The sequence below is a fragment of the Paucibacter aquatile genome (genome assembly GCF_002885975.1).
Classification (GTDB): domain Bacteria; phylum Pseudomonadota; class Gammaproteobacteria; order Burkholderiales; family Burkholderiaceae_C; genus Paucibacter_A; species Paucibacter_A aquatilis.
On record NZ_POSP01000004.1, the window covers coordinates 565,296 to 680,638 of the forward strand.

Here is a 115,343-nt window from a genome sequence, read left to right on the forward strand (position 1 = left end):
CCGTGTCCACCTGCAGACCGCAGCACTCCAACATGGACGAGGCCACCAGCACATTGACCAGGCTGTCGTCGACCAGCAGCACGCGGCCGCTGAGCTGGGGCGCCAGGTCCTTGGCGCTGCTGGTACCCAGGGCGCGGTAGTCGCTGGCAGGAAGGGGGCGCGCAGGCGCGGGCTGGCAGGCTTGCAGGGGCAGGGTGAACTCGAACAGCGAGCCTTGGCCGGGCACCGAGCTGCAGCGCAGATCGCCACCCATGGCGCGGGCCAGCTCGCGCGAGATGGTCAGGCCCAGGCCGCTGCCGTCCTGGCGCGGCGCGCGGCTTTGCTGGGTGGCTTGTTCAAAGGGGGCAAAGATGCGCTCCATCTGGTCGGCCGCAATGCCTTCGCCGCTGTCGCGCACCGCAAAGCGCAGCAAGGTGCCGGCGCGCATGTCCAGGGTCGAGCTGACCTCCACGTTCACGGCGCCGCGCTCGGTGAACTTGATGGCGTTGCCGATCAGGTTGTGCAGCACTTGCTTGATGCGCGAGGCATCGCCCAGCACATGGCTGGGCAGGGCGGGGCTGAACTGCAGCTCGAAGGCCAGACCTTTGTCGCGAGCGGTCTGCACCAGCAGCTGGCAGACATCGTCCACCACCTCGCGCAGGCTGACCGGGCCGGCGTCCACGGCCAGCTTGCCGGACTCGATGCGGGCCAGATCCAGGATGTCGTTGACCAGGGCCAGCAGATGGCGGCCCGAGCGGCGCACGATGTCGATCTGCTCGCGCTGCTCGGGCTTGAGTTCGCTGCGCTCCAGCAGCTGGGTCATGCCCAGGATGCCGTTCAGCGGCGTGCGGATTTCGTGGCTCATCACCGCGACGAAACGGCTCTTGCTGGTGCTTTGGTGCTCGGCCGACTGCAGGGCCTGTTGGCGCTGTTCGGCCACCCATGCATTGGCAAAGCGCAGGCGCAGCAGCTCGGTGTGGCGTTGCTCGATGCGGCGTGACTCGCTCAAGGCGATGCAAAGGAAGAAGCCCAGGCCCAAGGCGATCAGGGCGCCTGTTTGCGTGCCCAGGCTCAGGTTGTAGGCCATCAACGGCGCCAGGGCCAGCGTAGAGAACACCAGATTGGCTTGGAAGCGACCGCCCAACACGAACAGACCCATGGCACTCAGGCCGACCATGGAGGCCAGCATCACGCCTTCCAGCTCGGGTGCCTGCGGGGTGTGAAAGAACCAGCCCATGGCGCCCCAACTCAGCGCATCAAGGGCCAGCAATTGCAGCGCACGCCGGCGCCAGGGGAGCAAGGTTTGGAGCGGGGGGCGTTGACCGCCAAGGGGCGCCAACACATGTCGCTGGAAATGCAAGGCTTCCGCACAGCGCCAGAGCGTCACCAGAGCGCGCGCGCCGAGCCAGCCCAAGAGTAGCTCGTGAGACAGATGGGGCCAGAGCAGGTAGACGGGCAGCAGGCAAAAGGCCAGGCCCAGCAGCGTGCGCTTCAGTGTGCCTTCGAACAAGCCAAGGATTTGCTCGACCAGAACCTGGGCGGAAATATCGGGGCTCAGCCGCGTTTCGCGGCCGCCTTCCAGGTCTGCCGGGAACTCGGACGCCTGTGCGGCATCCGTCCCGTTCGCGGCCCATGCGGCCGACGCTGCTGTCATCTCTTTCACCCCTCGACGTCCGGCCGCCTCTTGCTGAGGCCGCTCCAACAGCGTGGGTTCTTGCCCACGCTTGTGATCGCTCCACTCTCGGGCGTGTTTCTACAGGGCAAAGATGACAAATTGAACCGGAACAACCCTTGAAAACCACAGTCATATGAAGTTTCCAGGGCAAACCACTAGGGTGTTTGTCTCAGCGCAATCAGGAGCTGATCAGAGCTGGACTGTGAACCCACTGCCACTCGCCGGGCTTGAGGTCGGCGGGCAAGGCCAACGCGCCGAACTGGGGTCGATGCAGACTCTCCACCCGGTTGCCGACGGCTGCCACCATGCGCTTGACCTGGTGGTACTTGCCTTCGGTGAGTGTCAGGCGCAGGCCGTGGCTGCCGAAGGCCTCGGCGCCTTCGGCCTTGACCATCTCCGGCGTGAAGCCCGGGCGTTCGCTGGCGACAGGTTTGCTCGGTTTTAGGGGCTTGCGTGATTCGCTGGCGCGGCGGGCTGCCAGCTCGGCCGGCAGCTTGGACTCTGCAGGTTCGCGCAGCTCCACGCCGGCCAAAAGCTGAGCCACCATCTCCGGCGTGACTGGATGCTTGCACTGCGCCTCGTAGACCTTGGGCACATGGTGCTTGGGGCTGGTGAGCTTGTGGATCAAGCTGCCGTCGTCGGTGAGCAGCAGCAGACCGGTGGTGTCTTCGTCTAGTCGACCCACTGGCTGGACATTGCGCTCGCGCAACGGCGCCGGCAGCAAGCTCATGACGCTCGGATGGTGCTTGGGCTTTTGCGAGCATTCATAGCCTGCCGGTTTGTTCAGCAGGATCAGCGCCTTTTCGTAAAAGGGCCAGGTCTTGCCACTGACCTCAAAGCTGAAGCCCTCGGTTTCGTATTCGGCATCCGGATCGTCTGCCTCTTCGCCGGCAATGCGAACCTCGCCGTTGTAGATCAGACCGGCGCAGAGGCGGCGGGTGCCGAAGCCTTGCGAGAACAGGATGTTGGAGAGGCGCATTTTCATATCGCTATTGTCCATGAGCCCGCTGCGCTGTTCGCACGCGGGCGCTGAAGGGGCGCTGATGCTTGCCTATGATCCACAAGCGCCAAGTCCGAGGTGATCCTCGCTGCCGCAATACTTCGCTCGCCATGGACCTCAAAATGACCGATACAACCACTTCTCGTCCTGCTCCTGTCCTGGCCATCCATGGTGGCGCTGGTACCTTGACGAGGGGCGCCATGAGTGCCGAGCAAGAGGCTCGGTATCGCGCTGCCTTGGCAGGCATTCTGCGCGCCGGTCAGGCGCAGCTCGCCGCAGGCGCAAGCTCAGTTGATGTGGTGGTGGAGGCGGTTAGGCAGCTCGAAGAGTGTGAGCTGTTCAATGCTGGCAAGGGCGCGGTTTACACGGCGGCTGGCACCCATGAGCTTGACGCCTGCGTGATGGATGGGCATGGCTGTCGTGCAGGCGCAGTGGCTGGGGTCAGCCGCACGCGCAACCCGATTCTTGCGGCTCGAGCGGTGATGGAGCACAGCGCTCATCTGCTGTTTGTCGGCGCGGCAGCCGATGAGTTCGCCGCACGCCATGGCTTGGAACAGGTGGAGCCCAGTTGGTTTGGTACGCCGCATCGCCTGGAGCAGCTTCGGCGTGCGCGGCAACTGCAGGCTGGCGTGCTGCGCGATCACGATGGTCAAGAGTTGCTGGCTCGGGATGTGTTATCGCTGCGGGGCGATGCTCGGGTGTCGGGCCCAATTGATGAGCTGACCAAGTTTGGTACGGTCGGCGCTGTCGCCCTGGATGCGGCCGACCATCTGGCGGCCGCCACTTCTACGGGTGGCATGACCAACAAGCAGGTCGGTCGAGTCGGGGATACGCCACTCGTGGGAGCCGGAACCTACGCCAACGACGCCACTGTGGCCGTGTCATGTACGGGCACGGGTGAGCTGTTCATTCGTGCTTGCGCCGCACATGATGTGTCGGCACTGATGGAATATGCCAGTCTGTCATTGGCCGAGGCTTGTGAGCGTGTGGTGATGCAAAAGCTTCCGCCGGATGCAGGTGGATTGATTGCAGTCTCTGCCCGAGGCGAGGTATGTCTGCCATTCAACTCCGAGGGAATGTATCGGGGTTATGCGCGGGTGGCTGCTGGCGAGCCCGTGGTGGCGGTCTATCGCTCAGAGTAGTTGTGCTGAGGCATCGGCACGCAGGCTGATTTGCTCCTTTGCGCACTTAATGACTGCTTGTCTGAGATTCGACAAAGACATGAAAAAAGCGGCCCGTGGCCGCTTCTTATTGTTGATGGTCGGGCTGGATGGCCCAGCCCTTTGCATCAGTGCTTCTTGCTTTGGCGGCGGGTGTAAACCACGCCGAACACAGCCAAGCTGACCAGTGCCAGTGAACCAGGCTCCGGCACGGCACGTGCGGTTGCGCGGATCAGGGCCTGGCCCGAGCCGCTCGGGTTCGGGTTGTAGACGGAGAAGGTGTAGTTCGTTGTGCCAGTCAGGCCGGCAGCCCAGGTGCCATTCAGACCTGCCAGGTAAACGTCCACTTGGTTCTTGAACGATGTACCGGTCTCGTTCACGTCCAGGCCGCTGTTGGTGTAGGCGGCGCTGTAGTATTTCTTGTCGGAGCTCTTGCCGGCGCCGTCGCCCAGGATTTCCCAGATGGCGAACTGGAAGGCGGCCGATTTGGTTGATGAAGTCAGGCTGTCAGAGTAGGCGTGCTCGAACAGGTTGGTCAAGTCGGCCAGGACGCGGCTGGTCGTCGTGGTCGAGTCGTCGTACATGCCCTTGATGCCTGTCGCCTGGTAGTTGGCGCCCGCAAAGATCGAGGCGTAGCCCATGGTTGCGCCGCCGGGCGTGGCCTGGTAGCCATTGACGAAGTTGTTCAGCGACACCTTGTCATAAGTGTCCGGCGAGAGGTAGTTGTTCAGCGGGTCCAGGCAGTAAACCCAGAAGCTGTTGGCGCCCAGTGCATTGCTTGTGCCTTCATTGACCTTCCAAGCGCCCAGACCGGTGTCGCGGGCACTGGTGTTGCCGAACACCAGCGAGTGGGTTTCGATCAGCGAAGAGCCGGAGCCAGTCGCCTTGGTCACGGTCGTCGCGCCTTGAGCGTAAGCGGAGCCAGCGGCTACCACGAACAGAGCCGTTGCGGCAAAAGACGCAAATCGACCGGTGGTAGTTGTCGCTGTGGCAGCGTAGTTCATGGTGTGGACCCTGTCGGCGTAGATGGTGTTACGGAAATCTTGGATTGCATCCTACTCGGCCCTTGGCTTCCAACAATCCCGCGAACCGGGGGGTGTTGAGGGGCTGTAAAAAATTCACAGTTGCAGCCAATTACCCAAGCAAATACTCAATACCAATTTCATGCCTGGATTCTGCCTGCTCAATCCGTAGCAAGAGAACCCCCGATATCGAGGGGCGTGAGTAATGTCTCGGTCAATTGGCCTTGGTTTGGATATTCGAATAGGCCTTTTGGCTTACATATTCTGGGCTTGATTTGCCGTATTGGCGTCAGGGCGCAAGACTGGAGCCGTGATCACAGACCGAGTTCCAGTTTCAAACGGCTGACCTCCTGCGTCATCGGCAGCTTGGGTTGGGCGTTGAGCGCAGCGCTCAGTTCTTCCTTGGCTTCTGCTTTGCGGTTCAGCTTGGCCAAGGCGAAGGCCAGGTGAAAGCGGATTTCGCTATTGCCGGGGCTGCGCAGGCGAGCCTCACGCAAATGACGCAGGCCGCCCTCGATATTGCCGCGCTGCACCAAGATCCAGCCCAAGGTATCGGCTGCATCCGCGTTGCCGGGCGCCTGCTTCAAGGCCTTCTCGGCTGCAGCGACGGCTCCAGCGTCGCCCATGCGGTGCAGGAGTTGGGCGTAATTGAGTTGAATGCCGATGTCTCCTGGCTGCAAGGCCAGAATCTGTTGGTAGTTCTTTTTCGCTGCTTCATTTCGGCCCGCTTGCATTTGCACGCCCGCGACGGCCTTCAGGGCGGTGATGTCATTGGGCGCTTTGCGGGCCCAGCCCTCCAGCATGAGCAGGGCCTTGTCCAGCTCACCTGCGGCCACCATGGCGCGCGCCAGCAAAATCGCATTGGCCGTACTCGGTTCTTTCTCGAACACGGTGCGGTAGCCAGCTTGAGCGGCAGGAAATTGACCACGCGACATGGCCACATGGGCGCCAACCAGCGTTGTTTGCACTTTGCCTGGGTGGGTGTTGTTCAACGTCTTCAAGGCGGCATCCACCTTGGCGGGATCGCCGCGGCGAGCTTCCACCTCGACCTGCAAGAGCAGGGCGCCGAGGTCGCCCGCCTGCGACTGCAATGCCTTTTGCACGTTGTAAGTGGCCCCATCGACATTGCCTGCAGCCAGTTGCATGCGTCCAATCTTGACTTGCTCCTGTGCATCAAAGTCCGCCACGCGGGTGGCCTCTTGCAGCACCTGGCGTGCGTTGCTGCCGTCGTTCAAGGCCAGGTAGACACGTGCCAGCGACAGCAAGGCGGGAAGCTTGCCGGAATAGTTGGCGGCCAGACTCTTGGCCAGGGGCAGAGCAAGATCTGCCTGGCGTTGTTCCATGTAAAGCTCCACCAGCATCAAGCCCGGGCGCGCGTCAACGCGCTGCACCTCGTGGGCATGCCGCAGATGGGCGATCGCTTCATTGGGGCGCTTGGCGCGCAGCTCGAGGATCGCCAGCTGGTGGAGCAACTCGGCATCATCCTTGTTGCCGCCTTCCAGCAGCTTCTCCAGTCGTTTGCGCGCCGGATCGAACTTGCTTTCTTCCATGTCCAGCCAGGACAGATTGACGGCCGCCGGGCGGAAGTTCGGGTCTTTCTGCAGCAACTGCTGGAAGGTGTCGCGAGCGCCCTTTTTGTCACCGGCCCTGCCTTTGATATTGCCCAGGAAGTTGAGCATGGTCAGGTTGTCGGGCTCGCGCTTGACGATGGCTTGGGCGGTCTGCAAGGCCTTGGCGGTCTGGCCTTGGTTGAGGTAGACGTTGGCCAACTGAATGCCAGCGCGGCCATCGCCCGGTGTGGCGGCGAAGGCTTTCTCCAGATTGGCCAGGCCCAATTTGTCCTGGCCCAGGCTCAACTGGCTGAAGCCCAGCTCGCGGATGGCCGAGGCCGAGCCGCTGCGGGCGGCCGACTTCTCGAAAAACTCACTCGCCTGGACATAGCGCTTGCGAGCCATGTTCACCGTGCCCAGCAGGAACAAGACCTGCGGGTCTTCCGGATTGATGCGCTGTGCGGCTTCCAGCAAAACCATGGCCCGCCCGTAGTCGCGGGTGTCGACCAGGATGGATGCCAGCATCACCTGCGCGGCGTAGTTCTTGCTGTTCAAGCCCAGGAGGATGTCGAGATAGCCGCGCGCCTTCTCCGGGTTGCCCAGTGCACGGTGCGACATTGCTCCGGCCAGCAGCAAAGGGTCGTTGCCCGCCAGAACTTCAGGGGAAATGGCGTCGATCAGGTCCACCGCATTGGCGAAGGCGGTCTTGGCGGTGGCAAGGTCGCCTTTGCGGTTGGCCAGAAAGCCGCGCAGAAATGAGGCGCGTGGGTCTTCCAGCTCCCATTCCACCAGTTGGGCCAGGTCCTTGCTGGCCTCGGCCTCCTGATTCAGGCCGATCAGTAGGGAAGCACGTGCCACGCGGGCGTCGACCTGCTTGGGATTGATCTTGAGGGCGCGTTCTTGGGCCGCCAGGGCGCCCTTCAGGTCTTGCTGACCTTGCAAGATCGTGCCCAGGGTGTACCAGGCGCCCGCTTCGTTGGGCGACAGCTCGGTGCCCTTGAGCGCCGAGGCCCTGGCCTTGTCTCGCTCGCCCAGGCGCAGCAGCATGGGTGCCTCGGCTGTCCAGGGGCTGCCCGAGCGGGGATTCAAGGCCTTGGCCTCGGCGAAGCTCTTGGCAGCCTGGGTGACATTGCCTGACATGGCATAGGCCGAACCTCGCAAGGTCAGGACCTCGGCCTGAGCTTGGGTGGGCAGGCCACTGGTGGTGATCTGGTCGATCAGCTTCTTGCGATCACCCAGCAGCAGATAGATTTGTGCCAGCGGGATCGCCACCTCGCTGCGGCTGACGCCTTGCTTCAGCGCTTCTTCCAGCGCCGCTTCAGCAGCCTTCAACTCGCCCTGGCCCAGCAACACCTTGCCCAGCAGCAGGTGCGCCGCCAGCATCTTCTGGTCCTCCTGGATGGAGTTCTTCAGCTGGATGATGGCACCCGGCAGATCGCCTCGCTCGAATCGACGCAGGCCGTCTTCGTAATAGGTCGAGGCCTTGTCGGCCGCCGCCAGGCTCCAGGGGGAGCCGCTCAAGAGCAGCAGGCCCAGCACCAGAGGGCGAAGCAGACGTGGAGCCAGGGACGGGGTCGAAGAGGGCGAAGACGAAGGAGTGGGCTGGTGTTTGGATCGCATGGGCGAAGTATCGTCAAGCGCCTGTCGAGGCGGGCGGAATTTATACCGGGAGAGAGGTGTTTCGGGTGCGCTCTTCGTGCCACATGCCGTGGGTCGAGCGTGCAGACCTGACGGCCATTTTGAGCGCAAACGCCTGCGGCATCAGTAGCGCAGGTCCAGCGTCAGCACGTCATTGTCCCGTTTCATCTGGAAGCGGGTCAGAAAGCTGTTGCCCAGCAGCACATGGCTCATCTGGCTGGGCACGACGATGGCTTCAATGCCTCGCACCTCGACGTCGCCAATGCGCACGGTATCCAGCATCAGCGCGTAGGCCGGAATGATGCCGTTTGCGGTTTGCGTCATGGTGCGTCGGCCCTCGCGGTAGCGCAGGCCCATGCGTTCGGCTTCGGACTGACTGATGGAGATGGCGGTGGCGCCGGTGTCGACCAGGAACTGGGTCGAGTGGCCATTGATATTGCCAACCGTGGTGAAGTGGCCGCCATGGCCTGACGACAGCACGATCTTGCGGCCGGTGTTTGCCGCTGCGGCGCCGTCACCGACCCGGCCCGGCGAGGCTCCGAGGACGAGGTTGACGCGGCGCCCCTTGATCTCGACCACGGCTTGGGCGTCGGCCAGTGACAGCAGCTTCACGCCCCGCACGGTTTCGCCCACGGGAACGGTGCGAGGCTCGCCATCAATCAGCAGCAGGGCCGATTTGGCACCCAAGCTGCCGTTGAAGCTGACCACCTGGGCCTGAGCGTTCAAGCTCAGCGTTGCCGTCAGCAGCAGCCCCAAGCCCGCACATGAGCTCTTAATCACGGAAATTCCCGTAGTCGAGCGGAACATCGGCCATCTCTTTCTTGAGCATGTTGATGGCCACTTGCAGGTCGTCGCGGTTCTTGCCGGTGACGCGCACCGTGTCGCCCTGGATGGAGGCCTGCACCTTGATCTTGCTGTTCTTGATGGCCGAGACGATCTTCTTGGCCAGGTCGGACTCAATGCCGTTCTTGATCTTGTAGACCTGGCGCACCTTGTCGCCACCGAGCTTCTCGACCTTGTCCTGCTTGTCCAGGAAATTGATGACCACGCCTTGCTTGACCAGCTTGGCGTAGAGCACCGCCTCGATCTGCTCCAGCTGGAAGTCACTCTCGCCCACCGAGTGAATTTCCTTTTCTTTTTCCTTCAGGGTGACTTCGGCAGCCGTGCCCTTGAAATCGAAGCGGGTGCTGATTTCCTTGATGCTGTTGTCGACCCCGTTGCGGATCTTGACCATATCGGCTTCAAGGGTGGTGTCAAAACTGGGCATATGGATGAGCTTCTTATTTCTGGTGGAGGGCGGGAGAGTCCGCCTTGATCTGGGAAAATTCTGCCATGTCGCAACCCGCTGTAAATCCCCCGAATGAGCTGACCGCCCCCGCCTTGCGGGTGGAGCGCGATGTCAATCTCAAGTCTTGCAATACCTTTGGCCTGCCGGCCACGGCACGCCGCCTGGTGCGCATCCGCGAAGCGGCCGATGTGCGCCGTGTGGTGGACCACCCGGAGCTGGGCCGTGCACCCAAGTTTGTGCTCGGCGGCGGCAGCAATCTGGTGCTGACCAAAGACCTCGACGCCGTGGTGTTGAAGATGGAGATTCCAGGCTTGCGACTGCTGGAAGAACGTACGGACGCCTGGATTATCGAGGCAGGCGCCGGTGTGCCTTGGCATGAGCTGGTGCGCTGGTGCGTGGAGCAGGGCTATCCGGGCCTGGAAAACATGGCCCTGATCCCGGGCACGGTGGGCGCCGCGCCGGTGCAGAACATCGGCGCCTACGGCCTGGAGATGAAAGACCGGCTCGACAGTGTCGAGGTGATGGACCTGGTCACCGGCCGGCCGGTGCGTTTGCCGGCCGAGGTCTGCCAGCTGGCCTATCGCGACAGCGTGTTCAAGCAGAGCGGCCCCGGCGGCCTGGCCGGCAAGAGCGTGATCACCTCGGTGCGTCTGCGCCTGCCCAAACCCTGGCAGCCGGTGCTGGGCTATCTGGAGCTGGAGCGCAAGATGGCCGAGACCGGCATCAGCGCCCCGACGCCACGCCAGATCTTCGACTGGGTCTGCGCCATCCGTCGCGCCAAGCTGCCCGATCCGGCCGTGATCGGCAATGCCGGCAGTTTTTTCAAGAACCCGGTGGTCACGCCCGAGCAATGCCGCGACATCATCGGCCGCGACCCTGGCATCGTTCACTACCCCATGCCCGATGGCAGCATCAAGTTGGCGGCCGGCTGGATGATCGATGCCTGCGGTTGGAAGGGCAAGACGGTGGGCGGTGCGGCCGTGTACGAAAAGCAGGCCCTGGTGCTGGTCAACCGCGGCGAGGCGCGTGGCGCCGAGGTGGTGACCCTGGCACGGGCGATCCAAGAAAGCGTCTACGGCCGTTTCGGTATTCGTCTGGAGCCGGAGCCAGTCCTGCTCTGATCTTCGGCCGGCCGGCGGCCGCTGCGCCGGGGTGTCAGGCCAGATCTTGCTCCCGGCACAGCGCTTCGCTGCGGCTGAGCGCGGCCAGCAGTTGCTGGGTCTGCGCTTCGACTGAAGGCCAGTCCACGGCCCCCTGGTCCTGCTGCAAGGCTTTGGCGCTTTGCTCCAGCTGCAAGGCGGGCTGCACCACCAACTGGAAGCCCAGGTTCGCCGCCGCTCCTTTGACCCCATGCGCGGCCTCACCGAGCTGGCGTTGGTTGCGGCCGCTCAGGCCGGCTTGCAGATCGGCGCGTGTGCGCTCCAGGCTGGCCACATAGCTGGCGTAGAGCTGGCGCACCGTGCTGGCCGGCAGCATCTGGCGCAGATCGGCCAGGGCCTGCGGGTCGAGTCCAGGCTCGTCGGCCTCGCCGCGGGTCACGGCTGCTGCCATCGTGTCCGGCGTTTCAGGGGCGGAGTCCGTGGTCGGTCGATCGGGCTGTGCCTGGCTGGCCAGGCTTTGGGCATGCTGGTTCAAGGCCTGCGCCAAGGCTTCCACGCCGATGGGCTTGGGCAGGAAATCATCCATGCCGGCCTGCAGCGCGCGTTGGCGCGACTCGTCAAAGGCATCGGCCGAGAGGGCGATGATGCGCACATGGCATTTCGGCGCCGGTAGGCGGCGCATGGCGCGGGTGGCGGCGTAGCCATCCATCACCGGTGTGTGCAGGTCCATCAACACCAGGTCGAAGTCCTGGCTGGCCAGGGCGTGCAAGGCCTCGTGGCCGTTCTCGCAGAAGAAGGCCGGGTGGCCCAGGCGCTCCAGCACCGCCTGCAGGTAAGCGCGGTTGGTGGCATGGTCTTCTGAGACCAGGATGCGCAAGGGCTTGTGCTCGCCCGCGAGTGCGTCTTGGACGGTGCTGGCTTGCTCACTGCTGGGTGCGGCGCAGCTGACCAGGGGCAGGTCGACCGTGAAGGTCGAGCCCTGGCCCAGCACGCTGCTGACGGAGATGTCGCCGCCCATGGCGCGGGCCAGGTTGCGCGAGATCTCCAGACCCAGGCCGGTGCCGCCAAAGCGGCGCGAGCGCGTGGTGTCGCCCTGGCTGAAGCGCTGGAACAAGCGGGTCTGGGTGTCGCCGTCCATGCCCATGCCGGTGTCGCTGACCTCGAACCTCAGCAGGGTCTGGCCCAGCATGTCTTCCTGGCGGCTGAGGTGCAGGCGCACCCGGCCCTGTTCGGAGAACTTCAGCGCATTGCTGAGCAGATTGAGCAGGATCTGGCGCAGGCGGGTCGGGTCGGCGCTGACCCAGGCGGGCACATCGGCGTCGGCCAGCAGCTGCAAGTCCAGCGATTTGGCCAGGGCCTGCGGACGGCTCAGCTCGTCCAGCTCCTGCAGCAGGCGAGGCAGGTGGACCGGCTCGGGCTGGATGTGGATGCCACCGGCCTCCATCTTGGAGACGTCGAGGATGTCGTTCAGCACTGTCAGCAGATGGCGGCTGGAGTCGTGCGCAGCGCGCAGCTGGCTTCTCTGAGACGGCGTCAGTGCTGTGTCCTTGAGCAGGTCCAGCATGCCCAGCAGGCCGTGCATGGGGGTGCGCAGTTCATGGCTCATATTGGCCAGGAACACGCTCTTGGCCCGGCTGCCGGCCTCGGCTTCGATTTGCGCCTGCTGCAGACGCTCGGCCAGGGCATGCTGATCCTGGCCGTAGCGGTTGAGGCGGCGGAACTGGCGCAGCAGCATGGCCGCGAAACCCAGGCTCAACGCGCATTGCAAACCGGTCAACCACAAGCTCATGCGGGCCTGCTCACGCACCAGCTGGTTGCGTTCATCGACCTGGGCTGCGACGTGGTGCGAGGCGGTCAGCGACAGCTCGCGCACGGCGTCGGACAGGGACTGCAACTGCGCCAAGGCCTCGCGCAGCTCCGGGCCGGCCTGGCCTTGTTCGGTTTGCCGGCGCACCCAGTCCGCCTTCAGCGGCAGGGCATCGGCCCAGGCGACAAAGCGCTTGCTGCGGTCCAGGGTCTTTTGATAGTCCGGATGCTCGCGCAGCACCAGGGTGGCGTGTTCGCCTTCGATCAGCCCCAGGCGGCTGACAAAAATCTCGTAGCGCTGCTCCACCTGATCGGGGTCCACCTCGTCCGAGCGATGCTCGGCATTTTCCAGGGCCAGGCGCAAGCGCAAGGACTCGACTTCGAACTGGAACAGGCTCCAGATCATGTAGTCATCCTGGTAGCTGCGTGTGGCATTGAGCAGCAGAAACTGACGTGCTTGCAGCACGCCCACCGAACCCAGCACCAGCACCAGCAAACCGGCCATGGCCAGCAAGAGGATGCGCCAGCGACGGCGTTGGCCGGCGCTCTGGGTGCTGGGGCTGCTGCTCACCGGACCTCCAGGCTCTTCAGTTGCCAGATGGAGCGGCTGTAGTAGACGCTGCTGCGCAGCTGGGGGTCGCTGTCGTAGGGGTAGACGATGAAGAGTGGGCCCTTGTCCCGCAGCGCGATCGGCTTGCCGTCGATCTGCAGGGCCAGCACCGGTTTGAAGCGCGCGGCGTCGCTGACCGGGATGTTGACCTTGTAGTCATTGATGGCGCGGGCTTCCAGGGTCTGGCCCTGCGCCCCCGCGAGGTTCAACACATCTTGCAGCAGCGGGCCGCTGAAGGTGCGCGGTGCCGGGTACCAGGGCGTTTGCGTGTGCAGCTGTTGCTGGGGCAGGGCGCTGAGCTGGGCCAGGTCCAGCTGCACCGTCTTGCCGGGCCCGGCCTTGAGTGCGCCGCTGACGGTCAGCAGCACCGGCGCCTTGGCGGCCGGCTTGCTGTCCACGGCACTGGCAGGCTTGGCCACCGGTGGCGCTGGCTGACCCGAGGCAGCCAGACTGGCCATGAGCAGGCCCAGGGCGCCAAGCAGTCGCCACAAGCCCAGGCACCTCAAACCATGAGCCCGGCGTTGTGCCGAGAAAGCCGGGCAGGGCGAAGCCAGCAAGGTGCGCGCACGCATCATCATCGGGTCCGGGAGCGCAGGGTCAGCTTGCGTTTCAGCGGCCGCTGCTGTCGCCGCCTTCGGTCTTGGCCTGTTGCAGTTGCGGCAGATTGCCGCTGTGGCCCGGGGTCAGCAAGCCGGCCTGGGTGTAGGTCATCAGCTTGGCGCGGGTGTCGACGATGTCCAGATTGCGCATGGTCAGCTGGCCGATGCGGTCCGCCGGCGAGAAGGGCGCGTCCTCGACCTTTTCCATGGACAGGCGCTCGGGCTTGTAGGTCAGGTTGGGGCTCTTGGTGTCCAGCAGCGAGTAGTCATTGCCGCGGCGCAGCTCGATCGCCACCTCGCCGGTCACGGCGCGGGCCACCCAGCGCTGGGCGGTTTCGCGCAGCATGATGGCTTGCGGGTCGAACCAGCGGCCTTGGTAGAGCAGGCGGCCCAGCTTGAGGCCGTTCATGCGGTACTGCTCGATGGTGTCTTCGTTGTGGATGCCGGTGACCAGGCGCTCGTAAGCGATGTGCAAGAGGGCCAGGCCCGGGGCTTCGTAGATGCCGCGGCTCTTGGCTTCGATGATGCGGTTCTCGATCTGGTCGCTCATGCCCAGGCCATGGCGGCCGCCGATGCGATTGGCTTCCAGCAGCAGGGCGACTGGGTCGCTGTACTCGACGCCGTTCAGCGCCACCGGCATGCCTTCTTCAAAGCGTACGGTGACTTCCTCTGCCTTGACCACCACGTCATCGCGCCAGAAGGCGACGCCCATGATGGGGTTGACGATGCGGATGCCGCTGTTCAGGTGCTCCAGGTCCTTGGCCTCGTGGGTGGCACCCAGCAGGTTGGAGTCGGTGGAGTAGGCTTTCTCGGCCGACATCTTGTAGCCGAAGCCGGCCTTGCTCATGAAGGCCGACATCTCGGCGCGGCCGCCCAGCTCGTCGATGAAGGCCTGGTCCAGCCAGGGTTTGTAGATCTTCAGGGCAGGGTTGGTCAGCAGGCCGTAGCGGTAGAAGCGCTCGATGTCATTGCCCTTGAAGGTCGAGCCGTCACCCCAAATGTTGACGTCGTCTTCCTTCATGGCCGCCACCAGCATGGTGCCGGTCACGGCGCGGCCGATGGGCGTGGTGTTGAAGTAGGTCACACCGGCGGTGCTGATGTGGAAGGCGCCGGCCTGCAAGGCGGCAATGCCCTCGTGCACCAGCTGGGCGCGGCAGTCCACCAGCACGGCTTTCTCGGCGCCGTACTGCATGGCCTTGCGCGGAATCTCGTCGTAGTCCGGCTCGTCGGGCTGGCCCAGATTGGCGGTGTAGGCGTAGGGGATGGCGCCCTTGTTGCGCATCCAGTGCAGGGCGGCGCTGGTGTCCAGGCCACCGGAGAAAGCGATACCGACCTTCTGGCCGACGGGGATGTTCTGAAGAATGCTGGACATGTGGAACTCGAGGGGGCTGAGTGGCTTCGAGCGAAGCGGTCGGGAGCCAGGCTCAGCAGGTGGACAACAAAGGGCGCAAAGAACAGACGGCCTGCATTTTCTGTCAATTTTCACGCCCGGCCCGGCGCAGCGTCGCGCCGGGCTGACAAGGCATGGCGCCGCCAGGGATCAAAAGCCGGCGCCCGGTTGGGCGAGGTACTGCTGTTCGGCCTCGGTGGAGGCCCGGCCCAGCAGGGCATTGCGATGAGGAAAACGGCCGAACTGCGCGATCACCTGCTGGTGGCGGTGGGCGTAGTCGGCCGCGCCGGCCAGGCGTGGGTCTTCGGCAGCCAGGGCTTCGAAGGCCTGCACGCAGCGGTTTTGCAGGCTTATATCTTCGGCATGTTCGAGCGGCATGAGCATGAACCAGCGCTGCAGGGTGGACAGCTCACGGGCTGGCGGCAGGTCCATCAGGCCCAGGGCCAGCTGCAGCGCCAGCGGGTCGCCTGCGAAAGCTCGGGCGCTGTCGCGGTAGATGTTGCGGGTGAACTGGTCCAGCAGCAGGATGCGCGCCATACGCGCTTGCGCGCTGTCGCCCCAATGGCTCAGGCCTTGCTGCATGGCCTGTTCGACCAGGGCGCCAAAACGGCTGCGGATCTCTTCATCGGTGGCCGCGCTCTTGGTGAACCAGAGCGGGCGCACCTGGCCATCCTCAGCGCTGCCCAGCGTGCCGAACCAGTAGTTGAGCACCGCCTGGGCCTCCGCCGGAAGGCGCAGGCGCAGCCACAGTGGGTGGCGCTGCAGATAGGCCTCGACATAGCTGCAGCCGGGCAGCAGGGGCAAGTCCAGACTGGCCGCCCAGCGCAGGCCATGTGCCACCAGCTGGCCGGCCAGGCCGCGGCCTTGCAGGGCGGGCGCGGTGCCGGTGTGGGTGAAGACCAGGTCGCGGCCGCTGAGCTGGTAGTCCAGCTCGATCTGCTGGCCGTCGACCCGGGCCCAAAAACGGCCTTGAATCGCGCCGCCGGCGCCGCTCTCGCTGTGGTGTTGGATGTCGAGGCTGCTCATGACTTCAGCGTCCCAGTTGTTGCCAGAGGTAGCTGTATTCCAGCGCTTGCAGGGTGGCCCGCTGCTCGTTGTCGGCCGCGCCGCCGTGGCCGCCCTCGGTGTTCTCGAAGTAGTAGAGCGGGTGGCCTTGCTCCAGCATCAGCGCGGCCATCTTGCGGGCGTGGCCGGGGTGGACGCGGTCGTCGCGGGTTGAGGTGGTGAACAGCACCTTGGGGTATTTCACGCCGGGCTTGACGTTCTGGTAAGGGCTGTATTTGGAGATGAAGCTCCACTCCTCGGCGCGGTCCGGGTCGCCGTACTCGGCCATCCAGGAGGCGCCGGCCAGCAGCTGGTGGTAGCGGCGCATGTCCAGCAGGGGCACCTGGCAGACCACGGCATTGAACAGATCGGGGCGCTGCACGAAGGTGGCGCCGACCAGCAGGCCGCCATTGCTGCCGCCCATGATGCCCAGATGCCGGGGCGAGCTGATCTTGCGGGCGATCAGGTCTTCGGCCACGGCGATGAAATCGTCGTAGCTGCGCTGCTTGTTGGCCTTGACGGCCGACTGGTGCCAGGCCGGGCCGAACTCGCCGCCGCCACGGATATTGGCCAGCACGAACACGCCGCCGCGGCTGTACCAGGCGCGGCCGAAGCCGCCCGAGTAGAAGGGCTGCATGGACGCCTCAAAGCCGCCGTAGCCGTAGAGCAGGGTGGGGTTCTGGCCATCCAGGGCAACACCTTCCGGCCGCACCACGAAGTAGGGCACGCGGGTGCCGTCCTTGCTGGTGGCGAAGTGTTGCTCGGCCTTGAGGCCGCGGGCCTCGAACTTGGCCGCGCGAGCCTTCAGCAGCTCGCGCGCGTCGCTGCTGGCGCGGGCGAGGAAGAGGCTGTCGGGGGTCAGAAAGTCCGCGTAATTGACCAGGTAGTGCTCGGCCAGCTCATCCTGGGCCAGCTCGCTGTCATGCAGGGCCTGCAGATGCAGGGTGCCGGGGAAGGGCGCCTGGATCCGGCGATGGCGGGCCGGGCGACCGGGCGCGAACTGCCACTCTTCCAGCTTGCTCGCCACCTGGTCGTTGATATTGAGCACCAGGTGCTGGCGGGTGGTGATGAAGCTGTCCAGCGAGCGGGTGGCGCTGGGTTTGAACAAGGTGCTGAACTTGCGCTCGCCGCGGATGAAGGCGGCCGCCGGCGCGCTCAGCAAGCTGCCGGCGGCATGCCGCACGCCGCCGACGCGCCAGTCTTTGCGCGGCTGCAGCAGCACGCGGGCGCCCCAGAAGCTCAGCTGCACATCGCTGGGCACGTCCAGAGCCCGGAGCTTGTCGCCCTGCAGCAGGAAATAGCGCTGGTTGTAGAAATCCAGCGCGCGGCTGAACACGGTGCGCTCATGGCCGGGCGTGCGGTCCACCAGCACCGACACCGCCACATCTTGGGCCTGGCCCTCGAACACCGTGCGGGCCTGGGCCAGCGGTGTACCGCGCTGCCAGCGCTTGATCACCCGCGGGTAGCCCGAGTCGGTCAGGCTGCCGGGGCCGAAATCGCTGGCCACATAAAGGTGGTCGGCATCGATCCAGCTGACCTCGCTCTTGGCCTCGGGCAGGACGAAGCCGCCTGAGACGAACTGCTTGCTGACGGTGTCGAACTCACGGACCACATGGGCGTCCGAGCCGCCGCGCGAGAGCGAGATCAGGCAGCGGCGGTACTCGGGCGCCAGGCAATGGGCGCCAGCGAAGACCCAGCTTTCGTTCTCGGCGGCGCCAAGTGCGTCCAGGTCCAGCACGGTTTCCCAGGCGGGGCTGGCTTTTTTGTACTCGCCCAGGCTGCTGCGGCGCCACAGGCCGCGCTTGTGGTTCTGGTCTTGCCAGAGGTTGTAGACCCAGGCGCCCTTGCGGCTGATCTGCGGGATGCGATCGCTGGCATTGAGCAAGTCCAGCATCTCGCGGCGCAGGCCCGGGTACTCGGGGCGGGCCTGCAGCTCAGCGAGGGTGAGCTGGTTGCGTTCCTTGACCCAGGCCAGGGCACGTTCGCCTTGCACCTCTTCCAGCCATTGGCGCGGGTCGATGCTGGCTGCTTCGGGTGTTTGGCCGGGCGTCTGGCCGGGTGTCTGGCTCAAGGCAGGGGCGCTGGTGGTCATGGTCATCAGTCCGAACAGGGCCAGGGACAGGGCGCGGGCGCCGAAGGCGTGCCGGCGCAACTGGGTTTGGGGGCTTGAGTTCATGGCGAGCATCCTAGGTGCAGCGACGCGGCGCGCCGCAGCGGCTTGTTGGAATGTGCGAATAGCGGATCGCAAGACCGCAGCGGTGGCCCGCGGCTTCCAGCTCCCACTCACTCACTCGTCGGCCGGCCGCTTCAGCGCGATAGGATTGATCTCGACCGAGCTCTCGGCGGTGGAGACGTAAATGCCGCCGTCCTGCACCGTCACCTGCAGCTGCATGCTGCGCTGGGCCAGAGCGGCCAGTGCCTGCGATTGCTCGGCCGGGATCTGCCAGACCGCCAGGCGCGGGCAGCGCTGCAGCTTGGATTCGATGCCCGCCCACCAGATCGGCGTGCTGTAGGCATAGCCGTAGACCGACACCTTCTCCGCCCGGCCGTGGGCCTTGAGCAGGCGGCGGTCGTCGGGCTGGCCGAGGTCGATCCAGTGCAGGATGTCGCCGGTCAGGTCGCGCTGCCAGAGTTCGGGCTCTTCGGCGTCGGCCAGGCCCTTGCTCAGCTCCAGCTTGCCGCGCAAATCATCGGCCGGCGCATTGAGCGCGAAGGCCAGGATGCGGACCATCATGCGTTCGTCGGTTTCCGAGGGCTGGCGCGCGATCGTCAGGTTGTGTTCGCCGTAGACATGGCGGTCCATGTCGGCGATCTGCAGCTGGGCTTTGTGGATGGTCGCTTTGAGGGCCATGGCGGGCGCGGTGCTTTCTGCTGAGGAAGAGGCAGCCCGAGGCGCGAGGCGGGCTCGGGGCAATCGCGCATTATCGGGGCTCGCCCCGGCGTCCCGCGCCGGAGCTCGGCCGCCCAGGCCAGGGCATGGGGGACAATCGGCCGCTTCTCCTCCACTGTCGGCGCCTTGTCGCGCCGCGAAAGCCTTGCCATGAGCATGAAGAAGACCGACCTCGACCGCCTTGCCGGCATCAAACTGGACAGCCAGATGCGCGGTGCCGCGATCCCCGGTCGCTTCGGCAAGCAGGCCGCCCAGCTGCCCGACCGCAAGGAGCAACGTCGCCTCGACGCGGCCGCCGGCCTGGTGCCTTTTGCCTGCAAGCTGCCCGCTGCCCTGACCCAGCAGCTGCGCGAACGCGCGGCCAGCCACGAGGGCGGCATCAACGGCCTGGTGGCCGAGCTGCTGCAGAAATCGCTGGCTTGAAGCCTGGAGCGGATGCCCGGGGCGGCGTCCGTACCCGGCCTGATCCCCGGCCATGCGCAGCCATGGCATGATGGCCGCCGTCGTGTGTTGGGCTGCGCCTGTCGCACCACATCGTTCCTGTTTTCTCTTACTTTTTTCTGTTCCTTCTTTGCTTTGTTGCATGCGCCAGGGTCGCTCATCGGGCCTGGCGGCTGTCCCGCCATCGAAAAAGAGACATTGCCATGAAACGTTTCATCATCTCCCTGGCCGCTGTGGCCCTGATGCCCGCCTTCGCGCAGACCGCCAACCCCGGTGCCAAGGTCGACCCCAAGAACAACAAGGTCAGCCGCCCCGTGGTGGAGAAGCCCAAGGTCAAGCTGCTCAGCCGCGATGAGCTGCGCAAGTGCATGGACCTGAGCGATGCCAACAACGTCGAAGCCGAGGCGGTGAAGGCCGACCAGAACACTTACAAGGAAACCGCTGCAGCCCTCAAGGCCGAGCGTGATGCGCTGCAAAAGGCCGACGAAGCCGCCGGCGTGGCCCTGTCGGAAATGAAGGCCGAGCGCGAAGCCATCCTGAAGGAATTCGAGAACATCAAGGCCTATGCTGAGAGCAAGGATCCTCGCCCGGATCGTGAGGTCCTGGAGGCTCGCAACAAGGCCTATCAGGAGCGCGCCAAAGCCTTTGACGCCCGCGTGACCGGCATCAACGAAAACAACGCCAAGAGCAACGAGGCCCGCAAGGCCTTCGGCACCAAGGTCGATGCGCTGAACGCCAGTTTCAAGGCGCTGGAAGAGCGCCAGGAAGCGCACCTGGACAAGGTCGATACCTGGAAGCAGGAGTGCGGTAACAAGTCCTACGACGAAGAAGACGAGAAAGCCATCAAAAAGGAGCGGGCTGCGGCCGGCAAGTGATGGCGGTCTTGGGTTGAGTTCGCTCACCCTGCGCCCGAGGCGCCAGGCCCAACGGCTTGGCGCCTTTGTGTTTTCTGGCGAGCGCGAGGCTTGATCAAGCAAGCCCGGTGTGACGCCCTTTCTGGAGTTCTCTCGTGTCTGCACCAACGACCAATCCCCTCTTGCAAGACTGGACCGGCCCCTTCGGTCTGCCCCCGTTTGCGGCCATTGAAGCCGCCCATTTTTCGCCCGCCTTCGAGCAGGCCCTGAATGAGCATCGCGCCGAGCTCGACGCCATCGCGTCGCAGAGCGAGGCGCCCAGCTTCGCCAACACCCTGGCCGCCTTCGACCGCAGCGGCCGCCTGCTGACGCGCTTGGAGCATTTGTTCTATTCGCTGGCGGCTTCGGCGTCCTCGCCCGAGATCCAGGCGGTGCAGCGCGCCCTGGCCGCGCCCTTGGCGGCGCACAACAACGCGGTGTATATGCACGCCGGCCTGTTCCAACGCGTGCATGCCGTGTACGAGCAGCGCGCCTCGCTGGGCTTGAGCGCCGAACAGCTGCGCCTGCTGGAGCGGGTGCATCTGGACTTCGTGCGTGCGGGCGCCCAACTGGCCCCCGAGGCGCAAGCGCGTTATGCCCAGGTCATGGAGCGCCTGGCCGAGCTCAACACTCAGTTCGGCCAGAACGTGCTGGCCGACGAAAGCGGCTTCCGCCTGGAGCTGCGCAGCGAAGAGGAGCTGGCGGGCTTGCCGGCGTTCGTGCGTGCCGCGGCGGCCCAGGCGGCCGCCGAGCGCGGCCTGGAGGCCGGCGTCCATGTGATCACGCTGTCGCGCTCGCACATCGTGCCTTTCCTGACCTTCAGCGAACGGCGTGATCTGCGTGAGCAGGCCTGGCGCGCCTGGGTGGGCCGGGGTGAGAAGGCCGGTGCCAGCGACAACCGCGCGATTGCGCAGGAGATCCTGAGCCTGCGCCAGGAACAGGCCCGCTTGCATGGCCATGCCTGCTACGCCGACTTTGCCCTGGCCGACACCATGGCCGGCTCGCGCGAGGCGGTGCTGGGCCTGCTCAACCAGGTCTGGGAGCCGGCCAAGGCGGCCGCCGAGGGCGAGCGCCAGGCCCTGGAGGGCATGATGGCCTCGCTGGACCTCCATGTCCCACTGGAAGCCTGGGACTGGCGCTTCTACGCCGAAAAGGTGCGCAAGGCGCGCTATGACTTGGAAGAGGCTGAGGTCAAGCCCTACTTCCCGCTCGATGCCATGGTGCAGGCCTTGTTCGACTGCGCCCAGCGCCTCTTTGGCCTGCGCTTTGTGCATCGCCCCGAGGTGGCCGGCTACCACCCCGATGTGCAGGTCTACGAGGTGCGCAATGCCGATGACAGCCTGCGCGGCGTCTTCCTGCATGACAACTTTGCCCGCCCCACCAAGCGCAGCGGCGCCTGGATGAATGCCATGCGCTGGCAGGCGCGCAACGGCATGGACTGCGTGCCCATCATCCTGAACAACAACAACTTCGCCAAAGGTGCGCCGGGTGAGCCCACGCTGCTGAGCTTCGACGATGCCCGCACCCTGTTCCACGAGTTCGGCCACGGCCTGCACGGCCTGCTGTCCGAGGTGGAGTTTGAGCGCCTCTCGGGCACGCAGGTGCTGCGCGATTTCGTCGAGCTGCCCTCGCAGATCTTCGAGCATTGGATGAGCGAGCCCGAGGTGCTCAAGAAACACGCCCGCCACTACCAAAGTGGCGAGCCCATCCCCGACAGCCTGCTGGCCAAGCTCAAGGCGGCCGAGTTGTTCAACCAGGGTTATGAAACCGTGCGCTACACCGCCAGTGCCCTGGTCGACCTGGCCGTGCATTCGCGCAGCGAGGCCGAGGGCCCGGATGTGGTGGCCTTCGAGGCCGAGTGCATGGCGGCCTACGGTTTGCCGGCCGCTGTGGGCATGAACCACCGCCTGACGCATTTCCAGCACCTGTTCTCAGGCGCCAGCTACGCCGCCGGCTACTACGTGTACATGTGGGCGGAAGTGCTGGATTGCGATGGTTTCGAGGCCTTTGTCGAAGCCGGCAGTGCCTTCCATGCGCCGACCGCTGAGCGCCTGCGCCGCTGCATTCTGTCCAGTGGCAACAGCCAGGAGCCCGGGGCCGCTTTTCGCGCCTTCCGTGGTCGCGATCCGGTGGTTCAGCCCATGCTCAAGAGCCGCGGCCTGCTGCCGGCTTGAGGAGGAGCAGGAGCAGAAGCAGGGCTTACTGACCCGGCGCCTTCAGCCGGGTAAGAAACTGGTCCAGGCCGGCGTGGAAGGCTTTGAAATCCACCGGCTTGGTCCAGTACTCGGCGAATCCCGCCGCCTGTGCGCGCCGCAGGTCGTCCGGCATGGCGCTGGCCGAGAGGGCGATGCAGGGAATGGAGGCCGTGGCCGGGTCGGCGCGCAGCGCCTCCAGCACCTGGAAGCCATTCATATCGGGCAGTTCCAGGTCGAGCAGGATCAGGTCCGGGCGAAGGCTGGCGGCCCGAGCCAGGCCTTGCTGTCCGTCGCCTGCCAGGCTCAGCTGCCAGACTGGGCGCAGAGCGACCAATTCCTGGACCACCAGCTGGTTGACGGGGTTGTCTTCGATGTACAGCAGCTGGGCCTGTGCAGGCGCCTTGTGGCTGCGCTCGGCTGCGTCGCTGGCCACAGCTGCGGCAGGGCTGCGAGCGGAGGCCGGCAGGCTGCTCAGGAACTCCGGACTTTGGCTGGACAGCGTGAACATAGCGTTACAGTCTACGGCGCTCCTGTGACAGTCAATTTGACTTGGATTCAGTCTGTTGAAAACTGTTCACGGGACTTGCCCGGGCTTGACGGTTCACCCGGTTTGGGATCCATGAATTCAGCCATAAATTTGGCCATAACTTCAGTTCTCCTCGCATGACTACTTCTTCTGCTGCTGCATCCGCATCGCCTCGCAGTGATGAGGGGCCGGTCGCCCTGGTCACCGGCGCCGGCTCGGGCATTGGCCGCGCGGTGGCCCTGGCCTTGCTGGGGGCGGGCTACCGGGTGGCCCTGCTGGGTCGCCGGGCGGAGGCCTTGGCCGAGACGGCCGTGCTGGGCGGCTTCGATCCGCTGCAGCCGGTCTCCTTGGATAGCGTGCTGGTGCTGCCGACGGATGTCAGCCGGCCGGAGGCCGTCAGTGCAGCCTTCGAAGGCTTGCGCCAGCATTGGGGGCGTTTGGATTTGCTGTTCAACAACGCTGGCATCGGTGCGCCCGCGGTGCCCATCGACGAACTCAGCTTCGAGCAATGGCGCTCCGTCCTGGACGTCAATTTGAGCGGCGCCTTTTTGTGCGCCCAGGCTGCGTTCAGGCTGATGAAGCAGCAAGAGCCGCGCGGCGGCCGCATCATCAACAACGGCTCCATCTCGGCCCATGCGCCGCGCCCCAACTCGGCGCCCTACACCGCCACCAAGCATGCGATCACCGGCTTGACCAAGTCCTTGTCTCTGGACGGCCGGCCCTTCGACATCGCCTGCGGTCAGATCGACATCGGCAACGCCCTGACCGAGATGGCCCAGCCCATGACCCGGGGTGTTCCCCAGGCCAATGGCAGCATCGCGGTAGAGCCGACCATGGACGTGGCCCATGTGGCCAGCGCGGTGCTCTACATGGCCAGCCTGCCGCTGTCTGCCAATGTCCAGACCCTGACCGTCATGGCCACCACCATGCCTTTTGTCGGCCGGGGTTGAAATGCGCTTCAATGGCCCGATCTGAGCTCTTTGTCGTGTCCTGAAAGGCTGCCGTGCTGTCTGCACTCTTTTCCTTGCTCTTCCGCCTGGTCTTGGCGGTCGCCACCGTGGTGCTGGTGCTCAGCCTGATGGCCGTGGCCCTGGTGTCAGTCGTAGGCCTGCTGCTCTGGAGCCTGCTGCGCGGCCGCAAGCCGGTGATCGACATGGGCCGCTTCCAGCGCGCCCGCCAGGCCCGCCCCGGTTTCGGTGCTCGCCGTCCGGCTCAGCCCATGGGCGAGGTGGTCGACGTCGAAGTTCGCGAAGTCAGCCCGAGCAGCCCGCGCCTGCCTTGAGCGGCCGAGCGGCCGGCGCTTGGCGGTAGACGGCAGGAAGCAGCCCTTGGGTTGCTTGTTGATCGGGCCGGCTGGGTACTCTGCTCCGTTCATGTCCCCCGGTGCCCGACGTTGTCGGGCACCTCCTCCTTTACTTCACTTCGCAGAGCACCCAGCCGTCCCGATCCAGCAAGGTCTGACGTCTTCGGCGAAAGCGCCAGACGGTGGCTCTGACAAGGGGTGTCGGGTGAGTGCTGAAGCGAAGTAAAGGAGGAGGTCCGCGCGAAGCGCGGGCCGGGGGACATGAGCGGAAGCACTCATCCGACGCCCCTTGGCACCAGCACAACCCTCAACGTCGACAAAGTGCCGGCTGCCGCCCTCCCAGCCGGGCCGGAGTCAGTAGCGCTTGTTCGACAGCTCCGCCAGGATTTCGCCGTAGATGCGGTAGCGTGAGGCGCTGATCTGACCGGCATCCACGGCTTCGCGCACGCCGCAGCCGGGCTCGTGCTGGTGGCTGCAGTTGTAGAAGCGGCAGTGGTCGGCGTGGGCGCTGAGGTCGGGCATCAGGCGGGCGAGGGCGGCCGGGTCGATCTGGTGCAGGCCGAATTCCTGAAAGCCGGGCGAATCGATCAAGGCGCTCTCGCGCTGGGCATCGACCCAGTACCACTGCGTGGTGGTCGTGGTGTGGCGGCCTGAGTTCAGAGCCACCGAGATATCACCGACCTGGGCCTTGGCGTCGGGCACCAGCAGATTGATCAAGGTGCTCTTGCCGGTGCCGCTGGGCCCCAGCACAAAGCTGCGCTTGCCTTGCAGCCAGGGCAGCAACTGGGCGCGCGCGGCGTCGGGCTCGGCCTTCATGGCCAGTTCCATCATCGGCAGGCCCATGGCGCGGTAAGGCGTCAGGCGTTCGCGGGCATGGGCCGTGCCGGGCAGATCGGTCTTGTTCAGCGCAATCGTGGTGGCGATGCCGGCGCTTTCGGCCGCGATCATGGCGCGGCAGAGCTGGCTCTCGCTGAACACCGGCTCCACTGCCACCAGGATCAGCAACTGGTCCAGGTTGGCGGCGAAGCTCTTGGTCTTCCATTCGTCCTGGCGGAACAGCAGGTTGCGGCGCGGCTCCACCGCTTCGATCACCCCCTCGTCTGAGCCGGACGGGGCCCAACGCACCTGATCCCCCACCACACAATCGCTTTTCTTGCCGCGCGGGTGGCAGACCCGGCGCTGGCCCTCGGCGTCCTCGACGATGTAGTGCCGGCCGTGGCCGCGCACCACCAGGCCCAGGTCCAGCTGCGCAAACTTGCCGGCCTGGCTCACGAGGCCGCCCCTTGCAAGGCCACCGGCGCCGCCGTGCCCGAGGGCTGGCGGGCGATGGCGGCCAGGCGTTCGCTGGCCGGCGGGTGCGAGTAGTAGAAGGCGGCGTAGACCGGGTCTGGCGTCAAGGTGCCCGCATTGTCCTCATGCAGCTTGAGCAGGGCCGAGGACAGCTCCGTGCCGCTGGCATGGGCGCAGGCATAGGCATCGGCCTGAAACTCGTCACGGCGCGACATCCGGCTGCCCAGCGGCGTGAAGAAGAAGCTGAACACCGGCACCACCAGCATGAAGAGAAGCAGGGCCAGCGCGTCGTTCGGCGCCGCCATATTGGGCTGCACGTTGAAGGCGATGTAGAAGCCCGCCTGCGTGCCCAGCCAGCCCAGCAGGGCAAAGCCGGCCAGGCTCAGTGCAAACATCGTCAGCATGCGCTTGAGCACGTGGCGGTGCTTGAAATGGCCCAGCTCATGGGCCAGCACCGCCTCGACCTCGCTGCCGTTGAGGCGCTGCAGCAAGGTGTCGAAGAACACCACCCGCTTGGCCGGGCCGAAGCCGGTGAAATAGGCATTGCCATGGGCCGAGCGGCGGCTGCCATCCATCACGAACAGGCCTTGCGAAGCAAAGCCGCAGCGCTGCATCAGGCCCTCGACGCGCGCTTTCAGCGCTTCGTCGGGCAAGGGCGTGAACTTGTTGAACAGAGGCGCGATCACGGTGGGGTAGAGCACCAGGATCAGCAGATTGAAGCCCATCCAGCTGCCCCAGGCCCACAGCCACCACATGCTGCCAGCCGTGCCCATCAGCCAGAGGATCATGGCGGCGATCGGCAGGCCAATCAGAGCGCCAACCAGGGCGCCCTTCAGCGCATCGGCCACATAGAGCTTGAGCGTCATGCGGTTGAAGCCGAAGCGCTGTTCGATGCGAAAGGTGTTGTACAGCTCCCAGGGCAGGTCCAGCAGGCTGCCGACCAGGGTGAACGCCACCAGCAGGCTGAGCTGATAGACCATGGGGCCGAAGCGCTCGGCCGTGGCCGCATGCACCCAGCTGTTGAGCAGATCGAGGCCGCCGAGCAGGGTCCAGGCCAGCAGCAGGGCGCTGTCAAAGGCCAGGTTCAGCAGGCCGAAGCGGCTGCGCGCCACGGTGTAGTCGGCGGCTTTCTGGTGCGCGGCCAGAGGCACGGTGGCGGCAAAAGCGGCCGGCACCGCGCCGCGGTGCTGCATCACATGGCGCACCTGGCGGCTGCTCAACCAGAATTTCAGGCCCAGGGACAGCAGCAGGGCCAGGGCAAAGGCCAGGCTCAGCATCGTGGGGTGGAGGGTCGGGGAAAGGCTTGCAAACATGGGTGGCAAGTGTAGGGCTGCGACAATGCGGCGCACTGATTGCATTGAAAGCCCTGCCCATGAGCGACCTGACCCCTTCCGCCCCGGCCGACGCCGCGCCCCTGCTGCCCATCAAGGACCAGAACCTGATCTGGATCGACCTGGAAATGACCGGCCTCTACCCCGAGACCGACCGCATCATCGAGATCGCCGTGGTGGTCACCGACGCGCAGCTCAATGTGCGGGTCGAAGGCCCGGTGTTTGCCATCCACCAGAGTGACGAGACCCTGGACAAGATGGACGCCTGGAACAAGGGCACGCATGGCAAGAGCGGCCTGATCGACCGCGTCAAGGCCTCCACCATCAGCGAGGACGAGGCTGTGGCCCAGACCATCGCTTTCCTGAAGCAGTATGTGCCGGCCGGCAAATCGCCCATGTGCGGCAACAGCATCTGCCAGGACCGCCGTTTCTTGGCCAACTACATGCCCAAGCTGGAAGAGTTCTTCCACTACCGCAACCTCGATGTGTCCACGCTCAAGGAGCTGGCACGCCGCTGGAAGCCCGGCATCCTCGATGGATTCAAGAAGGCCCAGGCTCACACGGCCCTGGCCGACATCCACGAGTCCATCGATGAGCTGGCTTATTACCGCGAGCACTTCCTGTCTCTTTGATCCCTCTCGCTTTCATCCTCCAGCCATGTTCTTGAGCAGGATGGCGGCCCATGGCTGAGTCCGCGGCGCCCTTGGCCGCCGGACTCTGGGCGGCATTTGATTTCCCGCGCCACCCGCTGGCGCGTGAAGACGGCGAACGGGTGCGGGGCGCTTTTTACGCGCCGCCGGCGCGCTGGCTGCGTGCCCATGCCGCCGATGAAGTGGCCGCCGTGCTGGATGCCGCGCATGCGGCCAGCCGTGCCGGCGCCTGGGTGTTGGGCGGCCTGCGCTACGAAGCGGCGGCCGCGCTCGACCCGGCGCTGCGCACCCAGTCCGCGGGCAGCGCGCCACTGGCCGAGTTCGCGGTGTACGAGCAAGCGCCGCAGCCCTGGCCCGATGCCGCGGCGGCATCGTCCGACTTGCTCACCGAAAGCTGGGCCGACGCTCAGGACGAGGTGGCCGAGTCGGTGCAGATCGAGCGCATCCGCGAGTGGATTCGCAGCGGTGACTGCTACCAGGTCAACCTGACCACGCGGCTGCAGTCCCGCCTGTCGCCTGGGGTCGATCTGGCCACCTTTTTCCTGGCCTTGCATCGCAGCCAGCCCGGCGGCTTCTCGCTGTTCCTGCGCGAGGCGGGGGTGGCCAGCGTGTCGCCCGAGTTGTTCTTTGACTGGCGGCCCGTGCCCGATGCCCAGCACAGCTGGCTTCTGGCCGCCCAGCCCATGAAAGGCACGGCGGCGCGCGGCCGCGATGTGGTGGAAGACGAGGCGGCCCAGGCCCATCTGCGCACCAGCGAAAAAGAGCGGGCCGAGAACCTGATGATCGTGGACCTGCTGCGCAACGACATCGGCCGCGTGGCCCAGCTTGGCAGCGTGCGTGTGCCGCGTTTGTTCGAGCTGCATGCCTTGCCGACCGTCTGGCAGATGACCTCCACCATCAGCGCCGTCAGCCGGCCGCGTCTGCGCTTGTCGGAGCTGTTCGCGGCCCTGTTTCCGTGCGGTTCGGTGACCGGTGCGCCGAAAGTGCGGGCCATGCAGATCATTGCCGAGCTGGAGCCGCAGCCGCGCGGCTGGTATTGCGGCGCGCTGGGCCTGTTGCAGCCCGGCGGCGTGGCCACCTTCAACGTGCCGATCCGTACGGTGGAGCAGGGCGTGGGCGCCGATGCCGCCCCTCTGTCGGCCGGCGTCGGCAGCGCCATCACGCTCGATTCCGAAGCTGCGGCCGAGGTGGCCGAGTGGCGAGCCAAGGCGCGCTTTCTGCTGCGGGCCCAGGCGCCGGTGGCGGCGCTGGAAACTCTGCGACTCTCGGGGGGGCAGTGGGTGCGGCTGAGCGGCCATCTGGCCCGTTTGCAGCGCACCTGCCAGCATTTCGGGCTCAAGCCCAAGCTGCCCGATGTGCGCGCCGCATTGGCCGATCTGGCGGCCGCGCATGCCCAGGGTGAATGGCGGGTGCGGCTCACGTTCTGCGCACAAGCGGGCCTGCAAATGCGCGCCACGCCGCTGGAGCCGACACCAAATTGCGTGATACTCGCGCTGGCTGCACATGCCATCGCCTCGCAAGGGGCGGCGGCCGAGTTCATCCAGCACAAGACCACGCGGCGCGAGGTGTACGAGGCCTTCGCTGCGACCAAGCCCGCTGGGGCATTTGATGTCTTGCTGTGGAACGAGGCCGGGGAACTGACCGAGTGCAGCTTTGGCAATATCGCCGTGCAAATTGAGGGGCAGTGGTTGACGCCACGCCTGCAAGCCGGGCTTCTGCCCGGTGTCTACCGAGAAGAACTGCTGCAAGAAGGGCGGCTGCGCGAGGCGCAGCTGATGAAGAGCGATCTGAAGCGCGCCCAAGCCCTTGCATTTTTTAACAGCCTGCGCGGCTGGTGTCCTGCCAGCCTGCTGAACCCGGGTGAGCTGCCGCTCTGAATGAAACAAGAAGCGCGAGCAATGTGTTGCGCTCACGGCCTCACCCTGTTGCGACCATTTGACTGAATCCCCATGGCTACCAAAACCCAAGCACGCACTGCCGCCGCCAAGCCGGCCGCAGCGGCCAAGAAAACAGCGCCCAAGACGGCGATCAAGGTTGCGCCCGCCAAGAAAGCCAAGGCTGCGGCCGTGACCGAGGCGGTGGCCCCGAGCGCTGTGGCCAAGAAGTCGGCCCCCGCCAAAGCGGCGCCCAAAAAGGCGGAAGCCACAAAGGCAGCGGCCAAGAAGACCGTGGCCACGAAGGCGGTGGCCAACCGCGCGGTGACCGCCGAAGCGCCCGCGAAGAAGACGAGCATCAAGCCCGCCGTCAAGGCGGAAGCCAAGGCGCCCAGCAAGGTGGCTGCCAAGACTGCGCCGGCCAAGAAGGCGGCACCCGCCAAGAAAGCCGCTGCCGCCCCGAAGGCTGGCAGCGAGCCCGTCGTGGCGAGCAAGAAGGCTGTCAAGACCGCTCAAGTAGCCAAGGCCACCAAGGTCGCTGAAGCCCCCGCTGCCAAGTCAGCGCGCAAGGCGGCGGCCTCCAAGACCGTGAGCACAGCACCCGCGACCGCCGAGCCTCTTGCCGCTGCGGTCAAGACGGCCAGCAAGAAGACAACCAAGCGCGCAGCCGCCACCGCCGAGCCGGTCAGCGCTCCGGCACCTGCGCCTGCGAAGTCAGCCACCAAGGCTCGCAAGAAGAAGGCGGAGCTGGAGGTGCAAGCTCCTGCTCCTGCTGAGGTTCAGGCTGCCGCCAAGCCTGTCAAAACGACGGCGGCCAAGGCCAAGAAGAAGCCTGCGGCGGTGAGTGTGGACGCTGAAACTCCACCGGCTCCAGCGGCTCCTGCAGCTGCTCCGGTCTCGCCCGCCGCGCCTGCTGCTCCGGCCCCAGCCAAGGCACAGCAATCTCAACGCAAGAACGGCAAATCAAAGCCGGCTGCGACTTCGACCCGCACTGCGCCGAAACAGCCGCAAGCGCCGCAAGCAGTGCCCGCTGTGCAGTCGGCGCCAGTCGAGGCTCCGGCTCCGAAGCCTGCGCCCGCGCCAGCCCCTCGGTTCATCTTGGAGGCCCGCAGCGATCGCCTGTTCGGCCGCTACGAGGTGCAAGCCATCGAGGGCGGTGAGCGCTGGCAGCTGAGTCTGCGTGGCCCGCGTGCCCGCGATCTGCAGTGCAGCTGCCGCAGCTTTGCACTCAGCGATCCGGCCGGCTGCGAGCATGGCCAGTTCCTGCTCACCCAGCTGCGCGATCGCCTGGCGGCCGGTTGGCAGGCCGAGCACAGCGAACTGGACCTCGGCGGCGGCGCCCGTCGCCAGCTGGTCTGGCGTGCTTCGCCCTCCTGCCCGGAGGCGCTGGCGGCCGAGGTTCAAGCCGTGCTGCGTGGCATTGCTCAGGGCAAGCTGGCGGGCGCCAGCGCCGTGGCCGGGCTGCTGAGCCAGGCGGCCGAGGCCGGCCATGAGTTGCGGGTGTCGGACGCTGTCTGGCAACACCTGGCCCTGGCCGCCGATGCGGCTGAGCGGGTGCGCCTGTTGGGTCAGGCCTATCCGCAGCTGTTTGACAGCGAGGGCTTGCGCAATCTTTTGAAGTTGCCGCTGCCGCATTACCAGCTGGAGGCGGCCCTGTTCGCCGCCTGCGCGGGCCGCAGCCTGGTGGCCGACGATCTGGGTCTGGGCCTCTACGCCCCGGCGCTGGGTACGGCCGAGCTGATGCTGCGTCACTTTGGCGTGGAGCGCGTGCTGCTGCTGTGCGCGGAGTCGGCACAGACCCGCTGGCTCAGCGAGGCGCAAAGCCTGAGCCACCGCCGCGCCAGCCTGATCTGGGGCGATGCAGCGGCGCGGCGCGAGCAACTGGCCGCCGCCGGCGAGATCAAGATTGCCGCGCTCAACACCCTGGCCCAGGATCTGGATGCGCTGCAAGCGCATGGCGCCGATCTCGTCATCGTCGACGAAGCTCAGCGCCTGGATGCGGCCACGCTGGAGCGCCTCCAGCAGCTCGATGCGCGCGGCGGCTTTGTGCTGATGCTGAGCAGCCAGCTGCTCAACAGCCAGCCGCAAATCCTGTTGCCCCTGGTGGAGCTGCTGGATTGCCACCGCCAAGGCCCGTTGGCCGATTTCCTGGCCGAGCATGTGCACCGCGACGGCTCGGGCCGCGTGACCGGCTTCATGTCGCTGGGCGATGTGGACGAGACCCTGGAGCGCCTGGTGTTCAGCCGCGCCAAGGCCGAGCTGCTGCCCAATCTGCCGCTGGCCCTGGTGCAGCTGCGCGCTGTGCCGTTGAGCGAAGCGCAGCAGGCCCTGCAAGCGCCGCTGCTGGCCAGCCTTCGCCAGGCGGTGGCGCGCTGGCAGCGCAGCGGCTTTGTCTCGGGCGCGGAGCAGTTGCAACTCAAGCGCACGGTGCAAGCCCTGCGCCGCCTGGCCATCAGCCCGCAGCTGCTGGACGATGCCGCGGAACCTGGCCGTCAGGCCGAGGCGCCCAAGCTGCTGGCCGTGGCGGCCGTGGCCCGCGAGCTGCAGGGCAAGGCCCTGGATCGCCTCTGGGTTTGCAGCCAGTGGGACGACGCGCTCGCCCAGCTGCAGCCGGTGCTGCAATCGGCCGGCATTGCGCAGGTTGCCATTCCGGCCTCGCTGCCACTGGCGCAGCGCCGGGCTCTGGCCGAGCGCTGGCGCCAGGATGCGCGCGCCAGCGTGCTGCTGTGCAGCGATGCAGCGGCGCAAGGCCTGGATCTGCAGGTGCCGCGCTGCGGCCTGCTCAATCTGGAGCTGGCCTGGGGTGAAGCGGTGCTGGAAGAGCGCCTGAGTCGCGTGGCCGATGAGGACTCGCGCGGCCTGCCGCTGATCCAGCTGCAGGCGCAAAGCGGTTTCGAAGCCGCCTTGCTGCAGCTGCAAGACACCCGTGAGGCCATGCCGGCCTGCAGCCTGGACGGTGACGCCGGCCTGCAACTGCTGCAGGGCGAGGCCTTGGCCGACTACCTCTCGGCCCTGGCGGCTTTGCTGGACCTGGTGGCCTGAGACAAGGCGTCAGCACAAGCGTCTTTCTGAGTGTGCGGCCGGTCGTGAACTTGTCACGGTCGGCTGTTTCTTCTTGAGGCTTTCGGCGCGCAACTCAGATAAATCTGAATTTGACGGCGCGATGAAGCTTCCGTGAAAACCCTAGTGTGCTATAGTCATGGTCTTGCTTGCAGCTGAAGCTGTTTTGCATTTCGTTCGTCTCCTCTGACCTCGTTCAGGCCGCTGACCACAGTCAAACACTCGTTCACGAGTTTTTGGGCATGTTGCGCTCAGTGACGCGAAATCCCGGGTACGCCCCAGGCCTCGCGAACATCCCTCACCGGGATGGTGTGCTGAACACCCTTCGGGTTCGGTCGGCGGCGATGCCGTCGCTTTGACTGTTCCCCCGGCGCCGCACCTGGCACCAATCGGCTGGCTTTTGCCCGGCTGTCCCCTTCAAGTCCCGGTGCACGACGCGAGCTTTCTCCCAGCGACTTTACTGGCGTGACGCGCATTTTTTTCTTGCGTGGCATGCGCGTGTTTTCGTCTCGTTTTTGCGAGGCGGGGCATGGCTTTGTTGAAAGAAGATATGAGTTTTGAAAATCTAGGTTTGCACGAGTCCCTGCTGCGTGCCGTGAAGGATTCCGGTTACGAAACCGCCACCGAAGTGCAAGCCCTGGCGATCCCCGCCGGCTTGAAGGGCGTGGACCTGATGGTGTCTTCGCGTACCGGCAGCGGCAAGACCGCTTCCTTCACCCTGCCCGCGCTGCAGAAGGTCATCGAAGCCCGTGCAGCCGCTGCCGCCGCCGCCGGTGGCGAGAACACCCGCCGCGAAAAAGGCCGTGTGCAAGGCCCCCGCGTGCTGGTGCTGTGCCCCACCCGTGAACTGGCCATGCAAGTGGCCAAGGCTGCCCAAACCTACGGCCGCCATGTGCAAGGCCTGAAGCTGTCGACCGTGCTGGGCGGCATGCCTTATGCCCTGCAGCTGCGCCAGCTGAGCGGCCCCCTGGACATCCTGATTGCCACCCCGGGCCGTCTGATGGACCACATCCAGTCCGGCAAGGCCGTGCTGGACAACGTCGAAATGCTGGTGCTGGACGAAGCCGACCGCATGCTGGACATGGGCTTCATCGATGACATCAAGTTCATCGCCGACCGCATCCCCGCCACCCGCCAAACCGTGATGTTCAGCGCGACCTTCGCCGGTCACGTCGGCCGCCTGGCCAACGATCTGCTGCGCGAGCCGCAGCGCATCGATGTTGCCTCGCACACCGACACTCACGAAAACATCACCCAGCGTCTGCACTGGGCCGACAACAACAACCACAAGGACCAGCTGCTCGAGCATCTGCTGGCCGACAAGGATGTCGACCAGGCCCTGGTCTTCACCAGCACCCAGCGCGATGCCGATTGGCTGAGCGAGCGTCTGCAGGAGCTGGGTCACGCCGTGGCGCCTCTGCACGGTGGCATGCCGCAAGGTCGTCGCAACCGCGTGCTGATGGCCCTGCGCCGTCGTGAAGTGCGCGTGCTGGTGGCCACCGACGTCGCCGCCCGCGGCATTGACGTGCCCACCATCACCCACGTGATCAACTACGGTCTGCCCATGAAGGCCGAGGACTATGTGCACCGCATCGGCCGCACCGGTCGTGCCGGCCGTGAAGGCCTGGCCGTGACCCTGGCCACGCGTGACGATGTGTCCATGATCCGCCGCATCCAGCAGTTCACGACCCAGACCATTCCTTCGGCGCAGATCGAAGGCCTGGAGCCGAAGTCGCAAGAGCCGCGCATCTTCCCGCCGCGTCCTGCCGGCGCCGGTGGTTTCGAAGACCGCGGTGCCCGTCCGGGCTGGGGTGGCAAGCCCGGCTTCGGCGGCAAGAGCTTCGGTGGCGGCAAGCCTTTCCACCGTGATGCGGGTCGTCCTTTCGTTCGTGACAACCGTGACGGTGGCCGTCCGCAAGGCTTCGAGCCGCGCGGTGGTGAGTTCCGCCCTGATGCGCGTCCTGTGGATCGTGGCTTCGATCGCGGTTTCGACCGTGGCCAAGACCGCGGCTTCGACCGGGCACCGGCCGAGCGTGGTTTTGACCGTGGCTTCGATCGCGGCAATGCCGGCTTCGCCCCCCGTGGTGACAAGCCTGCTTTCGCCCCGCGTGGCGATCGCCCCAGCTTCGGCGACAAGCCGGCCTTCGGTGGCAAGCCCAGCTTTGGTGGCGACCGCCGCCCTGGCGGTTTTGAGTCGCGTGGCCCTGGCGGCCCGGGCGCCAAGCGTGGCGGCCCGGCCGGCCCGCGCCGCAGCGGTTTCGGCCGCTGAAGCTTGCGCTGCAGCGCAGCGCCTGCTGAGCGACCCGGGTTCTGACCCGGAGCTGCACTAAGATCAAAAGGCCCGCCAAGGTTCGTCCTGGCGGGCCTTTTTTCGTCGGCGCGACTCGCTCGCCGGGTTCACTGTTCTCTTCTTGTTTTCTTGTCCATGCGCCACACCGGCATCCTGATCCAGTGGGACGACAGCAAAGGCTATGGCTTTGTGCGCTCGCCCTCGGCGCCAGACGCCAAGCTGTTCGTCCACATCCGTGATTTCGAACTGCTGACGCAACGGCCCCAGCAGGGAGAGACCTTCAGCTACGAGCTTGGTGTGGATGGCCAGGGCAAGCGGCGGGCGGTGCGGGTGCGGCGGCCTCGGGTGGCGCCGGCCGCGCCTGCGCGGCACTCGAGCGCAAGCGCTGGTAGCGGTGGCTTGCTCCTGATCCCTGGTTTCGCTGCGGCCTATCTGAGCTGCCATCTGCTCTGGGGCCTGCCGCCGGCGTTGTGGGGCGCTTACATGGCGCTGAGCCTGGCCACCTTCATCGTCTACGCCGGAGACAAGCGGGCCGCGCGGCTGGGGCATTGGCGGGTGCGTGAGGGCACTTTGCACGGCCTGGCTGTGGCGGGAGGCTGGCCGGGCGCTTTGCTGGCGCAGCAGCTCTTGCGCCACAAGTCCAGCAAGCCGGCGTTCCGACGCCAGTTCTGGTGGACGGTGCTGGGCAATGTCCTGGGCTTCGCGCTGCTGTTCACGCCGCTGTTCTCCTTGTTGCGCCGCCTCGCTGGCCTTTGAGCTCGCGCCGCCGTTTGCGTCTGGCGAAACAAAGTGGGCAAAGTGGCTTAGTTTTCCGCGGCCTTGTGGCCGCAGCCGCGCTAGGCTGCTCGATCATGGATTTGCTGTCTTTTTCTCGGCCCACGGGAGCTGGGCGTCTGGCGTGGATGCCTTGAACGCACTTGACCCGGATCTGCTGATGCAGACGCTCTTGCACAGCCTGCCGGCCGGCTGGCAGTCGGCTTGGCCCTGGCTGCGTGGCAGTGCCTGCCTGCTGCTGTTTGGGCTGCTGCCGGCCGCTTGGCTGCTGCTCAGTGCGGCCGCACTGCTGGCGGGCGCACAGGCCCGGGCCATGGCTCAGCTGCATGTGCAGCCGCGCGGTGTGCCGCGCAGCCGCTGGCTGGGCAGCCTCTTGCTGGCCGCGGGCCTGTGGTGGCCGTGGATGTCGGCAGAGACGCCGGCGGTGTCGCTGCTCCTTTCCCTGCTGATGGCCTATGCCGCCTCGCGCTCCTTGCTCCAGGCCTTGCAGCCACGTCGCGCCTTGAGCACCGGCTTTCGCGTGGCCATGGGCCTGTGGGCTCTGCTGCTGGCAGCCGCGCAGGGGCTGCTGCTGGCGCGCGTGCCGATGGCGCCTGCGGCGGGTGTCTTGAGTTTGCTGGCCGTGGCCGGCTTGTTGTGGCTGAACGGCGGGTCATTCGCGGCGCGTGGCTTGCGTGGCTTGGTGATGGCTGCGGCGGTGTTGCTGCCGCTGGGCGTGCGCCTGCTGCTCAGCGGGCCCGAGGCGGGCCAGGGCTTTGGTGAGGCCCGCTGGCAGGCGGTGCTGGCGATGTGGCCGCGCTGGGCGCTGGGTGCGCGCGAGCTGGCCTTGCTCTTGCTGGTGCTGCTCATGACCCGGGCCTTGCCGGCCTTGCTGCGCCATGTGGGCGAGATGCAAGTGGCGGCGGACAAGGAAAGCGACGCCCGTTTCACCGATCCGCTGACCGGCCTTGCCACGCGCCTGGGGCTGGAACGTCAGCTGGCGCAGGCGGTGCTGGAGAGCGATGCCAAGGAGCAGCCGCTGGCCTTGCTGCTCTTCGATCTCGATGGTTTCAACCCCGTCAACAGCAGCTTCGGCCATGACAAGGGCGATGCCTTGCTGCGCTTGGCAGCCGATCGCCTGCGCGGCTGTCTGGGCGTGCACGATGTGGCGGCCCGGATCGGCGGCGATGAGTTCGCCATCCTTTTGCACGAGGCAAGCAGCAAGGAGGCGGTGGCCAGTTTTGCGGCCCGGGTACTGGCTGAGCTGGCCCGGCCCTATCTGCTGGACCGGCGCGAGCTGGCGATCTCTTGCTCGGCGGGGATTGCCCGCTATCCGCTCGACGGCGGCAAGGCCCGCCTGCTGGCCTGCGCCGACGCGGCCAAGAGCGCCGCCAAGCGCCTGGGCGGCGCCTGCTACTGCTTTTATGCCGCCGGCATGGACGGTGACACGCGTGAGCAGCTGGATCTGCTGCGTGACCTGCGCCATGCGGTTGAGCGCAACCAGCTCGAGCTGTATTTCCAACCCAAGATCGATGCGCGCAGCGGCGAGGTCACGGCCGCCGAGGCCTTGCTGCGCTGGCACCACCCGACCCGCGGCATGGTGTCGCCGGTGATCTTCATTCCGATTGCCGAGCGCTTTGGCTTCATGCGCGAGCTGGGCAACTGGGTGATCGATGCGGCCTGCCGCCAGGCCCAGGTCTGGCGCGAGAGCGGCCTGCGCATGCGCGTGGCCATCAATCTCTCGGCGCAGCAGATGCGCCAGGCCGACATTGTCGATCGCATCCAGAAGGCGCTCGAAGCCTCGCGCATGCACCCGACCCTCTTGACCTGCGAGATCACCGAGTCTGTGGTGATGGAGAACACCCAGGCCATCCAGGACACCTTCCGCCGCCTCGGCGAGCTGGGTGTGCACTTGTCCATCGACGATTTCGGCACCGGTTATTCCTCGCTCAGCTATCTGCGCCAGCTGCCAGCCCAGGAGCTGAAGGTGGACCGGGCCTTTGTCACCGACCTGGTGGCCAGCGCCGATGCCCGTGCGGTGGTCGATGCTGTCATCCGCCTGGCCCATGCCCTGGGCCTGCGTGTGGTGGCCGAAGGTGTGGAGACCCAAGGCCAGCAGCAGGTGCTGGTGGCCATGGGCTGCGACGAGCTGCAGGGCTATCTGTTTGCCCGCCCCATGTCGGCCCAGGCCATCCTGCTCTGGGCCATGGACGACAAGAACTCGGCACCGGCCTTCCGCGCCTCGCTGTTTGGCGACACGCAGGAGATCGACCAGCTCTGAACTTCCGCGGGGCTGCGGGCCGAAAAAGGGGCGCGCCAGCGGGGATAATCAGCGCCATGCGGGAGACCCCAAACCCAGCGAGCGAAGACGAAGCTCGCTTTGAAGATTTTTTTCGCGACGCGGCTGCCCCCGGTGAGGCGCAGCTCTTGTGGCAGATGGAGCGGCAGGATGGCCTGATGGCCGGCCTGCGCGCGCTCTTTCACGGCCCGGCCAGCCTGGTCAAGCTGCGCGTCTGGGTTTTCCTGGAAGTGATGGCCATGCCGGCCTCGCGCATCAGCCGCGAGGCGCTCAACCAGCATTTCCACATGCTGCGCGACGAGCCGTTGGAGTTGGTGCTCAAGCGCCTGCGCGAGGCCGATCTGCTGGCCTGGGACCCTTCCAACCAGCATTACGGCGTCACGCCGCTGGCTCAGCAGCTCTTGGGCCTGCTCCAGCCTCTGGTCAGCAGCAGCGCTCAGCAGGACGCCGACCTCAGCGCCTTGCTGGCCAATGTGGCTGGCGCCCACCAGCTGGGCACTTTGGACCCGGCTCAGCTGCAGCATTTGCAGGCCCAGCTCTCGCGGCTCTACGACGAGTTCGCCGACGCGATCGCCAGCGGCTCCGAGTTCCACCTGCGCCGCGCCCGCCAGCGTTTCGGCCGGGCGCTCAGCCTGGTCGAGAAGGCCAGCGAGGCGCTTTCGGCCATCATGGTGCAGGCCCAGGAGCAGGGCAATGCCCGGCTCGAGCGTCTGGCGCGCGAGCTGGGTCTGGCCCAGGCGCGTTTGCTGTCCATGGCCAGCCAGTTCAACCGGGCCTTGCAGCAAGCCGACCGCCAGCGCGTCACGCTGGGCTCCACCGGCATCACCACCACCGATGTGCGGCGCTGGCTGCAGAGCGTGAATTTCCTGGAGAACCTGGCCCTGGGCGCTTTGTCACGCCCGGTCCACCCGGTGTTGGTCGCCCAGCATGAGCTGCTCGACACCGCCGAGGCCGAGTTCGAACGGGATCGCCCGGCCGCGCCCACGCCCGAAGCCCTGCCCAGTGCCCAGGCCGCGCCCGAGGGTGAGCTGGCGGTGATGAGCCTGCCGCCGGAAATGTCCATCATGCAGGCGCTGCTGACGCGCTGGAGCGAGGCGGGCGAGGTCGAGCAAGACCTGGCCCCGGCCGTGCTGGGCGGTAGTTATGCCCGCGCCAGCTACCGCGCCCAGCTGCTGCCCCTGCTGGGCGACAAGGAGGCCCAGCATCTGACCGGTGCCACCGGCGATATGGCGCGCCAGCCCTGGCGCGTGCACTGGTCGGCCGAGCAGGGCGAGTGCGATGACGAGTACATCCGCTGGATGAGCCGCGGCGTGCTGCGCCGCCCGCCGGCTGACGCTGCATCTGCAGAAGAACAACAAGAACCGAAGGAAGAAGACCAAGCATGAGCGCTGCTCTCGACGACGCGGCCGCACTGGCCGCGCAGCTCTTGGCCCGCCGCTGGCTGCCCCGCAGCCACCCGCTGGTGCGCCGCGCCCTGATCGACCAGGAGGTCTGGAACGCCCTGGGCCAACGCCTGGCCGCGGTCGGCCTGCGCGTGATCGACAACCTCTATGCCGACCACATCAGCCTGGCCATGCTGCGCCCGGCCGAGGTGGCGGTGTTTGGCGAAACCGGCCTGGCCGCCAACAACAACCTCGACCTGCCGCGCGATGGTGTCGCCCTGCTGGTGGTGCTGTGGTCGTTGATCGTGCTGCCCAAGCGCCAGCGCCAGGTGGCGCGCGCCGAGGCCAAGGAAGAAGGGCAGGGCGAGATGTTCGCCACCGACAAGCCCCTGCCCACGGCGGCCAGCGTCAGCCCAACCCTGAGCTACCGCAGCCTGCTGGCCGATTTCGGCAACCAGCTGGGCAAGAAGATGCGCCTGGACAGCAACCTCAAGCTGCTCGAGCGCAATGGCTTCATCACCCGCCGCGGCGAGGACATTGCCGAAGGCCCGCTGCTGGACCTGCTGCTGGACTACGACACCCTGGCGCCGCGCATCCTGGACGGCGCCCTGGGCGATGTGCTGGCCCGCACGACCGACCCTGAGATTGCCGCGGCCATTGCCAAGGCGCGCCAGCCTGAAATGCCTGAAGCTGAGGCCGAGCCGGAACCCGAGCCGGAACCCGAGCCAGCGCTGGACGCCCAAGCCCTGCCCGAACAAGAACAGAACAAGAGCGAGACCTGATGTTTCACCTGCAATCGCTGGAACTGCTGCACTGGGACTACTGCCGGCGGGTGAGCATGCCGCTGGACGGCGCCATCATCACCATTGCCGGCCCCAATGGCTCGGGCAAGACCACCTTGCTCGATGCCATGCGCACCTTGCTGGGCCTGGAATGCTCGGGCGGCCGCACGTACAAGACCTATGCCCGCCACGCCAATGCCGAGAGCGCCTGGCTGCGCGCCCTGGTGGACAACCGCCCGCGCGGTCGCCAGAACAGCTCGCGGCCCTTCGCCAGTTCGCTGCTCTATGCCGACCAGGTGACCCTGGTCTGCCGCATCGAGCGCCACGGCGGCGATTGGCAGCGTCGCTACATGATGGTGGACGGCGTCCATGAAATCGAAGCCCTGGCTGAGCGCGGCGACAAGGACTGGATGGGCATCGAAGCCTGGCGCCGCCGCCTGGAAGCCGCCGGCCTGACCCGCGCCATCGGCCGCGTGCTGGCCCTGGAGCAAGGGCAGACTGACCGCTTGTGCGAGCTCAGCCCCAAGGAGCTGCTGCGCCTGGTGTTCGAAGTCTTCGGCGACCAGGAGGTGCTCGACCGCTACGACCAGGCCCGCAGCCACCAGCAGCATTTGCTCAAAGAGGTGGAGCAGGCCACGCACGAGCTTTCGCACACCCAGGCGCAGCTGTCCGACCTGGCCAACCGCGTCAACAGCTTCCAGCAGTACCAGCTGCGCCAGAAGGAGCGTGAGCGCCTGGCCACCGAGGTGCTGCCGGTGCTGCAGTGGAGCGAGGCGCGCGCGCGCACGGCCCAGGGCTTGCGCGAGCTGCACCGCCAGCGCCTGTTTGCCGGCGCCGATGCGCGCCAGCAGGCCGCACGCCGGGCCGAGCTGCACAGCTTGTTCGAGGCCCTGGAGCGCGCCAAGCAGCGCCTGGTCGAGCTGGAAGCCGAGCGCCGCCAGACCCGCGCCTCCTTTGACGCCGCGCGCGAGGCCGAGCGGCCGCTGGAGCTGCTGGCCAAGCGCGAGGAAGAGCTGCGCACCCTGGCCGCGGTGGAGACCGATGCGCAGGAGCTGGCCCAGCGCGTGGAGCAGCTCAGCGGCGAACAACACCGCCTGCGCGAAGCCTTCACCCGAGCGAATGACCAGAGCCGCAAGGCCCAGGCCGCGCTGGAGGCCTTGAGCGGCCAGCGCCTGCCGCCGCCGCCGGCGGAGGTGACGCGTTTCCGTCGCGCGCTGGACGACGCCGGCATTGCCCACCATGTGCTGGCCGACTGCATCGACATCGCCGATGAAAGCTGGCGCGCCGCCGCCGAAGGCATGCTGCGGCCTTCACGCTGGGTGGTGGTGCTGCAGCGCAGCGGCGACGAGGCCCATGCATTTGCCCTGGCTTCGCGTGAGCGCTATCGCCATTACGTGGTGGCCGAGGCCGAGAATGTGCCGGCCAGCGTGCCGGCCGATTCCCTGCTCGCGGCCCTGCGCTTCAATGCCAAGGCCCCGGGCTGGCTGATCCGCCAGCTCGGTGGCATCCGCCGCGTCAAGGACACCGAGGCCGGTGCCAAGGTGGGCGGCGAGTGGATCACACCCGATGCCTATTACAAGGACGGCCGTGGCGGCCGCAGCCTCTGGGTCGAGCCGCGTGACTTCCAGTTCGGTGTGTCGGCCCTGGAGTCGCGTCGCAAGGCCTTGGAGAGCGAACTCAACCGCTACGACGCGGAGCTGAGCCGCATTGCCAAGGAGCAGGCCGAGGTCGAGCGCCAGTTCAAGGATGCGCAGCGCGCTGCCCTGGGCCACAAGGCCGCACAGGAACTGGCCGAGAAGGCCGAGGACTTTGCCGCCGTGCGCGAGCGCCTGCCGGCCCTACGCCAGGCCCGTGTCGAGGCCTCGGGCCGCATGACCGCGCTCGATGCCGAGCACGACCGCGCCCTGACCCAGCACAGCCGCAGCGAGCGCGATTACGAGTCGGCCCAGGCCAGCCTCAAGGCCAGCGAGGAGAACGTCGGCCGCGCCCAGCGCGAGCATGAGGGCCGCAAGCGCGAGCTGCTGGCCCAGGCGCGCGAATCGCGTGCGGCCAAGGCACGGTTCCCGGCCTCCTGGGTCACGCCCGCGGCGCTGCAGGCCTTGCGCGATGAGTTCGAGAACGCCAAGCAGGCCGAGATTGCCGGCCGCCATGTGCAGGCGGAGCTGGAAAACGGTGTCTGGGAAACCGACCCGCAGGTGCAGGACCGTCACGCGCGCATGAGCGTGTCGGTGCTGGAGCAGACCGCCCAGCTCGACGACCGCCGCGCCAGCAATGAGATGGCCCGCATTGCCGCCTTCAACGCCCGCGAGCGCTATATCGACGTGCTGCGCGCGACCGTGCGCCGTTACAAGAAGAACGTGCAGGAGCTGGGCGAGCTGGCCGGCGTGATGGCGCAGGCCGAGCTGCCGCACCTCGACAACGACGATATGGTGCTCGCCCAGGCCGGCCTGCAGGTCAAATTCAACTTCGACGGCAAGGGTGAGGTGGGCCTGAACGACGGTGAGGCCTCGGGCGGCCAGCAGGTGCTCAAGAGCCTGATCCTGCTGGTGGGCCTGATGAAGGACGACGACTCGCCGGGCGGTTTTGTTTTCATTGACGAGCCCTTTGCCCACCTGGACGTGCGCAACATCCAGCTGGTCGGCCACTTCCTGCGCTCCACCCGCGCGCAGTACCTGTTGACTACGCCGATCACGCACAACGTCGAGGTCTTCGAGCCCAGCGAGATTACCCTGGTCACCAGCAAGAAGCCGCGTGGCGAGCGCTGGGCGCCGCCGATTGCGGTGCTGGCGCGGCGGCCGGAAAAGTCGATTTACGACTGAGCGCGCTTCAGCAATGTCTCGCGCCGCGCGCCTGCTCGACCTGATGGAGCTGCTGCGCCGGCACCGCCACCCGGTGCCCGGCGCGACATTGGCCGCGCAGCTGGGCATCAGTCTGCGCAGCCTCTACCGTGACATCGCCACCCTGCAGGCGCAGGGCGCCCAGATCGAGGGCGAGGCAGGCCTTGGCTATGTACTCAAGCCGGGTTTCACCTTGCCCCCGCTGATGTTCTCGGCCGACGAGGTCGAGGCCCTGGTGTTGGGATCGCGATGGGTGGCAGGCCGCGCTGATGATGAGGTGCTGGCCGCGGCAGCGCGCCACGCCTTGGCCAAGATTTCAGCCGTGTTGCCGGCCGGGCTGCGCCATGAGATGGACAGCACGGCCCTGCTGGTGGGGCCGGGCGAGCCGCTGCCGCGCCTGGACCAGGTGTTGGCCCGGCTGCGTGCCGCCATGCGGCAGGAATGCAAGGTCCGCCTGCACTACCGCGATTTGAAAGGCCGCAGCAGCGAGCGCGTGGTCTGGCCCTTTGCCCTGGGTTTTTTCGATCAGGCCCGTGTGCTGGTGGCGTGGTGTGAACTGCGCGGGGAGAGGCGCAGCTTCAGATGCGACCAGATCGAGGGCCTGGAGGTGCTGGAGCAGCGCTACCCTCAGCGCCGCCAGGTCTTGTTGAAAGCCTGGCGCGAGGCCGAGGGCATCGCCGCGCAGTGAGCCGACTGGCGCAGCACCTGGGCTGCCTGCTGCTGCCAGAAATTGACAGGGCGGCTGCCTAGCATGGCGGCTCTTTCAACCCACGGCTCGCAGCCAACTTCCAGCATGAACCCCACGAACTTCAGCCTGCAAAGCCAGGCCCACTTTGTTCTGCTCCACGTGCAGAGCCCGGCCGCCAGCGCGAGCTTTTACCGCCAGATCCTTGCTGCAGAGCCGGTCGAGGCCTCGCCCACCTTCGCCATGTTTGCCCTGGCCCCGGGCCTGATGTTGGGCCTCTGGGCGCGCGACACGGTGGCGCCGGCCTCGGCCGGGCAGGGGGGCAGCAGCGAGCTGGCCTTTGTCCAGGACAGCGCGGCCGCGGTGGATGCGGTGCATGCGGCCTGGGTCGCACGCGGCGTGCTGGTCTTGCAAGCACCCACCGCCATGGACTTTGGCTACACCTTCACGGCCAGCGATCCCGATGGCCACCGCCTGCGCGTGTTCGCGCCCGGCGCGGCCTGATCGCTCAGATCTCGATCGAGCGCAGGTAATCGCGGAAGCCTGCGCCCAGCTGCGGGTGTGCCAGGGCCAGCTCCACATTGGCCTGCAAAAAGCCTTCCTTGCTGCCGCAGTCGTAGCGCTTGCCTTCGTAGCGGTAGGCGAACACCTTTTCCCGGCGCAGCAGGCCGGCGATGCCATCGGTCAGCTGGATCTCCCCGCCGACGCCGCGCGGTTGGTTGGCGATCTCGTGGAAGACGCCGGGCGTGAGGATGTAGCGGCCGGCCACGGCCAAGCGCGAGGGGGCGTCTTCCGGTGCCGGCTTCTCGACGATGCGGCTCACATCGACCAGATGCTCGTTGACCTGGCTGCCTGCGACGATACCGTAGCGGCGGGTGTGTTCGGCCGGCACTTCCTGCACCGCGAGGATGCTGGCGCGCCACTCGGCGAATTGCTCCACCATTTGCTTGAGCACCGGTTGGCCACCTGATGGGCCCACCATCAGATCATCAGCCAGCAGCACGGCGAAGGGCTCGTTGCCGACCAGGCGCTGGCCGCAAAGAACGGCATGGCCCAGACCCAGTGCTTGGGCCTGGCGCACGTAGACACACTCCATGTCATCGGGCTTGACGCTGCGCACCACCTCGAGCAGCTCCTGCTTACCCGCTTGTTCGAGGGCTATCTCGAGCTCGAAAGTCATGTCAAAGTGGTCTTCGATCGGTCGCTTGTGGCGGCCGGTCACGAAGATCATCTCGCGCACACCGGCGGCATAGGCTTCTTCGACGGCGTACTGGATCAGCGGCTTGTCCACCACCGGCAACATTTCCTTGGGTTGGGCCTTGGTGGCCGGCAAGAAACGGGTGCCCAGGCCGGCGACGGGAAAGATGGCCTTGGTGATGACTGAGCTGGGCTTGGACGCCATAAAAGTACACTCCTTGATTTGCTTTCGCGCATTGTTGCATGGGCAGATGACGGCTCTTCGACCTGCCCTGGACCGATTCAAAACATGACTTTGCTGATCGTAGAACCGCTGGAAATCGAAGTCATGCAGTGGCTCAGCGAGCGCCATTCGGTGCAGTTTGCGCCGGAGTTGGCCGCCGAGCCCGCGCGCTTGCTGGAGGCCTTGCATCAGACGCAGGGGCTGATCCTGCCGCCCAATGTGTCCGTCGATGCGGCCCTGCTGCGCTCCGCGCCGCGGTTGCGCGTGGTCGGGCGCATGAGCTCGGGCGGTGAAAACATCGACCTGGCGGCCTGCCGCGCGGCCCATGTGGAAGTGATCCGCAGCCTGACAGCCACGGCGAGCGCCGAGGCGGAGTTCATGGTCGGCGCCTTGCTGGCCTTGCTGCGCCGCGTGCCGGTGCAAGGCTCGGACGGCATGTGGGTGGGCCGCGAGCTCGGTTGCGTGACGGTGGGCCTGATCGGCATGACGCCGGCCGCGCGCATGCTGGCGCAGCTGCTGCCGGCCTTCGGCACCCGGGTCGTGGGATACGACCCCAGCCTGCACCAGAGCGACCCGATCTGGGCCCAGTGGGGCATCGAGCCCTTGCCCCTGCGCGAGCTGATGGAGCACAGCGAAGGGGTCTGCGTGCAGCTGAACTACTTCCCACGCTACCGTGGCCTGATCGGCGAGCGGGTGCTGAGCTTTGCCAAGCCGGGGCAGGTGTTGGTCAGCATCGCCCATTCCGCCATCTTCGACGATGCCGCCCTGGCCGATGCCTTACGCAAGGGGCGCCTGCTGGCGGCCTGGTTCGACAGCCTGGAGCCGGGTTTGCAGGAGCCGGGCCTGCCTCTGCATGGGCTCGACAATTTGCAGGTCACACCGCGCCTGGCCAGCACCACGCGCGAGTCGCGTACGCGCGCCGCCTGGGGGGTGGCGCGGCGCATGGACGAGATCCTGGCCACGCCACCCGAGGTGGCGGAGTTTCGGGCTAGCGGGCCAGCCGAGCTGCCTGATCCCGCAAGCGAGAGACGGTGGCGCTGAAGTCGTTCAGGCGCTGACGCTCCTGTTCGACCACGGCCGCCGGCGCGCGCGCCACAAAGCCCTCGTTGCCCAGCTTGGCTTCGATCTTGGCGATCTCGCCGTCCAGGCGAGCGATTTCCTTGGCCAGGCGCGCGGTTTCGGCGGCCACATCGATCTCCACATGCAGGGCCAGGCGGGCTTCGCCATGGACCAGCACCGGTGAGCTGGCGCTGGCCGCCTGGAAGGCGGCTTCGTCGCTGATGATCTGCACCTCGCTGAGCTTGGCCAGGGCTTTGAGCAGCGCCGCGGCTTCGGCGATGAAACCGGTGTCGCCACCGACCAGCAAGGGCACGCGGGTGCTGGGTGAAAGGTTCATCTCGCTGCGCAGGCTGCGGCAGGTGCCGACCACGGCCTTGAGGTTGTGGACCCAGGCGCAGGCGGCTTCATCGATGCGCTCGGGCTGGGCAACGGGATAGGCCGCGCTGACGATGTAGTCGCCGATCTTGCGGCCCGAGGCATCTTGACTGCCGGGCCCACGGCCCGCCAGGGGCGCCACCGTCTGCCACAGCTCTTCGGTGATGAAGGGCGCGATCGGGTGCAGCAGGCGCAGCGTGGTTTCCAGCACGCGGATCAGGGTGCGGCGGGTGGCGCGCTGCTGGGCCTCGTTGCCGTTCTGGATCTGCACCTTGGCGATTTCCAGGTACCAGTCGCAGTACTCGTCCCAGACGAAGGAGTAGATGGCGTTGGCGACATTGTCCAGGCGGTACTCGGCAAAGCCCTGGGCCACGGCCAGCTCGACCTTTTGCAGCTCGCTGCTGATCCAGCGGTCGGCGCGGCTGAAGTCCAAGTAGCCGTGCGCGGAACCGCCCGGAGCGCATTGCTCCTTGCTGTGCTCCAGCAGACCGCAGTCCTGGCCTTCCGTGTTCATCAGCACAAAGCGGGTGGCGTTCCAGAGCTTGTTGCAGAAATTGCGGTAGCCCTCACAGCGCTTGGTGTCGAAATTGATGTTGCGACCCAGGCTGGCGTAAGAGGCCATGGTGAAGCGCAGGGCGTCGGCGCCGTAGGTCGGCATGCCCTCAGGGAACTCCTTCTTCACCCGGGCCGCCACCTTGGGCGCGGTCTCGGGGCGGCGCAGGCCGACGGTGGACTTGGCCACCAAGGTGTCCAGGTCCACGCCCTGGATCAGGTCCACCGGGTCCAGCACATTGCCCTCGCTCTTGCTCATCTTCTGGCCTTGCGAATCACGCACCAGGCCGTGGATGTAGACATGCTTGAAGGGCACCTTGCCGGTGAAATGCTGGGTCATCATGATCATCCGGGCGACCCAGAAGAAGATGATGTCGTAACCCGTCACCAGCACGGTGGAGGGCAGGAACAGGTCCTGCTCCAGTGTCTTCTCGGGCCAGCCCAGGGTGGAGAAGGGCACCAGGGCGGAGGAGTACCAGGTGTCCAGCACGTCCTCGTCGCGCGTCAGCGTGCCGCTGTAGCCGGCCGCCGTGGCTTTGGCGCGGGCCTCGTCCTCGTCGCGGGCGACGAAGAGTTCACCGCTCTCGCCGTACCAGGCCGGTATCTGGTGGCCCCACCAGAGCTGGCGCGAGATGCACCAGTCCTGGATATTGCCCATCCAGTGGTTGTAGGTGTTGATCCACTGCTCGGGGTAGAACTTGACCGCGCCGCTCTCGACGGCATCGACCGCGCCCTGGGCAATGCTGCGGCCGGTGCTGGCGCTGACCTTGTTGACGGCCACAAACCATTGATCGGTCAGCATGGGCTCAATCACCTGGCCGGTGCGCTCGCAGCGTGGCACCATCAGCTTGTGCTTCTTGACCTCAACCAGGAAGCCCTGGGCCTCCAGGTCGGCGACGATCTTCTTGCGGGCGACAAAACGGTCCAGGCCGCGGTAGGCCTCGGGGGCTTCGTCATTGATCTTGGCGTCCAGGGTCAGCACGCAGATCATGGCCAGACCGTGGCGCTGGCCGACGGCGTAGTCGTTGGTGTCGTGCGCGGGCGTGACCTTGACCACGCCGGTGCCGAACTCGCGGTCCACGTAGTCGTCGGCAATCACGGGGATGCTGCGGCCGCACAGTGGCAGGGTCACCTGCTTGCCGATCAGGGCGGCATAACGCTCATCTTCCGGGTGCACCATCACGGCCACGTCGCCGAGCATGGTCTCGGGGCGGGTGGTGGCCACGGTCAGATCGCCGGAGCCATCGGCCAAGGGGTAGCGAATGTGCCAGAGGAAGCCGTCTTCCTCTTCGCTGCTGACTTCCAGATCCGACACGGCGGACTTCAGCACCGGGTCCCAGTTGACCAAGCGCTTGCCGCGGTAGATCAGGCCTTCGTCGTAGAGTTTGACGAAGGTGTCGCGCACCACGTGCGAGAGCTTCTCGTCCATGGTGAAGTATTCATGGTCCCAGGACACCGAGTCGCCCAGGCGGCGCATCTGGCCGGTGATGGTGTTGCCGGACTCCTGCTTCCATTCCCAGACGCGGGCGACGAAGTTCTTGCGGCCCAGGTCGTGGCGGGTCTTGGCACCCTCCGCGCCTTTGTCCGCCAGCTGGCGTTCCACCACGATCTGGGTGGCGATGCCGGCATGGTCGGTGCCCGGCACCCACAAGGTGTTGTGGCCCAGCATGCGGTGGTAGCGCGTCAACGAGTCCATGATGGTCTGGTTGAATGCGTGGCCCATGTGCAGGGTGCCGGTCACATTGGGCGGCGGCAGCTGGATGCTGAAGGACTCGCGGCTCGCATCCAGGGTGGGCTTGTACAGGCCTTTTTGCTCCCACAAAGGGCCCCAATGGGCTTCGAGGGCGGCGGGCTCAAACGATTTGGCAAGTTCGGTCATGGCACAAGGGTCGCTGCTGAGAAAACGGCAAAGGGGCCGGTGCACCAGCATTCAGCCAGCACCCGGGCCCCAGTTCGGCCGGAATATGGATGGGAGGAAAAGCACAAAAAGGGATGGCGCGATTGTCCACCATGCGCGCGCCTTCGCGCCTGGGGGCAGCGCCTCAGGGAAACAGCACGTCGAGCAGATGCTCGGCCCAACTTTCACGCGGGGCAAAACGGTCCTGGCAGGGGATCAAGGAACTGCGCCCCGCGGGGTCCAGCATGCACAGGCCCACCGCCAAGGCCTGGCGTTCGCGTTCCACGCGCACCAAGGCACGCGCGAACAGACCCAAGCACAGCGACAGCAGGATCAGGCAAATCAGCAAAGACTTGGGCGCGCGGCGCCAGGTGTTCAGGGCAGGGCGGTTCATGGTGGGGCGGTGTCAGCGCTGTGCCTCTCCAGCAAAAAAGCCCCGCAGGGCGGCGACGGCTCGCAGTCTATGCGAGCCGTTGCTGAGGGAGCCTGTGTCGGAGGGTGAACAAAACCCGTATTGCTCGGGTTCGACAGCCTTGCTTGCTCACATGAACAAATGTTCCCCCGCGTTCTCACCGCCCAGCACCACATAGTTGACCTTGCGCAGGTCCGCCAGGCTGCGGCCGCCGGCGTAGGAGATGGAACTTTGCAAGTCCTCGCGCATCTCGCGCAAGGTGTCGGCCAGCTTGCCCTTCACGGGCTCCAGGATGCGCTTGCCTTCCACATGCTTGTACTCGCCCTTGTTGAAGTCGCTGGCCGAGCCGTAGTACTCCTTGTAGAGCTTGCCGTCGACCTCCACCGTGTTGCCGGGTGACTCCTCATGGCCGGCGAACAGCGAGCCGATCATGACCATGGCGGCGCCAAAGCGCATGCTCTTGGCGATGTCGCCATGGTGGCGGATGCCGCCGTCGGCGACGATGGGCTTGGTTGCCACGCGGGCACACCATTTCAGGGCCGAGAGCTGCCAGCCGCCGGTGCCGAAGCCGGTCTTGAGCCGGGTGATGCAGACCTTGCCGGGGCCGATGCCGACCTTGGTCGCGTCTGCGCCCCAGTTCTCCAGGTCGATCACGCCCTCGGGCGTGCCGACATTGCCGGCGATCACAAAGGTCTCGGGGAGGCGCTGCTTGATGTGGGCAATCATGCGCTGCACGCTTTCGGCATGGCCGTGGGCGATGTCGATGGTGATGTAGTCGGCGCCCACGCCTTCGGCGGCCAGTCGGTCGATGACGGCATAGTCGGCGGCCTGCACGCCGGAGCTGACGGAGACCAGCAAGCCCTTGCTGCGCATGGACTTGGCGTATGCCACCGTGTCCAGGTCGAAGCGGTGCATGACGTAGAAGTAGCCATTGGCGGCCAGGTGCTCGGTGATGTGTTCGTCCACCACCGTCTTCATATTGGCCGGCACCACTGGCAGCTTGAAGCGCTGGGGCCCGAACTGGACCGAGGTGTCACATTCGCTGCGGCTTTCCACGCGGCATTTGCGGGGCAGGAGCAGGATGTTGTCGTAGTCAAAGATTTCCATGAGTCGAATCGTTCGCAAGTTTCGGGCTGCGTTCATGCAGTGCAGACCCTGGGCTGCGAGCACTTGACTTGGAGATCCGGCCGGCGCGGCGTCTCGGGAAAGAGTCACGCCTGCTTTGCATCCGCGAAGCCACCAGCGAGGGTGGTACGGACGAAAAAACCGGACGCCAAAATTTGGGCCCGGTGAACGATTCTACGCCGATCTTGCCCGGCTTCGTTCCACAAACTCGGCGAAAAGCTGGAGCTGGCCCTCAGTTCTCACCGCATGTAGTCTGGCTACACTGCCTGCCACACCCGGGCCATTCAGGCTCCGCGACACCCAAAGGTTCCATCCCATGCATTCCGTCGTCATCAGCGGCACCGGTCTTTACCAGCCGCCCCACATCATCAGCAACGCCGAACTGGTGGCTGCCTTCAACGCCTACGCCGATCTGCAGAACGCCCAGCATGCCGATGAAATCGCGGCCGGCACGCGCGCGCCGCTGACGCATTCCAGCGTCGAGTTCATCGAAAAAGCATCCGGCATCAAACAGCGTTATGTGATCGAGAAGGACGGCGTGCTCGACCCCACGCGCATGTACCCGCGCTTTCAGGAGCGCAGCGACGACCAGCTCTCGCTGATGGCCGAGATCGCTGTGGACGCGGCCCGCAAAGCCATTGCCGCCGCGGGCAAGCAGCCGGCCGATGTGGACGCCATCTTCTGCGCCAGCGCCAATATGCAGCGGCCCTATCCGGCCATGGCGGTCGAGATCCAGCAGGCCCTGGGCGCCAGCGGCTATGGCTTCGACATGAATGTGGCCTGCTCCTCGGCCACCTTCGCCATCGAGCAGGCCTATAACGCCGTGCGCTCGGGGGCCTCGAAATGCGTGCTGGTGGTCAACCCCGAAATCACGTCCGCCCACCTGGAGTGGAAAGACCGCGACTGCCATTTCATCTTCGGCGATGTCTGCACGGCCCTGATCATCGAGCGCGCCGACACGGCCACTTCGGCCGACCAGTGGGAGATCCTGGGCACCAAGCTGGTGACCCAGTTCTCCAACGCCATCCGCAACAACTTCGGTTTCATGAACCGCGCCGAAGACAGCGACCCGAATGCGCGCGACAAGACCTTCAAGCAAGAAGGCCGAAAGGTCTTCAAGGAAGTCGTGCCCATGGCCGCCGCCCACATCGAGGCCCATCTGGGCACGCTGGAGACCGCGCCCGCCACGGTGCGCCGTTTCTGGCTGCATCAGGCCAATCTGGGCATGAACCAGCTCATCATCAAAAAGCTGATCGGTGAAAGCATGGGCGCCTCCGGTTCGGACGTGGCACCGCTGATTCTCGACACCTATGCCAACACCGCCTCGGCCGGCTCCATCATTGCCTTCCACGAGCACCGCGCCGATCTGAAGACCGGCGATCTGGGCGTGATCTGCTCTTTCGGCGCTGGCTATTCCATCGGCAGCGTGATCGTCAAGAAGCGCTGAGCCCGCGGCACGCCCCAGCGCTGCTGGCCGTTTAGGGCAAGGGCGCGGAGGCAACCTCGCTGGCCGCAGACGGTGGGCTCAGGCTCGCCGTGCCATCGAGGCCGATGGCACGAATACTCGCCTCGCCGGCGAATTCTTCAAAGCTCCAGTCGCCGTTGGCGCCACGCAGCAGGCCTTCGGCTGGCGGCGCGATTTCCTGAACCGGCTTGTTGCGCAGGGCCACGCTCATGAAATCGATCCAGACCGGCAGGGCCAGGCCGCCGCCCGATTCGCGGTCGCCCAGCGAGCGCGGCTGGTCGTAACCGATCCAGACCACGGTGGCCAGGCTGGGCTGGAAGCCGGCGAACCAGGCGTCGACGGCATCGTTGGTGGTGCCGGTCTTGCCGTACAGGTCGGGGCGGCGCAGCGTGCCCTGGGCGCGCGCAGCTGTGCCGCTGCGCGTCACTTCCTGCAGCAGGCTGGCGGTCACAAAGGCATTGCGCTCCGAAATGGCGCGCTGGTCTTCGGTCAGTTGGGCTTTTGGGGCTTCGAACAAGACCTGACCCTTGCTGTCGGTGATGCGCTGGATGATGACGGGCGGCAGGCGGTAGCCGCCGTTGGCAAACACCGCGTAGGCGCTGGCCATCTGCAAGGGCGTGACCTCGCTGGTGCCCAGGGCCAGGGTGAGGTTCTCGCGGCCGGCGTCGATTTCGATGCCAAAGCGCGAGGCCCATTCCCGCACCCGCGCCGGCCCGATCAGCTGGGTGATGCGGATGGTCACCATATTCTTGGAGCGGGCCAGGGCCTGGCGCACGCTCATCAGGCCGTCGAACTTGCCGTCCGAGTTCTTGGGCTCCCAGTCGCCAAAGACCAAGGGTTCGTCGGGCACCACGGTGCTGGGGCTGACGCCTTGTTCCAGCGCGGCCGAGTAGACGATGGGCTTGAAGCTGGAGCCCGGCTGGCGCTTGGCCTGGGTGGCGTGGTTGTACTGCTTGCGATTGAAATCAAAGCCACCGACCAGGGCATGGACGCGGCCGGTGCCGGGCTCCAGCGCCACCAGTGCACCTTCGGCCTCGGGCGGCTGGACGATGGACCAGGCGCCTTGCGGCTCGGCCTTGCTGGGCGCGCCGCGCATCACGCGCACGATGGCGCCGGGGCGCAAGCGGCTGGCTTCGCGCGCTTTGTCTGACAGGGCCGAATGCACGCCGCGCAAGGCCTCGCCGCTGAGTGTCAGCTCCTCGCCGCTCTGCATCACCGCACGTACTTTCTGCGCCGAGGTTTGCAGCAGCACGGCCGCGCGCAGATCGTCCTGGTCTGGGTGTTCGGCCAAGGCTTGGGCGATGGCGCTGTCGCGTTCGGCCTCGTCGTCCGGCAGGGCGACAAAGCCTTCCGGGCCGCGGTAGGGCTTGCGCTTTTCCAGCTCCAGCAGGCTGCGGCGCAGGGCCCGGTAGGCGGCGGCCTGTTCTTGCGAAACCAAGGTGGTGTAGACGCGCAAGCCCTTGGTGTAGGCCTCCTCGCCGTACTGCTCAAAGACCACGTCACGCGCCATTTCGGCGGCAAACTCGGCATGGACGCGCGCGTCCTGGGGCGAGCGGATGTGCAGTTTCTCGGCCTTGGCGCTCTCGGCTTGCTCGGCCGTGATGACGCCGGTGTCCACCATGCGGTTGATCACCAGATGCTGGCGGCGGCGTGCGCGCTCCGGGTTGACCGCCGGGTTGGCATAGGCCGGGTTTTGCGGCAGGCCGGCCAGCATGGCGGTTTCGGCGATGGAGAGATCCTTGAGCGTCTTGCCGTAGTAGGCGCCGGCCGCGGCCTCGAAACCATAAGCCCGCTGACCCAGATAGATCTGGTTCATATAGACCTCGAGGATCTTCTGCTTGCTCAGCTCGCTTTCCAGCTTCATGGCCAGCAAGGCCTCGACGAATTTGCGCGAGTAGACCTTTTTCTTGGTCAGGTAGAGGGTGCGCGCCAGCTGCTGGGTGATGGTGGAGGCGCCTTGGGTGCGGCCTTGCGTGGCATTGGCCACCACGGCACGCAGGATGCCGGGCAGGTAGATGCCGCTGTGCTCGTAGAAATTGCTGTCTTCGATGGCCAGCAAGGCGTCCTGCATCAGCTTGGGGATCTGGTCCAGCGGCAGGTATTTGCGCCGCTCGGTGCCGAACTCGCCGATCAGCACCTCGTCGCTGGTGAAGACCCGCAGCGATTGCTTGGGCTGGTAGTCGTTCAGCTCGGCCAGATCGGGCAGGGTGGGATAGATCAGCGCGGCCGCAACGCCGAGCAGCAGGGCGATCAGGCTCAGCGCCACGGCGCCGATCACAAGCAGTTTCTTCAAGGGCGATCACGGCGCGCCAGGCGCCGGGCTGAGAGGAAGCCGCGATTATGGCGGGCGGGCCGGCCTGCGCCCCCCCGGCCCGCCTGGCATCGCGGCGTCAGCTTTTCGGTATCTGCCCGCGGGCGGTCTCAGATCCGGTAGCCCAGGCTCAACCACAGGCGCGGCTTGTGGCGGGTGATGGGGTCAGCTTGCGGCTCGCCACCCTTGAGGCTCCAGGCGGCGGCGGCTTCCAGCTGCCAGCGCTCGCCGTTGACGCGCACGCCCAGGCCGGCACCGGCCAGGGTGCGGTAGTTCTGTGCGGTGCCGGCGGTGGGCACGGTGTTGATGCGCACCCGGCCGGCATCCAGCATGACAAACGGCGTGGCGGCGCCGATGTTATGCCGCAGCTCCAGCTGGGCCAGGGCGCCGCGGTCGCCCACGCCTTCGCCGCTGGGGTAGGCACGCACGCCGCTGATGCCGCCCAGGCTGATGCGTTCGCTGGAGTCGAGGTTTTTGTCAGCCCATTGCGCGCTGAAGCGGGCATAGAGGCTGCTGTCCGGTGTGAACACGGTTTGCTGCTGCACCAGGTCGAGGTTGAACTTGAGGAAACGACCGCGCGTCTGGTTGCTGTCCAGACCGACCAGGGCGTCGGACAGGCGCAGGCGCCCGTTGGTGACGCTCAGACTGCCGTAGCTGATGCCGCCGAGGCCCAGGCTGTTGCGGCGATCGAAGTCAAGTGAGAGCGGCAGGCTCTGGCTGGATTTGTCGTCGCTGCCATTGAGCGTGCGGTCCTGCAGGCGCTTGTACTGGTAGCGCATGGAGAGCTTTACATTGGCGGCATTGCTGCGCAGCACCGGGTAGCTCAGACCCAGGGAGGCGGTCTTGGCATAGCCTTGCGCCTTTGAATCGGCGAACTCCTTGCCCAGCTGGTAGTCGCTGTGCGAGTAGCTGGCCTCGGCGCGCAGGCCGTGCCGCCCCAGCGGGCGCGAGTAGCCCAGGCTGCCCAGCCAGAGCTTTTGATCGCTGAACAGGCTGCGCAGACTGACTTGGTCACCCAGCGAGAAGGGGCTGTTCCAGTCCAGATTGAGCTGCAGGCGGTGGGCACCGCTGTAGCGGTTGCCATGGTTGTCGGCGCCGATCGAACCGACCAGGGCGGGTGCGGGGGCCAGCTCCACCAGCAGGTCGCCGGTGCCGACCTTCTCACCGGGTTGCATCAACGGGGTGACGGCCACACCGGGCAAGTCACCGAGGATCAAGACGCTGCGCTCCAGCTCCGGGCTGCGGATCACAGTGTCGGGCTGCAGCATCGACAGGTAAGGCGCGGCCTGCTCGGCCCAGTCCGGCCGGCTGCTGATCGGCTTGATCTGACCGTAGCGGCCTTCGAGCAGTTCCACCCGCAGCGTGCCATCGCTGAGCTCTTGCGGTGGCAGGTAGGCGCGGGCGAAGGGATAGCCGGCTTGTTGGTAGAACAGACCGACCCGCTCGGCCAGCGACTGCAGGCCGGCCAGATCAAGCTCGGTGTTGAGCAGATCGGCCACGGCCGCTTCCAAGGTCTTGCTGTCGATGACGCTGTTGCCGCCAAAACTGAGGGCCTTGACCTGCACCTTGCGCCCGCCCGGCAGGGCCAGCTGGCTCTTGGGGTTGTTGAGTTTGAGCTGCACACCGGGCTTGGGTGCATCCGGTGGGGCCCGGCGGCTTTGCTGCAGGATCTGCCCGGCATCCGGCGCCGCTTGCGCATGGGCGGCCATCGGTGCGGCCAGGGCCAGCAGGCTGGAGACGGCCACGGCCACAAGGTGGGCCGGGTAGGGGGCTGAGTGGTGGTCCATGGCGGCGTGGGGGGAGTAGGGTTTCAAGGCCTGCGAAGACAGGGGTTTGCCATGGGGCTGGCTCATTTCTTGTCCTCCCGCTGGCCGTCGTTGCCGGTGCTGTTGGAACTGCTGCCGGGATCGGGCAAGCGAATGCCGCCTTGGCGGACAAAGATGCGCGTGCCGCCAACGCTGGTGTTGCCGCTGCCGAGCAAAGCGGCAGACGAAGGCGCGTTGCCACCGTCACTGCTGCTGCTGCTGCTGCTGCTCGTTTCACCCGTCGCGGACGTCGCCGCGGGAGTGGCTGCTCCGGGCGCTGCGGCTGAGCCGCTTGGCGTGGGCGCCGGCCCGGAGTCCACCAGCTGCAGGCCGCTGGAGCTGGCCGCGCCGCTGGGCAGGCTGCCTGTTGGGCTGCTGCTGATGACAAAGGTCAGCGCGGGTTGATTGCCTGCGATCACATTGGCATTGAGTGCCGGCGAGATGCTCAGCTCGCCGTCACGGCGGGTGATGGCGTAATTGCTGTTGCTCAAATTCGCCGCCAGGATGGCATGTGCGCCCACCGATTCGCCGGCCACCCGGCTCAGGCTGCCAGCGAGGCTGTCGCCGGCCACCAGGTTGCCCTCGGTGATGCTGAAGCTCAGCGCGGGGTCGGGGGCGCCAAAGGTTTTTTGCTTGTTGTCGGCCTGGACCGTGATCGGGCGCGGTGTCACGGCCAACTGGCCGGGCAGGGCGGTGATCGCGTAGTTGCTGTTGCTCAGGGCGCTGGCATCGATGGTGTAGCTGCCGACGTTCTCGCCAGCCGCCCGGCTCAAGGCGCCGCTGAGTGCATCGCTGCCGACCAGATTGCCGCTGCTGATCTGGTAGCTCAAGCTCGGATCGGCGTTGCCATAGACCTTGCTCTTGTTGTCGGCCGTGACGGTCAGCGGCCGTGGGCTGATGCTCAGGCTGCCGTTCTGCGCTGTGATCGCGTAGTTGCTGTTGCTCAGGGCACTGGCATCGATGGTGTAGCTGCCGACGTTCTCGCCAGCCGCCCGGCTCAAGGCGCCGCTGAGCGCATCGCTGCCGACCAGATTGCCGCTGCTGATCTGGTAGCTCAGACTCGGATCGGCGTTGCCGTAGACCTTGCTCTTGTTGTCGGCGGTGACGGTGATGGGGCGTTGCTCAATGGTCAGCGCTCCATTGATGCTTGTGATGAGGTAGTTGCTGTTGCCGGATGCCGCCGCGCTGATGGCATAGCTGCCGACGTTCTCCCCGGCTGTGCGTTGCAGCACGACATTCAAGGGATCGTTGCCGATCAAGGAGCCACTGCTGAGGCTCCAAGTCAACGCCGGGTCTATGTTCCCGTAGACCTTTGACTTCGATGTCGCACTGATTGTGATCGGGCGCGCGTCGATGCTTCCAGTGAAGGAACCGCTCAGCGTGTAGTTCCCCGCATCGCTGCCCGACAAGGTCAGACCCGTCAGGGTCACTGGTTTGGCTGTGCCGGCGTTTGCGTCCGCAAAGCTGGCGGTCGGTGTGCCGGAGATGGTGACCACGTCGCCCGCCAGTCCTGTGACGGAGGGGCTTCCTGTGAGAGTTGCGGTCAAGGTTCCGTCGTAGACACGTGGGCTGACGCTCAGTCCGCTCAGGCTCACCGCGCGTGCTCGGACCTGTAACTCTTGGTTGCGGGTGGTGTCATCTTCAAATCCGTAGCCCAGGCCGCTGCTGAGTCCATGGCTGTACTGCAGGTCATGGGCGCCGACGGTGGGCCGCGATGCACTTGAGGTGCCGCCCCCGATCACCACGGTCGCGCTGCCGCTGGACAACAAATCGCCCGTATCCCCGTTGACGGCGCCACTGAGCTGATGGGTGGGTGTGGCGAGGGTCTCGCCATACACCGAGCTCTGGTCCGCAAAACTCACGCGCAGGCGAGGCTGCTCCCGGTACAGCGCATACAAGCCCGTGCCGAGTGCGGCCGCTGTGCCGTCGAATCCTGCACTGGCTTCATCGCTGTTGTAGCGGAAGCGGCCGCTGCCTAGACCCAGCAAGCCCGTCAAACCCGTGCTGCCAGAGATGCTGCCCGAGTACAGCGTGGCACGACCGCCGCTGCCAGTCTGGATGCTTCCCTGTGCACCAATTTGGAGGTCTCCACCACTGCTGCTTCCTGCACTGGCACTGCGCCCCGCGTTGAGCACGATGGCACCGACGCTGGTGTCGGTGCTGAGCACCGGGCGATTGATGCTCAAGTTCCCGCTGAGGGTGCTCAGATGGATCGGTCCGTTGGCGCTGACCCCATTGGTGCCTCCCAACACGTCAATCGAGAGGGGGCCAGTATTGATCAAATTCAGCGCGCCGCCGACGTTGGCCGCGAGCGTGCCGATCGAGTGCGTGGCCCCCGAGAGGTCGAAGCCAGCTGCGGTTCCGCGCAAGACGACAGAAGCGGCATTGATGGGTTGGCCGCTGGTCACCGTACCGGTTCCCGTGGATTCCAACGTGAGTGCTTGGCCCGGCGCATGGATCCCCGAAACTCCCTGGACCGTCCCGATATCAAAGGGCTGGCTGCTCTTTGCCAACACCGTGCCGCCCGCTTGAAGCGCCAGACTGGTGAATGCAAAGCTGTCGTCGCTCAAAGTGACCGAGCCTCCAGCTTGCACGGCAAGGCTGGCTGAAGAGAGACCGCCTGCGCTCGCGGTGACGTTGCCGGCGCTTTTGAGGATGGCACTGGCAGCGGTGGTGTTGATATCGCTGCTGATCACCAGGTCAGGGCCGCTTGTGCTGCCCAGTTCAAGCACGGGGGCGTCCAGCGTGCCCGCGCCACTGGTGCTGAGGCTGAGTGAGACGCCCGGTGAGAGTGCCTGTACCGAAACCTTTCCTGGGGCCTCGACAGGGCGCGTGACGTTGATCTGATTGCCAGTCAGGCGCACTTCGCCTGAGGTGTTGGCGACCTTTCCGCCTGTGACATTGATTCGATCGTTGATCAACTCCAGGCGTGTGCTTGCACCGACCGTGGTGTCGGACACCACGGTGGTGATTCCCGTGCCGTCACTGCGCCCGATGGTGATGTTCGAGAAGCCATTGAGTTGGCCGAGGGTTGCTTGTGTGATCGTCATCCCGCCGCCGCTGCCGGCGGCACCGACATCAATATTGGCGCTTGGGTTGAAGGGTTGCAGGGTAATGGCCGCCGAATTGCCCGTGAATGCGCTGTTGAAGGCAAAGTCGTTGGCCGATAAGGTCAGGCTGCCTCCCGCGAGCATGGAGGCCGTGGAATTGAAAGTGATCGTGCCCGACGTGCTGATGCCCGAACCCGCGCCGAAGCTCACAGGGGAACTGATCGTCACATTGCTGGTCGATTGGACCAAGGAGTTGATCTGGGTGCCTGTCCCGCCAAAGGTGGCGCTGCCTGCGCCCAGATTGAGACCCCCGTTGATCTTGACCGTGCCGGTCATATTGCTGGTCATGTTGCCGCCGCCCGTTGCGACGGCGCCCAAGAATTCAACGTTGACCACGGCCGAGTTGGTCAAACCGAAGCGTGTCCCGGGGGTGACGGTGACGCTGCCTCCATTGGTTGTGATGCTCCCGAAGGCGCGAATCGGATCTGCAGCGGATGATCGTTTGGTGTTGAAAACCACCGAAGCACCGGCCGTCTCGATATTGCCGACCGTGATGGACGATGCGGTGTACGTGCTGGATGCACTGCTGTTGGAAGCGTTGTTCCGGCTGGAGACAGATCCGCCCTGGAATGTCAGGGTGCTGCCGGCGCCTTGGTTGAGGACGATCTTGTCGTTGATGTCCCGCATCGTGAAGCCGCCCGAGCTGGAAGGCCCGCTCTCGTCGTTGGCGAAGAACGACATATTGGTGGCAGAGAGGTTGAGGACGTTGTCTGACAGGTTGTTGATGATGATGTCGGTGACCGCAGTCAGCACCACATCCCCGGTCAGGCCTTCCAGCACGGTTTCTGGAATCGAGTAGCTGTTGAAGTTGGACTGGTTCGCCCAGTCAGAAGGCGTGCCCGTCTGACCTGAGCTGCCGTCGGTGATGGTCAGGGTGTTGGGGTCCAGCAGCAACAAGCCGGCCCTGCCACGGATGGCGGATGTATCGACCTTGCCGCTGAAGCCTAGCCCTTGCTTGCCAGAGACTTCTACCTGTCCCCCATGGCCTCCCAGGGCGCCGCCAACGGCTGAGATCGAGCCTGCAAAGCTGGTGAAACCATCGGACCATACGACCACGGTTCCCCCGTCACCTTGCGACATGCCATCGGCATCGATCTTTGCGCCGGGCAGTAGCAAGACCTCCTGGGCATTGTGGATGCGGCTGTCTTGACCCTGCCAGCCGCCACCCACTTGAACCAGCCCTCCGCCCGCGCCGCCTGAAGCATGAATGCGGCTGTCCTGCGGCAGCAAGACGCGTGGCGCGGTCGCGCTGACATGACCCGCCGCACCAGCGCTTGCGCTGACGTCCAGGGTGCCCCCAGCGATCACCATGCCGCTGTCTGCCTCCAGGGCGATTCGTCCGCCTGGACCTTCATTGAGTGCTCGTGCCTCGGTGATGCCCGTGTGGTTGATCACCGTCTGCGTCAGCCGGCCCGCGGCCCTGGCCGTCAGGTAGACCAGCCCTCCATCGGCTCGTATTGCGCCGCCTTGTTCAATCAGCGCATCGATGGCGGCCTCGTCGATCTTGAGTTTGACCGGGCCGCCCAGGTCCAGCGTGACCTTGGCGCCGGCACCCATCAGCACCTGGCCGCCGGGCGACTGGATGCTGCCGCTGTTGCTGATGCGTGCCGCGATCAAGGCGACCGAACCGCCCTGGGCGGCCTGGATCAGACCCTGGTTGACGATGGCCTGGCTGTTGCTGCCTTCAAAGCGGTAGCGCCCGGCCAGAAAGTCCTGGTTGTCCAGGTTCAAGGTGCTGGCCACCAGGGCGCCGACATTGACCTGGGCGCTGGGCGTGAACAGCACGCCGTTCGGGTTCAGCAGGAAAACCTGACCGTTGGCCTTGAGAGCGCCCTGGATGGTCGAGACCTCATTGCCCAGCACCCGATTCAAGGCCACGGCGTTGCGGCTGGGCTGAAGGAACTCGACGCTGTGGCCGGCGCCGATATTGAAGCTGCGCCAGTCGGTGATCAGCTGGGCGCTGCTCTGCTGCACGGTCAAGACCTGGCCCCGCTGGCTGATCTGGGCTTGGCCGGCCACCACCTGCCCGCCGCTGGGCAGCGGGGCGGACAAGGCGGCCCAGGCCACGCCACTGGCTGGACCCAGCAGAGCCAGGCTCAGCGCACGAACCAGTGCTCGGCAGGCCACCGGCGGGCAATTCGGTCGAAGCATGGGGGCATGGCGGCCTTGGGAGGGCGGGCATTTCATGTCGTGTGTTGACACAACGGGGATGAGGCTCATGTGCGCGCTCCAGGATGAGGGAGGAGAGGATGAACGGACTGTTGGCAGGGCAAGGCGAGCCGATCAGTCTGGCCATTTCGAGAGGTCCGCCTCGTTCTATCGGCGCAACGTGCGTGCGCTTGAGTGTGAAATAGTTGCCAAACATCGGGCTTGAATTGCTGGCGACCCGCAAGCGAGGGATGGCCAGGGGCGAGGGATGGCCTCGCATTCCCGCCCGCCCGGTGTCTGGATGCTTCGGTCAGCGCGGCGCATGCGTTACGCTGCGCGCCATGAGTGAATTCAGCTTTTTTTGGCACGACTACGAAACCTTTGGCCGGGTGCCGCGGCGCGACCGGCCGGCCCAGTTTGCAGGCGTGCGCACCGATGCCGATTTGAACGAGATCGGCGAGCCGCTGATGCTGTACTGCCAGCCCAGCCCGGACAGCCTGCCCGACCCCGAGTCCTGCCTGCTGACCGGCATCCTGCCGCAGACCTGCCTGGAGCGAGGCGTGCCCGAGCATGCCTTCGCGGCCGCCATCGAGGCGGCGCTGGCCGAGCCCGGCACGGTGGGCGTGGGCTACAACACCATCCGTTTCGACGATGAGGTGACGCGCCATCTGTTCTGGCGCAATCTGATCGACCCTTACGCGCGTGAGTGGCAGAACGAATGCGGGCGCTGGGACATCCTCGATGTGGTGCGCTGTGCCTATGCCTTGCGACCTGAGGGCATCGAATGGCCACGCCACGAGGATGGCCGCCCGTCCTTCAAGCTGGAGCACCTGACCGTGGCCAACGGCTTGGTGCACGAGGCGGCCCACGATGCGCTCAGCGATGTGCGCGCCACCATCGCCCTGGCGCGCTTGCTCAAGACCGCCCAGCCCAAGCTCTTTGACTTCTGCCTGCGCCTGCGCAAGAAAGACGCGGTCTGGGCCGAGATCGGCGTTGGCCGGCCTTTTCTGCACATCTCGGGCATGTACGGCCCCGAGCGCGGCTGCATCGCCCTGGTTTGGCCGCTGGCGCCGCACCCGACGAACAAGAACGAGCTGATCGTCTGGGACCTGGCCACCGACCCCGCCGAGCTGCTGACCCTGAACGCAGCCGACATCCGCGGCCGCATGTTCGTCAAGCAGGAGGATCTGCCCGAGGGCCAGACCCGGCTGCCGATCAAGACCATCCACATCAACAAGTCGCCCGTCGTCATCGGCAACCTCAAGACCCTGAGCCCGACCATGGCCGAGCGCTGGGGGCTGGATATGGCCCAGGGCCTGGCCCATGCCCAAATGCTGATGGAGAAAGGCCGCTTGCTCGATGGACTCTGGGGCGATGTCTTCAAGCGCGAAGCGACGCCCGGCCCGGCGGATGTGGACGAAGACCTCTACGGCGGTTTCATCGGCCCCGATGACCGCCGTGCCTTGCAGCGCTTGCGCAGCCAGACGCCCGAGCAGATCGCCCAGCGTGCGGCCGAGGGCAAGCTCACGTTTGCCGACGAGCGGCTGGCCGAGCTGGTGTTCCGCTACCGCGCGCGTAACTTCCCGGCCAGCCTCAGCGCGGCCGAGGCACAGCGCTGGCAGGCCCATTGCGCCGCCCGCCTGCACGAGGGCGCCGGCGGCGCGCAGACCCTGGCGGCGTTTTTCGAGCGTGTGGACGAGCTCAGCGAAGCGGCCGATGAGCGCGGCCAGGACATCCTGGGCGCACTCTACGAATACGCGGAGCAGATCGCCCCGGAAGCTTGAGCCCGGCCCTGCCCGCGCGGCGGGGCGTGGCTCATCACATCAACTCGGCACTGCGCATCAACAAGCGGGCCAGCTGCCCGCTGCTTTGCATTTCGGCCATGCCTTTGTTGAAGGCAGTGACGCGCGACCCGTGGGCGGCGTGAGCTCGGTTGAAGGCCATGTAGAGCGGCATGTCCGCCACCGAGGGTTCCAGCCAGACCAGAGATGCCGCCGCCTCGGACAGCTGGCGGCGCAGCAAGTACGCCGCCACGCCTTTGTCCACCAGGGCCAGATCGATGCGGCCCGCTTGCAGCTTGCGAAGATTGCCCAGGTCGTCCAGGGCTTCGTCGCATTGCAAGTTCGCCTGTTCGAAGGCGGGCGGGTTGGCGTAGCCGCGCACGATGCCGATGCGCAGGTGTTTCAAGCGACTCAGCTCGCGCACATCGAAGCGGCGATCGCTGCGCGCCATGAAGCCGATCCGGTTGGCAATGCCCAGAGGCTGCGGAAAGCTGAGATAGCCTTCGCGCTCGGGGTTGCGCCAGACGCCGATGACCCCGTCCCACAGGCCGCGCTGCAGCTCGGCAATCAGGCGAGACCAGGGGCGGAAGTCCATCTCCAGGGTCAGGCCGGTGCGGGCCAGGGCGGCGCGGGCAATGGCGATCGCCGGTCCGCCCTCGCTGCTTTCCTGCGTGGTGTAGGGCGGGAACTCGGTGGCCACCACGCGCAAGACGCCTTCCGCGCTGCTGTTGGCCGGTGCCATGGACGGGACGGCCCGTGCCAGGGCTGGCGCGGCCAGAAGTGCCAGGGCATGGCGGCGATGGGGCATGAAGGGCAGCTCCTCAATCCTCGATTCGAAGGATGAAATCCGGCGCACGCTGGTGTTCGGGACGGCTCCCGCAGCATAAGCGGCTTGAGGGGCCCCGCGGGCTGGCGTAGGCTCATTGCAGCACGCTGGTGTGGCCTCCGTCATGAAATGGGTCCACGGCGTCTTGATGCAAGGAGCTGCTCATGGAATCGATGGCCTCGGGGTCTGAGCCCTGTATCGAGGTGAATGGGAAGGCGGCCGGGCGCGCGGGTGCGGGCTTGCAGCGCCGCCAGCTCTTGCAACTCAGCCCGGCCCTGCTACCGGCCGGGACTTGGGCTGCTGCAGCCCCGGCGCCGGCCTCAGCCATCAAGCCCCCCTTGCTGCTGGCACAAACACCGCGCGGTGGGCTGGACGGTTTGGCCGGGCGGGACTTGAGTCGCTACCTGGTCAGCGAGAAGTTCGATGGCGTGCGTGCCTACTGGACGGGCGAGCGTCTGCTCAGCCGCCAGGGCCTGGTCTTGGCGGCGCCGCCGAGTGTTCTGGCGCGCCTGCCGCCCCAGCAGCCCCTGGATGGTGAGCTGTGGATGGGGAGAGGGCGCTTCGAGGCCTGCTCGGCGGCGCTGAGGCGCAGCGCGCCGCGTGAGGACGAGTGGCAACAGATGCAGTACCTGCTGTTCGAGCTGCCCGGCGGGGCCGGTCCGTTCTCTGCGCGTGTGGCCCGTTTGCAGGAGATCGCGGCTGCAGCCGATACGCCGCTGCTGCGGGTCGTGCCGCAGGACCGCGTGGAGAGCCTGGCCGCACTCCGCCAGCGCTTGCAGGCGGTGCTGCGCGCCGGTGGCGAGGGCCTGATGCTGCACGAGGCCGATGCGCCGTACTTGAGTGGTCGTCATGAGGCCTTGCTCAAGCTCAAGACCCACGACGATGAAGACGCCTTGGTCATCGCCCACCTGCCGGGCCAGGGGCGCTGGAGCGGCCTGCTCGGTGCGCTGCGCGTGCGCAATGCCGCTGGCCAGGAGTTCAACATCGGCAGCGGCTTCAACGAGGCCCAGCGCCGCGCGCCGCCGCCGCTGGGCAGCACCGTCAGCTACCGCTACCGCGGGCTGACCGGCTCGGGCCTGCCGCGCTTCGCCACCTTTGTGCGCGTGCAGGAGCTGTAGCGCCGAGGCTGGTTCAGGGCGCCGGGCGCACCGGAGGCAGGGCGCTGCAGAGCTCGACGCGGTCGGGGCTGTGGACGAACCAGCCGCTGCGGTAGCGGCGCGAATCGAGCCAGCGCTTCCAGGTGGCGGTGTCGGTGCGCAGCACCTGCAGCTTGGGGCGCTCGGCCTCGGGCACATCGGCCAGCACGCGCACGCGCTGGATCGGCGTGCGTTGCTCGGCCTTCTCGTAAAAGCCCAGGGCGCCGGCGCCGCGGGGCAGGGCGCTGAGGCGTTCCATGCCTTGCAGCACGCGGCCGACGCTGGTGATGTTGAGGTCCAGGGCGCGCGGGGCATGGCCGATCACGGTGTAGAGCCCGCTGCCGTCGCTGGAGTCGGGTTCATTGCCGCGGGCGGCGCCGACCATGCTGTTGCAATGGGTCAGCCAGGCGTGGCCTTTCTTCGGGTCAGCCGCCACTGGCCAGCCCTGGACGAAGCCGACCTGGGGCGCCCAGCCATCGCGCTCCGGCAGGGCGCGGAAGTCCAGGCCTTTCAGCGCGCGGGAAAACTCGACCGGCGCCTTGGCCAGGTCCGCGGGCTTGGCGCGGGCGGTGGGCGCCTCGTCATCGGCATCGCCCCACTGGGTGACGTAGTTGTCCTGCACGCGGATGATGGCCAGGCCGTCGAAATAGCCGCCGCGGGCCAGCCGAACGATGTTGCTGGCATGCACGGGCGCGAACTCGCGCGCCAGTTCGATCACCACCGGGCCGCTGGCCAGCTCCATCAGCAGGGCATCCTCGGCCTTGACTTCGCGCCAGTCGCCGGGCTGGGCGGCGGCCAGCACATCGGCGCTGCTGGGGCGTTTGCCGGGGTCGGGCTGGCCGGCGGCCTGGGCGCTGGGGCTCAGCAGCAGGGCGGCTGCAAGGCTGGAGACAAGGCGGGTGGCCAGGGCGGGCAAGGTCTTGTGCATGGGAGCTCCTCCGTAGGGATGCGGTTGCAATCTGGCCGGCAGCATAGCCGCCGGCAGCGGGCCCGCGGCTGGGGAGAACCATGCCCCTGCCTACAATGCCGCCATGGCTTTTGTTCATCTGCGCACCCACACCGAATTTTCCGTCGTCGACGGCACCCTCAGAACCGATGACGCGGCCGCTGCGGCCGCCAAAGATGGGCAGATCGCCCTGGCCATCACCGACCTGGCCAATATGTTTGGCGGCATCAAGTTCTACAACGCCTGCCGCAAGAAAGGTGTCAAGCCGGTGCTGGGCGCCGACTGCTGGCTGGAGCCCGAGGGCTCGGACAAGAACCCGACCCGCCTGCTGCTGCTGGTGCAGAACTTCCAGGGCTATCTGAACATCTGCGAGCTGCTCTCGCGCGCCTGGATCCAGAACGTGCAGCGCAACCAGGCCTGCCTCAAATGGGAATGGCTGCAGGAGCTGAATGAGGGCTTGATCTGCCTCTCGGGCGCCCAGTTTGGCGGCCTGGGCCAGGCCTTGCTCAGTGGCGACAAGGTGCGGGCGCGCGATTGGGCGCAGCGCTTCTCGGCCATCTTCCCGAACCGCTTCTACATCGAGTTGCAGCGCGCCGGCCTGGCCGGCCAGGAGGCCCTGGTCCAGGCCAGCGTGCCCTTTGCGGCCGAGCTGGGCCTGCCGGTGGTGGCCACCCACCCGATCCAGTTCCTGGGCGAAGACGATTTCGATGCCCACGAGGCGCGCGTCTGCGTGGCCGAGGGCGAGACCCTGACCAACCCCAAGCGCATCAAGCGCTTCCTGCCGGGCCAATACTTCCGCTCGCAAGCCGATATGGAGGCGCTGTTTGCCGACATTCCGTCGGCGATCGCCAACACGGTGGAAATCGCCCGCCGCTGCTCCATCAGCCTGGTGCTGGGCAAGCCGCAGCTGCCCAATTTCCCGACGCCGCTGCTGGAAGACGGCACGCCCATGCCGATGGAGCAGTACTTCCGCCAGCTGTCCTTTGAGGGCCTGGAGGACCGGCTCAAGCTCTTGTACCCCGACGAGGTCAAGCGTGACGCCGAGCGGCCACGTTATGTGGAGCGCCTGGAGTTCGAGCTGAACACCATCATCAAGATGGGCTTCCCGGGCTACTTCCTGATCGTGGGTGACTTCATCAAGTGGGCCAAAACCCATGGCTGCCCGGTGGGCCCGGGTCGGGGCTCGGGTGCCGGCTCCCTGGTGGCCTATGTGCTCTTGATCACCGACCTGGATCCGCTGCAGTACAACTTGCTGTTCGAGCGCTTCCTGAACCCGGAGCGGGTGTCCATGCCCGACTTCGACATCGACTTCTGCCAGGGCAACCGCGACCGGGTGATCGATTACGTCAAGGAAAAATACGGCCGCCCGGCCGTCAGCCAGATCGCCACCTTCGGCACCATGGCCGCCAAGGCGGCCTTGCGCGACATCGGCCGCGTGCTGGGCATGGGCTATGGCCAGGTGGACTCCATCGCCAAGCTGATCCCGGCGCCGCCGGGCAAGACCGTGACCCTGGCCAAGCTGCCGGAGAACTTCGATCCTGAAAAGGAAAAGATGATCTACGCCCGGCACGAGGCGCCGGAGCTGAACGAGCGCGAGGCCCAGGAGGAAGAAGTGGCCGAGCTGCTCAAGCTGGCCGCACGGGTGGAAGGCATGGTGCGCAATATCGGCATGCACGCCGGGGGTGTGCTGATCGCGCCAGGCAAGATCACCGACTTCTGTCCGCAGTACCAGCAGCCGGGCTCCACCTCGGCCGTGAGCCAGTACGACAAGGACGACGTCGAGGCCATTGGTCTCGTGAAGTTCGACTTCTTGGGCCTGGCCACGCTGACGATTCTGGAGCTGGCCAAGGACTTCATCGTCGCCCGCTACCCGGACCAGAAGAACTTCGCCTTCGAGACCATTCCGCTCGACGACCGGCGCACCTACAAGCTGTTCTCGGATGGATTGACCGAGTCCGTGTTCCAGTTTGAATCGACCGGCATGCAGCGCATGTTGAAGGACGCGAAACCTTCGCGGCTGGAAGACCTGATCGCCCTGAACGCGCTCTACCGACCCGGTCCCATGGACCTGATCCCGACCTTTGTGGCGCGCAAGCACGGCAAGGAAGTGGTCGAGTATCCGCACCCGCTGACCGAGCCGGTGCTGGCCGAGACCTACGGCATCATGGTCTACCAGGAGCAGGTGATGCAGACCGCCCAGGTGCTGGGCGGTTACAGCCTCGGCGGCGCCGACATGCTGCGCCGGGCCATGGGCAAGAAGAAGGCCGAGGAGATGGCCGAGCACCGGGCCATCTTCCGCAAGGGCGCGGCCGTCAACGGCCTGGATGAGAAACAGGCCGACGAAGTGTTCGACCTGATGGAGAAGTTCGCGGGCTACGGTTTCAACAAGTCGCACGCCGCCGCCTACTCCCTGTTGGCGTACCACACGGGCTGGCTCAAGGTTCATTTCACGGCCGAATTCTTCGCCGCGAACATGACGATTGAAATGGACGACACCGACAAGCTCAAAGTCTTGTTGAATGACGCCAAGCTCTTCGGCATCGATTTCGAGCCGCCGAACGTCAATCTCGGTGTGCACCGGTTCGAACCCATCATGCCGGGCGACGGGGTGTTCCCGAACTGGGCGGCGCCGGGCACGCCGGGCGGCCGGCCCAAGCGCATCAATTACGGCCTGGGCGCGATCAAGGGCACGGGCAAGGGCGCGATCGACTCCATCGTCGCGGTGCGCCAGAAGGACGGCCCCTTCAAGAGCTTCTACGATTTCTGCTGCCGCATCGACCGCAAGGCCTGCAACAAGCGCGTGGTGGAAGCGCTGATCAAGGCCGGCGCTTTCGACAGCCTGGAGCCCGACCGTGCCCGCCTGCTGGCCAGCGTGGCCCGCGGCTACACCCATGCCGAAACCCAGGAGGCCAATGCCGACCAGGGCGGCCTGTTCGACTTCGGCGACACCCATGGCTCATCTACGGCCGAGCCCGATCTGGTGGACGTGCCGGCCTGGAGCATCAAGGAAAAGCTGACGCTGGAGAAGACGGCCATCGGCTACTACCTCAGCGGCCATCTGTTTGACCAAAGTGGCGACGAGGTGCGGCGCATGGTCAAGCGCCGCATTGCCAATGTTGAGGACGCCGCGCTGAGCCGCGAGGTGGTGATGCTGGCCGGCATCGTCAGCGATCTGCGCGTGATCAACGGCAACCGCGGCCGCGTGGCGATCTTCAAGCTCGACGACAAGAGCGACATCATCGAAGCCGTGGCCAACGAGGAACTGCTCAATCTGCACAAGGAGCTGCTGGTCGACGACGAGCTCTTGATCCTGCAGGGCAAGGTGCAGATCGACCGCTTTGCTGGCGGCTACCGCTTCAATGTCCAGGCCATCTGGGACCTGGCTGCGGCACGCACGCGATTTGGCCGTTACTTCTACGTGCCGGTCGGTGCGACCCTTCCGGATCTGAAGGAGGTGGTCAAGCAATGGCCGCCGCGCCAGGTGCAGACCGAGCAGGGTGTGACGCTGCTGGGCCTGAAGATCCAGACTCACCACTTCTTGCAGGGCGAGCACGAGGGTGCCGAGTTCCGGTTGGAGCTGGGCGAAGACAGCCGCTTCTGGCCCTGCGACGAGGCCCTGGCGCGCCTGAGCCAGTTTGGCGGCCCGGCGAAAGGCCAGGCCAAGCCCTTGCCGCAGGCGCAAATCATTTACGACGCCGGTTGACGTTGATTCTTGCAGCTGCATGACGCGGGCCACCGCATGCCTGCCCTGTGGCGGCTGGGCTGCAGGCCGTGGTGTTTTGCCCGCTTCTCGAGGCTTCGTCCGGGCTGGAATTCAGCGATGATGTGACGCAATTCACACCATGGCTGCGACTCCCTCGTCTTCTCCCCGCACCGGTCTCATCCTGACTGGAGGTGGCGCCCGCGCCGCTTACCAGGTGGGCGTGCTGGCGGCCCTTGCCCAGCTGCGCCGGGATGCCGGCCTGGGCGGCCCGCAGACCTCGACCCCGTTTCCGGTGGTGGCCGGCACCTCGGCCGGCGCCATCAATGCCGCCACCCTGGCCTGCAATGCCGATGATTTCGATGCCGCGGTCGATGGCCTGGTGCACCTCTGGCAGAACCTCCATGTGGACCAGGTCTACGCCGCCGATGCCTTTGGCGTGATCCGCACCGGCGCGCGCTGGATGACCATGATGAGCCTGGGCTGGGCCGTGGCCCGCTGGCGCCGCACGCGGCCCAACAGCCTGCTCGACAACTCGCCCCTGGGGCGCTTGCTGAACCGTTGGATCCGCATGGATCGGCTCGATGCCATGCTGGCCGCCGGCCATATGCAGGCCCTGGCCATCAGCGGATCGAGCTACACCTCGGGCCAGCATGTCACCTTCTACCAAACCCATCTGCCCTTCGAGCCCTGGCTGCGCTCGCAGCGCATCGCCGTGCGGGCCAAGCTCAGCATCGATCATCTGATGGCCTCCTCGGCCATTCCCTTCATCTTCCCGGCTCAGCAGCTGGATCTGGATGGCCAGCTCGAATGGTTCGGCGACGGTTCCATGCGCCAGAGCGCGCCGATCTCGCCGGCCGTGCATCTGGGCGCCGACCGTGTGCTGGTGATCGGCGCCGGGCGCATGCACGAGCCCCCGGGCCGGCGCCAGACCCTGGTCAGCGGCCACCCGAGCATGGCGCAGATCGCCGGCCATGCTTTGTCCAATATCTTTCTCGATGCGCTGGCGGTCGATGTCGAGCGCCTGCAGCGCATCAACAACACCTTGTCGCTCTTGCCGCCGGACGCGCTGCAGGCCACGCCGCTGCGGCCCATCGATGTGTTGGTGATCGCCCCCAGCCGCCGCCTCGATGAGCTGGCGGCCGAGCACCAGGGCAGCCTGCCGCCGGCCATCAAGGGCCTGCTGCGCAGCGTCGGCGTGGCCGGTGAGGGCAAGGGGGCCAGCGGCTCGGCCTTGACCAGCTATCTCTTGTTCGAACCCTCCTTCACCGGCGAGCTGATCAATCTGGGCATGAGCGACACGCTGGCGCGGCGTGTCGAGGTGCAGAAGTTCTTTGGCTGGCCGACGCAGGCGCCAAGCTTCGACCCGGCCGCCATGCGGCGGCGCAAGGCAGGCTTTGCACAGGCGCCCGTGGATGCCCCCATGGAGGCTTGAGCTCAAGCCAGAGGCAGCTCAACTTCGGCACACAGCCCGCCTTCAGCGCGGTTGCTCAGTTGCAGCCGACCACCCTGGCGCTCGATCAAATCTCGCGCGATGTACAGCCCCAGCCCCGTGCCGCCGGTGTGGCGGTTGCGGGAGGACTCCAGCCGGTAGAAGGGCTGGAACACCGCCTCCAACTGCTCGGTGGGGATGCCAGGCCCTGGGTCCTCGATACGCACCCGCACGCGCTGGTCCTCCAGCACCACGCTGACCTCGGCACTGCCGCCGTAGCGGATTGCATTGCCCAGCAAATTGCCGAACACACGGCGCAGCGCACTGGGCTGGGCCCGCACCCGGGCCGGCGGGCCGCTGCAGTGCACGGCATGGCCTTGCTCGCTGAGGTCGTCGCTGAGGGCGGTCAGCAGGGCGCTCAGGTCCTGGATCTGCGCTGCCTCGGTCGAAGCCAGGCCATCGCCCTGGAACAGCTCCAGCACCGAGTCGATCATGGCGCTCATCTCGACGATATCGCCCACCGCTGCGCGACGCGGGCCTTCTTCCAGGCTCAAGGTCTCCAGGCGCATGCGCAAGCGGGTCAGCGGCGTGCGCAAATCATGCGAGATGGCCGCCACCAGCAGGCCGCGCTCGTTGAACTGCTGGCGCATCTGCCGGGCCATCTGGTTGTAGAGCCGCGCTGCTTCACGCACTTCGAAGGTGCCGCTGCCTTCATCCAGCTGAGGCAGGGGCGCGCGGCCTTTGACCGCGTCACCGAGGCCGGCTGAGGCCTGCATCAGCCGCCGCATGGGCTGTGCCAGCCAACGCGATCCCAGCCAGGCAGCCAGCGCCATGACCAGCAGGCGCACGCCGTAGTCCAGCGCGGTTTGCGCGGCATTCAGGCCGGGCGGGCGAGGGCCGCCAGGCCCCGCGCCGCGTGGCGGGCCGGAGGGTTGCTCCAGCATCTGCAGGCCGCGCGTGGGCGGCAGGGAAGGAAAGGTGGGCAGGCGGCCCGGTTCGCCCGGGCCGGCCCCCGGGCCTGCCGCTCGATGCGGTGGTGGCGGCGGCGGGTGAGCTCCGGGGCCCTCGGCTGGCTGCAAACCAGGTGGCGAGGCGTCGGAGAAGTGCAACCAGCGCACGGTGGCAAAGGCCAGCACATGGCTCAGCACCAGGCTCAGCCAAAGCAGCAGGAAGAGCCGCTTGGCCAGGCTGTCCTTGAACAGCGCCGCCGAGGCGCGCCGCGCCCAGCTCATGCGGTGCCACCTTTCAGCACCTGCGGTGTGGCATCGAAGAGGTAGCCCTCGCCGCGCAGGGTGCGGATCAGGCGAGGCTCGCGCGAGGAGTCGCCCAGCTTCTGGCGCAGGCGCGAGATGCTCAGGTCCACGCTGCGGTCGTTGACGTCCACGCCCGGCGCGCGGGTCAGCTCGATCAGCTGCTCGCGGCTGAGCACGCGGCCGGGCCGCTCGACCAGGGCGCTGAGCATGCGGAACTCGGCCTGCGACAAAGCCATCACCACCTCCTCCGGCGAGATCAGCTGGCGCAGCATGCGGTCGAAACGCCAGCCCTCGAACTGCAGCAGGCGGGCCGAACCGAGGTGGGCGCCCTGAACGTCCTCGGGCGCACCGGCTTTCTTGATGCGCCGCATCAGGGCGTGGATGCGGGCCACCAGCTCGCGCGGCTCGAAGGGCTTGCCCAGGTAATCGTCCGCACCCATTTCCAAGCCCAGCACGCGGTTGATCGGGTCACCGTGAGCGGTCAGCATGATGACCGGCGGCCCGCCGCGCTGCTGCAGCCATTGGCACAAGCTCAGTCCGCCCTCGCCCGGCAGCATCAGATCGAGGATGACGACATCGAAATGCTGGTTGGCGATCAGGCGGCGCATCTCCACACCATCGGCGGCCGTTTGGGCGCGGATGTCGAAGCGCTGCAGATAGCTTTGCAGGCTGAGGCGAATCTCTTGGTCGTCATCGACCACCAGGCAGTCCATCACCGACTCCTCGGGCGTCACAGGAGCTGCCGAGCCTACCTCAGCCGCCCGCCTCATGCGCCCACGCCGACGTTCAGGGTCGCGGCATAGCCCTGGCTGACGTTGCCGCTGACGCTGGCCAGCTGGCTGCTGACGCCGTCGCTGAAGACGTTGTCGGTGGCAAAGCTGATGCGGGCGAAGTTGCTGCTGCTGGCGTTGTAACCGGTGGCGCTGCTGTAGACCTGCTGGCAGATCGCCTCGGGGAAGGCGATCTGCGAGGTGCGCAGCTTGTTGGCATAGCCGCTGGCCAGGGCCTGGCTGCGGTAGACCTCGAAATGCATATGCGGCATGCGACCGTCGTAGCAGCCGGGGAAGACGGTGTCGAAGACCACCAGGCCGTCGCTGCCGCTGCTTTGCACGCCGCGCAGATAGTTCTGGTCGGTGACGCCGCTGGAGTACATGGAGTAGCGGCCTTCGCGATCGCAGTGCCAGAGGTAGACAGCATAAGCCGACAGATCGGCGCAGCTGCTGCTGTTGCTGTTTTGCAGGCGCAGGGTCAGCGTCAGCGGCACGCCGCCGGCCAGGCCGCTGGCGCCGGCGATGCTGCTGCGGATGTCGCGCCGCACGATGCCGCTCAGGGCCAGCGCATTGGCGATGCTGCCATTGGCGCTGTTGGAGCCGTCGCCCGGATAGGGGCCGGCCGTCTCCTCGGGAATCAGGGGGCAGGCACTGTTGTTGCTGCCGCCACCGCCGGTGCTTCCACTCGAGCTGCCGCCATTGGAGCTGGAACTGCTGCCCTCCGAGCCACCGCCTCCGCAGGCCACCAGGCCCAGGCTGCTGGCCGAGCCCGCCACCGTGGCGAACCAGGCCAGGGCCCGGCGGCGCTGCAGGCGACCGGCTTCGAGGCGGGCCAGATCGTGTGACAGGCCGAGGTCGTGATCCTCGCGGGGGGCGTGGGCGGCGGTGAAGAGCGGTGAGGGCGAAGGGTGAAGCGACATGACGGAAACTCCTGCAGCAAGGCGTGGGCGTGGGCGTGGCGGAGCGGCCGGGGCATGCACCCTGGGGCTCGGCCGGGCAGCCGGGGCTGCCTGCAGGCCATTGGAGCGCCCTCGTTTGTCGGTGGTTCAGTCAGTTTGTGTCGGGGCTGACACAACGGCTCGCTCAGGGAGCACTCGTGCTGGCCTTGGGCTCGCGGTCCTGCCAGGCCTGGCCTGCGACGCGCAGGCCTTGCTCCGACAGCTGCCGGGCCAGAGCCGGGCCGATGCCACGCACGCGTTGGCGCAGGTCGGCCCATCCTTCAAAGGCCTGCTGCTGGCGCGCGTGCAGCAGCCGCTCGACCAGGGCCGGGCCCAGGCCGCGCAGCGATTCCAGCTGGGCGCGGCTGGCGGTGTTGAGTTCCAGCGGCTTGGGGCTGGGATCGCTCTGGGCGCTGGCCAGGGGTGGCCTCGCCAGGCAGGCCGCAGCCAGGCCGCACATCAGCAGCTGGCGGCGAGAGGGGGCGGCGTCCATCGGCGTCATCTCGTGCTCGCGCCTCACCCCGGGGTTCACTCGCCGTTCTGTGCCCGCACCATGGCGGCATAGGCGCCGTCGCGGGCCAGCAGCTCGGCGTGGCTGCCCGATTCGCTGACGCGACCCTGGCTCATGACATGGATCTGGTCGGCGCTGCGGATGGTGGACAGGCGGTGGGCGATCACGATCAGGGTCTTGCGGCCCTGCCACATCTCCAGCGCCTGCTGCACGGCGCGTTCGCTCTCAGTGTCCAGGGCCGAGGTGGCTTCGTCGAAGACCCAGATCGGCGCGTCGCGGTAGAGCGCGCGGGCGATCGCCAGGCGCTGCCGCTGGCCGCCGGAGAGCTTGCTGCCGTTGGCACCGATGAGGGTGTCCAGGCCTTCGGGCAGCTGCTGCACAAAGTCCCACAGATGGGCGGCGCGCAGGGCTTGCTCCAGCCGCGCCGGGTCGCGCGGCTGGGCGTAGGCAATGTTCTCGGCCACCGAGGCATCAAACAGCACGATGTCTTGCGAGACCACGGCGAACTGGCGGCGCAGATGGGCTCGCTTGAGCTCGGCGATGTCCACGCCGTCGAGCAAGACCTGACCCTGGTCGGGCGTGCCGAAGCCCAGGAGCAGGTGGATGATGGAGCTCTTGCCCGCGCCCGAGGATCCGACCAGGGCGGTGGTCTGGCCCGGTGAGAAGTGCAGGTTCAGCCCATCCAGCGCGGGGCGCTCGCTGCCCGGGTATTGCAATCGAACTTCGCTCAACTGCAGCTCGCCGCGACATTGCTGCAGCTCACGCTGGCCACGGTCGGGCTCGGCTGGCATGTCCAGCAGCTCCAGGCAGCCGCGCGCGATCACCAGGGCATTGGTGATGGGCTGGGCCAGATCGCTGAGGTGGCGCAGGCGCGAGGTCAGCAGCAGCAAGGCGGTGACGAAGGCGGCAAACTCACCCACGCCGGTGTTGGCTTGGCGCGCCTGCAACAGGGCCACGCAGATGATCAGGGACAGGCCGACGCTGGCGATCAGCTGCGACAGCGGCTGGCTCAAAGCGCCGGCGGCCACCGCCTTGAGGCTGCTGCGCTGCAGTTCGCGCGCGCGATCGGCAAAGCTCTTGCGCTCATGCTCGACCGCATCGAAGCTGCGCACCACGCGCCAGGCGCGGGTGATGTCGTCGACCTTGTTGACCAGCTGCAGCTGGGCCTCGTAGCTGCGGCTGGACATGGCGCGCACGCGCTGGTTGACCTTCTTCACCACCACGGCCATCAGCGGCGTCACCACCATGGCCAGCAGGGTCAGCTGCCAGTTCATGTAGAGCAGGGTGCCGAGCATGGCCAGGGCCGGCAGGCCGTCGCGCAGCACGGTGATCAAGGTGTTGCCCAGCAGCGAGAGGATCTGCTGCGGATCGTTGACCACCTTGGTCACCGCCGTGCCCGGCTGCAGGCTGGTGAAGACGCGCGCATCGGCCTTGAGCAAGGCATCCAGCAGGGCGGCACGGAAATCCATGACGCTGCGGCTCAGCGTCCAGTGAAACAGGTACTGGCCGAGGAAGCCGAATAGGCCGCGCACCGCGAACAGGCCGATCAGCGTCACCGGCACCCACCAGACGCTGAAGGCATCGCGGGCAAAGCCATCGCCGAACACGTACTTGATCAGCTGCGGGATCAGCGGCTCGGTGGCCGCGGCGCCGATATAGGCCAGGATGGTCAGCGCCAGGCCGCCGCGGTAGGGCCGCACGAACTGGCGCAGGCGTTTCGCGATCTCACGGTCGGTTTGTGGGGCGAGGTCGCCGGGTTCAACGGGCGGCGTGCTGGAGGAGGGCTCGGGAACAGGCGCGGTCATAGCCTCGGATTGTCGCCGCTGTTCCTATACTGCCGGGCATGACCGATTCCCCCCGTTCCGCATCCGCCACAGGCCCAGCGTCGACCAGTTCACCCTTGCGCGTGCTTCATTTCGTCACCGGCGGTTTCTCAGGCGCCACGCAGGTGGCCGTGGATCTGGCGGCCTCGGGCGCGCAGGAAGCCGGGATGCAGACCTTGCTGGTCTTGCGCAGCAAGCGCAGCACCGAAGCGGCCCGGGTTCAGGCGCTGCGAGATCGGGGTCTGGATGTGGAACTGGTGCCGGGCTGGTCGCATCTCGCGACCTTGTGGGCGTTGTGGCGTGTGTGCCAGCGCTGGCAGCCACATCTGCTGGTCGCGCATGGTTTCCCCGAGCATCTGCTCGGCCGCTGGGCTGGCTGGTGGGCAAGGGTGCCCCTGCTGGTTCAGGTGGAGCACAACTCACGCGAGCGTTACAGCCCCTGGAAGCTCTGGCAAGCGCGTCGCCTGAGCCTGCACAGCGCGCGCTTGGTCGGCGTCTCCGAGGGCGTGCGGCAGCAGCTCTTGAAGCTCGGCATGCCAGCTGAAAAAACCCAGGCCATTCCCAACGGGGTGAATCTCGCGCCCTTCGCTGTGGCGGGCGAACGCGATTGGGCACAGCGGCAGCCAGGCATTGTCATGTCGGCGCGCTTCGCGCGTCAGAAAGATCACCTGACGCTCTTGCGGGCTCTGGCGCTTTTGAAGGCGCGCGGCTTGCGTCCCTCGCTGCTGCTGGCCGGCAGCGGCAAGCCCGGCTATCGACGCCGTGCCGAGGCCGAGGCCGCGCGCCTGGGTTTACGTGATCAGGTGCAATTTCTCGGGCATCACGCGGGCATGCCGGAATTGCTGATGAGCCAGCGCATCTGTGTGCTTGCCACGCATTACGAAGGCATGCCCCTGGCTCTGGTGGAGGGCATGGCTGCAGGCTGCGCCTGCGTCGCCTCTGATGTGGCCGGTGTCAGCGAGGTTTTGCAGTCAGGGCACACGGGGCTCTTGGTGCCTGAGAACGATGCCCAGGCTCTGGCCGACGCCTTGCAAAAGGTGCTGGAAGACGAGGACTTCGGCGCCCGCCTCGGTCGGGCCGCACGAGAGCGGGCCTTGCAGGAGCATGGCCTGGATTTGATGCGGCAACGCTATGCCGCGCTGTTTCGCAGCTTGGCGGCGCAGCTCAGCCGGTGAAGTGGGTGCCGGCCTGCCGCAACCAGTGGGCCAGCCGCAGGCCTCGCCAAAACCAGCCGCGTCGCCAGCAGGCGCGCAGCAGCTGCTGCGGCGCCAGCGGCGAACTGCGCTCGAAATCGGCCCGATAGTCACGCAACAGATGTGAGCGTGCCTTGTCGCTGAGCTCACGGCTGCGCTGTGCAAAACGGCAGGCCGTGACAAAGGTTCGTGCGGCGTACTGTGCCAGGGCCTGTTCGCCGCCTTCGTGGTGCACGCCTGCAGCACGCAAGCGTTGGGGCAGGCCGACCAGGGCGCCCATCATGTCCTGCACCTTGCGGGTGTTCATGCTGGCCAGGATGCTGCCTTCGCGTTGTCGATAGGCGACGCACACCCGTGGCAGGTGGCTGTAGCTGCGGCAGCGCAGCAGGAGCTCAGGCGTGGTGTACATGTCTTCAAAGTAGCGGCCTTCGGGGAAACGGAGATCGCTGCCCCAGATCTCGCGCTTCGCGATCTTGCTCCAGCTGTGCAGCAAACCTTGGCGGAATACCCCTTCGAGCAAGGCGCCACGGTCTTGCAGACGCTGGGCGGGAGGGCCTGCGAAAGTCCGGCGGTGCAATTCACCGCGCAAGCGGTGCTTGAGCCGTTCCCGTTCGCGCAGCACCCGGAAATCGACCAGAACCAGATCCGGGCTTTGCAGTTCGCGAATCTGGCCGGCCAATGCCGCGAGCGCCCCGGGCATCAGCAAGTCGTCGGAATCGAGGAACCAAAGGTAGGCTCCCTGGCTGGCTTCGAGCAAGCTGTTGCGTGCGGCGCTGAGGCCGCGGTTGCGCTCATGGCGGAGCAGGCGCAGCGGATGAGGCGATTGCGCCGCCAGCGCTTCCATCAATTGCGCCGAGCCGTCGCTGGAGGCGTCATCGAGCAGCAGGATTTCAACCCCGTTCAGTTCTTGCGAGAGCACCGAGTTCATGCACTCGCCGAGGTAGGCCTCGACGTTGTAGACCGGGATCAGGATGCTGAGCCAGGGATTTGTGCCGGAACTGGGTGTGGATTGAGCCGGGTTCATGGTGGGCTCGCTGGCATCAGTTGCGCCAGGGCGCTGGAGGGCAGGACAGGTCGTCGCGCCAAGCCTTGTTCGAGAACCCGGCGGTCAGGGCCCCGAAGCTTGATCAAGGCAGGTAGTCGGGCGGGGCAGGGGGTCAGGGCCAGGCGGGCGTAGAGATGACGCTTACGCCAACCCAGGGCTGCATGCAGGGCGTAGGCCGAATCCTCGGCGCACAACAGGGCGAGGCGGAAGCGCTGCGGCTCACGGTCCAGCAAGTCCGCCACGGCCACGTGCATCAGCAAGTAGCGCTGAAAGTCAGGGGTCAGGTCTTGCACCACACGTTCGAAGCGTCCCTGGTCTTGCAGCGATTGCAGCAAGGTTTCGGCACCGATCTGCAAGGCATGGTCCAGGGCTTGTGCCCAGGCCTTGGCAAAGCCGCTGCCGGGCACGGCCGCCAAGAACCAGTTTTCGATCAAAGGCAGCTCGGGGCGGTTGCTGTATCGATCGATGTAGAAACCGACGAACTCGGATTGCTGCGCTTGTTGAGCTTGGTGCACCCAATCCAGGTTCTGGCTCAACAGTGTGGAGGCATCCATCCAGATGCCGCCATGACGGGCCAGCAACTGGATGCGCAGCCAGTCTGCCTGGCGGTAGGCGGGCAGGGCGTCAAAGCAGGCGCCCAGCGCCGAGGCCGGAAACCAGCGCTCCAGCGTGGATCGCTTCAGCAGGCGCAACTCATGGTCGGGCGCCAGGCGCTGCCAGTTGGCCAGGCACTGCTGGATCAACGGCGGAGGCTGGTCCTCGTTCCAATAGGTCCAGATGATCTTGGGGATACGCGCTCGCGAGGGCTGTGCGTCCGCGCCAATCAATTGCTGCCGCACCTGCAGCGGTGCCTGGGCGCGCAGCACGCGCAGCAGTTCGCGCAGCGCCAGGCCCAGAGCCAGCAGCAGGCTCAGGCCAACGGCCAGGCCCATCCATTGCAGGCTGCTCATTCCCGCCAATGCTGGGCGATCCAGGGCGCTGGCTTGGCGTGGCGCCAGTTGCCATTGGTGCGGCCTTCCTGGGCGTCCGGCGGGTTCATCACGCCGTGGAAGATCAGGATGCGCGCGCCGTGCGGGATGAAGGGCTCGCGCCAGTAGCTGCTCGGCCAGAAGGGGATGCAGTGGTATTTGTAGCTGGCACACCAGCTGGCATCCCAGTAGCGGACCTTGCCCTGCTTGTGCAGAACGGCAGTCAAGAAGGCTTGTTCGTTGCGGAAATCGGCCTTGGCTTGAGCCTGGTTCTCGCGGAACTGCTGCAGCACATCGGCATGCGCGCCCAGCTCGAAGCGGTAGACCGAGGAGTTGCCGGTGATGCGCCAGGGGCGCTTCCAGTCGTGGATGATCAGGAACTCGCCCGGCACCTCGAAGAAGGGCGTGATGTCATCGACGATCACCACATCGAGGTCGAGGAACAGGGCCGTGCCCTTGAGCCCATGCAGGTCAGCCTCGAAGGTGGTCAGCTTCTTCCAGCCGCGCTCGGGCTCGCCATTGGGAAGTGTCAGCTCGGGGATGGGTAGGCATTGCACCTCGGCGCGGATGCCTTCGCTGCGGTCCGTCAGGCAGACGAAGTTGAATTCGCCCTTGAGGTGGCGCCGCACCATGGCGTAGAGCCGGTTGACGTATTCGGGGCCGTACTTGGTGCCCCATTTCATGCAGATGACGATTCTCATTGGAGCGACTTTGCAACTCTTCTGTATTCCCGAGCGGCACCCACGGAACCGGCTTGGCCGGGCCGTCGGGTGCGCCCCCTTGAGGGGGCCGGCGAAGCCGGTAGGGGGTGGGTCATAACTCTTCGACGTGGCGCGGCGGGTAGGTGTCCCAATTGAGGCAGCCCGGGCATTGCCAGAAGTAGTGCTGGGCTTCAAAGCCGCAGGCGGCACAGCGGTAGCGCTGCAAGGGGCGCGCGGCGCGCTCCAGCGCGGTGTTGACGAGCTGGGCTTCGTCCTCGCTGAGCTGGCTGTGGGATTGTTGCAGCAGGCCGCGCGCGGCCGAGAGATTGCCTTGCTCGCGCAGATGCTCTTGCAGGCGCTGGCGCTGGGCCGGGCCATCAGGGTCCAGCTTGGCGATGGCCGCCAGCAGATGCATGCCGGGCGCCCGCTGGTACTGGGCGCTCAGCGCCGCCAGCGCGCGTGAGCGCGTGTCCGGCTGGCCCTGGGCCAGGGCCGCATCGGCGTAGTCCCGTGCCACGAGATTGAAGGCCTCGGGGTTGAGCGTCAGCAGCTCGGCGTAGGCAGCCATGGCGGCTTCGTGCTGGCCGGCGCGGGCCAGCATCTGGCCGCGCAGCACATGGGCGCGTGCCGACTGCGGGGATTGCTGGCGTGCTTCATCGAGCAGGCGACCGGCTTCAAGCAGGTCTTGCTGGGCCTGTGCGGCCAGGGCCAGTTCGCAGAGGTAATGGGCAATCCGAGCGGAGAAGGAGGCGGTGCCGCTGCGCTCCAGCTCACGCGCCACTTCGACGGCGCGGCGCCAGTCGCGCGAACGCTCGAACAGCGAGAGCAGGGCCAGCTGCGCCTCGTTTTCGTAGGGCGTGCCGCGCAGGGCGAGGTAGGCCGCCTCGGCGCGGTCGAACAAGCCGGCTTTGAAGAAATCCTGCGCCAGGGCCGACTGCGCGCGTTCGCGCTCGGCCCGCGGCAGGTCGCCGCGTTGCAAGAGGTGCTGGTGCACGCGCACCGCGCGCTCGTACTCGCCGCGGCGGCGGAACAGATTGCCCAGGGCGAAGTGCAGCTCGGTGGTGTCGGGGTCGTTCTGGACGGCCTCGATGAAGGCGTCGATGGCTTTGTCCTGCTGCTCGTTCAGCAGCAGATTCAGGCCTTTGAAATAGGCCTTGGGCGCGTCGCGCTGCTCACGTTTCCACTGGCGGGTGTCCAGTTTGGAGGCCAGCCAACCCAGCGCGAAGGCGATCGGCAGGACCCAAAGAAGCCAGCGAAAGTCAAATTCCATCGTGCAGGGCGGGGCCGTTCAAAGGGTCGTTGGGGGCAGCGCTGGCCGGCGGGGTGCTGCCATCGGGGTTTGGAGCGATGCGCTTGGCCACGCGGCGGTGCTTCCACCAGGCCGGCACCATGGCCAGCACGCCCACGGCGCAGCCGAGGCCAAAAGCCAGCAGCACGATGATCACCAGAGGGGCACGCCATTCGTGGCCGAAGAACCAGCGCACGACGCTCTCCTGGCTGTTGTTCAGCGCGAAGGCGAAAAGCGTGAAGAAGAGGAAGGCCCGCAGGAGCCAGACAAGGATTCGCATGGAGCGATGATTCTAGTGTGTGGCCGCGGGCAGCCACGCTGCTGGCGCGAGACACTGTGGCGGCGCGAGAGGGCGCCCGCCGCAGGTCCATGGGGTACTCAGACCTTGGCGGCTGCGGCGTAGTCGGCGGCTGCCGAGCTGTTGGCGTCCACCGCCTCGCGCAAGGCCTTGCCGGGCTTGAAATGCGGCACCAGCTTTTCGGGGATCAGCACCTGCTCACCGCTGCGTGGGTTGCGGCCCATGCGGGGCGGACGGCGGTTGACCTGGAAGCTGCCGAAGCCGCGAATCTCGATGCGGTGGCCGCGCGCCAGGGCGTCGGACATGGCGTCCAGAATGGTCTTGACGGCGAACTCGGTGTCGCGCTGGGTCAGCTGGCCAAAGCGGTCGGCCAGCAGGGCAACGAGGTCGGATCGGGTCATGGGATGCGGGGTCCAGTGGGCTCAGGGGTTCTCATAAAAAAGGCCCGCGCTCCTTGCGGAGGGCGGGCCTTTTGGGTGTTGAGGCTTTGCGGTCTCAGCCAAATCGCTGGTATCGCGACTTGGCCTTCGCTAGCCACAGACTCCTTCCGGAGTTTGTGTGCGAGCTCAGCCATTTCGCTGGTATTGCGAATTGGCCTTCGACAGGCATGAGTCCCTTCCGGGACTCATGTCCGGTCTCAGCCTTGGTTATCCAGCTTGGCGCGGAGCAGGGCGCCCAGGCTGGTCGTGCCAGCGTTTTCACGCTCGGCCGAGGCCGACAGGCGCTGCATGGCTTCTTGGTTGTCGGCGTTGTCCTTGGCCTTGACCGACAGCTGGATGTTGCGGGTCTTGCGATCCACATTGATGATCAGGGCGGAGACTTCGTCGCCTTCCTTCAGCACATTGCGGGCGTCTTCGACGCGGTCGCGGCTGATTTCGGAAGCGCGCAGGTAGCCCAGCACTTCGTCAGCCAGCTCGATCTCGGCGCCACGGGCGTCCACAGTCTTGACCTTGCCGGTCACGATCTGGCCGCGGTCATTGACCGTGGTGTAGGTCGTGAACGGGTCGCTGTCCAGCTGCTTGATGCCCAGGGAGATGCGTTCGCGCTCGACGTCCACGGCCAGCACCAGGGCTTCGACTTCCTGGCCCTTCTTGAAGTTGCGCACAGCAGCTTCGCCGGTTTCGTTCCACGACAGGTCGGACAGGTGCACCAGACCGTCGATGCCTTGGGCCAGGCCCACGAACACGCCGAAGTCGGTGATCGACTTGACCGGACCCTTGACGCGGTCGCCGCGCTTGACGGTTTCAGCGAAATCTTCCCAAGGATTGGCCTTGCACTGCTTCATGCCCAGGGAGATGCGACGCTTGTCTTCGTCGATTTCCAGGACCATGACTTCGACTTCGTCACCCAGGGTGACCAGCTTCGAAGGTGCAATGTTCTTGTTGGTCCAGTCCATTTCGGACACGTGCACCAGACCTTCGATGCCCGGCTCGATTTCCACGAACGCGCCGTAGTCAGCGATGTTGGTGATCTTGCCGAACAGACGGGTGCTGGTCGGGTAGCGGCGAGCCACGCCGAACCACGGATCGTCGCCCAGCTGCTTCAGACCCAGCGAAACGCGGTTCTTCTCAGCATCGAACTTCAGGATCTTGGCGGTCAGTTCCTGACCGACGGTGACCACTTCGCTCGGGTGACGGACGCGGCGCCATGCCATGTCGGTGATGTGCAGCAGGCCGTCGATACCGCCCAGGTCCACGAAGGCACCGTATTCGGTGATGTTCTTGACCACGCCCTGAACGATGGCGCCTTCGGCCAGCGTTTCCAGCAGCTTGGCGCGCTCTTCGCCCATCGAAGCTTCGACCACAGCACGGCGCGACAGCACGACGTTGTTGCGCTTGCGGTCCAGCTTGATGACCTTGAACTCCATGGTCTTGCCTTCGTACGGGCTCATGTCCTTGACCGGACGGGTGTCCAGCAGGGAACCCGGCAGGAAGGCGCGGATGCCGTTGACCAGCACGGTCAGGCCGCCCTTGACCTTGCCCGACACGGTGCCGGTCACGAAGTCGCCCGACTCCAGTGCGGTTTCCAGCGACAGCCACGAGGCCAGACGCTTGGCCTTGTCGCGCGACAGGATGGTGTCGCCGTAGCCGTTTTCGATGGCGTCGATCGCCACGGAGACGAAGTCGCCGATTTGAACTTCCAGCTCGCCCTGGTCGTTCTTGAATTCTTCGATGGGCACGTAGGCTTCGGACTTGAGGCCTGCGTTCACAACCACAAAGCTGTGTTCCACACGCACCACTTCGGCGGAGATGACTTCGCCGGCGCGCAGGTCAGAGCGCTGCAGCGATTCCTCGAACATGGAGGCGAACGATTCGCCGAAAGATGCGGTTTGGGTTTGGGACATGGTGTTTCCTGTGCCAGCGGATCAAGGCGTTTGACCGGCGGACGATGGGTGCTGGGCCTTGCGGCTTCGCGGGTTAGGTTGTAGACAAGACCGGTCTTGATGAACTGACGTTCGGAAGGGAAGACCGGTCCGGCGTGGACATGAGTCGTTTGCGGATCAACGCTGGTCTGCAAACGACCCCGCTTGGGCCCACCAATCCAGCACCAGATCCTTTGATTCCTCAATGGACAGGGCCGAGTTGTCGAGCTCGCGCGCATCTGCGGCAGGGGCTAAAGGCGAGGCCTTGCGGGATTTGTCCTGCAAGTCACGCGCCTCCAAATCTTGACGCAAGCCCGCGATGCTAGCCGAAATTCCCTTGGAAATCAATTGCTTGTAGCGCCGCTCGGCCCGCGTGGCGGCGCTGGCGGTCAGGAAAACCTTGAGTGGTGCGTCGGGGAAGATGGCCGTGCCCATGTCGCGGCCATCGGCCACCAGGCCGGGCAGGCGGCGGTAGTCCAGCTGCAGCTGATGCAGGGCGTGGCGCACCTCGGAGTGCGCCGCCACCTTGGAGGCGAGCAGACCGGTGGTTTCCAGGCGCAGGGCGTCGGTGATGTCGTCGTCGCCCAGCAGCACGCGCCCACGGCTGAAGTGCAGGTCCAGGCGTGCGGCGATGGCGGCCACGGCCTGGCCGTCGTCCAGATCGGCGCCGGCCCGCTGGGCGGCCAGGCCGCTGGCGCGGTACAGCATGCCTGAGTCCAGCACCACATAACCCAGGGCCTGCGCCACCTCATCGGCCAGCGTGCCCTTGCCCGAGGCGGTGGGGCCGTCGATGCAGATGACCGGGATGTCCTTGCTGCGCGCCTTGGCCACGCTGAACAGGGTTTCGAAATAGTCCGGAAAAGTTTTGGCCACGCAGTGCGGCTCCAGAATGCGCACTGGCACCGAGGGCGTGGTCTTGCCGACCACCAGGCCGTTGAAGGCGGCCAGCGAAAAGCACATGGCCACGCGGTGGTCGTCGTAGGTGTGGATGGCGGCGGCCTGCCAGCTCTGCAGCGGCTGCACGCGCAGCCAGTCCGGGCCTTCTTCCACTGTGGCGCCCAGCTTGCGCAGCTCGGTGGCCATGGCGGCGATGCGGTCGGTTTCTTTGACCCGCCAGCTGGCGATATTGCGCAGGGTGGTCGGCGAGTCGGCGTACAGCGCCATCACCGCCAGGGTCATGGCCGCGTCGGGGATGTGGTTGCAATCGAGCTCGATGCCGCGCAGCGGCCAGCTGCCCCGGCGCACTTCCAGCCAATTGGGCCCGGCTTCCACGCGCGCACCCATGGCTTGCGCCGCCTCGACAAAGCGCACATCGCCTTGCAGCGAGGCGCTGCCGACGCCTTCGATGCGCAGCGGCGCCTCGGTGGCGGCCAAAGCCCCGAGCGCCACAAAGTAGGAGGCCGAGGATGCATCGCCCTCGACATGCACCGCGCCGGGCGAGCGATAGCGGCTGCCGGCGGGAATCGTGAAGCGCTGCCAGCCCTCGCGCTCGACGGCGATGCCGAAACGTTTGAGCAGTTCCAGCGTGATGTGGATGTAGGGTTTGGAGATCAGCTCACCGAGCACCTCGATGACGATGGGCTGCTGCTGCGCCACCAGGGGCAGGGCCAGCAGCAGGGCGGTCAGGAACTGGCTGGACACATCACCGCGCACCTGCACCGGCGCGCTGAAGTCCAGGGCCGAAGGCCCGCTCAGGCGCAGCGGCGGGTAGCCTTCCTGGCCCAGGCATTCGATCTGGCAGCCGCGCGCACGCAGGGCATCGACCAGGTCGCCAATCGGGCGCTCGTGCATGCGCGCCACGCCGCTCAGCTCGAAGCTGCCGCCTTGCGTGGCGGCCAGCAGGGCCAGGGCGGCGGTCAGCGGCCGCATGGCGGTGCCGGCATTGCCGAGGAAGAGCTGGGCGGCGTCGACCTTCAGCTGACCACCGATGCCGGTGACCTGCAGCACACCGTGGTCCGAGGTCTCCAGGCGGCAGCCCAAGGCTTTGAGCGAATCGAGCATGACGGCGGTGTCGTCGCTGTCCAGCAGGTCGTGGACTTCGGTCGTGCCCTCGGACAGGCCGGCCAGCAGCAGCACGCGGTTGGAGATGCTCTTGGAGCCCGGCAGGCGCACGGTGCCGGCGGCACTGCGCAGTGGCGGCAGGTCGAGGAAAGGGATCTTGTACATGGCGGACGGACGAGAAAAGCGGTGGGGCCGCCCGCGACGCGGGCCAGCCGATTACTTGGGAGGGCGCGGCGCGGCCAATTGCCACTGGCTGCGGGCATCCGAAATCAGACGGATGCGGGCTTCCAGCGCGGCGGCGTCGTCATTCTTGAGCAGCGCTTCCAGCGCGTCGAGCGCCTGACGGAAGCGCTGCGATTGCACCAGCACCTCGGCCTTGTTGGCCATGAGGATGTCGCGCCAGACCGTGGGTTCGCTGGCGGCGATGCGGGTGAAATCGCGGAAACCTGGGCCAGCCAGGCTGAGGTAGTCGCGGCCGGCCGGTTGGGCCGCCACCGACTGGAAAAACGCGAAAGCCAGCAGATGCGGCAGATGGCTGACGGCAGCGAAGGCCGCGTCGTGGTTCTGCGGCGTCATCTTGAGCACCTGCGCACCCAGGGCCGACCAGACATCGGTGGCTTTTTGCACCAGGGCCGGCCGGGTTTGCGGCAGCGGCGTCAGGATGACCTGGCAGTCCTGGTACAGATTGGCATCGGCGTTCTGCACCCCGCCCGATTCCTTGCCGGTGATCGGGTGTGCCGGCACAAAGGAATCGATGTGCTTGCCCAGGGCCTGCTGCGCGGCACTGACCACATCGCATTTGGTCGAGCCCACATCCATCAGCAGGACCTTGGGGCTGATCAGATGGCGGATGGCTTTGAGGGTGGTCTCGGTGGCCGAGACCGGCACGGCCAGCAGCACGATGTCAGCGCCCGAAACGGCCAGCAGGGCCGACTCGGCCACCTGGTCGATCACGCCCAGGCGCTTGGCCATCTCGGTGGTGGAGGGCGATTTGCTGTAGCCCACCACATGCTTGACCAGGCCGGCTTTTTTCATGGCCAGGGCAAAGGAGCCGCCCATCAGGCCGCAGCCGATCACGCCGAGTTGGTTGAACATGGGTGCTGGCTCCCTCAGGCCTTCAAGGGGTAGGCGCCGATGACCTTGAAGAAGGCGCAGGACTCGCGCAGCTCGGTCAAAGCCGCGGCCACATGGGGCTCGGACGGGTGGCCGTCGAGATCGATGTAGAAGTAGTAGTCCCACTGGCCGGTGCGGGCCGGGCGCGATTCCAGGCGTGTCATTGACACGCCGTGGGTCTTCAGCGGCACCAGCAGGTCGTGCATGGCGCCAGGGCGGTTGGGCACCGAGACGATCAGGCTGGTGCAGTCGCGGCCGGTGGCCGGCGGCGTGGCCATGGTCTGCGGCAGGGTGATGACGGCAAAGCGGGTGCGGTTGTAGGCCTCGTCCTGCACCGCGTGCGCCACGATGTGCAGGCCAAACAGGGTGGATGCGCGTTCGCTGGCGATGGCGGCATAGGCCGGGTTGGTGGCCGCGAGTCGAGCTCCTTCTGCATTGCTGGAGACGGCGCGGCGCTCGGCGTTCGGCAGGTGCTTGTTCAGCCAGTTCTGGCACTGGGCCAGGGCTTGCGGATGGGCCAGCACGGCCTCGATGTCCTGCAGGCTGTTGTCCTTGCGCAGCAGGTTGTGGCGGATCAGCAGGCTGACCTCGCCGACCACATGGGTGGGGGTGTGCAGGAACAGGTCCAACGAGCGGGTGACCACGCCCTCGGTCATGTTCTCCACGCCGACCACGCCGTACTGGGCGCTGCCCGAGGCGGTGGCATGGAAGACTTCGTCGAAGCTGTTGCAGTAGATCAGGTCGGCCGCGCCGCCGAAGTACTCGATGGCAGCTTGTTCGCAGAAGGTGCCAAACGGCCCCAGCACGGCCACGCGCTGCGGTGATTCCAGGGCCAGGCAGGCCGACATGATTTCACGCCAGATGGCGCTGACGTGCTCGTCTTTCAGCGGGCCCCGGTTGGCCTGGCGGATCTTCTCGATCACCTGCGCCACACGGTCGGGGCGGAAGAAGGGCGAGCCTTCGCGGCGCTTGACCTCGCCCACCTGTTCGGCCACGCGGGCGCGGCGGTTCAGCAGGTCCAGCAGTTGCTGGTCCAGCGCGTCGATCTGCTGACGCAGAGTGCCCAGTTCGGGCAGCGGGGTGCTGCCGTCCGTATCAGCCATATTGAGCCTCGAAATCCTTCAGGTAAGCCACCAGGGCTTGCACGCCCTCCAAGGGCATGGCGTTGTAAATCGATGCCCGCATGCCGCCCACCGACTTGTGGCCTTTGAGCTGCAGCAGGTTTCGCGCCTTCGCACCGTTCAGGAAGGATTCGTTCAGCTGCGGCGTGTCGTACGCGCCGCGCAGGTAAAACGGGACATTCATGCGCGAGCGGCACTCGGCCGCCACGCGGGTTTCAAACACCGAAGAGGCATCGAGCGCTGCGTAGAGCAGGGCGGCCTTCTCGATATTGCGCTGTTCGATGGCCGCCACGCCGCTCTGCTCGCCGTGGCGGAAGGCCTTGAGCCACTGGAACACCAGGCCGGCCACGTAGATGCCAAAGGTCGGCGGCGTGTTGTACATGGAGTTCGCCTCGGCCACGGTCTTGTAATCGAAGGCCGAGGGGCAGATGGCCATGGCATGGCCCAGCAGGTCTTCGCGCACAAACACCAGGGTCAGGCCGGCCGGACCGATGTTCTTCTGCGCGCCGGCAAAGGCCAGACCGACGCGCGACCAGTCAATGGTGCGGGAAAGCACATGGGAGGAGCAATCGACCACCAGCGGCGCCTCGCTGCCGAGCGCAAGCAGATCGGGCAGCTCGTGGAACTCCAGCCCGTCAATCGTTTCGTTGGAGCAGATGTGCACATAGGCCGCATCGCGGCGCAGCTGCCAGCTGCTGGGTGAGGGCAGGCTGCGGTAGCCGCCCGGGCCGCTGTCGGCAGCAATCTGTACATCGGCATAACGCCGCGCTTCCTGGGCGCTTTTCTTGGACCAGGAGCCGCTGACCACCGCGTCCACCTTGCCCAGGCCCTGGCGACCGGCCAGATTCATGGGCACGATGGCGTTCTCGGCCAGGCCGCCGCCTTGCATGAACAGGATGCGGAAGTGGCTGGGGACTTGCAGCAGCTCGCGCAGATCGCGCTCCGCGGTCTCGGCGATCTCGGTGAACTCGCGGCCGCGATGACTCATCTCCATCACGCTCATGCCGGAGCCGTGCCAGTCCAGCATCTCGCCGGCCACTTGCTGCAGCACGGCTTCGGGCAGGGCGGCCGGGCCGGCGGAAAAATTGAACGGGCGGGAGCTCATCGGATCAGGCCTGGTCGGGTCAACAACAGCGAAATCGGGTGGCGGAGCTGGCGCGGCGGGGCCAGTTGGCCTGTTGCCAAGGCCGGCGTCGGGCGCGCTGATGCGCCTATTGCGTCGGACCTTGGCGGCCTTGCCAGTCAGCTTGATTACTTCTTCGGTGCTGGCGCGGTCGGTGCCGAAGCGGGTCGGGCCGGAATACCCAACTGCTTGGCCACGCTTTGCTGCAAGGCTTTGTAGCGGGTGTCCAGCGTGTTGCCGGTATCGGCCATCAGCTTTTCGGTCAGCGCTTTTTGCATTTCGCCGCCCATCTGGCTGAACTTCTTGTTCACGGGGGACTCCAGCCAGGCCAGCAGCTGCTTGAGTTCGTCTTCCGTGAAGCGTTCGTCCAGCATGGTGCCGATGGTGCTGGGGGCCAGCTTGATGGCGCGGTCACGCAGCATCGGGCCGTTCTCCTCGGCAAACTTCTTGACTTCGGCTTCGATCGACTTGGCGGTCGCTTCGCGCTTTTCGGGCGGCAGTTGCTGCAGGGCGGCACCGGCGCCTTGCATCAGATTGCCCAGCGGGCCTTGCAGCACCGCGCGGGACAGGTTCTCGATGCCGGGTTGCTGCACTTGCAGCAACTTGGCAATCAGTTCCTTCTTGGCGGGCGACGAGGCCGCTGCCGGCGCGCTCTGCGCGTGGCTCAGGCCGGTGCCGACGAGCAGGGCGGCTGCGGCAGCCACGGCCTGGATGGCCTTCAGGGTCTTGATGGACTTGGAGTTCAAGCTTATTCCTTGGTGGAGTCGTCGCTGGCGGCGGCGTCGTCGGCGCCGGTGGAGTCGCCGTCTTCGGGGTTGGAGCTGGCATCGGAGTTGCTGTTGTCAACTGCATCGTTTTCCACGATGCGCTGCAAGCCGGAGAGCTTGCTGCCGTCGTCCAGGGCAATCAGGGTCACACCTTGCGTGGCGCGGCCCAGTTCACGGATCTCCGACACCCGGGTGCGCACCAGCACGCCGCGGTCGGTGATCAGCATGATTTCGTCGTCCGGGCGCACCAGGGTGGCGGCCACTACACGGCCATTGCGCTCGCTTTGCTGGATCGCGATCATGCCCTTGGTGCCGCGGCCATGGCGGGTGTACTCGACGATGGCGGTGCGTTTGCCGTAGCCGTTTTCGGTGGCGGTCAGCACGCTCTGGTTTTCGTCTTCGGCCACCAGCATGGCGATCAGGCGCTGCTCGGGCTCCAGCATCATGCCGCGTACGCCGCGGGCGGTGCGGCCCATCGGGCGCACATCGTCTTCGTCAAAGCGTACGGCCTTGCCGCCATCGCTGAACAGCATCACATCGTGCTTGCCGTCGGTCAGCGCGGCGCCGATCAGGTGGTCGCCTTCGTCCAGGTCCACGGCGATGATGCCGGCCTTGCGCGGGTTGCTGAAGTCCTTCAACGAGGTCTTCTTGACTGTGCCCATGGCGGTGGCCATGAAGATGAAGTGATCTTCGGGGAAGACCCGGAACTCACCGGTCAGCGGCAGCACCACGGTGATCTTTTCGTCCTGCTGCAGCGGGAACATGTTGACGATGGGCTTGCCGCGAGAGGCGCGCGAGCCCTGCGGCACTTCCCAGACCTTGAGCCAGTAGACGCGGCCGCGGTTGCTGAAGCACAGGATCCAGTCGTGGGTGTTGGCGATGAAGAGCTGGTCGATCCAGTCGTCATCCTTGGTCTGCGTGGCCTGCTTGCCGCGACCGCCGCGCTTTTGCGCGCGGTATTCGCTCAGGGCCTGGCTCTTGATGTAGCCAGTGTGCGAGAGCGTCACCACCATGTCGGTGGGCGTGATCAGGTCTTCGGTGCCCAGTTCCTGGGCGTTGTGCTCGATGGTGCTGCGACGTGCGCCGACCTTGGTCTGGCCGAACTCCTGGCGGACCTGCACCAGCTCTTCGCTGATGATGGCGGTGACGCGCGCGGGCTTGGCCAGGATGTCCAGCAGATCAGCGATCTGGGCCATCACATCCTTGTATTCGCCGACGATCTTGTCCTGCTCGAGGCCGGTCAGGCGCTGCAGACGCATCTGCAGAATTTCGCTGGCTTGGTCGTCCGAGAGGCGGTACAGGCCGTCATCCTGCATGCCATACATGGTCGGCAGGCCCTCGGGGCGGAAGGCGTTGCGGCCGCCGGGCGTGTCGCCCTCGGCACGCGACAGCATCTCGCGCACCAGCGAGGAATCCCAGCTCTTGGCCATCAGCGCCGCCTTGGCGACCGGCGGCGTCGGCGAGGTCTTGATGGTCTCGATGAACTCATCGATATTGGCCAGAGCCACGGCCAGGCCTTCCAGTACATGGCCGCGCTCACGCGCCTTGCGCAGGCTGAAGATGGTGCGGCGTGTGACGACTTCGCGGCGGTGCTCCAGGAAGACCGTGATCAGGTCCTTCAGATTGCACAGCTTGGGCTGACCGTCGATCAGCGCCACCATATTCATGCCGAAGGTGTCTTGCAGCTGCGTCTGCTTGTACAGATTGTTCAGCACCACTTCGGGCACTTCACCGCGCTTGAGCTCGATCACCACGCGCATGCCGGACTTGTCGCTCTCGTCCTGGATGTGGCTGATGCCTTCGATCTTCTTTTCGTGCACCAGCTCGGCAATGCGCTCGAGCAGGGTCTTCTTGTTAACTTGATACGGGATCTCGTCAACGATGATGGCCTGGCGGTTGCCGCGGTCGATGTCCTCGAAGTGGACCTTGGCGCGCATCACCACCTTGCCGCGGCCGGTGCGGTAGCCGTCGCGAGCGCCGGACAGACCGTAGATGATGCCGGCGGTCGGGAAGTCGGGCGCCGGAATGATCTCCATCAGCTCGTCGATGGTCGCTTCCGGGTTTTTCAGCGTGTGCAGGCAGGCATCCACCACCTCGTTGAGGTTGTGCGGCGGAATATTGGTGGCCATGCCCACGGCAATACCGGTCGAGCCATTGACCAGCAAATTCGGAATGCGGTTGGGCAGAACCAGGGGTTCTTTTTCCGAGCCGTCATAGTTGGGCCCGAAATCGACGGTTTCCTTGTCGATATCGGCCAGCATTTCGTGGGCGATTTTGTCCAGGCGGATTTCGGTGTAACGCATGGCTGCGGCGTTGTCGCCGTCCACCGAACCGAAATTGCCTTGGCCGTCGACCAGCATATGGCGCATGGAAAAGTCCTGCGCCAAGCGGACGATGGTGTCGTACACCGCAGTGTCACCGTGCGGGTGGTATTTACCGATCACATCGCCAACGATACGGGCCGACTTCTTGTAAGGCCGGTTCCAATCGTTGTTGAGTTCGTGCATGGCGAACAGCACGCGCCGGTGCACGGGCTTGAGGCCGTCCCGTGCATCGGGCAGGGCGCGCCCCACGATCACGCTCATCGCGTAATCGAGATATGAACGCCGCATCTCCTCTTCGAGGCTGATCGGCAATGTTTCCTTGGCGAACTGGGTCATGCGCTTGTGCGCGGCTCCATGGTTGAGATGGGCCTGCATCGTTGAGGACAGAAGCCGCCGATTCTAAAGGCCTGCGGCTGTAGCACCTTTGCAACATTCGTCACTGACCCGGCATAGGAGGCCGCCACAATACGGCGCTATCGGTGCCCTATGGCACAATCGATGAGTCCCTAGGAGAAACCCGTATCAGGGTATCTTTGAGGTTTTTGTTCAAGTACTGGGCACTCGCAGTGCAACTGCGGCATTCCTTGAGAGGAGAATTCATGAAGAAATTGAACCGCGTGGCATCGCTCTTCGCCGTCGCCGCTTTCGCTGCGTCTGGCGCAATGGCGCAGACCGTCGACAACTGGCGCGCCACCGATGGCACCGTGTGGAAGAACGGTAGCAACGAACACTGCTGGCGCGATGCCAACTGGACCCCGGCCACCGCCGCCAAGGAATGCGACGGCGCACTGAAGCCCGCTCCCAAGGCTGAGCCGGCTCCTGCCCCGAAAGCTGCCGCTCCTGTGACCCCGCCACCGGCACCGAAGCCCGCCGTGGTGCCGCCGAAGCCGGTCAGCGAAAAGGTGACTTACGCTGCTGATGCATTCTTTGACTTCGACAAGGCTGTGCTGAAGCCCGAAGCCAAGGCTAAGCTGGACGATCTGTACGGCAAGACCAAGGGTGTGAACCTGGAAGTCATCATCGCCGTCGGTCACACCGACTCGGTGGGTTCGGATGCTTACAATCAGAAGCTGTCGGTGGCTCGTGCTGAAGCCGTCAAGGCCTATCTGGTGAGCAAGGGCGCTGAAAAGAACCGCGTGTACACCGAAGGCAAGGGCGAGAAGTCGCCTGTGGCCGACAACAAGACCGCCGAAGGCCGCGCCAAGAACCGCCGCGTGGAGATCGAAGTGGTCGGTACCCGCAACAAGTAAGTCCTGAGTCGGGCGCGCTGCGCGCCCTCTCAAATCAACCCCGCACGGCTTCGGCTCCTGCGGGGTTTTTTTTATGCCGGCGTGGCTTGAGCCTTTCGCCGAGCTGGTGAATCTTTGTTGCTACCATCCGCGCCATGATCAATGCTGACCCTCAAGAGCTCGCCAAGTTTGGTGACCTCGCCCACCATTGGTGGGACACCGAAAGTGAATTCAAGCCGCTCCATCAGATCAACCCGCTGCGCCTGGATTGGATCTCGTCCTATTGCCCCCTGGCCGGCAAACAGGTGCTGGACGTGGGCTGCGGCGGTGGCATCCTGACCGATTCCATGGCGCGCCGAGGTGCCAAGGCGCTGGGTATCGACCTCGCCACCAAGGCGCTCAAAGTGGCGCAGTTGCATGCGATGGAGGCGGGAACTGAGGGCGTCGACTACCGCGAGATTGCGGTGGAGGCCTTGGCCATGGAGCGGCCGGCCAGTTTTGATGTGGTGACCTGCATGGAAATGCTGGAGCATGTGCCCGACCCGGCTTCCGTGGTCCAGGCTTGTGCGGATCTGGTCAAGCCTGGCGGCTGGGTGTTTTTGTCCACCCTCAACCGCAATGCCAAGTCATTTTTGCAAGCGATTGTGGGCGCAGAGTACGTGCTCAAGATGCTGCCCGCCGGCACTCATGAATACGCGCGCTTCTTGCGCCCCTCGGAATTGGCGCAGTTCTGCCGCAATGCGGGCTTGGATCTGCAGGCCAGCCGTGGCTTGGGCTACAACCCGATCCATCAGCGCTACAGCTTGAGTGCCGATACCAGCGTCAATTACATGCTGGCCTGCCGCAAGCCCTCATGAGCAGTGTCTGCATGGCGGAAATGAAACCCGGCCTGCCTTGGTTGAGTGCGAAGGCGGTCTTGTTTGATCTCGATGGGACCTTGGTCGACAGTGCGCCCGATCTGGCGGGGGCGCTGAACGAGATGCGGGTGGCTCGGCAGTTGTCGCCGCTGCCGCTGGAGATGTTGCGCCCCATGGTCGGCGCTGGTGCTCGCGGCATGTTGGGCGTGGGTCTGACCGTCGCACCCCAAGACGAGGGGTACGAGGCCTTGCGGGTCGAATTTCTCGATCGCTACCAGGCTCGCCTGACCCAGGAAACCGTCTTGTTTGATCGAGTCGCTGACCTGCTGGACGGCCTGTCCTCTGCTGGCCTGGCCTGGGGTGTGGTGACCAACAAGGCGGAGCGTTTCGCGCTGCCCTTGACCGAGGCCTTGGGTCTGAAGCAGCGTGCTCTGGCGGTGGTGGGTGGGGACAGCACGCCGCATGCCAAGCCGCATCCTGCGCCATTGCTGGAGGCGGCGCGTCGTGGCGGCATTGCCGCTGAGTCTTGCATCTATGTTGGCGATGATGAGCGGGACATCGTGGCGGGTCGTGCGGCCGGCATGCGTACGGTGGCCGCAGCCTGGGGATATCTGGGGCAGGGCGAGCCGGTTGAGGCCTGGAACGCAGATATTGTTTTAAATTCGCCGATCGAGCTCTTGCAAGTGCTGGGCTTGGCCTAAAATGTGATCTTCTGGGGCCGACCAGGTTTCGACGTGGGTGCGGATCCGGAGTAGGGCATGCCGAGCACCAGTCCGCTCGTAAAACCACTGGAAACAAAGTAACTGCAAACGACTCTACGTTCGCACTCGCCGCTTAATTGCGCGTGAGCTTCTCAACGGTTGGCCAATGGGCCGGGCTCAAGCCGCAAGGCAGAAAGCTGAGAAGTCATTCACATTGGCTGGTTGTCCGCCGGGTCACTCGGCAGGCAACAAGATTCAGTGACTGGCGGGAAAGTTAGCGTGCCGCTGCGCGAACTGACCGTGAGATTCAAATCAGACGGCTACGCATGTAGAACTGCCCGGTGATGGCTTGCGGACGGGGGTTCAATTCCCCCCGGCTCCACCAATATCAGGGATTCGGTTGTTTTTGACCTTCCTTCATCAAGGCCCCTGCTGCACATCGCAGCAGGGGCTTTTTTTTGCCTGGCGTCAGAGCCCGAGTGTATGAATGGTGCCTCGGGAGGGGCAATTGGCAGGGCTAGATCAACCCTTCTTGCATGTCCGGCTTGCTGCCATGCCTGTGCCCGTGGCACTTTTCACCCTTTGGTCATGCGGGCTGGCAATGGCACTGGATGCGGTTCAAATGCAGCGCTCAATCGACTCGCTGTGGCTGCGTGGATTGGCCTCAACAGGTCCGCCTCACGCCTGTGGTAGCGTGTCGCGCTTTGATGCGATCGTGACCCGGGGGGTGGTAGCTGGCCGTACGCATGCCGCGCCATCACGATTGCAGCTTTGGGTGTTTCCTGGATAGAAAAAGAGATTGCTTGTGAACAACAACTTTGCAAAGTCTGTGATTGGGTCCGTGGTGCTGGCTGCTGTGCTCTCTGGTTGCTCCAGTGAAACGCCTGAAAAGCTGGTGGGGTCGGCGAAGGGTTATCTTGAAAAGAATGACCGCAAGGCGGCTTTGATTCAGTTGAAAACGGCGATCCAGAAGAACGGTAATTTGTCTGAAGCTCGCTTCTTGCTGGCCAAGACCTTGTCTGAGATGGGCGATCAGGAGGGGGCTCTGATTGAGTTGAGCAAAGCCTCGCAACTGGGTTATCCAGACGAAGAAGTTCAGCCCTTGGAAGCGAGGGTGCTGATCCTCCAGGGCGAGATGGCCAAGATCGTAGAGAAATTTGCCAATCCGGTTCTGAAAGGGGCGGAGTCGCAGTCTGATTTGCTGACCTCCTTGGCGGTGGCGCATTCATCGCTCGGACATTTGACGGACGCGCGAAAGACGATCGATCTTGCGCTCAAGCTCTCGCCAAGAGATGTTCGGGCGCGTTTGACCGAAGCTCGTTTGCGCGCGGCTGAAGGGCGAGTCGACGAAGCCTTTGCGCAAGTCATTGAGCTGTCGCGTGAGCAGCCGAAGCGCAGTGACGTGGCGCTCTTGTTGGGGGAATTCCAAGAGGCCAAGGGAGATGTGCGGGCAGCAATTGCGTCCTATCGAAAAGCTGTTGACCTCGATTCGGTGAACTATGTAGCCCAAAGTCGCGCTTTGGCGGCGTTGATTGGGCAGCAGGATTACAAGGAGGCTCAGATTGTTTGGGAGTCGATGAATGCGAAGATCCCCAACAACCTCAATACTGCGTACTTCGGAGTCTTGCTCGCCTTTGAGCGGGGTGAGTTGAAGCTGGCGGAAGAGCGCCTCCAGCCCTTGTTGAAATATGGTGCTGCGAACGGCCGGGTCTTGTACTTGGCGGGTGCTGTGTATTTCCAGAAGGGTGCAATGACCCAGGCTGAGACCTATTTGGGTAAAGCCATGAGCACCAGCTTGGGTGAGGCGGCGCCAGGTGTTCGCACATTGCTGGCCCGTGTTTTGATTCGAATCGGCAATCCGGCCAAGGCCTGGGTGTTGATCCAGCCCTTGCTGGAGCGCTCGCCGGTGGATGCCGAAGCCTTGGCGGTGGGGGCTGAGGCCAGCCTCAAATTGGGGGAGTTCGCGAGGGCTGAGACACTGTTCAAGCAGGTGGTGCAGGTCAACCCGAACGATTCGCGGGCGCGGACCTTTTTGGCTGTCGAGCGCTTGAAGAAGGGGGATGTTGAGTCCGGGATTCAAGAGCTTCGGGCCATCTCCGAACGCGAGAAGGCTGTCACGGCAGACCTTGCCTTGATCAGTTCCTTGATCAGCAAGAAGGACTACGTGCGCGCCTTGGAGGCTGTGTCCAATCTGGAGAAGAAGGACCCCAAGAGCCCCGATGCGGCCAATCTGCGTGGGCAGATTGAGCTTCAGCGTGGCGATGTTGCGCGCGCGCGCGAGGCTTTTGAGGCTGCAATGAAGCTCGATTCACAGTCTTTCGTGGCAGCCCATAGCCTTGCGGATCTGGATGTGCGCAATCAGCGCGTGGATCTGGCGCTGGCGCGCTTTGAGCGCATGAGTGCCGAGAACCCGAAGAACATCAGCACTCGGATGGCTGTGGTGGGCCTTCGTGAGCAGATGGGAGCCAAGGCCTCGGACTTGATTGCTGTTCTGTCGGAGGTGGTCAAGGATCTTCCCGCGGAGGTTGCGCCGCGGGTGCAACTGAGTCGCTTCTACCTTCGCAGTGGCGACACGACCAAGGCCTTGGCTTTGGCGCAAGACACCATCACGCAATTGCCCAACCGCCCCGAGGGCTTGGAGTTGCTGGCGGATGCATATGCAAGCCGAGGTGATTTCATTCAAGCCGAGAACCAGCTGAGCAAGCTGATCTTGATGCAGCCCAAGTCGGTCAAGCCATTGTTGTCGCTTGCCAAGATGCATGTGGCCAACAACAAGTTCGATGCTGCAATTTCGGTGCTTCGTAAGGCCATGCTATTGCAGCCGGACCACCGGGATGTGCAGTCTGCACTGGTCTCGGTATTGGCAGGTTCAGGCAAGGCAGATGATGCCTACAAGTTGTGCCAGCAGATCCAAAAGAGTCATCCGAAATTGCCGCTGGGCTGGGCGTTGGCCGGTGACGTGGCTGCGTTCAAGAAGGACTGGGGTGCAGCTGTTGATTGGTATCGGAAGGCACTTCAGGTGGATGGGCGTCACACGGATGTGGCGATCAAGCTTCACAAGTCCCTGCTCATGGCCAAGGATGTTTCTGCTGCCGATTCGTTTGCTCAGCAGCGCTCTCAAGCCCTGCCGAACGATGCCATCTTCACCTTCTACCTCGGAGACGTTGCCCTGAGTCGAAAGGACTTCGCTCAAGCAGAGCGTTGGTACGGAGCGGTGCTCAAGATGCAGCCGGAGAATGTTGGGGCGCTCAACAACATGGCGTGGTTGTACAACAAGTCGAAACGCCCGCAGGCGAAAGAGCTGGCGGAGCGTGCTCAACGCTTGCAGCCGCGCAGCGCGGGCGTGCTGGATACCTTGTCTGAGATCCATTCGGATCAGGGGGACTTCGCCAAAGCGGTCGAACTTCAGCGCAAAGCCGTTGATTTGGATGGATCGGTTGCCAATTACCGACTCAATCTGGTCAAGCGACTGCTGGCGGCGGGGCAGAAGGATCAGGCCAAGTCCGAGTACGAGAAGTTGGGGCGCGAGCGGCCAGAGTACGCCAGGTCAGATGAATACCGGCAACTCGCCAAGAGCTTGTGATCCTTCAGGCGCTGCCTCCTTGGTGTGCGCCTGATTGGGGTGCTTGCAGTTTTTTTGGGGGGGGGGGGCAGATTTGAGGGTGTCGGAAATTTTTACGGATGCCCTGGTTGTTGTGAGTTCTGTCCTCGGCCAAGTTTGTAAGTTGTTGATTGTTAAATGAATTTCATTGTTGGCACGCCAAGTGCTTGCGATAGGGCAGGGAATGTCCCAAACCTCTTTTGGAGAAACACTCATGAACGCAGCAAAGAAAGTCCTCGCCGGCTTTGGTTTGATGGCAGCAGTGGCTTCCGCCAGCGCCGCTACCTTCCAGACCCCCGATGGTCTCCTGAATAACTTCGGTGGCTTCGACTGGTCGTCGTCGTCGTCCGTGCTCATCAAGAGCTACGACATTACCGCGCAGAACATTGGCTCTGGCTGCGCTGTCGGCGCTTTCGGCCCCAACTTCACCGGCGGCTGCACTGGCACGTCTGATGTGATCGACGTGTTCTACAACTCCTTCGCTGTGGCTGTTCTGCAGGCTGGTGGTGGTAACTTCGTGCTGCCCAATCTGGTGCAAGGCACCGGTGGTGCTGGCTACGAGATCACCGTGCGCGCAAACTTCCAAGAGAAGGTGACGTGCTTGAACTACAACTGCTCGCTGGTGTCGATCACTCCGATCACCGGTACCTGGGGCATCTACCTGGACAACACCCCCGACGCAGCCCTGGTTAGCCAGTCTGGTTTTGGTGACGGCGATCAAATCTTGGGCGGTTCTTTCACCGGTGGTCAAACCGTGGCCGGCCCACAGGGCTTTACCAATCCGAGCAGCGGCCTGACCAGCGCTTCGGTGAATGGCACGACCAGCTACACCAACAATGCCTACATCTTGCCCAACCTGAATGGCACCACGGTTCAGTCGACCCTGGGCTTCCTGGGCGGCACCAACGGTACCTGGACCCAGCCGACTTCTTGGCAAGGTAGCGGCTTCGGCGTGGGCGGCAACGGTCTGCCGGTCGGCGACAACACCGCTTTCATCGGCCAAGCTGATGCCAGCCAGTCCTTCTTCTTCAGCGTGCCTGAGCCGACTTCGTTGGCTCTGACTGGTTTCGCTCTGCTGGGCCTGGGCCTGTCGGCTCGCCGTCGCAAGCAAGCTTGAGCTTGTTTCAAAGCTGGCTTGGTCATTGATCAGGCTGGCTAGCAGCAAGATGAAAGGGGCGCTCTAGCGCCCCTTTTTTTGTTTTGAGTTCTCTTTTTTGTCGGAAGCGATAGCCACCCTTCCTTCATCCGTGCTGCGTCGGCGTAATGGTTGGCTTCGTGGTGATCAGCTCCTCAAGGGGGTGTCGCAGGGATCGCGAGGTGGCAGCGGGGCCCGAGCCCAGCCTTCCCATGAACACGGCGCGATTTGAGGCGTCCGTGCCCAGCAGGGCTTCAAGCCGGGCTTTCACCTCCTGGGCCAGGTCAATCACCTTCGTTTCCCTGGAGAACTTGCGGTTCTCGCGTGCGTAGCGTGCAAACACAAGCGGAGTGATTTCCGGCTGCATTTGTAAATTCAAGTGCGTGGATGTGAGCCAAAACCTCTGCATCGCACGGCCGGCGTCCACGAAGTCTTCGAGTGTCCGAGCTTGTTGTTTTGCCACCAGCACGTAGTGCGCGCCGCAGCGCAGGCCTGGGAGAAGGTCCAGCTGAATTCTTGGTGCCCATGTCCCAGCCAGAAATCGGTTGAAAAAGCGCACCCGCTCCCAGCTTCCCATGACGAACTCCATCAGGCGGGTCGTCATTGGGTCTGTGCCGAGCGCTTGTTCAGGAACTTTGCTCGTGCTGAACTGCTTGCGCCAGTCGATGATGTCGCGATGCACCTCGTAGGCCTCAGGGGAAGTCAGGCGGATCTTTGCGGAATGGAACATCAGCCAGGCGGTGTTCCAGCGGGCTTGGGGCCCTTCTAGCCACAAGATTTCGAAGCCGTCGCCGCAAGCCGATTCAAGTGATTGCTTCTGGCTCGCGGTCAGTGGGGTGGTACTCAAGGGTCGCCGTTGAACGCTTCGGCTTTGAATGCAGTCAATCAATGGGCTGCGTGTTGAGCTGTCGCTGGGTGAGAAATGCCAGTCAAATACTGGGCGAGCCTCGGGTGAGGATGCTCTGTGCGTGGACACAAGTCTCAATCCGTATTCGCTGGCGGCAATGGCTGCAGTTTCGATCAGCGCGCCCAGTGCAATCTGACTCGGGTGTCCATCCAGGTCGTAGACGCAATGTTCTCGGGTGTCGAAGCCGTGAACAACGACATCGTGAGGCCCGACGATTTCGAAGCGCCAAGGTTGCGTGTTGTCTCCGCTGGGCGCCCACCGTGCCAGGTCCAGAATTCGATGAATCACTGCGAGTTCGTTCATGTTGCAATCCTTGTCCGGCGCTGACGCCGCATCTCTGCATGCTGGCTGGATTGTCGGGTTTTCATAGGGCATCATGTTCGAAATGGAAACACGCTGCCACATTGCTAAAAGGTACTTTCATGAGTGCGCATTCTGAGTTTGACTATGGGCGGGCGTTTTCCCGAAACATTGGTTGGTTGACCGAGGCTGAGCAGGCACGAGTTCGAGAGGCTCGCGTTGCAATTGCTGGCTTGGGCGGCGTGGGTGGGGCGCATTTGTTGACCCTGGCCCGCTTGGGTGTTGGTGCATTTCACATCGCTGACTTCGACCAATTTGAAGTTCATAACTTCAATCGGCAAGTTGGTGCACAGATGTCCACTTTGGGTCGACCCAAAGCCGAGGTTCTCGCCGAAATGGCGCGAGAGATCAATCCTGAGGCTCATGTTGAGGCTTTTGCTGAAGGCGTTGCGCCCGAGAACCTGGATGCGTTTCTGTCGGGTGTCGATGTTTATGTCGATGGCATCGACTTTTTTGCTATCGAGGCGCGACGCATGTTGTTTCGGGCCTGTTATGAGCGAGGGATCCCTGCTTTGACAGCTGCGCCGTTGGGCATGGGGGTTGCCTTTCTGTATTTCAAACCCGGTGGCATGAGCTTTGAGGATTACTTCAAAGTCGAGGGGCGTAGCCAGCAGGAGCAATATGCGCGATTCATTGCAGGCCTTTCGCCTGCGATGTTGCAGCGAGGCTATTTGGTGGCGCCGGAGGCTGTGAATTTTCACGAAAGACGCGGTCCCTCCACCATGATGTCTTGTGACCTTTGTGCGGGGGTGATGGGTGTTTCAGTCTTGAAGGTCTTGCTCAATCGCGGAGCTTTGAAGGCAGCGCCATGGGTCATGCAGTTCGATGCCTACAAGCAAAAGCTGAGCTTCACTTGGCGGCCCTTCGGGAATGCCCATCCATTGCAACGCCTGCTTTTGTTGTTGATTCGGCCGCTGCTGAAGGGTGTGGGGCGGCCTCGCTCTTGAGATCGATGCGCCTAGGGTATGTCCTAGGTGGGGCCAATAGCTGCGCGATTTTGTGTACCACTGCCGATTTCAAGCGTGGGGGACGCTTATTTGCAGGGGCTGAGCCTAGGGTGCCATGTGGCATGATGCCGGAGGTTTTTTCAGGCTGCTTTTTAGCGTGGCGTCCGTCGCAGCACTGGCAGTGTTTGCCGCAGCCGATGAATTTGAGAGGACATACCTTGAACAAGATTCTTGCTTCGACCTTGCGCCGTGTTGGCCTTGTTTTCGGTGTTGCGGCATCGTTGCTGTTCTCCGGCTGCGCCAGCGTGGATGGCAAATTCCCGCCGGCACCCGCGAGTGCCACCAGCGGTGATTACAGTTACATCATCGGTGCAGGCGACTCCCTCAACATCATGGTCTGGCGCAATCCCGAGTTGTCGATGGTGGTTCCTGTCCGTCCCGACGGCAAGATTGCTGCGCCCTTGATCGACGAAATGGTGGTTCAGGGCAAGAACTCGGTCGCGGTTGCTCGTGAAATTGAAGCGCAGTTGGGCAAGTATGTGCGTGATCCGGTGGTCACGGTGATCGTGACCAGCTTCGTGGGCCCGTACAGCGAACAGATCCGCGTGATCGGTGAGGCTGCCCGTCCCCAGGCCTTGCCTTTCAAGCAAAAAATGACGGTGCTTGATGTGATGATCGCGGTCGGTGGACTGACGGACTTTGCAGCCGGCAACGAAGCCACCATTCTTCGGTCGGCCGACGGCGCTGGCAAACAATATTCCGTTCGCCTCAAGGACCTGATCAAACGCGGCGATGTCTCCGCCAATGTCGAAATGCGTCCGGGTGATGTGCTGATCATTCCGCAGAGCTTGTTCTGATCTCGGCAGTGCGAGTTCTCGCACTGGAGGGCTCGGTCCAGGTGGCTGGGTCAACGGTGCGAGATTGGCCTCGACGCGGGGCCCCTGCTTCTGTCCTAATTTTGGAACCCTAACTCGATGGACTTACTCATTGCGCAGCTGCAGGCGATCGCCCGGCGGGTGTGGAAATATCGTTGGACTGGCGTAGCCACCTCTTGGATTGTCGGCGTCATTTGTGCGGTGGTTGTTTGGATACTTCCGGATCGATATGAGGCCAATGCTCGTATCTTTGTGGACACGCAATCCATCTTGAAGCCCTTGATGTCGGGCTTGGCGGTGCAGCCCAATATCGAGCAGCAAGTCACCATGCTGAGCCGAACCTTGATCAGCCGTCCGAATGTTGAAAAGCTGGTTCGGATGGCTGATCTGGATTTGAAGAATCAGTCCAAGGCACAGCAAGAGGCCACCATTGAGAAAGTAACCAAGAGCCTGTCGATCCAGAGCACGGCTCGCGACAATCTGTACACCTTGGCCTACCGCGACAATGATCCTGAAACTGCCAAGCGGGTGGTTCAGTCTCTGGTCTCGATCTTCGTGGAATCGAGTCTGGGCGCCAGCCGCAAGGATGCGGCTACGGCCACCTCCTTCATCAACGAGCAGATCAAGTCGTACGAAGCCAAGCTGGAGGAGGCCGAAAGCCGCCTGAAAGAGTTCCGCCTGCGGAACATCCAGAACATGTCAGGTGACGGCAAGGATGCTGCCAGCCGACTGGGTGAACTCAGTGCTCAGTTGGAGCGTGCTCGTCTGGAGTACCGTGAGGCCGTCAATGCGCGCGACGCCGCCAAGGCCCAGCTGACTCAGGAGCGCTCCGGAAACACGAGCTCGCCCGTCAAGGCCTTGTTGCAAGAGGGGGACGCCGTGGTGGCGACGCCCGAGATCGACTCTCGCATCGATGCCCAGCGTCGCAACCTTGACGCCTTGCTGCAGCGCTACACCGATCAGCATCCCGATGTGATCGGAGCTCGTAAGCTGATCAAAGATCTGGAGTCGCAGAAAGCCAAGGAAGTCGCTGAGTTGCGAAAGGCAGCTGCCGCAGCGGCGGCTGCGCCCGCACCATTGGGTGGTAACAGCGGCAGCTTGGCCTACCAAGAAATGAACCGCTTGCTGGCCACCAGTGAGGTTCAGGTGGCAGCGCTCAAGGCTCGTGTGGATGAGTATTCTTCGCGTTATGCCCAGGCTTTGTCGGCAGTCAAGACGGCGCCCCAATTGGAGTCTGAGGCCGCGCAACTCAATCGTGACTATGCCATTCACAAGAAGAACTACGAGGACCTGGTGGCGCGTCGCGAATCGGCTTCAATCACTGGTGAGTTGGACGTCGCGTCCGGTGTTGCGGACTTCCGTCTGATCGATCCTCCGCGCGCCAATCCCAAGCCCGTCGCGCCCAATCGTCTCTTGCTGTTGGTGGGTGCATTGCTGGTTTCCCTTGTGGCCGGCGTGCTTGCCGCATTTGCCGTCAGCCAGTTGCGCCCGGTTTTCCATGACACCTTGGAAATGCGTGCTCGTCTGGATGTGCCAATCTTGGGTGTGGTGACCCGCTTGGTGTCCGAGGCGGACAAGCGCAACCAACGTTCCGACCTGATCCGCTTTGGCGCAGCAACCGGTGGTTTGGTGGGAATGTATGTCCTGGGCCTGACGGCGCTGGCAATCATGTTGAGCAGGCAGGTGGTCTGAGATGAGCAGTCTGATTGAACAAGCGGCCCAGCGACTGGAGCAGCTGCGGCAAGCCGGCGTGGTGTTGCCCAATGATGCGCAGGCCATGCCACAGACCAACCCCGTTTCTTTTGCCGGCGATGGCACAGACTTGGCCTCGCTGGCTGTGGCTACGGTCCAGGCCAAACCGGAGGAGTTTCATGCCTCGTCCAAGCGGGTCGATCTGGATTTGGAGGCTTTGGCTGCTCAAGGCTTCTTGACACCCAATGCGGCGCGCTCCCATATGGCGGATCAATATCGCGTCATCAAGCGCCCTCTGATCAAAAACGCCATGGGCAAAGGCGTGGCCAGTCTCAATCATGGCAATCTGATCATGGTGACCAGCGCCTTGGCGGGCGAGGGCAAGAGCTTTACGTCGCTGAATCTGGCATTGAGCATTGCGGCGGAACTGGACAACACGGTGATGCTGGTGGATGCCGACGTTGCCCGTCCCTCGGTTTTGCGCATGTTGGGTCTGCCTCAAGGCCCGGGTCTGCTGGACGTGTTGGAGGAGTCGGTGGACATGTCCAGCGTCCTGCTTCGCACCAATGTTGACAAGCTCACCTTGCTACCGAGCGGCACGCCTCATGCCCGCGCGACCGAACTCTTGGCCAGCGATGCCATGAGCCATCTGCTGGACGATATGGCGCGGCGTTATCCCGATCGGATCATCATTTTTGATTCGCCGCCGCTGCTCTTGACCACAGAGTCTCGCGTTCTGGCATCGCATATGGGGCAGATCGTGGTGGTGGTTCACGCTGAGAAGACGGCACAGAGTGCAGTGCAGCAAGCTCTGGCGACTATCGAATCCTGCCCGCTGAAGATGCTGTTGTTGAATCAGGCCAATGCGAACAGTTCGGGCGGCTATGGCAGTGGTGGCTACGGCTACGGCTATGGCTATGGCACCGAAGATACGGCCAGCTGAACTCATGCCGATTCGAAATTTTCATGCGCGGGAGTGGGGCTTGCAGCCGGGAGTCGTGGCCGTGGCTTGCCTGCTGAGCGCGTCTGCCGTTTGGGCGCAGGACGAATCGGGGGCGTCGAGCAAGCTTTCGACCTCGGGGCGGCCCTCGGTTCTGGTGGAGCCGCGTTTTGGGGTCATGCAGACCTGGACCGACAACAATCGTCTGAGCCGCACCGATAAAGACGCGGCGCTCCTGACGACCTTGACACCCGGCATCTCCATCAGCACGACACGCGGTGCCGTGCGAGGCTCGCTGGACTATTCGCTCAATGGCATCGTTTACACAAAGAGCGAAGAGAAGGCCCGCGTGCAACACAGCTTGGCGGCGAAAGGCGTGGCTGAGCTGATTGATAGCTTGTTCTTTGTCGATGCAAGCGCGAGCATTTCGCAGCAGGCTGCCTCGGCATTTGGCGTCCAAACCGTGGATCCGTCGCTGGCCAATGCCAATCGACGTGAAACTGCCACGGTGAGCTTGTCTCCGCGTTTGCAAGGGCGTCTTGGCAGCCTTGCCAACTTCGAGTTTCGGGCCAACACCTCGGCCACGAATGTCTCAGACGCCGTCATTGGTGACAGCCATGCCAATGGAGGCAGCTTGCGCATCAGTCGCGCGGGGCGCGCGGCGCTGATGTGGTCGGTGGATGCCTCGACTCAGAAGTCCAGCTTCAAGACGGGGGCGCAGAACCGGGTCAGCAGTGTGACCGGCAGCCTGAACTACAAACCCGATATCGACTGGCAACTGGGTGTGCTGGCCGGACGTGAGCGCAGTGATTTGAAGGATTTCGTGCTGCGCAACAGCTGGACGTATGGCGCCAATCTCAGTTGGACACCTTCGCTGCGCACCAAGGTTTCGGCGGATTTCCAGTCTCACGATTACGGCGACTCGTTCACTTACAACCTGGAGCACCGCTGGTCGCGTTCTGCCCTGCGCTTCTCGGATTCACAGTCCGTCAACGCGGCGAGCTTCCAGAACGCCGGCGCGCCGCGCAGCAACTACGACCTGTATTTTTTCCAGTTCGCCTCTTTGGTGCCTGATCCGGCGCAGCGCGATGTGTTTGTGCGCAATTTTCTGCGCGCTCAGGGTTTGACGCCCGATGCTTTGGCCAACAGCGCCGTGGTTGACACCGGCCCGACTGTGCTCCGCAACCAATTGCTGTCCTACACCCTGCAAGGGGTGAGAACCACCATCACGACGACCGCCAGCCGAAGCAACAACCGGCGCTTGGCCTCAGCCAGCGCGAGTGCTGGTGATTTTGCCGCCACGGGCCGTGTGCTCCAGCGCAGTCTCAGCTTGAATGTTTCGCACAACCTGACGCCCACGTCGAGCGCCGTGCTCAGCGTCTTGCAGCAGGAGAGCGAAGGCGATTCGGCGGCTCAGACCACCACGCTGCGATCCATTTCGGCGAGCTGGAATTGCCGACTCGGTACCCGGACCAACTTCACACTGGGCGCGCGAGCTGCGCACTCGGGCGGGTTGATTTCCTATCGCGAAAACGCCATGTTCGCCAACCTCGTCCAGCAGTTCTGAGCCATGTACGAATCCTTTTACGGGTTGAGCAGCAAGCCGTTTCAGCTCAGTCCTGATCCCAACTTCTACTTTGGCAGCAAGCAGCATCGGCGCGCCAAGGCTTATCTGGACTACGGTGTCCTGCGCAACGATGGTTTCATCGTCATCACTGGGGAGATCGGTGCCGGCAAGACCACCCTCTTGCGTGGTCTGCTGGACAGCCTGAATCGCAGCAATGTGGTGATCGGCAATCTGGTCACCACACAGTTGGACGCGGAAGACACGCTGCGCATGGTCGGCTCGGCCTTTGGTGTGCGCCTCAAGGATCTGCCCAAATCCGAGATCCTGATGACGCTGGAGGCGTTTTTTGTCAGCCAGACCACGCAGGGCAAGCGCTGCTTGCTGATCGTGGACGAGGCGCAGAACCTCTCGGCGCGGGCCGTGGAAGAGCTGCGCATGCTCTCGAACTTCCAGTTTGGCAACCAGTCTTTGCTGCAGACCTTTTTGGTCGGCCAGCCTGAGTTCCGCGGCATCCTGCAGCGGCCCGAGATGGAGCAGTTCCGTCAGCGCGTGGCGGCGACCTGCCATATCGGGCCCTTGGATGAAGACGAAACCAAGGCCTATATCGAGCACCGGCTCAAATGCGCAGGCAGTACCGGCAAGCCGACCTTCGATGCTGATGTATTCCCGCTGATTTACAAAACCAGCCAGGGCATTCCGCGTCGAATCAATTCCCTGTGCGATCGTTTGTTGCTGCTGGGTTTCATGGGCAACAAGGTCAATTTGACCCTGCATGAACTCCATGATGTGCTCAAGGATATTGCGCAAGAAGCACAAACACCCACTCAGGTGGTGGGTGGCGGATCGGACACAGGTGTGGGTAAATTCCTGGATACCGATCAGCCCATCGATTTCTCGCGCGTCAAACTTAATGCCGACGAGGTCAACGGTTTGAGTGAAGAGCTGTCGAACCTCAGCCAGGGTCATTTTGCAGAGCGCTTGCAGCGCCTGGAAAACGGCCTGCAGCGACTGGAACGCATCAATTTGCAAACCCTGAGCTTGCTGCAGAAGCTGGTGGAAGCGGTCCGGACCCACTGAGCTTGCTTTTGCCCCGTTTGCGCACTCTGTCACAGAGCTGTCGCAAGGGCAGGGCAGAACCGGGGCTTCGTGGCCGATATCGGTGTGCAGTGTCTGAAGATTTTTAATAAGCCAACAAGAGTGGGTGCGCAGAGTCTCATGTCTGAACAAAAAGCCATACGGAATGCGATGACCGTGGATGTGGAAGATTACTTCCAGGTCTCGGCCTTCGCGCCCTATATTGCGCGTGGCGATTGGGAAGGCTGTGAGTGCCGGGTGGAGCGCAATATCGAGCGCATCCTGGCCCTGTTCGCCCAGCATCAGACCAAGGCCACGTTCTTCACCCTGGGCTGGATCGCCGAGCGCTACCCGCAGGTGGTGCGCGATATCGTGGCGGCCGGCCACGAACTCGCCAGCCATGGCTACGGCCACGAACGCGCCAGCGATCTGAGCCCGCAAGCTTTCATGCAGGACGTCGTCCGTGCCAAGAAGTTGCTGGAAGATCTGGGCGGCCATGAGGTGATTGGCTACCGCGCGCCGAGTTTCTCGATCGGCAAGAGCAATCTCTGGGCCTTCGACACCTTGCGCGAGGCTGGCTACCAATACAGCTCCAGCGTCTACCCGATTCAGCACGACCATTACGGCATGCCAGATTCACCGCGTTTCGCCTACCCGGTGCGTGAGGGTTTGCTGGAAGTGCCGGTCACGACCTTGCGGGTGATGAACAAGAACCTGCCGTCCAGCGGCGGTGGCTATTTCCGCCTGCTGCCTTATTCGGTGTCGCGTTGGCTGATCCGTCAGGTCAATGCCCAGGATCAACAGTCCGCCGTGTTCTATTTCCACCCCTGGGAAATCGACGTTGATCAGCCGCGTGTCGCCGGCATCGACAGCAAGTCGCGCTTCCGCCACTACGTCAATATTGCGCGCACCCACGACCGCATCGGCCGCCTGCTGCAGGACTTTGCCTGGGGTCGCATGGACGAGATCTTCCTGGGTCGACGCACCGCGGCGCTGGCCACCAGCGCAGTTGCAGCCTGAACCATGGCTGCACTCCAAATCAAGCGCCTGACGGCGCAAGACGCCGCGCTTGCCCGGCGCTGGGACGAATTCGTCCTGGCCTGCCCGCAAGCCACCTTCTTTCACCGTGCCGGCTGGTTGCGCATGGTCGAGCAGGTGTTCAAGCACCAGGGTTTCTTTCTCTACGCCGAGCGTGAGGGCGAGATCGAGGGTGTGCTGCCCCTGGCTCAGGTCAAGAGCATGCTGTTCGGCCACTCCCTGGTGGCCTTGCCCTTTGCGGTGTATGGCGGTGTTGCAGCCCTGAACGACGAGGCAGCCGCCGCTCTGGAGCAAGAAGCGCAGGCCATTGCGCAGCGCCTGGGTGCTGAGCACCTCGAGTTCCGCAATATCGCGCCCCGTCACGCCGACTGGCCAAAGCAGGATTTGTACGTCACCTTCCGCAAGGAGATCCTGCCCGAGGAAGAGGCCAATATGCTGGCCATTCCGCGCAAGGCCCGGGCCAGTGTGCGCAAAGGCATCAAAAACAATCTGGTCTCGCACATCGATCCAACGGTGGATCGCTTTTTCGCGCTCTACGCCGACAACACCCACCGCCACGGTACGCCGGCCATGCCCAAGCGCTACTTCGCGGCTTTGCTGGACGAGTTCGGTGCCGATGCTGAGGTGCTGACGGTCACCGATGCCCAAGGCAAGCCACTCAGCTCGGTGCTGAGTTTCTACTTCCGTGACGAGGTGCTGCCTTACTACGCCGGCGACGACGAAGCCGCGCGCGATCTGGCCGGCAACGACTTCAAGTACTGGGAGCTGATGCGTCGCGCCTGCGCGCGTGGCTGCAAGGTGTTCGACTACGGCCGCAGCAAGCAGGGCACCGGTTCCTACGCCTTCAAGAAGAACTGGGGCTTCGAGCCGACGCCGTTGCATTACGAGTACTGCCTCTACAAGCGCGACGCCGTGCCGCAGAACAACCCGAGCAATGCGAAGTACCAGCTCCTGATCAAGACCTGGCGGCGCTTGCCCCTGGGCTTTGTCAACTGGTTGGGGCCCTTCATCGTGCGCAATCTGGGTTGAGCCATGCCCGCCCCACACCACTGCTTGCTTGATGCACGAAGCCGCCCACTGAATCTGATCTCTCGCGCATGCCTGCGCGTCCAGCCGCTATGAGCTTGCGCGTTCTCCACATCCTCGACCACTCCTTGCCGCTGCACAGCGGCTACAGTTTTCGCACCGCCTCCATCCTGCGCGAGCAGCGTGCGCGCGGCTGGATCACCTCTCACCTGACCAGCCCCAAGCAGGGCCCGGGCGAGGGCCTGATGGAGGAGGCCTCGGGCTGGCAATTCCACCGCACGCCCAGCACCGCGGCCGATGGCCTGATCCGCCAGATGCAGCTGACGGCCGCGCGCATCCGGGAAGTCGTGGCCATCGAGCGCCCTGACATCATCCACGCCCATTCGCCGGTGCTCAATGCCTTGCCCAGCCTCTGGGTCGGCCGACAGCTGCGTTTGCCGGTGGTGTATGAGATGCGAGCCTCTTGGGAGGATGCGGCTGTCGACCACGGCACGACGACCGAAGGCAGCTTGCGCTACCGCGTGTCGCGGGCGCTGGAAAGCTTTGCGCTCAAGCGTGCCGACCAGATCACCACCATTTGCGAAGGCCTGCGTGGCGACATCATGTCGCGCGGTGTGCCGGCGGATCGCATCACCGTGATCCCGAATGCGGTTGACGCCCAGGCCTTCCAGTTTGGCGTCAGCCCGGACCCGGTGCTGCGTGCCAAGCTGGGCCTGGACGGCGCCGTTGTGCTTGGTTTTGCAGGCTCCTTCTACGGCTACGAAGGCCTGCACCTGCTGCTGGACGCTGCGGCTCGCCTCTTGCCCACGCTGCCGCAGCTTCGCGTGCTGCTGGTCGGCGGCGGCCCGCAGGAGGCGGCGCTCAAGGCGCAGGTGGAGCGCCTGGGCCTGCAGCAGCAGGTGATCTTCACCGGCCGGGTGCCGCACGCGGAGGTGCAGCGTTACTACGAACTGATCGACGTGCTGGCCTACCCGCGCCTGCCCATTCGCCTGACCGAGCTGGTCACGCCGCTCAAGCCCCTGGAGGCCATGGCCCAAGGGCGCATGTTCGTGGCCTCCGATGTCGGCGGCCACCATGAGCTGGTGCGCCACGGCGAGACCGGCCATCTCTTCAAGGCCGGCGATGTGGGCGCTCTGGCCGCTGCCATCGAACAGCTGCTGGCCCAGCGCGAGCAATGGCCGCGCATCGCCGCGCAGGCCCGCCATTTCGTGGAAGCCGAGCGCACCTGGGCCCGCAGCGTGGCCCGCTACGAAGAGGTCTACCGGCGCGCCCTGGGCCGCTACGGTCGTACCTTCCCCCCTGTTTCTTCCTGAGGCCCGACCCAGCTATGTGCGGCATCCACGGCATCCTGCGTCTTGACGGCGCCCCGGTCGAATCGGCCCATCTGAGCTTGATGGGCGACATCACCCAGCATCGCGGCCCCGACGATGAAGGCCAGCACATTGACGGTGCCTGCGGCATCGCCATGCGGCGCCTGTCCATCATTGACCTGGCCGGCGGCCACCAGCCCCTGTCCAACCAGGACGGCAGCCTCTGGCTGGTCTGCAATGGCGAGATCTACAACTACCGCGAGCTGCGTGCCGAGCTGCAAGCCAAGGGGTTTCAGTTCAAGACCGGCTCCGACAGCGAGGTGCTGCTGCATCTGTACGACGCCGAGGGCGATGACTTCGTCCACCGCCTCAACGGCATGTTCGACTTCGCCCTCTGGGATGCGCGCCGCCGCCGTCTGCTGATCGGCCGTGACCGCATCGGCGTCAAGCCCCTGTACGTGATGCAGGACGGTCAGCGCCTGGCTTTTGCCACCGAAGCCAAGGCCTTGCTGGCTTTGCCCGGCGTTCGGGCCGAGCTGGACACTCGCGTGCTCTCCAGCTACCTGCAGCTGGGCTATGTGGCCGCGCCGGGCAGCATGTTCAAGGGCATTCGCAAGCTGCCGCCGGCCACGCTGCTGGCGGTGGAGGCTGGTCAGGTCAAGGAGTGGCGCTACTGGCGCGTGTCGGCGCAGATCCGCCGCGACTGGAGCGAGGCCGAGTGGATCGAGCGCTCGCGCGAAAGCCTGCAGCGCGCCGTGCGCATGCAGATGGTCAGCGACGTGCCGATCGGCGCTTTCCTCTCGGGTGGTGTCGATTCCAGCGCGGTCGTGGCCTATATGGCCCGCGAGTCCAGCGAGCCCATCCGCACCTATGCCATCGGTTTCGAAGGCGGTGAGGCCGAGACGCTGTACAACGAGCTGCCGTTCGCGCGCCAGGTCTCCGAGCTGTTCAAGACCCAGCACAAGGAAATTGTCGTCAAGCCCGATGTGGTGGGTCTGCTGCCCCAGCTGCTCTGGCATATGGACGAGCCGCTGGCCGACACGGCCTTCATCACCACCTATCTGGTCTCGCAGTTTGCGCGCCAGGATGTGAAGGTGATCCTCTCGGGCGTGGGCGGTGACGAGCTGTTTGGCGGTTATCGCCGCTACCTGGGCGGTCATTACGCACGCCGTTTCCAGGCGCTGCCCGCTTGGCTGCAATCAGCCATCGGCTTTGCGGCCGGCCGCTTGCCGGCCGATCGTCACTCAGGACTGCTCAACACCTTGCGCCTGGCCAAGGGCTTTGTCGCCAGCGCCGGTATGGGCGCCGATGCGCGCTACCAGAGCTATCTGCAAGTGCTGGGGCAGGACCTGGTCGGCCGTCTGCTGGTGGACGGCGCGGGCGGTCAAGACCCGCTGGCCGCGGCTTTCGCTAGCGCCGGCCATGAGGACGAACTCAACCGCATGCTGGCCGTGGACGCAGAAACGCAGCTGCCTGACGATCTGCTGCTCTTGACCGACAAGATGAGCATGGCCGTGTCGCTCGAGTGCCGCGTGCCTCTGCTCGATCACGAACTGCTGGAGCTGGCGGCGTCCATGCCTTCGGACATCAAGATCCGTGGTGGCCGCCTCAAGCATGTGCTGAAGTCGGCCCTGGCCGATGTGCTGCCGGATGACATCCTGAACCGCAAGAAGCGCGGCTTCGGCACGCCCATGGGCGCCTGGCTCAAGAAGGAATTGGCGCCGCTGCTGCGCCGCCTGCTGGCGCCTGAGGTGGTGAAGGCGCGGGGCCTGTTCGTGCCGGCCGTCGTGTCAGGCCTGATCGCCGACCACGAAGCCAACCGCATGGACGGCACCGATGCGCTGCTGTCTCTGATGAATCTTGAAATCTGGAGCCGGGTCTATCTGGACGGCCGCAGCCCCGCCGATGTGGCGCTGGAGCTGAAGTCTTACCTGCCCCGCGCCTGACGCCCCCGCTCCTCCATCTGCCCGCATGAACATCCTCTACGTCTGCCATCGCTTTCCCTTCCCGCCCAAGCGTGGAGGCAAGATCCGGCCCTTCAATATGATCCGCCACCTGACGGCGGCGGGGCATGAGGTCACCGTCTGTTCGCTGGTGCGAGCCGAAGACGAAGGCGTGGAAGGGCAGGGCATTGCACCGCATTGCAAGGCCTTCCATATGGCGCGCGTGCACAACCCGGTGCAGGCCTTGCGCATGGTGGCGCGTCTGCCCCTGACCACGCCCTCGTCCATGGGCTTTTTCTACTCGGCCGAGCTGGCAGCCAAGATCAAGCACCTGCTGGCCACGCAGAAGTTCGATCTGATCTTTGTTCACTGCTCCTCGGTCGCGCAGTACGTGGAGCATGTGCAGGACATTCCCAAGATCCTGGACTTCGGCGATATGGACTCGCAGAAGTGGCTGGAGTACGCGGACGCCAAGCCTTTCCCGCTGTCCCTGGGCTACCGGCTCGAAGGCTACAAGATGCTGGCGGCCGAGAAGCGCCTGGCCCGCCGCTTTGACCTCTGTACCGCCACCACGCGCGCCGAATGGCAGACGCTCAACGACTATGGCACGGGTGCAGCGACCGACTGGTTCCCCAACGGTGTCGATGCCGATTACTTCAGCCCCAATGGCACGGCCTACGACCCTGACACCATCAGCTTCATCGGCCGCATGGACTACTACCCCAACCAGGAATGCATGTCGCGTTTCTGTGCGGAAACCTGGCCCTTGATCAAGGCGCGCCGGCCGCAGATGAAGCTGACCATCGTCGGCGCCGACCCGTCGCCGGCCATGCGCAAGCTCGGTGAGATCGACGGCGTCACCGTCACCGGCTCGGTGCCGCATGTGCAGCCCTATGTGCGCAAATCGGCCCTGATGGTGGCCCCGCTGGCGATTGCCCGCGGCACGCAGAACAAGATCCTCGAAGCCATGGCCATGGGGGTGCCGGTGGTGACCAGCAGCATTGCCGCAGGCGGTGTCGACGCCGAGGCCGAGACCCATCTGCTGGTGGCCGACACGCCGCAGCAATGCGCCGAGGCGGTGCTGCGCATCGTCGAGAATCCCGCCGAGCGGGAGCGTCTGGCCCTGGCCGGCCGCGCGCGCATGCTCAGCCACCATGCCTGGCCGCGCTCCATGGAGCGTCTGGACAAGATCATTGCCCAGGTTCTGACCTCGGCATCCACCTCATCAAAAAAGCAGGCAGTGAAGTCATGAAGATCAGCATTTTTGGATTGGGCTATGTGGGCGCGGTGTCGCTGGCCTGTTTGTCGCGGGACGGCCATGATGTGGTGGGCGTGGACATCGAGCCGGCCAAGCTGGACCTGATCAAGAACGGCAAGACGCCGGTGGTCGAGGAGGGCATGGTGGAGCTGATGGCGCAAGTTGCGGCCAGCGGCCATGTCAGCGTGACGACGGACGCGGTGCAGGCCGTGCTGAGCACCGAGATCTCGCTGGTCTGCGTGGGCACGCCCTCGGCGGCCAACGGCAGCCAGGACCAGGGCGCGGTGCTGCGCCTGGCCGAGCAGATCGGTGAAGCGCTCAAGCAAAAGAGCGAGCCGCATGTGGTGGTGTTCCGCTCGACCCTGGTGCCGGGCACGGTGGAAGACGTGCTGCGCCCCATCATCGAGCGCGCCTCGGGCAAGCGCGACGGCGTGGACTTCCA

86 protein-coding genes, 1 tRNA gene, 1 other RNA gene and 1 pseudogene (2 of these 89 cut by a window edge) are annotated in these 115,343 nt (G+C 65.1%); 45 read left to right on the top strand and 44 right to left on the bottom strand.

What is annotated here, in order from left to right; genetic code table 11:
• Window positions 1-1,633, bottom strand: partial view of an ATP-binding protein gene (locus C1O66_RS22140; RefSeq protein WP_102770172.1) — the 5' portion only. 314 nt of this gene lie to the left of the window's left edge; the window shows 1,633 of its 1,947 coding nt (coding positions 1-1,633); its start codon is at window positions 1,631-1,633; its stop codon lies beyond the left edge, outside the window.
• Window positions 1,634-1,832: 199 nt separating this feature from the next.
• Complete coding sequence (locus tag C1O66_RS22145) at window positions 1,833-2,633, bottom strand: pseudouridine synthase (RefSeq protein WP_102770435.1); 801 nt, start codon at window positions 2,631-2,633, stop codon at window positions 1,833-1,835.
• A 143-nt stretch (window positions 2,634-2,776) separates the two neighbouring features.
• Between C1O66_RS22145 and C1O66_RS22150 the strand changes: the two genes are divergently transcribed.
• Window positions 2,777-3,796: an isoaspartyl peptidase/L-asparaginase family protein gene (locus tag C1O66_RS22150; protein ID WP_102770436.1), complete on the top strand. Its 1,020-nt coding sequence runs from the start codon at window positions 2,777-2,779 to the stop codon at window positions 3,794-3,796.
• Between the two features lie 146 nt (window positions 3,797-3,942).
• Here the strand turns inward: C1O66_RS22150 and C1O66_RS22155 are convergent, their stop codons facing one another.
• From C1O66_RS22155 to C1O66_RS22170, 4 genes are all read right to left on the bottom strand, one after another.
• On the bottom strand, window positions 3,943-4,707 hold the full coding sequence (locus C1O66_RS22155) for a PEP-CTERM sorting domain-containing protein (RefSeq protein ID WP_102770173.1): 765 nt from the start codon (window positions 4,705-4,707) through the stop codon (window positions 3,943-3,945).
• A gap of 443 nt (window positions 4,708-5,150) precedes the next feature.
• A complete protein-coding gene (gene prsT / locus C1O66_RS22160) occupies window positions 5,151-8,006 on the bottom strand; it encodes an XrtA/PEP-CTERM system TPR-repeat protein PrsT (RefSeq protein ID WP_102770174.1) in 2,856 nt (951 codons plus the stop codon).
• A 141-nt stretch (window positions 8,007-8,147) separates the two neighbouring features.
• The gene (locus C1O66_RS22165; RefSeq protein WP_243392925.1) at window positions 8,148-8,804 is read right to left on the bottom strand and encodes a retropepsin-like aspartic protease family protein; all 657 of its coding nucleotides are present in this window, start codon (window positions 8,802-8,804) and stop codon (window positions 8,148-8,150) included.
• A complete protein-coding gene (locus tag C1O66_RS22170) occupies window positions 8,797-9,291 on the bottom strand; it encodes a YajQ family cyclic di-GMP-binding protein (RefSeq protein WP_102770176.1) in 495 nt (164 codons plus the stop codon). Before C1O66_RS22170 ends, C1O66_RS22165 begins: the two co-directional genes overlap by 8 nt.
• A gap of 113 nt (window positions 9,292-9,404) precedes the next feature.
• Here C1O66_RS22170 and murB point away from each other — a divergent pair, with 113 nt between their 5' ends.
• Window positions 9,405-10,433: a UDP-N-acetylmuramate dehydrogenase gene (gene murB, locus C1O66_RS22175; protein WP_102770437.1), complete on the top strand. Its 1,029-nt coding sequence runs from the start codon at window positions 9,405-9,407 to the stop codon at window positions 10,431-10,433.
• Between the two features lie 34 nt (window positions 10,434-10,467).
• Here the strand turns inward: murB and C1O66_RS22180 are convergent, their stop codons facing one another.
• From C1O66_RS22180 to C1O66_RS22205, 6 genes are all read right to left on the bottom strand, one after another.
• Window positions 10,468-12,789: an ATP-binding protein gene (locus C1O66_RS22180; RefSeq protein ID WP_102770177.1), complete on the bottom strand. Its 2,322-nt coding sequence runs from the start codon at window positions 12,787-12,789 to the stop codon at window positions 10,468-10,470.
• Entirely contained in the window at window positions 12,786-13,319 is a 534-nt protein-coding gene (locus C1O66_RS22185) for a putative pterin-binding protein (protein WP_243392926.1), read from the bottom strand. Before C1O66_RS22185 ends, C1O66_RS22180 begins: the two co-directional genes overlap by 4 nt.
• 118 nt (window positions 13,320-13,437) lie before the next feature.
• Window positions 13,438-14,799, bottom strand: coding sequence for an argininosuccinate synthase (gene argG, locus C1O66_RS22190; protein ID WP_102770178.1), 1,362 nt, complete (start codon window positions 14,797-14,799; stop codon window positions 13,438-13,440).
• 168 nt (window positions 14,800-14,967) lie between these two features.
• Window positions 14,968-15,843, bottom strand: a complete 876-nt coding sequence (locus C1O66_RS22195) for a DUF924 family protein (protein WP_102770179.1) — start codon at window positions 15,841-15,843, stop codon at window positions 14,968-14,970.
• Between the two features lie 4 nt (window positions 15,844-15,847).
• On the bottom strand, window positions 15,848-18,037 hold the full coding sequence (locus C1O66_RS22200; RefSeq protein WP_243392927.1) for a prolyl oligopeptidase family serine peptidase: 2,190 nt from the start codon (window positions 18,035-18,037) through the stop codon (window positions 15,848-15,850).
• Between the two features lie 111 nt (window positions 18,038-18,148).
• Window positions 18,149-18,712, bottom strand: a complete 564-nt coding sequence (locus C1O66_RS22205) for a YaeQ family protein (protein WP_102770180.1) — start codon at window positions 18,710-18,712, stop codon at window positions 18,149-18,151.
• Between the two features lie 189 nt (window positions 18,713-18,901).
• Between C1O66_RS22205 and C1O66_RS22210 the strand changes: the two genes are divergently transcribed.
• The 3 genes from C1O66_RS22210 to C1O66_RS22220 all read left to right on the top strand — a co-directional run bounded on the left by C1O66_RS22210 (window position 18,902) and on the right by C1O66_RS22220 (window position 22,259).
• Complete coding sequence (locus C1O66_RS22210; RefSeq protein WP_102770440.1) at window positions 18,902-19,174, top strand: hypothetical protein; 273 nt, start codon at window positions 18,902-18,904, stop codon at window positions 19,172-19,174.
• Between the two features lie 221 nt (window positions 19,175-19,395).
• Window positions 19,396-20,067, top strand: coding sequence for a hypothetical protein (locus tag C1O66_RS22215; RefSeq protein WP_102770181.1), 672 nt, complete (start codon window positions 19,396-19,398; stop codon window positions 20,065-20,067).
• 134 nt (window positions 20,068-20,201) lie between these two features.
• A complete protein-coding gene (locus C1O66_RS22220) occupies window positions 20,202-22,259 on the top strand; it encodes a M3 family metallopeptidase (RefSeq protein WP_102770182.1) in 2,058 nt (685 codons plus the stop codon).
• Between the two features lie 25 nt (window positions 22,260-22,284).
• Here the strand turns inward: C1O66_RS22220 and C1O66_RS22225 are convergent, their stop codons facing one another.
• Window positions 22,285-22,788 (bottom strand): response regulator, encoded by a 504-nt coding sequence (locus tag C1O66_RS22225; protein WP_102770183.1) that lies wholly within the window; start codon window positions 22,786-22,788, stop codon window positions 22,285-22,287.
• Window positions 22,789-22,943: 155 nt separating this feature from the next.
• Between C1O66_RS22225 and C1O66_RS22230 the strand changes: the two genes are divergently transcribed.
• Window positions 22,944-23,756, top strand: coding sequence for an SDR family oxidoreductase (locus C1O66_RS22230; RefSeq protein ID WP_102770184.1), 813 nt, complete (start codon window positions 22,944-22,946; stop codon window positions 23,754-23,756).
• Between the two features lie 53 nt (window positions 23,757-23,809).
• On the top strand, window positions 23,810-24,088 hold the full coding sequence (locus tag C1O66_RS22235) for a hypothetical protein (protein WP_102770185.1): 279 nt from the start codon (window positions 23,810-23,812) through the stop codon (window positions 24,086-24,088).
• 375 nt (window positions 24,089-24,463) lie between these two features.
• Here the strand turns inward: C1O66_RS22235 and rsgA are convergent, their stop codons facing one another.
• Window positions 24,464-25,381: a ribosome small subunit-dependent GTPase A gene (rsgA, locus tag C1O66_RS22240; RefSeq protein WP_102770186.1), complete on the bottom strand. Its 918-nt coding sequence runs from the start codon at window positions 25,379-25,381 to the stop codon at window positions 24,464-24,466.
• Window positions 25,378-26,712: a M48 family metallopeptidase gene (locus C1O66_RS22245; protein WP_102770187.1), complete on the bottom strand. Its 1,335-nt coding sequence runs from the start codon at window positions 26,710-26,712 to the stop codon at window positions 25,378-25,380. The genes rsgA and C1O66_RS22245 overlap by 4 nt, the downstream gene beginning before the upstream one ends.
• A gap of 59 nt (window positions 26,713-26,771) precedes the next feature.
• Between C1O66_RS22245 and orn the strand changes: the two genes are divergently transcribed.
• Both orn and C1O66_RS22255 read left to right on the top strand, forming a co-directional pair.
• Window positions 26,772-27,362, top strand: coding sequence for an oligoribonuclease (orn, locus tag C1O66_RS22250; RefSeq protein ID WP_102770188.1), 591 nt, complete (start codon window positions 26,772-26,774; stop codon window positions 27,360-27,362).
• Window positions 27,363-27,412: 50 nt separating this feature from the next.
• Window positions 27,413-29,257 (top strand): chorismate-binding protein, encoded by a 1,845-nt coding sequence (locus C1O66_RS22255; RefSeq protein WP_102770189.1) that lies wholly within the window; start codon window positions 27,413-27,415, stop codon window positions 29,255-29,257.
• A 32-nt stretch (window positions 29,258-29,289) separates the two neighbouring features.
• Here C1O66_RS22255 and C1O66_RS24020 read toward each other — a convergent pair whose 3' ends face one another.
• A complete protein-coding gene (locus C1O66_RS24020; RefSeq protein ID WP_165794738.1) occupies window positions 29,290-29,664 on the bottom strand; it encodes a hypothetical protein in 375 nt (124 codons plus the stop codon).
• A 1,330-nt stretch (window positions 29,665-30,994) separates the two neighbouring features.
• Here C1O66_RS24020 and C1O66_RS24760 point away from each other — a divergent pair.
• The 11 genes and pseudogenes from C1O66_RS24760 to C1O66_RS22300 all read left to right on the top strand — a co-directional run.
• A pseudogene (locus C1O66_RS24760) lies at window positions 30,995-31,525 on the top strand (hypothetical protein); the annotation flags it as partial.
• 87 nt (window positions 31,526-31,612) lie between these two features.
• Window positions 31,613-31,706: transfer RNA gene (locus C1O66_RS24030), tRNA-OTHER, on the top strand.
• Window positions 31,664-32,296 carry an SWF/SNF helicase family protein gene (locus C1O66_RS24035; protein ID WP_165794709.1) on the top strand — a complete coding sequence of 211 codons (633 nt, stop codon included), beginning with the start codon at window positions 31,664-31,666 and terminating at the stop codon, window positions 32,294-32,296. The genes C1O66_RS24030 and C1O66_RS24035 overlap by 43 nt, the downstream gene beginning before the upstream one ends.
• 568 nt (window positions 32,297-32,864) lie before the next feature.
• Window positions 32,865-34,583 carry a DEAD/DEAH box helicase gene (locus C1O66_RS22265; RefSeq protein WP_102770441.1) on the top strand — a complete coding sequence of 573 codons (1,719 nt, stop codon included), beginning with the start codon at window positions 32,865-32,867 and terminating at the stop codon, window positions 34,581-34,583.
• A 156-nt stretch (window positions 34,584-34,739) separates the two neighbouring features.
• Window positions 34,740-35,360, top strand: a complete 621-nt coding sequence (locus tag C1O66_RS22270) for a DUF1294 domain-containing protein (protein ID WP_102770191.1) — start codon at window positions 34,740-34,742, stop codon at window positions 35,358-35,360.
• Window positions 35,361-35,511: 151 nt separating this feature from the next.
• The gene (locus tag C1O66_RS22275; protein ID WP_133155330.1) at window positions 35,512-37,638 is read left to right on the top strand and encodes a putative bifunctional diguanylate cyclase/phosphodiesterase; all 2,127 of its coding nucleotides are present in this window, start codon (window positions 35,512-35,514) and stop codon (window positions 37,636-37,638) included.
• Window positions 37,639-37,694: 56 nt separating this feature from the next.
• A complete protein-coding gene (locus C1O66_RS22280) occupies window positions 37,695-39,041 on the top strand; it encodes a hypothetical protein (RefSeq protein WP_102770193.1) in 1,347 nt (448 codons plus the stop codon).
• Window positions 39,038-39,820: a hypothetical protein gene (locus tag C1O66_RS22285; protein ID WP_243392929.1), complete on the top strand. Its 783-nt coding sequence runs from the start codon at window positions 39,038-39,040 to the stop codon at window positions 39,818-39,820. Before C1O66_RS22280 ends, C1O66_RS22285 begins: the two co-directional genes overlap by 4 nt.
• Window positions 39,820-42,639, top strand: coding sequence for an ATP-binding protein (locus C1O66_RS22290; RefSeq protein ID WP_102770194.1), 2,820 nt, complete (start codon window positions 39,820-39,822; stop codon window positions 42,637-42,639). The genes C1O66_RS22285 and C1O66_RS22290 overlap by 1 nt, the downstream gene beginning before the upstream one ends.
• 13 nt (window positions 42,640-42,652) lie before the next feature.
• Window positions 42,653-43,345, top strand: coding sequence for a helix-turn-helix transcriptional regulator (locus tag C1O66_RS22295; protein ID WP_102770195.1), 693 nt, complete (start codon window positions 42,653-42,655; stop codon window positions 43,343-43,345).
• 105 nt (window positions 43,346-43,450) lie between these two features.
• Window positions 43,451-43,846 (top strand): VOC family protein, encoded by a 396-nt coding sequence (locus tag C1O66_RS22300; RefSeq protein WP_102770196.1) that lies wholly within the window; start codon window positions 43,451-43,453, stop codon window positions 43,844-43,846.
• Window positions 43,847-43,850: 4 nt separating this feature from the next.
• Here C1O66_RS22300 and galU read toward each other — a convergent pair whose 3' ends face one another.
• The gene (galU, locus tag C1O66_RS22305; RefSeq protein WP_102770197.1) at window positions 43,851-44,744 is read right to left on the bottom strand and encodes a UTP--glucose-1-phosphate uridylyltransferase GalU; all 894 of its coding nucleotides are present in this window, start codon (window positions 44,742-44,744) and stop codon (window positions 43,851-43,853) included.
• Between the two features lie 84 nt (window positions 44,745-44,828).
• Here galU and C1O66_RS22310 point away from each other — a divergent pair, with 84 nt between their 5' ends.
• Complete coding sequence (locus tag C1O66_RS22310; protein WP_102770198.1) at window positions 44,829-45,803, top strand: NAD(P)-dependent oxidoreductase; 975 nt, start codon at window positions 44,829-44,831, stop codon at window positions 45,801-45,803.
• Here the strand turns inward: C1O66_RS22310 and C1O66_RS22315 are convergent.
• The 3 genes from C1O66_RS22315 to C1O66_RS22325 all read right to left on the bottom strand — a co-directional run bounded on the left by C1O66_RS22315 (window position 45,751) and on the right by C1O66_RS22325 (window position 50,164).
• The gene (locus tag C1O66_RS22315; RefSeq protein ID WP_102770199.1) at window positions 45,751-48,627 is read right to left on the bottom strand and encodes a valine--tRNA ligase; all 2,877 of its coding nucleotides are present in this window, start codon (window positions 48,625-48,627) and stop codon (window positions 45,751-45,753) included. The two genes, C1O66_RS22310 and C1O66_RS22315, sit on opposite strands and share 53 nt — an antisense overlap.
• A gap of 163 nt (window positions 48,628-48,790) precedes the next feature.
• Entirely contained in the window at window positions 48,791-49,039 is a 249-nt protein-coding gene (locus tag C1O66_RS22320; RefSeq protein WP_102770200.1) for a hypothetical protein, read from the bottom strand.
• Between the two features lie 147 nt (window positions 49,040-49,186).
• Window positions 49,187-50,164, bottom strand: a complete 978-nt coding sequence (locus C1O66_RS22325; protein ID WP_102770201.1) for a GMP reductase — start codon at window positions 50,162-50,164, stop codon at window positions 49,187-49,189.
• A gap of 334 nt (window positions 50,165-50,498) precedes the next feature.
• Here C1O66_RS22325 and C1O66_RS22330 point away from each other — a divergent pair, with 334 nt between their 5' ends.
• Complete coding sequence (locus C1O66_RS22330) at window positions 50,499-51,629, top strand: beta-ketoacyl-ACP synthase III (RefSeq protein WP_102770202.1); 1,131 nt, start codon at window positions 50,499-50,501, stop codon at window positions 51,627-51,629.
• 31 nt (window positions 51,630-51,660) lie between these two features.
• On the opposite strand, the gene C1O66_RS22335 is transcribed toward C1O66_RS22330, so the two are convergent.
• The 3 genes from C1O66_RS22335 to C1O66_RS22345 form a co-directional block, all read right to left on the bottom strand.
• Window positions 51,661-53,940, bottom strand: coding sequence for a penicillin-binding protein 1A (locus tag C1O66_RS22335; RefSeq protein WP_243392930.1), 2,280 nt, complete (start codon window positions 53,938-53,940; stop codon window positions 51,661-51,663).
• A gap of 128 nt (window positions 53,941-54,068) precedes the next feature.
• Window positions 54,069-55,811, bottom strand: a complete 1,743-nt coding sequence (locus C1O66_RS22340) for a ShlB/FhaC/HecB family hemolysin secretion/activation protein (RefSeq protein ID WP_102770203.1) — start codon at window positions 55,809-55,811, stop codon at window positions 54,069-54,071.
• Complete coding sequence (locus tag C1O66_RS22345) at window positions 55,808-61,024, bottom strand: MBG domain-containing protein (protein ID WP_165794739.1); 5,217 nt, start codon at window positions 61,022-61,024, stop codon at window positions 55,808-55,810. Before C1O66_RS22345 ends, C1O66_RS22340 begins: the two co-directional genes overlap by 4 nt.
• Window positions 61,025-61,362: 338 nt before the next feature.
• Between C1O66_RS22345 and sbcB the strand changes: the two genes are divergently transcribed.
• Window positions 61,363-62,805, top strand: a complete 1,443-nt coding sequence (gene sbcB / locus C1O66_RS22350) for an exodeoxyribonuclease I (protein ID WP_102770205.1) — start codon at window positions 61,363-61,365, stop codon at window positions 62,803-62,805.
• Between the two features lie 34 nt (window positions 62,806-62,839).
• Here sbcB and C1O66_RS22355 read toward each other — a convergent pair whose 3' ends face one another.
• The gene (locus C1O66_RS22355; protein WP_165794740.1) at window positions 62,840-63,610 is read right to left on the bottom strand and encodes a substrate-binding periplasmic protein; all 771 of its coding nucleotides are present in this window, start codon (window positions 63,608-63,610) and stop codon (window positions 62,840-62,842) included.
• A gap of 221 nt (window positions 63,611-63,831) precedes the next feature.
• On the opposite strand from C1O66_RS22355, the gene C1O66_RS22360 reads away from it, so the two are divergent.
• Entirely contained in the window at window positions 63,832-64,746 is a 915-nt protein-coding gene (locus C1O66_RS22360; RefSeq protein ID WP_207796058.1) for a DNA ligase, read from the top strand.
• Window positions 64,747-64,759: 13 nt separating this feature from the next.
• Here the strand turns inward: C1O66_RS22360 and C1O66_RS22365 are convergent, their stop codons facing one another.
• Window positions 64,760-65,692 carry a peptidylprolyl isomerase gene (locus tag C1O66_RS22365; protein ID WP_102770207.1) on the bottom strand — a complete coding sequence of 311 codons (933 nt, stop codon included), beginning with the start codon at window positions 65,690-65,692 and terminating at the stop codon, window positions 64,760-64,762.
• 103 nt (window positions 65,693-65,795) lie between these two features.
• Between C1O66_RS22365 and dnaE the strand changes: the two genes are divergently transcribed.
• Window positions 65,796-69,413 (top strand): DNA polymerase III subunit alpha, encoded by a 3,618-nt coding sequence (gene dnaE / locus C1O66_RS22370; protein WP_102770208.1) that lies wholly within the window; start codon window positions 65,796-65,798, stop codon window positions 69,411-69,413.
• A 139-nt stretch (window positions 69,414-69,552) separates the two neighbouring features.
• Window positions 69,553-70,845: a patatin-like phospholipase family protein gene (locus tag C1O66_RS22375; RefSeq protein WP_102770209.1), complete on the top strand. Its 1,293-nt coding sequence runs from the start codon at window positions 69,553-69,555 to the stop codon at window positions 70,843-70,845.
• A gap of 2 nt (window positions 70,846-70,847) precedes the next feature.
• On the opposite strand, the gene C1O66_RS22380 is transcribed toward C1O66_RS22375, so the two are convergent.
• The 5 genes from C1O66_RS22380 to msbA all read right to left on the bottom strand — a co-directional run bounded on the left by C1O66_RS22380 (window position 70,848) and on the right by msbA (window position 76,119).
• Window positions 70,848-72,074 (bottom strand): ATP-binding protein, encoded by a 1,227-nt coding sequence (locus C1O66_RS22380; protein ID WP_102770210.1) that lies wholly within the window; start codon window positions 72,072-72,074, stop codon window positions 70,848-70,850.
• The gene (locus C1O66_RS22385) at window positions 72,071-72,808 is read right to left on the bottom strand and encodes a response regulator (RefSeq protein WP_102770444.1); all 738 of its coding nucleotides are present in this window, start codon (window positions 72,806-72,808) and stop codon (window positions 72,071-72,073) included. Before C1O66_RS22385 ends, C1O66_RS22380 begins: the two co-directional genes overlap by 4 nt.
• Before the next feature lie 53 nt (window positions 72,809-72,861).
• Window positions 72,862-73,785: a peptidase associated/transthyretin-like domain-containing protein gene (locus C1O66_RS22390; protein WP_102770211.1), complete on the bottom strand. Its 924-nt coding sequence runs from the start codon at window positions 73,783-73,785 to the stop codon at window positions 72,862-72,864.
• A gap of 163 nt (window positions 73,786-73,948) precedes the next feature.
• A complete protein-coding gene (locus tag C1O66_RS22395) occupies window positions 73,949-74,296 on the bottom strand; it encodes a ComEA family DNA-binding protein (protein WP_165794741.1) in 348 nt (115 codons plus the stop codon).
• A 35-nt stretch (window positions 74,297-74,331) separates the two neighbouring features.
• The gene (gene msbA / locus C1O66_RS22400) at window positions 74,332-76,119 is read right to left on the bottom strand and encodes a lipid A export permease/ATP-binding protein MsbA (protein ID WP_102770213.1); all 1,788 of its coding nucleotides are present in this window, start codon (window positions 76,117-76,119) and stop codon (window positions 74,332-74,334) included.
• A 38-nt stretch (window positions 76,120-76,157) separates the two neighbouring features.
• Between msbA and C1O66_RS22405 the strand changes: the two genes are divergently transcribed.
• On the top strand, window positions 76,158-77,312 hold the full coding sequence (locus C1O66_RS22405) for a glycosyltransferase (RefSeq protein ID WP_102770214.1): 1,155 nt from the start codon (window positions 76,158-76,160) through the stop codon (window positions 77,310-77,312).
• Here C1O66_RS22405 and C1O66_RS22410 read toward each other — a convergent pair.
• The 13 genes from C1O66_RS22410 to gyrA all read right to left on the bottom strand — a co-directional run bounded on the left by C1O66_RS22410 (window position 77,302) and on the right by gyrA (window position 92,777).
• Window positions 77,302-78,354: a glycosyltransferase family 2 protein gene (locus C1O66_RS22410; protein ID WP_102770215.1), complete on the bottom strand. Its 1,053-nt coding sequence runs from the start codon at window positions 78,352-78,354 to the stop codon at window positions 77,302-77,304. The two genes, C1O66_RS22405 and C1O66_RS22410, sit on opposite strands and share 11 nt — an antisense overlap.
• Window positions 78,351-79,325, bottom strand: coding sequence for a glycosyltransferase family 32 protein (locus tag C1O66_RS22415; RefSeq protein ID WP_102770216.1), 975 nt, complete (start codon window positions 79,323-79,325; stop codon window positions 78,351-78,353). The genes C1O66_RS22410 and C1O66_RS22415 overlap by 4 nt, the downstream gene beginning before the upstream one ends.
• Window positions 79,322-80,044: a glycosyltransferase gene (locus C1O66_RS22420; RefSeq protein WP_102770217.1), complete on the bottom strand. Its 723-nt coding sequence runs from the start codon at window positions 80,042-80,044 to the stop codon at window positions 79,322-79,324. The genes C1O66_RS22415 and C1O66_RS22420 overlap by 4 nt, the downstream gene beginning before the upstream one ends.
• A gap of 112 nt (window positions 80,045-80,156) precedes the next feature.
• Window positions 80,157-81,314, bottom strand: coding sequence for a lipopolysaccharide assembly protein LapB (lapB, locus tag C1O66_RS22425; RefSeq protein WP_102770218.1), 1,158 nt, complete (start codon window positions 81,312-81,314; stop codon window positions 80,157-80,159).
• Window positions 81,304-81,612, bottom strand: coding sequence for a LapA family protein (locus C1O66_RS22430; RefSeq protein ID WP_102770219.1), 309 nt, complete (start codon window positions 81,610-81,612; stop codon window positions 81,304-81,306). The genes lapB and C1O66_RS22430 overlap by 11 nt, the downstream gene beginning before the upstream one ends.
• Window positions 81,613-81,710: 98 nt before the next feature.
• Window positions 81,711-82,031 carry an integration host factor subunit beta gene (locus tag C1O66_RS22435; RefSeq protein ID WP_102770220.1) on the bottom strand — a complete coding sequence of 107 codons (321 nt, stop codon included), beginning with the start codon at window positions 82,029-82,031 and terminating at the stop codon, window positions 81,711-81,713.
• A gap of 236 nt (window positions 82,032-82,267) precedes the next feature.
• The gene (gene rpsA / locus C1O66_RS22440; RefSeq protein WP_102770221.1) at window positions 82,268-83,974 is read right to left on the bottom strand and encodes a 30S ribosomal protein S1; all 1,707 of its coding nucleotides are present in this window, start codon (window positions 83,972-83,974) and stop codon (window positions 82,268-82,270) included.
• Between the two features lie 156 nt (window positions 83,975-84,130).
• On the bottom strand, window positions 84,131-86,158 hold the full coding sequence (locus C1O66_RS22445) for a bifunctional 3-phosphoshikimate 1-carboxyvinyltransferase/cytidylate kinase (RefSeq protein ID WP_102770222.1): 2,028 nt from the start codon (window positions 86,156-86,158) through the stop codon (window positions 84,131-84,133).
• A 51-nt stretch (window positions 86,159-86,209) separates the two neighbouring features.
• Entirely contained in the window at window positions 86,210-87,088 is an 879-nt protein-coding gene (locus C1O66_RS22450; RefSeq protein ID WP_102770223.1) for a prephenate dehydrogenase, read from the bottom strand.
• A gap of 14 nt (window positions 87,089-87,102) precedes the next feature.
• Window positions 87,103-88,209 (bottom strand): prephenate dehydratase, encoded by a 1,107-nt coding sequence (gene pheA, locus C1O66_RS22455; RefSeq protein WP_102770224.1) that lies wholly within the window; start codon window positions 88,207-88,209, stop codon window positions 87,103-87,105.
• Window positions 88,202-89,332 carry a 3-phosphoserine/phosphohydroxythreonine transaminase gene (serC, locus tag C1O66_RS22460; RefSeq protein ID WP_102770225.1) on the bottom strand — a complete coding sequence of 377 codons (1,131 nt, stop codon included), beginning with the start codon at window positions 89,330-89,332 and terminating at the stop codon, window positions 88,202-88,204. The genes pheA and serC overlap by 8 nt, the downstream gene beginning before the upstream one ends.
• 146 nt (window positions 89,333-89,478) lie before the next feature.
• Complete coding sequence (locus C1O66_RS22465) at window positions 89,479-90,096, bottom strand: DUF2059 domain-containing protein (protein ID WP_223696556.1); 618 nt, start codon at window positions 90,094-90,096, stop codon at window positions 89,479-89,481.
• A 2-nt stretch (window positions 90,097-90,098) separates the two neighbouring features.
• Window positions 90,099-92,777, bottom strand: coding sequence for a DNA gyrase subunit A (gene gyrA / locus C1O66_RS22470; protein WP_102770446.1), 2,679 nt, complete (start codon window positions 92,775-92,777; stop codon window positions 90,099-90,101).
• A gap of 263 nt (window positions 92,778-93,040) precedes the next feature.
• On the opposite strand from gyrA, the gene ompA reads away from it, so the two are divergent.
• The 6 genes from ompA (at window position 93,041) to pepA (ending at window position 99,946) form a co-directional block, all read left to right on the top strand.
• Complete coding sequence (ompA, locus tag C1O66_RS22475; protein ID WP_102770226.1) at window positions 93,041-93,691, top strand: outer membrane protein OmpA; 651 nt, start codon at window positions 93,041-93,043, stop codon at window positions 93,689-93,691.
• 134 nt (window positions 93,692-93,825) lie between these two features.
• Window positions 93,826-94,527 (top strand): bifunctional 2-polyprenyl-6-hydroxyphenol methylase/3-demethylubiquinol 3-O-methyltransferase UbiG, encoded by a 702-nt coding sequence (ubiG, locus tag C1O66_RS22480; RefSeq protein WP_394341048.1) that lies wholly within the window; start codon window positions 93,826-93,828, stop codon window positions 94,525-94,527.
• Between the two features lie 11 nt (window positions 94,528-94,538).
• The gene (gph, locus tag C1O66_RS22485) at window positions 94,539-95,228 is read left to right on the top strand and encodes a phosphoglycolate phosphatase (protein WP_243392932.1); all 690 of its coding nucleotides are present in this window, start codon (window positions 94,539-94,541) and stop codon (window positions 95,226-95,228) included.
• Window positions 95,229-95,241: 13 nt separating this feature from the next.
• Window positions 95,242-95,613: a transfer-messenger RNA gene (gene ssrA, locus C1O66_RS22490) on the top strand.
• Window positions 95,614-96,033: 420 nt separating this feature from the next.
• Window positions 96,034-98,811 (top strand): XrtA/PEP-CTERM system TPR-repeat protein PrsT, encoded by a 2,778-nt coding sequence (gene prsT, locus C1O66_RS22495; protein WP_165794742.1) that lies wholly within the window; start codon window positions 96,034-96,036, stop codon window positions 98,809-98,811.
• Window positions 98,812-99,043: 232 nt separating this feature from the next.
• Complete coding sequence (pepA, locus tag C1O66_RS22500) at window positions 99,044-99,946, top strand: flocculation-associated PEP-CTERM protein PepA (protein ID WP_165794743.1); 903 nt, start codon at window positions 99,044-99,046, stop codon at window positions 99,944-99,946.
• Between the two features lie 124 nt (window positions 99,947-100,070).
• Here pepA and C1O66_RS22505 read toward each other — a convergent pair whose 3' ends face one another.
• On the bottom strand, window positions 100,071-101,174 hold the full coding sequence (locus C1O66_RS22505) for a nitroreductase family protein (RefSeq protein WP_102770231.1): 1,104 nt from the start codon (window positions 101,172-101,174) through the stop codon (window positions 100,071-100,073).
• Window positions 101,175-101,293: 119 nt separating this feature from the next.
• Here C1O66_RS22505 and C1O66_RS22510 point away from each other — a divergent pair, with 119 nt between their 5' ends.
• The 12 genes from C1O66_RS22510 to C1O66_RS22565 form a co-directional block, all read left to right on the top strand.
• Entirely contained in the window at window positions 101,294-102,178 is an 885-nt protein-coding gene (locus tag C1O66_RS22510) for a ThiF family adenylyltransferase (RefSeq protein WP_102770232.1), read from the top strand.
• 218 nt (window positions 102,179-102,396) lie between these two features.
• The gene (locus tag C1O66_RS22515) at window positions 102,397-103,035 is read left to right on the top strand and encodes an XrtA/PEP-CTERM system exopolysaccharide export protein (protein ID WP_223696563.1); all 639 of its coding nucleotides are present in this window, start codon (window positions 102,397-102,399) and stop codon (window positions 103,033-103,035) included.
• A 117-nt stretch (window positions 103,036-103,152) separates the two neighbouring features.
• Window positions 103,153-104,745 (top strand): XrtA system polysaccharide chain length determinant, encoded by a 1,593-nt coding sequence (locus C1O66_RS22520; protein ID WP_102770234.1) that lies wholly within the window; start codon window positions 103,153-103,155, stop codon window positions 104,743-104,745.
• A gap of 1 nt (window position 104,746) precedes the next feature.
• Window positions 104,747-105,688, top strand: a complete 942-nt coding sequence (locus C1O66_RS22525) for an XrtA-associated tyrosine autokinase (protein WP_102770235.1) — start codon at window positions 104,747-104,749, stop codon at window positions 105,686-105,688.
• 4 nt (window positions 105,689-105,692) lie between these two features.
• Complete coding sequence (locus C1O66_RS22530; protein ID WP_165794744.1) at window positions 105,693-107,252, top strand: TIGR03016 family PEP-CTERM system-associated outer membrane protein; 1,560 nt, start codon at window positions 105,693-105,695, stop codon at window positions 107,250-107,252.
• A 3-nt stretch (window positions 107,253-107,255) separates the two neighbouring features.
• Window positions 107,256-108,329 (top strand): XrtA/PEP-CTERM system-associated ATPase, encoded by a 1,074-nt coding sequence (locus C1O66_RS22535; RefSeq protein ID WP_102770237.1) that lies wholly within the window; start codon window positions 107,256-107,258, stop codon window positions 108,327-108,329.
• Between the two features lie 138 nt (window positions 108,330-108,467).
• On the top strand, window positions 108,468-109,346 hold the full coding sequence (locus C1O66_RS22540) for an XrtA system polysaccharide deacetylase (protein ID WP_102770238.1): 879 nt from the start codon (window positions 108,468-108,470) through the stop codon (window positions 109,344-109,346).
• 3 nt (window positions 109,347-109,349) lie between these two features.
• Window positions 109,350-110,393 (top strand): FemAB family XrtA/PEP-CTERM system-associated protein, encoded by a 1,044-nt coding sequence (locus tag C1O66_RS22545; protein ID WP_102770239.1) that lies wholly within the window; start codon window positions 109,350-109,352, stop codon window positions 110,391-110,393.
• Window positions 110,394-110,482: 89 nt separating this feature from the next.
• Window positions 110,483-111,703 (top strand): TIGR04063 family PEP-CTERM/XrtA system glycosyltransferase, encoded by a 1,221-nt coding sequence (locus tag C1O66_RS22550; RefSeq protein ID WP_171826177.1) that lies wholly within the window; start codon window positions 110,483-110,485, stop codon window positions 111,701-111,703.
• Window positions 111,704-111,717: 14 nt separating this feature from the next.
• Window positions 111,718-113,646: an asparagine synthase (glutamine-hydrolyzing) gene (asnB, locus tag C1O66_RS22555; protein ID WP_102770240.1), complete on the top strand. Its 1,929-nt coding sequence runs from the start codon at window positions 111,718-111,720 to the stop codon at window positions 113,644-113,646.
• A 25-nt stretch (window positions 113,647-113,671) separates the two neighbouring features.
• Window positions 113,672-114,895, top strand: coding sequence for a TIGR03087 family PEP-CTERM/XrtA system glycosyltransferase (locus C1O66_RS22560; RefSeq protein ID WP_102770241.1), 1,224 nt, complete (start codon window positions 113,672-113,674; stop codon window positions 114,893-114,895).
• Window positions 114,892-115,343: the beginning of a nucleotide sugar dehydrogenase gene (locus tag C1O66_RS22565; RefSeq protein WP_102770242.1), read on the top strand. The gene runs 865 nt beyond the window's last position; the window shows 452 of its 1,317 coding nt (coding positions 1-452); the start codon lies at window positions 114,892-114,894; its stop codon lies beyond the right edge, outside the window. Before C1O66_RS22560 ends, C1O66_RS22565 begins: the two co-directional genes overlap by 4 nt.

Coding starts and splice junctions, on each gene's coding strand:
- C1O66_RS22320 (WP_102770200.1), bottom strand. CDS start 49,039: ATGAACCGCCCTGCCCTGAACACCTGGCGCCGCGCGCCCAAGTCTTTG.
- C1O66_RS22520 (WP_102770234.1), top strand. CDS start 103,153: ATGGACTTACTCATTGCGCAGCTGCAGGCGATCGCCCGGCGGGTGTGG.
- argG (WP_102770178.1), bottom strand. CDS start 14,799: ATGTCCAGCATTCTTCAGAACATCCCCGTCGGCCAGAAGGTCGGTATC.
- C1O66_RS22295 (WP_102770195.1), top strand. CDS start 42,653: ATGTCTCGCGCCGCGCGCCTGCTCGACCTGATGGAGCTGCTGCGCCGG.
- C1O66_RS22315 (WP_102770199.1), bottom strand. CDS start 48,627: ATGACCGAACTTGCCAAATCGTTTGAGCCCGCCGCCCTCGAAGCCCAT.
- C1O66_RS22430 (WP_102770219.1), bottom strand. CDS start 81,612: ATGCGAATCCTTGTCTGGCTCCTGCGGGCCTTCCTCTTCTTCACGCTT.
- lapB (WP_102770218.1), bottom strand. CDS start 81,314: ATGGAATTTGACTTTCGCTGGCTTCTTTGGGTCCTGCCGATCGCCTTC.
- gyrA (WP_102770446.1), bottom strand. CDS start 92,777: ATGACCCAGTTCGCCAAGGAAACATTGCCGATCAGCCTCGAAGAGGAG.
- C1O66_RS22230 (WP_102770184.1), top strand. CDS start 22,944: ATGACTACTTCTTCTGCTGCTGCATCCGCATCGCCTCGCAGTGATGAG.
- C1O66_RS22310 (WP_102770198.1), top strand. CDS start 44,829: ATGACTTTGCTGATCGTAGAACCGCTGGAAATCGAAGTCATGCAGTGG.
- C1O66_RS22200 (WP_243392927.1), bottom strand. CDS start 18,037: ATGAACTCAAGCCCCCAAACCCAGTTGCGCCGGCACGCCTTCGGCGCC.
- C1O66_RS22145 (WP_102770435.1), bottom strand. CDS start 2,633: ATGCGCCTCTCCAACATCCTGTTCTCGCAAGGCTTCGGCACCCGCCGC.
- C1O66_RS22225 (WP_102770183.1), bottom strand. CDS start 22,788: ATGTTCACGCTGTCCAGCCAAAGTCCGGAGTTCCTGAGCAGCCTGCCG.
- C1O66_RS22435 (WP_102770220.1), bottom strand. CDS start 82,031: ATGACCCGATCCGACCTCGTTGCCCTGCTGGCCGACCGCTTTGGCCAG.
- C1O66_RS22325 (WP_102770201.1), bottom strand. CDS start 50,164: ATGGAAATCTTTGACTACGACAACATCCTGCTCCTGCCCCGCAAATGC.
- C1O66_RS22205 (WP_102770180.1), bottom strand. CDS start 18,712: ATGGCCCTCAAAGCGACCATCCACAAAGCCCAGCTGCAGATCGCCGAC.
- ompA (WP_102770226.1), top strand. CDS start 93,041: ATGAAGAAATTGAACCGCGTGGCATCGCTCTTCGCCGTCGCCGCTTTC.
- C1O66_RS22415 (WP_102770216.1), bottom strand. CDS start 79,325: ATGAGCAGCCTGCAATGGATGGGCCTGGCCGTTGGCCTGAGCCTGCTG.
- asnB (WP_102770240.1), top strand. CDS start 111,718: ATGTGCGGCATCCACGGCATCCTGCGTCTTGACGGCGCCCCGGTCGAA.
- prsT (WP_102770174.1), bottom strand. CDS start 8,006: ATGCGATCCAAACACCAGCCCACTCCTTCGTCTTCGCCCTCTTCGACC.
- orn (WP_102770188.1), top strand. CDS start 26,772: ATGAGCGACCTGACCCCTTCCGCCCCGGCCGACGCCGCGCCCCTGCTG.
- C1O66_RS22285 (WP_243392929.1), top strand. CDS start 39,038: ATGAGCGCTGCTCTCGACGACGCGGCCGCACTGGCCGCGCAGCTCTTG.
- C1O66_RS22450 (WP_102770223.1), bottom strand. CDS start 87,088: ATGTTCAACCAACTCGGCGTGATCGGCTGCGGCCTGATGGGCGGCTCC.
- C1O66_RS22420 (WP_102770217.1), bottom strand. CDS start 80,044: ATGAGAATCGTCATCTGCATGAAATGGGGCACCAAGTACGGCCCCGAA.
- dnaE (WP_102770208.1), top strand. CDS start 65,796: ATGGCTTTTGTTCATCTGCGCACCCACACCGAATTTTCCGTCGTCGAC.
- C1O66_RS22505 (WP_102770231.1), bottom strand. CDS start 101,174: ATGAACGAACTCGCAGTGATTCATCGAATTCTGGACCTGGCACGGTGG.
- C1O66_RS22300 (WP_102770196.1), top strand. CDS start 43,451: ATGAACCCCACGAACTTCAGCCTGCAAAGCCAGGCCCACTTTGTTCTG.
- C1O66_RS22410 (WP_102770215.1), bottom strand. CDS start 78,354: ATGAACCCGGCTCAATCCACACCCAGTTCCGGCACAAATCCCTGGCTC.
- C1O66_RS22245 (WP_102770187.1), bottom strand. CDS start 26,712: ATGTTTGCAAGCCTTTCCCCGACCCTCCACCCCACGATGCTGAGCCTG.
- C1O66_RS22340 (WP_102770203.1), bottom strand. CDS start 55,811: ATGAGCCAGCCCCATGGCAAACCCCTGTCTTCGCAGGCCTTGAAACCC.
- C1O66_RS22445 (WP_102770222.1), bottom strand. CDS start 86,158: ATGTACAAGATCCCTTTCCTCGACCTGCCGCCACTGCGCAGTGCCGCC.
- C1O66_RS22255 (WP_102770189.1), top strand. CDS start 27,413: ATGGCTGAGTCCGCGGCGCCCTTGGCCGCCGGACTCTGGGCGGCATTT.
- msbA (WP_102770213.1), bottom strand. CDS start 76,119: ATGACCGCGCCTGTTCCCGAGCCCTCCTCCAGCACGCCGCCCGTTGAA.
- C1O66_RS22535 (WP_102770237.1), top strand. CDS start 107,256: ATGTACGAATCCTTTTACGGGTTGAGCAGCAAGCCGTTTCAGCTCAGT.
- C1O66_RS22375 (WP_102770209.1), top strand. CDS start 69,553: ATGGCTGCGACTCCCTCGTCTTCTCCCCGCACCGGTCTCATCCTGACT.
- galU (WP_102770197.1), bottom strand. CDS start 44,744: ATGGCGTCCAAGCCCAGCTCAGTCATCACCAAGGCCATCTTTCCCGTC.
- pepA (WP_165794743.1), top strand. CDS start 99,044: ATGAACGCAGCAAAGAAAGTCCTCGCCGGCTTTGGTTTGATGGCAGCA.
- C1O66_RS22265 (WP_102770441.1), top strand. CDS start 32,865: ATGAGTTTTGAAAATCTAGGTTTGCACGAGTCCCTGCTGCGTGCCGTG.
- gph (WP_243392932.1), top strand. CDS start 94,539: ATGGCGGAAATGAAACCCGGCCTGCCTTGGTTGAGTGCGAAGGCGGTC.
- C1O66_RS22510 (WP_102770232.1), top strand. CDS start 101,294: ATGAGTGCGCATTCTGAGTTTGACTATGGGCGGGCGTTTTCCCGAAAC.
- C1O66_RS22530 (WP_165794744.1), top strand. CDS start 105,693: ATGCCGATTCGAAATTTTCATGCGCGGGAGTGGGGCTTGCAGCCGGGA.
- C1O66_RS22525 (WP_102770235.1), top strand. CDS start 104,747: ATGAGCAGTCTGATTGAACAAGCGGCCCAGCGACTGGAGCAGCTGCGG.
- C1O66_RS22330 (WP_102770202.1), top strand. CDS start 50,499: ATGCATTCCGTCGTCATCAGCGGCACCGGTCTTTACCAGCCGCCCCAC.
- C1O66_RS22385 (WP_102770444.1), bottom strand. CDS start 72,808: ATGGACTGCCTGGTGGTCGATGACGACCAAGAGATTCGCCTCAGCCTG.
- C1O66_RS22355 (WP_165794740.1), bottom strand. CDS start 63,610: ATGCCCCATCGCCGCCATGCCCTGGCACTTCTGGCCGCGCCAGCCCTG.
- sbcB (WP_102770205.1), top strand. CDS start 61,363: ATGAGTGAATTCAGCTTTTTTTGGCACGACTACGAAACCTTTGGCCGG.
- C1O66_RS22280 (WP_102770193.1), top strand. CDS start 37,695: ATGCGGGAGACCCCAAACCCAGCGAGCGAAGACGAAGCTCGCTTTGAA.
- C1O66_RS22405 (WP_102770214.1), top strand. CDS start 76,158: ATGACCGATTCCCCCCGTTCCGCATCCGCCACAGGCCCAGCGTCGACC.
- ubiG (WP_394341048.1), top strand. CDS start 93,826: ATGATCAATGCTGACCCTCAAGAGCTCGCCAAGTTTGGTGACCTCGCC.
- C1O66_RS22560 (WP_102770241.1), top strand. CDS start 113,672: ATGAACATCCTCTACGTCTGCCATCGCTTTCCCTTCCCGCCCAAGCGT.
- serC (WP_102770225.1), bottom strand. CDS start 89,332: ATGAGCTCCCGCCCGTTCAATTTTTCCGCCGGCCCGGCCGCCCTGCCC.
- C1O66_RS22150 (WP_102770436.1), top strand. CDS start 2,777: ATGACCGATACAACCACTTCTCGTCCTGCTCCTGTCCTGGCCATCCAT.
- C1O66_RS22365 (WP_102770207.1), bottom strand. CDS start 65,692: ATGCACAAGACCTTGCCCGCCCTGGCCACCCGCCTTGTCTCCAGCCTT.
- C1O66_RS22270 (WP_102770191.1), top strand. CDS start 34,740: ATGCGCCACACCGGCATCCTGATCCAGTGGGACGACAGCAAAGGCTAT.
- C1O66_RS22540 (WP_102770238.1), top strand. CDS start 108,468: ATGTCTGAACAAAAAGCCATACGGAATGCGATGACCGTGGATGTGGAA.
- C1O66_RS22345 (WP_165794739.1), bottom strand. CDS start 61,024: ATGCTTCGACCGAATTGCCCGCCGGTGGCCTGCCGAGCACTGGTTCGT.
- C1O66_RS22545 (WP_102770239.1), top strand. CDS start 109,350: ATGGCTGCACTCCAAATCAAGCGCCTGACGGCGCAAGACGCCGCGCTT.
- C1O66_RS22380 (WP_102770210.1), bottom strand. CDS start 72,074: ATGAGCTGGGCGCGGCGCGCCTCGGCGGCGCTGTTCAAGGACAGCCTG.
- C1O66_RS22210 (WP_102770440.1), top strand. CDS start 18,902: ATGAGCATGAAGAAGACCGACCTCGACCGCCTTGCCGGCATCAAACTG.
- C1O66_RS22390 (WP_102770211.1), bottom strand. CDS start 73,785: ATGTCGCTTCACCCTTCGCCCTCACCGCTCTTCACCGCCGCCCACGCC.
- pheA (WP_102770224.1), bottom strand. CDS start 88,209: ATGGCTGATACGGACGGCAGCACCCCGCTGCCCGAACTGGGCACTCTG.
- C1O66_RS22195 (WP_102770179.1), bottom strand. CDS start 15,843: ATGAGCAGCCTCGACATCCAACACCACAGCGAGAGCGGCGCCGGCGGC.
- rpsA (WP_102770221.1), bottom strand. CDS start 83,974: ATGTCCCAAACCCAAACCGCATCTTTCGGCGAATCGTTCGCCTCCATG.
- C1O66_RS22550 (WP_171826177.1), top strand. CDS start 110,483: ATGAGCTTGCGCGTTCTCCACATCCTCGACCACTCCTTGCCGCTGCAC.
- C1O66_RS22290 (WP_102770194.1), top strand. CDS start 39,820: ATGTTTCACCTGCAATCGCTGGAACTGCTGCACTGGGACTACTGCCGG.
- C1O66_RS22170 (WP_102770176.1), bottom strand. CDS start 9,291: ATGCCCAGTTTTGACACCACCCTTGAAGCCGATATGGTCAAGATCCGC.
- C1O66_RS22395 (WP_165794741.1), bottom strand. CDS start 74,296: ATGGACGCCGCCCCCTCTCGCCGCCAGCTGCTGATGTGCGGCCTGGCT.
- C1O66_RS22215 (WP_102770181.1), top strand. CDS start 19,396: ATGAAACGTTTCATCATCTCCCTGGCCGCTGTGGCCCTGATGCCCGCC.